This is a genomic window from Nocardia sp. NPDC058518 (assembly GCF_042719655.1).
Lineage (GTDB): Bacteria > Actinomycetota > Actinomycetes > Mycobacteriales > Mycobacteriaceae > Nocardia.
Window position 1 is genome coordinate 1 of the sequence record NZ_JBHXNJ010000013.1, and the last position, 93,479, is coordinate 93,479.

Annotated in this window: 89 protein-coding genes, 1 pseudogene and 1 riboswitch; of the genes and pseudogenes, 33 read left to right on the forward strand and 57 right to left on the reverse strand. The window is 68.6% G+C overall.

What is annotated here, in order from left to right:
* The 7 genes from ACFWPX_RS21630 to ACFWPX_RS21660 all read right to left on the reverse strand — a co-directional run.
* The coding region (locus ACFWPX_RS21630) for an amino acid adenylation domain-containing protein (protein ID WP_378928853.1) at positions 1-4,937 on the reverse strand (4,937 nt) is incomplete at its 3' end.
* Positions 4,938-5,140: 203 nt separating this feature from the next.
* Positions 5,141-6,709 (reverse strand): apolipoprotein N-acyltransferase, encoded by a 1,569-nt coding sequence (gene lnt, locus ACFWPX_RS21635; protein ID WP_378928991.1) that lies wholly within the window; start codon positions 6,707-6,709, stop codon positions 5,141-5,143.
* Between the two features lie 124 nt (positions 6,710-6,833).
* Positions 6,834-8,426 (reverse strand): amidohydrolase, encoded by a 1,593-nt coding sequence (locus ACFWPX_RS21640; RefSeq protein WP_378928854.1) that lies wholly within the window; start codon positions 8,424-8,426, stop codon positions 6,834-6,836.
* Between the two features lie 71 nt (positions 8,427-8,497).
* On the reverse strand, positions 8,498-8,701 hold the full coding sequence (locus ACFWPX_RS21645) for a hypothetical protein (RefSeq protein WP_378928855.1): 204 nt from the start codon (positions 8,699-8,701) through the stop codon (positions 8,498-8,500).
* Between the two features lie 59 nt (positions 8,702-8,760).
* Positions 8,761-9,252 (reverse strand): FxsA family protein, encoded by a 492-nt coding sequence (locus ACFWPX_RS21650; protein WP_378928856.1) that lies wholly within the window; start codon positions 9,250-9,252, stop codon positions 8,761-8,763.
* 72 nt (positions 9,253-9,324) lie between these two features.
* Positions 9,325-9,984: a response regulator gene (locus tag ACFWPX_RS21655; protein ID WP_378928857.1), complete on the reverse strand. Its 660-nt coding sequence runs from the start codon at positions 9,982-9,984 to the stop codon at positions 9,325-9,327.
* Positions 9,985-10,048: 64 nt separating this feature from the next.
* The gene (locus ACFWPX_RS21660; protein ID WP_378928858.1) at positions 10,049-11,224 is read right to left on the reverse strand and encodes a sensor histidine kinase; all 1,176 of its coding nucleotides are present in this window, start codon (positions 11,222-11,224) and stop codon (positions 10,049-10,051) included.
* A 56-nt stretch (positions 11,225-11,280) separates the two neighbouring features.
* Between ACFWPX_RS21660 and ACFWPX_RS21665 the strand changes: the two genes are divergently transcribed.
* A complete protein-coding gene (locus tag ACFWPX_RS21665) occupies positions 11,281-12,048 on the forward strand; it encodes a sulfite exporter TauE/SafE family protein (protein WP_378919771.1) in 768 nt (255 codons plus the stop codon).
* Here the strand turns inward: ACFWPX_RS21665 and ACFWPX_RS21670 are convergent.
* Complete coding sequence (locus ACFWPX_RS21670; protein ID WP_378928859.1) at positions 12,045-12,695, reverse strand: helix-turn-helix domain-containing protein; 651 nt, start codon at positions 12,693-12,695, stop codon at positions 12,045-12,047. The genes ACFWPX_RS21665 and ACFWPX_RS21670 overlap by 4 nt on opposite strands.
* 214 nt (positions 12,696-12,909) lie before the next feature.
* On the opposite strand from ACFWPX_RS21670, the gene ACFWPX_RS21675 reads away from it, so the two are divergent.
* From ACFWPX_RS21675 to ACFWPX_RS21685, 3 genes are read left to right on the forward strand one after another with little or no spacing between them, the layout of a single operon-like run.
* The gene (locus ACFWPX_RS21675) at positions 12,910-14,439 is read left to right on the forward strand and encodes a TldD/PmbA family protein (RefSeq protein ID WP_378919767.1); all 1,530 of its coding nucleotides are present in this window, start codon (positions 12,910-12,912) and stop codon (positions 14,437-14,439) included.
* Positions 14,440-14,447: 8 nt separating this feature from the next.
* Entirely contained in the window at positions 14,448-15,827 is a 1,380-nt protein-coding gene (locus tag ACFWPX_RS21680; RefSeq protein WP_378928992.1) for a metallopeptidase TldD-related protein, read from the forward strand.
* A gap of 52 nt (positions 15,828-15,879) precedes the next feature.
* Positions 15,880-16,716: an HAD family hydrolase gene (locus ACFWPX_RS21685; protein WP_378919765.1), complete on the forward strand. Its 837-nt coding sequence runs from the start codon at positions 15,880-15,882 to the stop codon at positions 16,714-16,716.
* Here ACFWPX_RS21685 and ACFWPX_RS21690 read toward each other — a convergent pair.
* A complete protein-coding gene (locus ACFWPX_RS21690; RefSeq protein WP_378928860.1) occupies positions 16,709-17,860 on the reverse strand; it encodes an erythromycin esterase family protein in 1,152 nt (383 codons plus the stop codon). The two genes, ACFWPX_RS21685 and ACFWPX_RS21690, sit on opposite strands and share 8 nt — an antisense overlap.
* An 81-nt stretch (positions 17,861-17,941) precedes the next feature.
* Between ACFWPX_RS21690 and ACFWPX_RS21695 the strand changes: the two genes are divergently transcribed.
* Positions 17,942-18,649, forward strand: a complete 708-nt coding sequence (locus ACFWPX_RS21695) for a TioE family transcriptional regulator (protein ID WP_378919761.1) — start codon at positions 17,942-17,944, stop codon at positions 18,647-18,649.
* A 12-nt stretch (positions 18,650-18,661) separates the two neighbouring features.
* Positions 18,662-19,072 (forward strand): VOC family protein, encoded by a 411-nt coding sequence (locus tag ACFWPX_RS21700; protein ID WP_378919759.1) that lies wholly within the window; start codon positions 18,662-18,664, stop codon positions 19,070-19,072.
* Between the two features lie 5 nt (positions 19,073-19,077).
* On the opposite strand, the gene ACFWPX_RS21705 is transcribed toward ACFWPX_RS21700, so the two are convergent.
* Both ACFWPX_RS21705 and ACFWPX_RS21710 read right to left on the reverse strand, forming a co-directional pair.
* Complete coding sequence (locus tag ACFWPX_RS21705; protein WP_378928861.1) at positions 19,078-20,367, reverse strand: acetyl-CoA C-acyltransferase; 1,290 nt, start codon at positions 20,365-20,367, stop codon at positions 19,078-19,080.
* 75 nt (positions 20,368-20,442) lie between these two features.
* Entirely contained in the window at positions 20,443-20,823 is a 381-nt protein-coding gene (locus tag ACFWPX_RS21710) for a PPOX class F420-dependent oxidoreductase (protein WP_378928862.1), read from the reverse strand.
* Positions 20,824-20,970: 147 nt separating this feature from the next.
* On the opposite strand from ACFWPX_RS21710, the gene ACFWPX_RS21715 reads away from it, so the two are divergent.
* Positions 20,971-21,684 (forward strand): glyoxalase, encoded by a 714-nt coding sequence (locus tag ACFWPX_RS21715; RefSeq protein ID WP_378928863.1) that lies wholly within the window; start codon positions 20,971-20,973, stop codon positions 21,682-21,684.
* Between the two features lie 134 nt (positions 21,685-21,818).
* Complete coding sequence (locus tag ACFWPX_RS21720; protein ID WP_378928864.1) at positions 21,819-22,721, forward strand: hypothetical protein; 903 nt, start codon at positions 21,819-21,821, stop codon at positions 22,719-22,721.
* A gap of 36 nt (positions 22,722-22,757) precedes the next feature.
* Here the strand turns inward: ACFWPX_RS21720 and ACFWPX_RS21725 are convergent, their stop codons facing one another.
* On the reverse strand, positions 22,758-23,327 hold the full coding sequence (locus ACFWPX_RS21725; protein WP_378928865.1) for a class I SAM-dependent methyltransferase: 570 nt from the start codon (positions 23,325-23,327) through the stop codon (positions 22,758-22,760).
* Positions 23,328-23,382: 55 nt separating this feature from the next.
* Between ACFWPX_RS21725 and ACFWPX_RS21730 the strand changes: the two genes are divergently transcribed.
* Both ACFWPX_RS21730 and ACFWPX_RS21735 read left to right on the forward strand, forming a co-directional pair.
* Complete coding sequence (locus ACFWPX_RS21730) at positions 23,383-24,165, forward strand: AraC family transcriptional regulator (protein ID WP_378928867.1); 783 nt, start codon at positions 23,383-23,385, stop codon at positions 24,163-24,165.
* Between the two features lie 105 nt (positions 24,166-24,270).
* Positions 24,271-25,242: a 2-phosphosulfolactate phosphatase gene (locus ACFWPX_RS21735; protein ID WP_378928868.1), complete on the forward strand. Its 972-nt coding sequence runs from the start codon at positions 24,271-24,273 to the stop codon at positions 25,240-25,242.
* Here the strand turns inward: ACFWPX_RS21735 and ACFWPX_RS21740 are convergent.
* The 3 genes from ACFWPX_RS21740 to ACFWPX_RS21750 form a co-directional block, all read right to left on the reverse strand.
* A complete protein-coding gene (locus ACFWPX_RS21740) occupies positions 25,223-25,747 on the reverse strand; it encodes a hypothetical protein (RefSeq protein WP_378919745.1) in 525 nt (174 codons plus the stop codon). The genes ACFWPX_RS21735 and ACFWPX_RS21740 overlap by 20 nt on opposite strands.
* Positions 25,748-25,896: 149 nt before the next feature.
* Positions 25,897-26,664 (reverse strand): type I methionyl aminopeptidase, encoded by a 768-nt coding sequence (map, locus tag ACFWPX_RS21745; RefSeq protein ID WP_378928869.1) that lies wholly within the window; start codon positions 26,662-26,664, stop codon positions 25,897-25,899.
* Between the two features lie 60 nt (positions 26,665-26,724).
* Complete coding sequence (locus ACFWPX_RS21750; protein WP_378928870.1) at positions 26,725-27,534, reverse strand: mycofactocin-coupled SDR family oxidoreductase; 810 nt, start codon at positions 27,532-27,534, stop codon at positions 26,725-26,727.
* Positions 27,535-27,659: 125 nt separating this feature from the next.
* Here ACFWPX_RS21750 and ACFWPX_RS21755 point away from each other — a divergent pair, with 125 nt between their 5' ends.
* Positions 27,660-27,923, forward strand: coding sequence for a helix-turn-helix domain-containing protein (locus ACFWPX_RS21755; RefSeq protein WP_378919740.1), 264 nt, complete (start codon positions 27,660-27,662; stop codon positions 27,921-27,923).
* Between the two features lie 24 nt (positions 27,924-27,947).
* Here the strand turns inward: ACFWPX_RS21755 and ACFWPX_RS21760 are convergent, their stop codons facing one another.
* Complete coding sequence (locus ACFWPX_RS21760; protein WP_378928871.1) at positions 27,948-30,356, reverse strand: MFS transporter; 2,409 nt, start codon at positions 30,354-30,356, stop codon at positions 27,948-27,950.
* Between the two features lie 237 nt (positions 30,357-30,593).
* Positions 30,594-31,436, reverse strand: a complete 843-nt coding sequence (locus ACFWPX_RS21765) for an NAD-dependent protein deacetylase (RefSeq protein WP_378919736.1) — start codon at positions 31,434-31,436, stop codon at positions 30,594-30,596.
* A gap of 132 nt (positions 31,437-31,568) precedes the next feature.
* On the opposite strand from ACFWPX_RS21765, the gene ACFWPX_RS21770 reads away from it, so the two are divergent.
* Positions 31,569-32,024, forward strand: coding sequence for a hypothetical protein (locus ACFWPX_RS21770; protein ID WP_378919734.1), 456 nt, complete (start codon positions 31,569-31,571; stop codon positions 32,022-32,024).
* A gap of 33 nt (positions 32,025-32,057) precedes the next feature.
* Here ACFWPX_RS21770 and ACFWPX_RS21775 read toward each other — a convergent pair whose 3' ends face one another.
* The 5 genes from ACFWPX_RS21775 to ACFWPX_RS21795 all read right to left on the reverse strand — a co-directional run bounded on the left by ACFWPX_RS21775 (position 32,058) and on the right by ACFWPX_RS21795 (position 39,497).
* Positions 32,058-32,897 carry an acyl-CoA thioesterase domain-containing protein gene (locus ACFWPX_RS21775; protein ID WP_378928872.1) on the reverse strand — a complete coding sequence of 280 codons (840 nt, stop codon included), beginning with the start codon at positions 32,895-32,897 and terminating at the stop codon, positions 32,058-32,060.
* A gap of 91 nt (positions 32,898-32,988) precedes the next feature.
* The gene (gene cobN / locus ACFWPX_RS21780; protein WP_378928873.1) at positions 32,989-36,636 is read right to left on the reverse strand and encodes a cobaltochelatase subunit CobN; all 3,648 of its coding nucleotides are present in this window, start codon (positions 36,634-36,636) and stop codon (positions 32,989-32,991) included.
* Positions 36,637-36,670: 34 nt separating this feature from the next.
* A riboswitch (cobalamin riboswitch) is annotated at positions 36,671-36,798 on the reverse strand.
* 132 nt (positions 36,799-36,930) lie between these two features.
* Complete coding sequence (locus tag ACFWPX_RS21785) at positions 36,931-37,413, reverse strand: hypothetical protein (protein ID WP_378928874.1); 483 nt, start codon at positions 37,411-37,413, stop codon at positions 36,931-36,933.
* Complete coding sequence (locus tag ACFWPX_RS21790) at positions 37,410-38,789, reverse strand: MerR family transcriptional regulator (RefSeq protein ID WP_378928875.1); 1,380 nt, start codon at positions 38,787-38,789, stop codon at positions 37,410-37,412. The genes ACFWPX_RS21785 and ACFWPX_RS21790 overlap by 4 nt, the downstream gene beginning before the upstream one ends.
* Before the next feature lie 33 nt (positions 38,790-38,822).
* Positions 38,823-39,497 carry a hypothetical protein gene (locus tag ACFWPX_RS21795; RefSeq protein WP_378928876.1) on the reverse strand — a complete coding sequence of 225 codons (675 nt, stop codon included), beginning with the start codon at positions 39,495-39,497 and terminating at the stop codon, positions 38,823-38,825.
* Positions 39,498-39,707: 210 nt separating this feature from the next.
* Here ACFWPX_RS21795 and cobG point away from each other — a divergent pair, with 210 nt between their 5' ends.
* Together cobG and ACFWPX_RS21805 are read left to right on the forward strand one after the other, a co-directional pair.
* Positions 39,708-40,919 carry a precorrin-3B synthase gene (cobG, locus tag ACFWPX_RS21800; RefSeq protein WP_378928877.1) on the forward strand — a complete coding sequence of 404 codons (1,212 nt, stop codon included), beginning with the start codon at positions 39,708-39,710 and terminating at the stop codon, positions 40,917-40,919.
* An 83-nt stretch (positions 40,920-41,002) separates the two neighbouring features.
* Positions 41,003-42,100: an RNA ligase (ATP) gene (locus ACFWPX_RS21805; protein ID WP_378928878.1), complete on the forward strand. Its 1,098-nt coding sequence runs from the start codon at positions 41,003-41,005 to the stop codon at positions 42,098-42,100.
* A gap of 85 nt (positions 42,101-42,185) precedes the next feature.
* On the opposite strand, the gene ACFWPX_RS21810 is transcribed toward ACFWPX_RS21805, so the two are convergent.
* The 3 genes and pseudogenes from ACFWPX_RS21810 to ddaH form a co-directional block, all read right to left on the reverse strand.
* On the reverse strand, positions 42,186-42,629 hold the full coding sequence (locus tag ACFWPX_RS21810) for a hypothetical protein (protein WP_378928999.1): 444 nt from the start codon (positions 42,627-42,629) through the stop codon (positions 42,186-42,188).
* 58 nt (positions 42,630-42,687) lie between these two features.
* A pseudogene (locus tag ACFWPX_RS21815) lies at positions 42,688-43,032 on the reverse strand (low temperature requirement protein A); the annotation flags it as partial.
* Between the two features lie 36 nt (positions 43,033-43,068).
* On the reverse strand, positions 43,069-43,932 hold the full coding sequence (ddaH, locus tag ACFWPX_RS21820) for a dimethylargininase (RefSeq protein ID WP_378928879.1): 864 nt from the start codon (positions 43,930-43,932) through the stop codon (positions 43,069-43,071).
* 131 nt (positions 43,933-44,063) lie between these two features.
* Here ddaH and ACFWPX_RS21825 point away from each other — a divergent pair, with 131 nt between their 5' ends.
* The 5 genes from ACFWPX_RS21825 to ACFWPX_RS21845 all read left to right on the forward strand — a co-directional run bounded on the left by ACFWPX_RS21825 (position 44,064) and on the right by ACFWPX_RS21845 (position 48,261).
* On the forward strand, positions 44,064-44,501 hold the full coding sequence (locus ACFWPX_RS21825; RefSeq protein WP_378928881.1) for an Lrp/AsnC family transcriptional regulator: 438 nt from the start codon (positions 44,064-44,066) through the stop codon (positions 44,499-44,501).
* 43 nt (positions 44,502-44,544) lie between these two features.
* Positions 44,545-45,180, forward strand: a complete 636-nt coding sequence (locus ACFWPX_RS21830) for a precorrin-8X methylmutase (RefSeq protein WP_378919710.1) — start codon at positions 44,545-44,547, stop codon at positions 45,178-45,180.
* Positions 45,181-45,185: 5 nt separating this feature from the next.
* Entirely contained in the window at positions 45,186-46,793 is a 1,608-nt protein-coding gene (cobJ, locus tag ACFWPX_RS21835; RefSeq protein WP_378928993.1) for a precorrin-3B C(17)-methyltransferase, read from the forward strand.
* A gap of 279 nt (positions 46,794-47,072) precedes the next feature.
* Complete coding sequence (locus ACFWPX_RS21840; RefSeq protein ID WP_378928882.1) at positions 47,073-47,561, forward strand: ubiquitin-like protein; 489 nt, start codon at positions 47,073-47,075, stop codon at positions 47,559-47,561.
* A gap of 157 nt (positions 47,562-47,718) precedes the next feature.
* Complete coding sequence (locus ACFWPX_RS21845; protein ID WP_378928883.1) at positions 47,719-48,261, forward strand: PadR family transcriptional regulator; 543 nt, start codon at positions 47,719-47,721, stop codon at positions 48,259-48,261.
* A gap of 43 nt (positions 48,262-48,304) precedes the next feature.
* Here ACFWPX_RS21845 and ACFWPX_RS21850 read toward each other — a convergent pair whose 3' ends face one another.
* The 3 genes from ACFWPX_RS21850 to ACFWPX_RS21860 all read right to left on the reverse strand — a co-directional run bounded on the left by ACFWPX_RS21850 (position 48,305) and on the right by ACFWPX_RS21860 (position 51,301).
* Complete coding sequence (locus tag ACFWPX_RS21850) at positions 48,305-49,057, reverse strand: cobalt-precorrin-6A reductase (protein WP_378928994.1); 753 nt, start codon at positions 49,055-49,057, stop codon at positions 48,305-48,307.
* Positions 49,058-49,277: 220 nt separating this feature from the next.
* Positions 49,278-50,552: a precorrin-6y C5,15-methyltransferase (decarboxylating) subunit CbiE gene (gene cbiE, locus ACFWPX_RS21855; protein WP_378928884.1), complete on the reverse strand. Its 1,275-nt coding sequence runs from the start codon at positions 50,550-50,552 to the stop codon at positions 49,278-49,280.
* Entirely contained in the window at positions 50,549-51,301 is a 753-nt protein-coding gene (locus tag ACFWPX_RS21860) for an SDR family NAD(P)-dependent oxidoreductase (RefSeq protein WP_378928885.1), read from the reverse strand. The genes cbiE and ACFWPX_RS21860 overlap by 4 nt, the downstream gene beginning before the upstream one ends.
* A 119-nt stretch (positions 51,302-51,420) precedes the next feature.
* Here ACFWPX_RS21860 and ACFWPX_RS21865 point away from each other — a divergent pair, with 119 nt between their 5' ends.
* A complete protein-coding gene (locus ACFWPX_RS21865; RefSeq protein ID WP_378928886.1) occupies positions 51,421-51,819 on the forward strand; it encodes a PPOX class F420-dependent oxidoreductase in 399 nt (132 codons plus the stop codon).
* A gap of 10 nt (positions 51,820-51,829) precedes the next feature.
* On the opposite strand, the gene ACFWPX_RS21870 is transcribed toward ACFWPX_RS21865, so the two are convergent.
* A complete protein-coding gene (locus tag ACFWPX_RS21870) occupies positions 51,830-52,957 on the reverse strand; it encodes a M24 family metallopeptidase (protein WP_378928888.1) in 1,128 nt (375 codons plus the stop codon).
* A gap of 97 nt (positions 52,958-53,054) precedes the next feature.
* Here ACFWPX_RS21870 and ACFWPX_RS21875 point away from each other — a divergent pair, with 97 nt between their 5' ends.
* Positions 53,055-54,029, forward strand: coding sequence for a 5'-3' exonuclease H3TH domain-containing protein (locus ACFWPX_RS21875; protein WP_378928889.1), 975 nt, complete (start codon positions 53,055-53,057; stop codon positions 54,027-54,029).
* Between the two features lie 114 nt (positions 54,030-54,143).
* Here ACFWPX_RS21875 and ACFWPX_RS21880 read toward each other — a convergent pair whose 3' ends face one another.
* The 7 genes from ACFWPX_RS21880 to ACFWPX_RS21910 form a co-directional block, all read right to left on the reverse strand.
* Positions 54,144-54,887 (reverse strand): DUF4333 domain-containing protein, encoded by a 744-nt coding sequence (locus tag ACFWPX_RS21880; RefSeq protein WP_378928890.1) that lies wholly within the window; start codon positions 54,885-54,887, stop codon positions 54,144-54,146.
* 120 nt (positions 54,888-55,007) lie between these two features.
* Entirely contained in the window at positions 55,008-57,707 is a 2,700-nt protein-coding gene (locus tag ACFWPX_RS21885) for a DEAD/DEAH box helicase (RefSeq protein ID WP_378919694.1), read from the reverse strand.
* Between the two features lie 3 nt (positions 57,708-57,710).
* Positions 57,711-58,664 (reverse strand): twin-arginine translocase subunit TatC, encoded by a 954-nt coding sequence (gene tatC / locus ACFWPX_RS21890; RefSeq protein ID WP_378919692.1) that lies wholly within the window; start codon positions 58,662-58,664, stop codon positions 57,711-57,713.
* Between the two features lie 97 nt (positions 58,665-58,761).
* On the reverse strand, positions 58,762-59,034 hold the full coding sequence (gene tatA, locus ACFWPX_RS21895) for a Sec-independent protein translocase subunit TatA (RefSeq protein ID WP_378928891.1): 273 nt from the start codon (positions 59,032-59,034) through the stop codon (positions 58,762-58,764).
* 92 nt (positions 59,035-59,126) lie between these two features.
* Positions 59,127-60,155, reverse strand: coding sequence for a 2-dehydropantoate 2-reductase (locus tag ACFWPX_RS21900; RefSeq protein WP_378928892.1), 1,029 nt, complete (start codon positions 60,153-60,155; stop codon positions 59,127-59,129).
* A complete protein-coding gene (locus ACFWPX_RS21905; RefSeq protein ID WP_378928893.1) occupies positions 60,152-61,135 on the reverse strand; it encodes a helix-turn-helix transcriptional regulator in 984 nt (327 codons plus the stop codon). The genes ACFWPX_RS21900 and ACFWPX_RS21905 overlap by 4 nt, the downstream gene beginning before the upstream one ends.
* Positions 61,132-62,127: a helix-turn-helix transcriptional regulator gene (locus ACFWPX_RS21910; RefSeq protein ID WP_378919684.1), complete on the reverse strand. Its 996-nt coding sequence runs from the start codon at positions 62,125-62,127 to the stop codon at positions 61,132-61,134. The genes ACFWPX_RS21905 and ACFWPX_RS21910 overlap by 4 nt, the downstream gene beginning before the upstream one ends.
* Positions 62,128-62,224: 97 nt before the next feature.
* Here ACFWPX_RS21910 and ACFWPX_RS21915 point away from each other — a divergent pair, with 97 nt between their 5' ends.
* Complete coding sequence (locus tag ACFWPX_RS21915) at positions 62,225-62,530, forward strand: MTH1187 family thiamine-binding protein (protein ID WP_378919682.1); 306 nt, start codon at positions 62,225-62,227, stop codon at positions 62,528-62,530.
* Between the two features lie 44 nt (positions 62,531-62,574).
* Here the strand turns inward: ACFWPX_RS21915 and ACFWPX_RS21920 are convergent, their stop codons facing one another.
* The 5 genes from ACFWPX_RS21920 to ACFWPX_RS21940 are packed head-to-tail and all read right to left on the reverse strand — an operon-like array spanning position 62,575 to position 67,620.
* Positions 62,575-63,030, reverse strand: a complete 456-nt coding sequence (locus ACFWPX_RS21920; protein WP_378928894.1) for a MaoC family dehydratase — start codon at positions 63,028-63,030, stop codon at positions 62,575-62,577.
* Complete coding sequence (locus tag ACFWPX_RS21925; RefSeq protein WP_378928895.1) at positions 63,027-64,529, reverse strand: long-chain fatty acid--CoA ligase; 1,503 nt, start codon at positions 64,527-64,529, stop codon at positions 63,027-63,029. The genes ACFWPX_RS21920 and ACFWPX_RS21925 overlap by 4 nt, the downstream gene beginning before the upstream one ends.
* Positions 64,526-65,683 carry an acyl-CoA dehydrogenase family protein gene (locus tag ACFWPX_RS21930; RefSeq protein WP_378928896.1) on the reverse strand — a complete coding sequence of 386 codons (1,158 nt, stop codon included), beginning with the start codon at positions 65,681-65,683 and terminating at the stop codon, positions 64,526-64,528. The genes ACFWPX_RS21925 and ACFWPX_RS21930 overlap by 4 nt, the downstream gene beginning before the upstream one ends.
* Before the next feature lie 16 nt (positions 65,684-65,699).
* Complete coding sequence (gene fabG, locus ACFWPX_RS21935) at positions 65,700-66,452, reverse strand: 3-oxoacyl-ACP reductase FabG (RefSeq protein ID WP_378928897.1); 753 nt, start codon at positions 66,450-66,452, stop codon at positions 65,700-65,702.
* 16 nt (positions 66,453-66,468) lie between these two features.
* A complete protein-coding gene (locus ACFWPX_RS21940) occupies positions 66,469-67,620 on the reverse strand; it encodes an acyl-CoA dehydrogenase family protein (RefSeq protein WP_378919672.1) in 1,152 nt (383 codons plus the stop codon).
* Positions 67,621-67,748: 128 nt separating this feature from the next.
* On the opposite strand from ACFWPX_RS21940, the gene ACFWPX_RS21945 reads away from it, so the two are divergent.
* Positions 67,749-68,384: a TetR/AcrR family transcriptional regulator gene (locus tag ACFWPX_RS21945; protein ID WP_378928898.1), complete on the forward strand. Its 636-nt coding sequence runs from the start codon at positions 67,749-67,751 to the stop codon at positions 68,382-68,384.
* Between the two features lie 93 nt (positions 68,385-68,477).
* Here ACFWPX_RS21945 and pafA read toward each other — a convergent pair whose 3' ends face one another.
* The 5 genes from pafA to dop all read right to left on the reverse strand — a co-directional run bounded on the left by pafA (position 68,478) and on the right by dop (position 73,421).
* Positions 68,478-69,836 carry a Pup--protein ligase gene (pafA, locus tag ACFWPX_RS21950; RefSeq protein WP_194824832.1) on the reverse strand — a complete coding sequence of 453 codons (1,359 nt, stop codon included), beginning with the start codon at positions 69,834-69,836 and terminating at the stop codon, positions 68,478-68,480.
* Positions 69,837-70,001: 165 nt separating this feature from the next.
* A complete protein-coding gene (gene prcA, locus ACFWPX_RS21955) occupies positions 70,002-70,769 on the reverse strand; it encodes a proteasome subunit alpha (RefSeq protein ID WP_378919668.1) in 768 nt (255 codons plus the stop codon).
* Positions 70,766-71,542, reverse strand: coding sequence for a proteasome subunit beta (prcB, locus tag ACFWPX_RS21960; RefSeq protein WP_378919666.1), 777 nt, complete (start codon positions 71,540-71,542; stop codon positions 70,766-70,768). The genes prcA and prcB overlap by 4 nt, the downstream gene beginning before the upstream one ends.
* A 65-nt stretch (positions 71,543-71,607) precedes the next feature.
* Positions 71,608-71,802 carry a ubiquitin-like protein Pup gene (locus tag ACFWPX_RS21965; RefSeq protein ID WP_019047503.1) on the reverse strand — a complete coding sequence of 65 codons (195 nt, stop codon included), beginning with the start codon at positions 71,800-71,802 and terminating at the stop codon, positions 71,608-71,610.
* Between the two features lie 119 nt (positions 71,803-71,921).
* Positions 71,922-73,421 carry a depupylase/deamidase Dop gene (gene dop / locus ACFWPX_RS21970; RefSeq protein ID WP_378919664.1) on the reverse strand — a complete coding sequence of 500 codons (1,500 nt, stop codon included), beginning with the start codon at positions 73,419-73,421 and terminating at the stop codon, positions 71,922-71,924.
* 216 nt (positions 73,422-73,637) lie between these two features.
* Between dop and ACFWPX_RS21975 the strand changes: the two genes are divergently transcribed.
* The gene (locus ACFWPX_RS21975) at positions 73,638-74,819 is read left to right on the forward strand and encodes a DUF418 domain-containing protein (RefSeq protein ID WP_378928899.1); all 1,182 of its coding nucleotides are present in this window, start codon (positions 73,638-73,640) and stop codon (positions 74,817-74,819) included.
* Between the two features lies 1 nt (position 74,820).
* On the opposite strand, the gene ACFWPX_RS21980 is transcribed toward ACFWPX_RS21975, so the two are convergent.
* Positions 74,821-75,546: a TetR/AcrR family transcriptional regulator gene (locus ACFWPX_RS21980; protein WP_378928900.1), complete on the reverse strand. Its 726-nt coding sequence runs from the start codon at positions 75,544-75,546 to the stop codon at positions 74,821-74,823.
* A gap of 111 nt (positions 75,547-75,657) precedes the next feature.
* Here ACFWPX_RS21980 and ACFWPX_RS21985 point away from each other — a divergent pair, with 111 nt between their 5' ends.
* The 5 genes from ACFWPX_RS21985 (at position 75,658) to ACFWPX_RS22005 (ending at position 79,393) form a co-directional block, all read left to right on the forward strand.
* Positions 75,658-76,551 carry a diiron oxygenase gene (locus ACFWPX_RS21985; protein ID WP_378928901.1) on the forward strand — a complete coding sequence of 298 codons (894 nt, stop codon included), beginning with the start codon at positions 75,658-75,660 and terminating at the stop codon, positions 76,549-76,551.
* A complete protein-coding gene (locus tag ACFWPX_RS21990) occupies positions 76,548-77,489 on the forward strand; it encodes a DUF4873 domain-containing protein (protein WP_378928902.1) in 942 nt (313 codons plus the stop codon). The genes ACFWPX_RS21985 and ACFWPX_RS21990 overlap by 4 nt, the downstream gene beginning before the upstream one ends.
* A gap of 37 nt (positions 77,490-77,526) precedes the next feature.
* Positions 77,527-77,826 carry a DUF6412 domain-containing protein gene (locus ACFWPX_RS21995; protein WP_378919655.1) on the forward strand — a complete coding sequence of 100 codons (300 nt, stop codon included), beginning with the start codon at positions 77,527-77,529 and terminating at the stop codon, positions 77,824-77,826.
* A gap of 94 nt (positions 77,827-77,920) precedes the next feature.
* Complete coding sequence (yidC, locus tag ACFWPX_RS22000) at positions 77,921-78,805, forward strand: membrane protein insertase YidC (RefSeq protein ID WP_378919653.1); 885 nt, start codon at positions 77,921-77,923, stop codon at positions 78,803-78,805.
* Between the two features lie 36 nt (positions 78,806-78,841).
* Positions 78,842-79,393, forward strand: coding sequence for an NUDIX domain-containing protein (locus tag ACFWPX_RS22005; RefSeq protein ID WP_378919651.1), 552 nt, complete (start codon positions 78,842-78,844; stop codon positions 79,391-79,393).
* A 4-nt stretch (positions 79,394-79,397) separates the two neighbouring features.
* Here the strand turns inward: ACFWPX_RS22005 and ACFWPX_RS22010 are convergent, their stop codons facing one another.
* Positions 79,398-79,766 (reverse strand): arsenate reductase family protein, encoded by a 369-nt coding sequence (locus ACFWPX_RS22010; RefSeq protein ID WP_378919649.1) that lies wholly within the window; start codon positions 79,764-79,766, stop codon positions 79,398-79,400.
* Positions 79,767-79,823: 57 nt separating this feature from the next.
* Between ACFWPX_RS22010 and ACFWPX_RS22015 the strand changes: the two genes are divergently transcribed.
* Complete coding sequence (locus ACFWPX_RS22015) at positions 79,824-80,327, forward strand: nitroreductase/quinone reductase family protein (protein WP_378928903.1); 504 nt, start codon at positions 79,824-79,826, stop codon at positions 80,325-80,327.
* Positions 80,328-80,380: 53 nt separating this feature from the next.
* On the opposite strand, the gene ACFWPX_RS22020 is transcribed toward ACFWPX_RS22015, so the two are convergent.
* The 7 genes from ACFWPX_RS22020 to ACFWPX_RS22050 form a co-directional block, all read right to left on the reverse strand.
* On the reverse strand, positions 80,381-81,523 hold the full coding sequence (locus tag ACFWPX_RS22020) for an ABC transporter substrate-binding protein (protein WP_378928904.1): 1,143 nt from the start codon (positions 81,521-81,523) through the stop codon (positions 80,381-80,383).
* A gap of 13 nt (positions 81,524-81,536) precedes the next feature.
* On the reverse strand, positions 81,537-82,301 hold the full coding sequence (locus ACFWPX_RS22025) for an ABC transporter permease (RefSeq protein WP_378928905.1): 765 nt from the start codon (positions 82,299-82,301) through the stop codon (positions 81,537-81,539).
* Positions 82,298-83,101: an ABC transporter ATP-binding protein gene (locus ACFWPX_RS22030; RefSeq protein WP_378928906.1), complete on the reverse strand. Its 804-nt coding sequence runs from the start codon at positions 83,099-83,101 to the stop codon at positions 82,298-82,300. The genes ACFWPX_RS22025 and ACFWPX_RS22030 overlap by 4 nt, the downstream gene beginning before the upstream one ends.
* A 50-nt stretch (positions 83,102-83,151) precedes the next feature.
* On the reverse strand, positions 83,152-84,093 hold the full coding sequence (locus ACFWPX_RS22035) for an ABC transporter permease (RefSeq protein ID WP_378928907.1): 942 nt from the start codon (positions 84,091-84,093) through the stop codon (positions 83,152-83,154).
* Between the two features lie 103 nt (positions 84,094-84,196).
* The gene (locus ACFWPX_RS22040; protein WP_378928908.1) at positions 84,197-85,240 is read right to left on the reverse strand and encodes a TIGR03842 family LLM class F420-dependent oxidoreductase; all 1,044 of its coding nucleotides are present in this window, start codon (positions 85,238-85,240) and stop codon (positions 84,197-84,199) included.
* Positions 85,241-85,267: 27 nt separating this feature from the next.
* Positions 85,268-86,686 carry a dihydropyrimidinase gene (gene hydA, locus ACFWPX_RS22045; RefSeq protein WP_378928909.1) on the reverse strand — a complete coding sequence of 473 codons (1,419 nt, stop codon included), beginning with the start codon at positions 86,684-86,686 and terminating at the stop codon, positions 85,268-85,270.
* Positions 86,686-87,525, reverse strand: coding sequence for a nitrilase-related carbon-nitrogen hydrolase (locus ACFWPX_RS22050; protein ID WP_378919634.1), 840 nt, complete (start codon positions 87,523-87,525; stop codon positions 86,686-86,688). The genes hydA and ACFWPX_RS22050 overlap by 1 nt, the downstream gene beginning before the upstream one ends.
* Before the next feature lie 122 nt (positions 87,526-87,647).
* On the opposite strand from ACFWPX_RS22050, the gene ACFWPX_RS22055 reads away from it, so the two are divergent.
* Entirely contained in the window at positions 87,648-89,042 is a 1,395-nt protein-coding gene (locus ACFWPX_RS22055) for an aminotransferase class I/II-fold pyridoxal phosphate-dependent enzyme (RefSeq protein WP_378928910.1), read from the forward strand.
* Between the two features lie 134 nt (positions 89,043-89,176).
* On the opposite strand, the gene ACFWPX_RS22060 is transcribed toward ACFWPX_RS22055, so the two are convergent.
* Together ACFWPX_RS22060 and ACFWPX_RS22065 are read right to left on the reverse strand one after the other, a co-directional pair.
* Entirely contained in the window at positions 89,177-90,679 is a 1,503-nt protein-coding gene (locus tag ACFWPX_RS22060; RefSeq protein WP_378928911.1) for an ArnT family glycosyltransferase, read from the reverse strand.
* A complete protein-coding gene (locus ACFWPX_RS22065) occupies positions 90,676-91,314 on the reverse strand; it encodes a TetR/AcrR family transcriptional regulator (protein ID WP_378928912.1) in 639 nt (212 codons plus the stop codon). The genes ACFWPX_RS22060 and ACFWPX_RS22065 overlap by 4 nt, the downstream gene beginning before the upstream one ends.
* A 101-nt stretch (positions 91,315-91,415) precedes the next feature.
* On the opposite strand from ACFWPX_RS22065, the gene ACFWPX_RS22070 reads away from it, so the two are divergent.
* Together ACFWPX_RS22070 and ACFWPX_RS22075 are read left to right on the forward strand one after the other, a co-directional pair.
* Positions 91,416-92,537, forward strand: a complete 1,122-nt coding sequence (locus ACFWPX_RS22070; protein ID WP_378928913.1) for a methyltransferase — start codon at positions 91,416-91,418, stop codon at positions 92,535-92,537.
* 166 nt (positions 92,538-92,703) lie between these two features.
* Positions 92,704-93,384 (forward strand): peptidylprolyl isomerase, encoded by a 681-nt coding sequence (locus ACFWPX_RS22075; protein WP_378919624.1) that lies wholly within the window; start codon positions 92,704-92,706, stop codon positions 93,382-93,384.
* Positions 93,385-93,479 lie beyond the last annotated feature (95 nt).

A 93,479-nucleotide genomic window follows, 5' to 3' on the forward strand; every position in this document is an offset into this window, starting at 1 on the left:
CGGTGTGCGGGCCGGGGGCGCCCGTGTGGGGCGCCGGAGTCACCGATCATGTGCGCGAGGCGATCGGCCGGGTAGGCGGGGTCTACGGGCACGTACGCGGCGCCGGTCTTGGCGACCGCCCAGATGGCGATGATCGACTCGAGGCTGCGCGGCAGCGCGACGGCGACCACCGATTCGGGCGCGGCACCGTGCGCGATCAGGCTGCGCGCCAACCGGTTCGAGCGTTCGTCGAGTTCCCGGTAGGTGGTGTCGAAGCCGAGGTAGCGCACCGCCACCGAGTCGGGCAGGTGTTGCGCGGTGTCGCTGAGCAGCCGGGCCAGTGTGCCCGCCGGTTCGGCCGGCGCACCAGCCACCGGAACCAGTCGGGCGATCTCACGGCGCTCCAGCACGTCGAGGTCGCCGATGGCCGTGGTGGGGGTGGCGACGGCGGCGGCCAGCAGCCTGGTGAACCGCCGCGCGATGGCCTCCACCGTGGCGCGATCGAAAACGTCGGTGGCGAAACCGAATTCGGCGTACAGCGGCCCGTTGTCGTGGTTGTCGCGGACCTCGAGCTGCAGGTCGAACTTGGCGACGCCGATCTCGATCGGCACCAGTTCCGCTGTGACACCGGGCAATTCGACGCGCAGCTCCGGCGTGCGGTCGTAGGACAGCATCACTTGGAACAGCGGGTGCCTGGTGGTCGAGCGATCGGGGTTGACCAGTTCCACGAGCCGTTCGAACGGCACGTCGGGGTTGGCGAAGGCATCGAGGTCGGTCTCGCGGACCAGGTCGAGCATGCGGTCGAACCCGGCAGCGAGGTTCACGTCGGTACGCAACACCAGGGTGTTGACGAACATGCCGACCAGCTCGTCCAGCGCCGGATCGGACCGGCCCGCGATGGGCGTACCGATGGTGACGTCGGTGCTCGAGCACAGCCGGGCCAGCAGGGTGGCCAGCGCCGCGTGCAGCACCATGAACATGCTCACCCCGCGACCGGTCGCGAGTTCGGCTGCCGCACGCCGGATTTCGGCGTCGATGACGAATTCGACGGTGTCCCCACCGGTGCCACGCTGCGCAGGCCGCGGTCGATCGAGGGGCAGGTCGAGCTGATCGGGCAGCCCGGCCAGTGCGCGGTGCCAGTGCCCGAGCTGCCGGGCGATGGGCGCTTCGGGGTCGGTTTCCTCGCCGAGCAGTTCCCGCTGCCACATCGCGAAATCGGCGTACTGCACCGGCAGTGGCGTCCACTGGGGTGCGGCACCGCCCGCGCGCGCCGACACCGCGACCATCAGATCCCTGGCCAGCGGCGCGACCGACCAGCCGTCACCGCTGATGTGGTGCAGCACCACGAGCAGCAGGTGATCCTCGGGGCCGACCCGGTACAGCGCGACCCGCAGCGGCGTCTCGCTCCGCAGATCGAAACCGCGCCCGGCCACCTGCGCGGCCAGCGCGGGGATCTCGGCGGCCGACACCTCGACCGGTGAGAGTTCGGGTTCCACCCCGGCCGCCGGATGGATCAGCTGGTACGGGCCGTCGGGGCCTTCGGGGAAACTGGTTCGCAGGCTCTCGTGGCGGTCGAGGATGTCGCGCAGACCCGCGCGCAACGCGTCGAGGTCGAGATGCCCGGTGAGCCGCAAGGCCAGGGGCATGTTGTAGGCCGCGGCGTGCTCGGCGAACCGGTTGAGGATCCACAGCCGCTGCTGAGCCAGCGACAGCGGCACTCGTTCGGGCCTGCGCGCGGGAACCAGTTTCGGCGTGGAGGTTTCGGGCCGATGGGTGCTGATGTAGCCGGCCAGCGCGGCGATGGTGGGCGACTCGAACATTTCCCGGATGGTGAGGTTCGCCTCCAGGGTGGTGTTGATCCGGGCGACCGCGCGTGCGGCGACCAGGGAGTTGCCGCCCAGGTCGAAGAAGCTGTCCTCGACACCGATCGCGGTGCCGTCCAAGGCGAGAACCTCGGTGAAGATCTCCGCGAGTGCGCATTCGAGTTCGGTCTGTGGCGCGGCGGCGCCGGTGGTGACCCGCACACCCACTTCCGGCGCGGGCAGCGCTTTGCGATCGACCTTGCCGTTGGCGCTCAACGGTAGTTCGTCGAGTACGACCAGCGCCGAGGGCACCATGTAGGACGGCAGGCCGCGGCGCAGAGCCGAGAGCAGCAGGGCTGGTTCGGGTGCGTTGGCACCCACCGCGCCGACCACATACGCGACCAGCTCGTCGTCGCCGGTGCGCGCGGTGCGGGCCACGCAGACCGCGCGGGCGATGCCCTGCTGGGCGAGCAGCGCGGATTCGATCTCGCCGAGCTCGATGCGGAGTCCGCGGATCTTGACCTGGAAGTCGGTGCGGCCCAGGTATTCCAGGACACCGCCGTCGATCTGCCAGCGGGCCAGGTCACCGGTGCGGTACATCCGCTGCCCCGGCGTGAAGGGATTGGCGACGAACCGGTCGGCGCTCAGGTCGGGGCGACCCAGGTAGCCGCGAGCCAGCTGCGTGCCCGCCAGGTACAACTCGCCGACGACACCGGGGGGCACCGGTCGTAGATGCGGGTCGAGCACATAGGTCTGGGTGTTCCACACCGGTGAACCGATCGGCACCGTGGTGGCGTCGGCCGGGCACGGCCAGTAGGTGACGTCGACCGCGGCTTCGGTGGGCCCGTAGAGGTTGTGCAGCTCCGGTCCACCGTCGGAACCGTGCAGCGCGGCGTGGAAATCGGCGACGGTGGCACCGGGCAGCGCCTCACCACTGCAGAACACCCGGCGCAGCCCCGCCCCGCCGCGCACCCGCGGGTCGGTGACGAACAGCGACAGCATCGACGGCACGAAATGTGCTGTGGTGATGGCCCTTTCGGTGATGATCCGGGCGAGGTAGGCCGGGTCACGATGCCCTTCGGGCGCGGCGACGACCAGGCGCGCACCGACCTGCAGCGGCCAGAAGAACTCCCACACCGACACATCGAAGGTGGCCGGAGTCTTCTGCAGGACCGCGTCGGTGTGGTCGATGGGGTATTCGGCCTGCATCCAGCGCAACCGGTTCACGATCGCGGCATGCGTCACGCCGACGCCCTTGGGTTTACCGGTGGAGCCGGAGGTGAAGATGACGTAGGCGAGGTGATCGGGCCGCAACGGCGCGGTGCGGTCGGCATCGGTGATCGGCGCGACGTCGTTGCCGCTGACGTCGAGAGTGTCCAGATCGACCCGGACCGTGCCCGCGGGCAGCCGTACCCCGTCGCGGTCCGCGGTGAGCACACACACCGGATGTGCCTGTGCCACTACCGCTTCGATGCGATCGACCGGGTGGTCGGGATCCAGCGGCAGGTAGGCAGCGCCGGTCGCGAGCACGGCGTAGATGCCGACGACCAGATCGATGCTGCGATGCAGGCACACGCCGACGGTGGTCTCCGGGCCCGCGCCACGGGCGATGAGTTCGCGCGCCAGCTGGTTCACCCGGTCGCCGAGTTCGGTGTATCCGAGTGTGCGGTCACCGAATTCGAGGCCGATGGCATGCGGGCTGCGGCGCACCTGGTCGGAGAACAGCGAGACCAGCGTCGCGGCCTGCATCGGCATCTCGGTGGCGTTCCACTCCCGCAGCACCCTGTCGTTCTCGGCGGTGGTGATCGCGGTGAGCGTGTAGGTGGGGGTGGTCGGCTCGGCGGCCAGGAAACGCGCGAGGAAGTCGAGGTAGCGGGAGTGGTGGGCGGCGTTCTCGGACTGGCCGTAGAGCTTCGGGTTGGCCTCGAAGTCGAGCTGGATGCGACCGCCGTCGCCGTTGTAGATGTTGATCGAGAGGTCTTCGACGGGGCCGGTGGCGAGAACGTTCACCTGACCGGCGATATCGTCGAACTTCAGCTCGTCGTGGAACAACATGATGTTGACCATCGGCCCGAAGAAGCCGCGCGCGTCGCGGGAGTAGCCGCAGTCGCGACGGATGTCGTCGGAGCGGTATCGCTGGTGACGCAGGGCGCCGGTGATCTGCAGTTCGGTCTGGCGCACGACGTCGGCGACGGTGGTGTGCTCGTCGAACCGCACCCGCAGCGGCACCACGTTCGACACCACGCCCGCCGAACGGCGCAGCGCGACGGTGGTGCGGGCCGAAACCGGCAGGCTCAGTACGACATCGGGGTCACCGGTGACCGAGCGGACGTAGGCCGCCAGTGCGGCGACAATGAGCGCCGAGTTGGCCGAACCGTGCGTGGCGATCGCGTCGGTGAGCAGGGTGTCGAGGTCGGCGTCGAAAACCGCCGTGGCACGGTGGCGGCCCGCGTCGTGGGTATCACCCGCGGCGGTGACCGACGACAGTGTCATCGGTTCGCCCACGCCGGCGAGCTGTTCGGTCCAGTACTCGCGGTCTGCCCGGAACCGGCTGGACTCGCGATAGCGGGATTCGTCGGCGTAGAGCTCGACGAGCGCGGCGGCCCGGGAGACCGACGGTTCGCGCTGCTCGCCGATCGCCGTGTAGATCTCGGCGGTGCGCGAGAGCGCGTTCATCGCACCGTAACCGTCGATAACGATATGGTGTCCGCGCTCGTACCAGAACCATTCCCGGTCACCGACCCGCAACACCACATTGATGGTGAGTGGTTCGTGCTCCATGTCGCTCGGGGTGCTGGCGTGGGTGTTCATCCAGGCCAGCGCGGCGGCTCGTGGGTCGGATTCGCCGCGCAGGTCGATCCGGCCCCAGCCTGGCCGCCACGTCGGATCGACGCGCTGGTGGGGCACGCCGTCGATCTCGAGTAGGCGGACATGCCCCACCTGGGTTTCCGCACCGAAGCGTTCCACCGCGTACAGCAACCTGCCGACGTCGAGGTCGCCGTGCAGTTCGACGTACTGAGCGATGGTGAGCGGAATGTCGGGCCGGATCCGTTGCGCGTACCACAGTGCTGTCTGACCGGGTGAGAGGGCGAACGGCTGGCCCGGGTCCTCGTCGGTGACGCTCGAGCTGACGTGGTCGGTAGCCAAAGAACTCATCAAGCACTCCGTTTCTGCCTTGTGTCACAACTCCCCGAGCAGCGCCCGGGCACACGAGGGCCCTGGGCGTGGCTTTTCCACGCCCATGATTCGGAGTACTACGGCGGCCGGATGGCTACCAATGTGGATTTATTTCGAGCTCAACGGATTACACCCCTGCAGCAGCAACTTCGTGCCGCTTCCCCCGGGTTGAAACAAACCGCTTATTCAGAATTGTCCGAACTGCGCACAGCCTGAGTCGGATTCGCCCTGTAGCGTCGAAGAAACACCAGTCCGACGCCGATCGCGGTCAGGATAACGGACGCCAGTTCGGGCCATACACCGATTCGCGTAGCGATTGTCATCGTGTCGCGCAACGGTAGCTGGGCCACCAGCGCGGCAGGGACGACCTGCTCGGTATGCTGTCTGAGCACGCCGTCAGCGGTGATGATTCCGCTGACCCCCGTGGTTGCTGCGACGACGAGGGCACGCCCGTGTTCGACCGCGCGCACCCGCGACATGGCGAGTTGCTGATAGGTCATCTCGCTCTCACCGAACGTGGCGTTGTTGGTCGGTACCGTCAGCAATTGGGCGCCCGCGGCGAGAGATTCCCGGAATGCCCGATCGAAAGCGACCTCGTAACAGGTCGCCACGCCGATCGGCACGCCGGCGGCCGTGACCGTTCCGTCACCGTCACCGGGCACGAAATAGCCCGCGCGGTCGGCATAGGAAGAGAACAAACGGAAGAAACCACGCATCGGCAGGTATTCGCCGAACGGCTGGATGATCTTCTTGTCGTGGCGCTCCCCCGGGCCCGCCGCGCCGTTCCACACGATCACCGAGTTGGTGGTCGTGCGGTCACCGTTCACCAGGACTGCGCCGACCAGGATCGGGGCGCCGATGCGCACCGAGGCTTCGGTGATCTCGGCGGCGGCGTCGGCATTGCGCAGTGGATCGATATCGGAGGAGTTCTCGGGCCAGATCACGATGTCGGGCCGCGCGGCCTGACCGCGGGTAACGGCGTCGGCCAGCTCCTCGGTGCGCCGGACGTGGTTGTCCAGCACCGCGCGGCGCTGGGCGTTGAAGTCGAGCCCCAGCCGCGGCACGCTGCCCTGGATGGCGGCGACCGTGATCGTCCGGGTGCCCGCGTCCGGGGCGGGCAGCGTCGGCCGCAGGATCACTCCGGCCAGGGGCATGATAGCCACGGCTACCACGGCGGTGGCAAATCCGGTGCGCACGGCGCGGGTGTTCGGGCGCGGCGCGGGGGTGCGCGCCCAGGCGAGCAGGCGCAGTGCCAACGCGGCGAGACCGGTGCCGGTGAGCGCGACGGCGAAGCCGACCAGCGGCGCACCACCGTAGGCGGCCAGCGGCAGATACCAGCCGTCGGCTTGCCCGAACGCGACACGCCCCCAAGGGAATCCACCGAACGGGAAACTCGACCTGACCCATTCGCTCGTGGTCCACGCCAGCGCGAGCCACACGGGCCAGCCCGGCAGCGCGCTCAGCCACCGGGCGAGCACACCCCACAGTCCGAAGTACACCGCGCACACCGTCGAGAGCGCCAGCCACGGCACCGGGCCCACATAGATCCCCGTCCACGGCAGCAACGGCACGAAGAACGCCAACCCGCCGAGCATCCCGTACCCGAACCCACTGCGCAGCTTGCCCGGCCCGCGCACCGCAACGGTGAGCAGTGCGATGGCGACCGGCGCGAGGAACCAGAACGGGCGGGGCGGGAAGCTCCCGAACAGCAACAACCCACCGGCCGTCGCCGCCAGCATCCGCAGCATCATCGTGTAGTTCTGCCCCTGGTCGGTTTCGGCGACGTCGGACGTCGTAGCGTCGGGATGGGCCGTGGCGGGGTCGATCATGGTGTGCTGCTCCGTGATTCGTTGCCGGCGCGGTGCCGACGGCTGGTCAGGCAGGGTAGATCGTGGTGCCGTTGTGCACGGTGCGCAGGCAGGTCGGCAGGTCGGCACCCGGGTCGAGGCGTGGGAGGCCGGGGACACGGGACCGGGGGTCGGTGGACCACCGTTGCACGGTGTCGGTGGCCGCGGCGACGACGAGCTCGCCCGCGTCCCACACGGCGTAGGAAGCGGGGGCGCCGGGGACCAGCGTGCCCGCCATGCCGTCGCGCACGCCGCCGGCGCGCCAGGCGCCGCGGGTGGCGGCGGCGAAGGCGGCGCGCGGGGACAGTCCGTGGCCGGAGGTGCGGTGGTGGACGGCCGCGCGCACCTGTTCCCACGGGTTCATAGCAGTCACGGGCGCGTCGGAGCCGATGGCGAGGGAGATGCCCGCCGCCGCCATTGCCGAGAACGGGTTGAGGCCGGCGGCGCGCTCGGCGCCGAGGCGGGTCGCGTACATCCCGTCGGGTCCGCCCCAGGCGGCGTCGAAGCCGGGCTGCACGGACGCGATCACGCCGAGCGCGGCGAGTTGCGCGATCGCGGCGGCGTCGGTCATCTCCGCGTGCTCCACCCGGTGCCCGCGTGACGCGATCGCAGGCCCACCGAGTTCGGCTGCGACACGGGCGAATCCGGCGACGACGGTGTCCATCGCGGCGTCGCCGATCGCGTGGAAACCCGCCTGGATCCCGGCCTCGGTGCACGCGCGAAGGTGTGCGGTGACCGCGTCTTCGTCGAGGAAGCTCTTGCCGCAGCCCGCGGCGTCGGCGTAGGGCTCGCGCAGCAGGGCCGTGTGGGAGCCGAGCGAGCCGTCGACGAACAGGTCGCCACCGAGCGCGTGCACACCGAGCTCGTCGATCAGCGCGCGCGCTTCTTCGGCGGTGCGCACGGCCTGACCCCAGTAGGCGCGCACGGCCACGCCGTGTTCGAAAGCGAGCAGTTCGCCGATGTCGTCGCGGCCGGAGATATCGGGCCCCGCGCATTCGTGGACAGCGACGATGCCGTGTGCGGCCGCCGCGTCGAGGGTGGCCTTGCGGGCCGAATCACGCTGGGCGCGAGTGAGTTCGGCGAGTGCGACCGTCCGCACCCGGTGGTGGGCGTCGGCGCGAAGCAGTTCCCCACGCCGATATCCGTCGCCGAGGTCACCCGCGGCGTCGAGCAGCGCCGAGGACGCCACGGCCGAATGCGCGTCGACGCGCGCCAGGTAGACGAGCCTGCCCGAACCGGCGGCCTCGTCGAGTTCGGCGACCGTCGGCGGACGCCGCTCCGGCCAGCCGGTGTCGTCCCAGCCCTCGCCGATGATCACCCCGTCCGGCTGGTTCGCGGCGTGCGCCCGGACCGTCTCGAGCAGGGCGGACAGGGATCCGGCGCCACTGACGTCGAGCCCGGTCAGCTGGAGTCCCAGCGCGGTGACGTGCACGTGCGGATCGACGAACGCGGGCGCCACGAACGCACCGTCGAGGTCGACGATCTCCGCATCGGGATGCATCGCGCGCCCGGGCGCCTCGGAGCCCAGCCACACCACGGTGCCGTCGGTGACGGCCATCGCGGTCGCGTCCGGGGAACTGGAACTGTAGAAACGACCGCCGATCAGCAACTGGGTACTCACGGTGCCCCAGTCTGCCGTATCGACGGATCGTCACCTCGGCAGGGACAGTCTCAGCTCGGCGGCGAGCCGGGTCAGGTCGGCAGCGACAGTGCGGCGCGCACTTCGGCCTCGCCGAACCCGGCGGGACAATGCCCGCCCGCCTCCACGGCGATCATTTCCAACCGCCATGCGGCGGTGGTGAAGTCCGACATCGACTGTCCGGCAGCGGCGCTCGCTCTGCGCACCGCGTCGGCCAGTTCCTCGCTCACCGTGACGGTGATCTGCTCGGTGGCCATGCCGGTACTGTAGACCCTTCGCCGCCCGACGCGGGCAAGTCCGTTGAGACAGTGTCGAATCAGGCGGATCCGAGCGCGCGCGGGCCCGCGGTGTGACCGTCGTCGTACCACTGCCCGACCACGGTGCCGTCGACCACATCACCGTCGGCGTCGACGACCATCCCGCGATACGGCGAGGGCGCGAACGAGGGCAGCGGACCGAAGCGCCGGGTACCGAGCTTCTCCAGTGCCGGTCGCAGCAACGCCCTGGTCGGCGGGAACAGCGCGAGCAGGCCGACGAGTCCGGTGACCAGGCCGGGCACGAACAGCAGCACCGACCCGGTGGCGACGATCACCCCGTCGGCCACCGCGCTCTCGGCGGTCACCTCACCGCGGGAGGCCCGCCGGAATCGGTCGAACACCCGCCTGCCCTGCCGTCCCAGCAGCACCAATCCCACGCCCGACACCGCGAGGAGCACGACCAGCGCCCAGCCGATGCCGATGAGCTGGGCGAGACCGACGAGGGCGGCGATCTCGACGACGAGGTAGAGGACGAACAGCAGGGCGGTCATGGCGATCCTTTCGGACGATCTATCCCCTCAACGCACGAGCGCCCGATTTTTCTCCCGAGCGGGCCGACGAGCTCACCCACCGGGCCGCACGAGCCCGGTTTCGTAGGCCAGCACCACCGCTTGCACGCGGTCGCGCAAGCCGAGTTTGGTGAGCACCCGGCCGACATGTGTTTTCACCGTCGCCTCCGACAGGAACAGCGCCGCGGCGATCTCGGCGTTGGAGCGGCCGACGGCGATCTGTTCGAGCACTTCGCGTTCGCGTGCGGTGAGGACGTCGAGGATCTTCGGGTCGCGCAGGCTCGTCGGGTCCTCGGCGACGAGCCGGTCCAGCAGTCGCTTGGTGACCTTGGGTGACACCACCGCGTCACCGGCGGCGACGCTGCGGATGGCCGAGATGAGGTCCTCGGGCGGGGTGTCCTTGAGCAGGAATCCGCTCGCACCGGCGCGCAGGGCACCGAGAGCGTGTTCGTCGAGGTCGAAGGTGGTCATCACGAGTACACGCACGCCCTCCCCCGCGGCGACGATCCGCGCGGTGGCGGTCACCCCGTCGACGACCGGCATCCGCACATCCATCAGCACCACATCGGGGCGCAGTTCGCTCGCCCGCCGCACGGCCTCGTCACCGTTGCCCGCTTCGCCGATCACCTCGATGTCGGGGTGCGCGCCGAGCACCATTTTCAGGCCCATCCGCATGAGTTCCTGATCGTCCACCACGAGCACGCTGATCGGCATTGCCCCACCCTAACGGGCACAGCCGCGCAGCGTTCCCCGGTCATTTCGACGCCGGAGCGAGGGATCAATCCGTTTCGGTGCGCAGCGGGAGGTCGGCTCGCACCTGCCAGCGGCCGTCGTCGAGCCTGCCCGCGGTCAGGGTGCCGCCGAGCACCGCGACGCGTTCGCGCATCCCGACCAGTCCCATCCCCGCGCCGGGAATCTCGGTGCCAGGGCTCACCTGCGCGGGGACGCCGCCACTGTCGGTGATCTCGACGAGGATGTCCTCGTCGCGCCGGTGCACGCGGACCACGGCCTTCGGCTCCGCCCCCGCGTGGCGCAGGGTGTTGGTGAGCGATTCCTGCACGATGCGGTGCACGCCGAGGCTCACCTCGGGGGCGATGTCGTCGAGTTCACCGGTCAGCTCGAGGTCGACGGCCAGACCCGCCTCGCGCATCATCTGGGCCAGCTTCGCGATACCCGCGCTGCCGTGTTGTGGCAGCAGTTCCGGTGCGTGCTCGGTTCGCAGCAGGGCGACGGTGCGGCGCAGTTCGCGCAGGGCGTCGCGACCGGTACCCGCGATGGTGGCGAGGGCGCGTTCGGCGGTGTCGGGGTCCTGGCGCAGGGCGTATTTGGCACCGTCGGCCTGCACGATGATTACGCTGACCGCGTGCGCGACCACATCGTGGAGTTCGCGGGCGATGCGGGTGCGTTCGGCGGCGACCGCGTCGTGCGCGCGACGTTCCTTGTCGTAGTCGGCGACCGCGAGGCGGGCCGCGACCTCGGAGTCGTAAGCGTGCCGGGCGCCGTTGAACTCGGCCAGTGTCCAGCACAGCGCGTAGATGAGCCCGGCCATCGCCAGATCGCCACCCCGCGGCAGGTCGAGCAGCACGACCGACAGCGCCATGTCGAGCGCGAGAAAGGCGAGGTAGATGAGCCCGTCACGCCGGCCGACGTAGGCGACGAGCGTGTAGAGCATCACCCCGAGCCCGATCAGTGCGACGTGGTCGGCGGTCTGATCATCGATCAGGTAGCCGATCAGGGTGTTCAGCAACGACAGCACCAGCATCGCCGCCGCCACCGCCCGGGGGTACACCCGGCGCAGGACCAGCGGCAACGGCAGGATCACCGAGAAGATCAGATAGACGACCTTGTTGTTTTCGTCGCCCACCCCGAGGGCGTCGAGCAGCAGGAGCAATCCCGCGAGAATCGAGTCGGCGACGATGGGTCGTCCACGTAGCCACAGGCTGAACCGGCGCACGGGGCCAAGCGTAGCTCCGGCTGGCTTTCCGGCCGTGATCTTGATTGCCTGGACATGTGCAACTCGGAGACTGGACGGTCCTGCTGGTGGCCGCCGCGGCGGCGGGCTGGGTCGACGCCGTGGTCGGCGGCGGTGGGCTGATCATTCTGCCGACGTTGTTCCTCGTCGTCCCAGGCATCGCACCGCAGACCGCGCTCGGCACCAACAAGCTCGCGGCGCTGGCCGGTACCGCGACCGCGGTGGCGACCTTCGCGCGCAAGGTGCCGATGCAGTGGAAGGTGCTGCTGCCCGGCGCGGTGATCGCCGCGATCACCGCCGCGTGCGGCGCGGCGGCGGTGTCGCTGATCGACCGTGACCTGTTCATCCCACTGGTGATGGTGGTGCTCGTCGGGGTGGCGGTGTTCGTGACCGTGCGGCCCTCGGTGGGCCTGACGATGGCCACCCATCCGCCGACGCGGCGCAAGGTGATCCTGGTGGTCGGCCTGGCCGCCGGTCTGATCGGTCTCTACGACGGGCTGCTCGGACCAGGGACGGGCACTTTTCTGATCATCACCTTCGCGACGCTGCTCGGCACCGAGTTCGTGCGGGCGGCGGCGATGGCGAAGGTGATCAACTGCGGGTCGAACGTGGGTGCGCTGCTGTTCCTCGGCTCCACCGGCCACATCCTGTGGGGCCTCGGTGCGGGCATGGCGGTGGCGAATGTCGCCGGTGCGCTGATCGGTTCGCGGATGGCACTGGCCAAGGGCGCCGGGTTCGTTCGGATCGTGTTGCTGGTCGTGGTGGTGGTGATGGTGATCCGCTTGGGGTGGCAGCAGTTCGGTTAGCGCACCGGTTCCGGTGGCGCGGAGGCGGCGAGCCAGGGCTGCAGGACGCGCGAGGTGGTCTCGTGGATCTTGCGGTGCAGGCGTTCGCCGTCGTCGATGCCGTGCTGTGGCTGCTGGAACAGCACTGTCAGCGCGCCCGATACCGCGCCGACCACGGCACCGACCAGAGCCGCGGCGCCGACCTCGTCGAGTTCGTGTGGGAACGCGATGTGCAGCTGGTGAGCGATCTCGCGCTGCGCGACCAGTTGCGCGTGCGCGGCGCGGCCGCTCACCGAGGGGACAGTGCGCGAGACCCGGGCCCGCAGCGCGGCCACCCGTGAGCTGACGTCGTCGACGAGGTGTTCGCTCGGGTTGTCGCCCGCGGCGCGCAGGGCCCGCAGCAACACCTCCACCGGTCGCTCACCGGGCCGTCGGGTGGCGATGGCGGCGACCGCCGCGCGCACCCGTTCGTCGCTCTCGGGAAAGAGCAGTTCTTCTTTGCTCGCGAAGTAGTTGAAGAAGGTCCGGGTGCCGACTTCGGCCTCGGCCGCGATGTCGGCGACGGTCGTTTCCTCATACCCTCTGGCCTCGAACAATTCGACGGCGGCCACGAGGATCGCACGTCGGGTTCGTTCCCTTTTTCGATCGCGCAGGGCAGATGGCGGCACGGCGGGCACCCTACGGCATTTCCGGCACCGCTCGCGGGAGGACCGGAAGTCCGCGCGTCACGGCAAGGGCTGCCGGAAGCGGCTTTTCGCGCACGATGACACGCAGCGCCATGGCGAGAGATGCGGGCGAGCAGCGGATGTATCGACCGACATGACGGGCGTCGGATGTGGTTGCGGCGCACATGTGTCGGTGGCACCGGTTAGCGTAGGTCCGGTGAGTACCACGACTTCCAGAGATGTGGACGAGGAATTCCGCGCGCTCGGGCTCGGCACCCTGGCCGAGGCCGCGCTGTCGGCGGCCCGCGCGGCCGGCGCCGAGCATGCCGATCTGCGCGTGCATCGGTTGGTGACGCAGTCGATCCGCTTACGCGACGGTCGCGTCGAAGCGGTCACCGACGCCACCGAGCTGGGGCTGGCGGTGCGCGTGATCGTGGACGGCACCTGGGGTTTCGCCTCGCATGCCGCGCTCACGCCCGAGATCGCCGCCGAGGTCGCGCGCCGCGCGGTGACCGTGGCGAGGGCGTTGCGTTCACTGAATCGGGAGCGAGTCGAGCTGGCCGAAGAGCCACGCTACGACGATGTCTCGTGGGTCTCGGCCTACGACCTCGACCCGTTCACGGTGCCGACGGCCGACAAAGTGGCGCTGCTGCAGGACTATTCGGAGCGCTTGTCCGCGGCCGACGGCGTCGACCATGTCACCGCCTCGGTCCTGCAGGTCAAGGAGCAGACGTTCTACGCCGACACCGCGGGTTCGTCGATCACCCAGCAGCGGGTGCGCCTGCACCCTCAACTGGAGGCTGTCACCGTCGATTCCGCCTCGGGGGTGTTCGAGACGATGCGCACCCTGGCCGCGCCCGCGGGCCGCGGCTGGGAGTACGTCACCGGCGCCGACGCAACGTGGGACTGGACGGGCGAACTCGCGCAGATACCCGGCTGGCTGGCCGAGAAGGTGAAGGCGCCCAGCGTCGTCGCGGGCCCCACCGATCTGGTGATCGACCCGACGAACCTGTGGCTGACGATCCACGAATCCATCGGCCATGCCACCGAATACGACCGCGCGATCGGCTACGAATCCGCGTACGCGGGAACCTCGTTCGCGACTCCCGATCAGCTCGGCACGCTGCGCTATGGCACGCCGATCATGCACGTCACCGGTGACCGCACCCAGGTCAACGGCTTGAGCACGGTCGGCTACGACGACGAGGGCGTGGCGGGCCAGCAATGGGATCTGGTGCGCGACGGCATCCTGGTCGGCTACCAGCTCGACCGCGTGTTCGCCCCGCGTCTGGGCCTCGACCGCTCCAACGGTTGCTCGTATGCCGATTCGCCGCACCACGTTCCGATCCAGCGGATGGCGAACGTGTCGCTGCAGCCCGATCCCGACAATGACACCAGCACCGCCGAGCTGATCTCCCGGGTGCAGGACGGCATCTACATCATGGGCGACAAGTCGTGGTCGATCGACATGCAGCGCTACAACTTCCAGTTCACCGGCCAGCGATTCTTTCGCATTCGCGACGGCGAGCTGGACGGGCAACTGCGCGATGTCGCCTACCAGGCGACGACCACCGATTTCTGGGGGTCGATGGAAGCGGTCGGCGGGCCGAGCACCTGGCAGCTCGGTGGCGCGTTCAACTGCGGTAAGGCACAGCCCGGTCAGGTGGCGGCGGTGAGCCACGGCTGCCCGTCGGTGCTGGTGCGCGGGGTCAACATTCTCAATACCCGGACGGAGGGCGGTCAGTGAACGAGGGTCTGTTCCCGGCGGGCGCGGTGGTCGAGCGTGCGCTGGCGGCGTCGAAAGCCGACGAGGCGATAGTGATCGTCACCGACGCGCACGAGGCGTCGCTGCGGTGGGCAGGCAACTCGATGACCACCAACGGTTCGTCGATTTCGCGGGCGTGGGCGGTGATCTCGGTGTTCCGTGACGGCCCGAACACCGCGCGGGTCGGCTCCATCAGCTCCACCAGCGTCGATCCCACCGAGATCGATGCCGTGGTGCGTGCCAGCGAGGAGGCCGCTCGCACGGCCGCCCCGGCCCGCGACGCGATGCCGTTGCTCGAACCCACCGACGACGACACCGCCACCTGGGATCAGGCGCCCGGCGCCACCGAGATCGCGGTGTTCGCCGGATTGGCGCGGGACCTGTCGACCGGATTCGACGGCACCGACCGCCTCTACGGTTTTGCCCACCACCAGGTGCACACCACCTGGCTTGGCACCTCGACCGGTATCCGCCGCCGCTTCAGCCAGCCCACCGGTTCGGTGGAGGTCAACGGCAAACGCGGCGAGGGCAAGGATCTGGCGAGCGCGTGGGTGGGTGTCGGCACCGCCGATTTCACCGACGTCGACACCCCGGGCCTGCTCGCCGAGCTGTCGCGGCGCCTCGACTGGTCAAAGCGCCGCATCGAGCTGCCCGCGGGCCGCTACGAGACCCTGCTGCCGCCGTCGTCGGTCGCCGATCTGATGATCTATCTGGCGTGGAGCATGGAGGGCCGTGGCGCGCACGAAGGCCACACCGCGTTCTCCCGCGCCGGTGGCACACGACTAGGTGAGCGGCTCAGCGACATTCCGCTGACCCTGTACTCCGACCCGAATGCGAGCGGTCTCGAATACCGGCCGTTCGTGGCGACTCCGTCGTCGTCGGAGTCGCTGTCGGTGTTCGACAACGGCCTGTCCGCCCGGCGTGTCGACTGGATCGGCGACGGCATCATCGAATCGCTGGTCTACCCGCGCGCGACTGCTGCCGAATTCTCCGCCCCCGCAACGGTTCCCGGCGAGAACCTGCTGCTCACCGGTGGCGGCGACGCGTCGCTGGACGATATGATCGCCCGCACCGAGCGCGGCCTGCTCCTCACGTGCCTGTGGTACATCCGCGAGGTCGACCCCGCCACCCTGCTCCTCACCGGTCTCACCCGCGACGGGGTCTACCTCGTCGAGGACGGCCAGGTGACCGGCGCGGTCAACAATTTCCGTTTCAACGAGAGTCCGCTCGACCTGCTGCGCCGGGTATCGGAAGCGGGCGCCACCGAGATCACCCTCCCCCGGGAATGGAAGGACTGGTTCACCCGAACCGCGATGCCCCCGCTGCGCATCCCCGACTTCCACATGTCCTCGGTGAGCCAAGCGACCTAGCTGACGGTCATCCAGCCCTGGCCGTCGTCGCGGCGCGTGAAAGCATGAACGGGTGACTCGAATCCGGATGTTCGCCACCGACCTCGACGGCACACTGCTGCGTTCGGATCGCACCGTCTCGCCGCGCACCGCCGCGGCCATGGCCGCGGCGCAAGCGGCGGGCATCGAGGTGGTGTGGGCGACGGCGCGGGCCCGCCATTCGGTGCACGAGCTGGCGCAGTCGTGCGGTTTCCGCGGTAAAGCGGTGTGCGCCAACGGTGCGGTGCTGCTCGATCTGGCCGACGGCACACCGGAGATCATCGACACCGTCTCGATCGACACCGGCGCGGCGGGCGCGGTGATGGCGCAGATCCGGGACCGGATTCCCGGTGTCGTCTTCGCCAATGTCGGCGCCACCAGGTTCGTCGCCGAGCCCGCCTATGCCGCCCTGTGCAAGTTCGCCGATCATCACCGGCACCCGCACGAAATGGAGTTGTCGGAGACCTTGCCGACGGGCCTCGAGGCGATGGTGAAGATCGTGGCCCGTCATCCCGAGCTGCCCGGCGCGCAGCTGTACCGGACGGCGGTGGCGGCCGGGATCACCGGCGTGGAGCTGACCCACTCCGGTGCCGCGTATATGGAGATGGCCGCCGAAGGGGTGTCGAAGGCCAGCGCCCTTGCCCGATTGTGCGCGCTCGACGGCATCGACCTGTCGGAGGTGGCGGCCGCGGGCGACGCGCTCAACGATGTCGCCATGCTGACGTGGGCGGGGACCGCGCTGGTTCCGGCCAACGCGGTACCCGAGGTCATCGCACTCGCCGACCGGGTGCTCCCGACCAACGACGAGGACGGCGTCGCCTCCTATCTGGAGGAATTGGCGAGTTCGTCACCGTGCGATCGGACTACCTGACAGCCGCCGGTGCCCGACCCACGCCGAGATGCAGGATCGTGTCCGCCGCGCCGACGGTCTCCGCGTCCAAGGGGAAGTATCCCTGTTCCTGGGTGATGTCGGTGCGAGTGTGGCCGTGGCCGAGTTCCGCGGCCGGGATCAAACCCCAGGTGCTGATGCGGTTCTGGAGGGTGTTCTCGTAGGTACCCGGCTCGGGTTCGCCGAGTGCGAGGCCGTCACTGCGCCCCAGACTGCCCAGGATCACGAGGTACCGCTCCCCCAGGAGCGACCCGACGATCGCCCCCGCACCGGACCAGGTGAGTTCCATCGGTCCCATCCGCATGATGCTCGAGTTCCGGCGCAGGTGCAGGTTGTGCGAGTACACCAGGGTCGGCCCACGGCGTGCTTCGCCGGCGCGGATATCGAGAATGTTCTGGGCCATGAGCGCGTCGCGGGTGGCGGCCAGGCTGTTCCATCGCACCGTGTCCTCGCCGGGCTGCGCGGCCTGCCGGTGATAGCGGAGCAGACCCAGTCCAGCGGTGAGATGTACTGCCGCCCTGTGCCATTCGGCCTGTGATGTGGACGCGATCCGTTCCGGTGCGCGCGTGTAGAGCAGGGTGAGCAGATCGTCGGCGATGACACGCAACCGCTCGGCTTCGACGGTGGCACCGACCGAGGCGGCCGCGTCCATCACCGCTTCGGTGCGGCTCCACTGCTCGTCGTCGCCGACCAGGTCGGTGAGGTCGAGGTCGAGTTCCAGGTAGTCGCGGGCGAATTCCAGATAGGGCCGGGGACTGGGTGCGCTCATGGTCTCCATCGCGGCGTCGAAGCCGTAGAACCCGACCTGCTCCGCGGATGGCTTGCCGGTGTTGTAGCTGCGCAGCCAGGCGACAAGGTCCCTGTTGCCCGCGAGCTCACCGAATTCGTGCGAGAAGCCGGTCCGCATCACCTGGTCGAGAGTGCCCTGCCCATCGCGAACGAACTCGTCCACCGCGAGCGCCGCGACCCGGTCCGTTTCGAGAGCGATCGACCTGAACCCACTCTCCACCAATTGAGCGACAAGATCATTGCGGACCGCGGCGAAGCCGGGTTCTTTGTGCGTCGGCTCGCCGAGCGCGAGCAGTTCACAGGACTGCGGTACGAAGTCGCTAATTTTCTGACTCATGTGTATCAATCGTATCGTTGAAAGAACGGTTGAGACTTGAGCAGCGTCTAGCTACTGCCTATCCGGTAAAGTCTCAAATCGGTGAGAACCCTACGACCATCCGACCTGGCCCGCGAGCACGGCCTCTCGACCCAGGCTGTCCGCAATTACGAGCAGGACGGTTGCCTTCCACCGGCCGAGCGCACGCCCACCGGCTACCGGATCTACACCGACCTGCACGCGAGCGCGCTGCGCACCTACCTCACCTTGATCCCCGCCTACGGTCACGCGAACGCGGGCCACATCATGCGCGCGCTGCACGATGACGACCTCGACAAGGCCCTCACGATCATCGACAAAAGTCACGGTCAGCTACTTCGGGACCGCGAAACGCTTACCTCGGTCCGTCGCGCCGTCGACCATCTCGCTGCCGAATCCGATTCTCGCGCAACTATTTCCGACGAAACGAGAACGATCGGCGAACTCGCCCACCAGCTCCGGGTCACCCCCGCCACCCTCCGAGCATGGGAAACGGCCGGGATCCTCACCCCCGCCCGCGACCCGGCCACCGGCTACCGCCGGTACGGCCGCACCGACCTCCGCGACGCCGAACTGGCCCACCTGCTACGCCGCGGCCACTACCGCCTCGACCACATCGCCGGCGTCATCGACCAGATTCGTGCCGCGGGCAGCACCGAAGCCTTGGCGTCCGCCCTCGACAGCTGGCAAGCCACACTCACCACCCAGGGCATCTCCATGCTCGACGCCGCTGCCGCGCTGAGCCGATATTCCGCCGCTCTGCGCCGCTAGTCTGGAGTGACCATGCCTGATCTCCTCGGAATCAATCACCTGACGCTCGCGACCACCGACCTCGATCGGCTCATCCGGTACTACACCGAATTATTGGGCGCGACACTGGCTTTCGAGCGAGCGGCTACCCCGACCGATCCGCGGATCGCCGTTGTCGACGTCGGCGGCGCCGACCACCTGATGCTCGTCGAGACCGTGACCGCGCCGACGACCGATCGCGATCCGCTCGGCCGCGCGGGATGGGGTTTGCGCCTGGGCACGCTGGAGCAGCTGCACGAGGTACGCGCTCGCCTCTCGGCCGTGGACTTGCCGGTCGGTCCCATCGAAACCCTGCCGACGCAGTGGACGATGACCGCCCACGACCCTGATGGCCGCCCGGTGGACATCCGGGCGCATCGTCCCCGCCGCGATGCGCCCGCCTGACCTCCTCAGACCCGTTCGAGCACGGCCGACGCGCCGATCCCGCCTGCCGCGCAAATCCCCAGCAGCGCAGTCTCTTTCCCGGTGCGAGCCAGCTCTTCGGCCATGGTGGTGACCATCCGGGCACCGGTGGCGCCGAAGGGATGGCCCAGCGAGATCGAGCCACCGTGCACGTTGAGCTTGTCGATGTCCACGGTGCCGACCGGCTCGTCACGGTCGAGGCGTGCTTTGGCCCATTCGGCGCTCTCCAACATGCGCAGCACCGAAAGGGTCTGTGCGGCAAAGGCTTCGTGGATGTCGACGAGGTCGATGTCGGCCAGGGTCATGCCCGCCTTGTCGAGGGCGCGCGGCATGGAGATCGCGGGGCCGATGAGTACCTGATCGGCGGGATCGACGCTGACGAAACTCCACGAGCGGAAGGCGGCCTGCGGGGCGAACCCGAGGGCGCGTGCCTTCTCCTCGCTCATCAGCAGGACCGCCGACGCGCCGTCGGTGAGCGGGCTGGCATTGCCCGCGGTGACCGTGCCGTTCTTCTCGAACACCGGTTTCAGAGTGGCGAGTTTCTCGATGCTCGTGTTCGCGCGGACCAGTCCGTCGGTCGCGATCAGCGTGCCCGACGGCGTGGTGACCGGCACGACCTCGTCGTCGAATCGCCCCGAGGCGATCGCAGCCGCGGCCCGCTGGTGCGAGCGGGCGGCGAAAGCGTCCTGATCGGCGCGGGAGATCCCGTTGATGCGGGCCATCTTCTCCGCGGACTCGCCCATCACCTCGCCGGTGGTGCGCTCGGAGATCTTGGGCTGGCGCGGCAGGATGTCGGTGAACGGGGCGAGCTGCCGGACCACATCGAGGTAGTCCATCGGCTTGGGCTTGCCCAGCGCCACCGGTGCGACCGCGTGCACGACCTTCTGCGGCAGCTTGATTTCGGCATTACTGGTGGAATCGCTACCGCCGGCGATCATGATGTCGTACTCGCCGCGTTCGATCGCCGCGGCTGCCGAGGTCACCGCCTGCAAACCCGACGCGCACGCGCGGGTGACCGTGTACCCCTCGCAACCGAAGTCCAGGTTCAGGTCGAGGGCGATCTCCCGCGCGATATTCGGCGCATGACTCGGCAGGACCACCCCGCCCCAGACAATGGACTGGATCTCGCCGGGCGCGATCTGCGTCCGCTCGATCAGCCCGCGGACGGCCGCACCGGCCAGGGCGATGCTGTCGAGGCGGGTGAAGTCGGTGAACGCGCGCACGAACGGGGTCCGTGCTCCCGCGACGACGACGGCTCGGTTGCGTTTGTCGGCCATGTGAGTCCCTCCGGAAGTACTGCCGAAGCCCACAGTATCCGATACCGGCGGTTCTATATACCGGATCGGCGCAACTCAGGCGGGCGTGATCTCGATGCCGATCGTGCCCGCCTTGCCCCGGCGCAGGTTGCTGCCGAGGATCACGAGCGGGCCGGTCAGCCAGTATTTCCGGCGTAGCGCCGACCGGAGCTCGTCGGTCTCGGCCGCGTCGAGCAGCCGTGCGGTGCCGGTCACGACGGCACCGTGCGTATCCCCTCGCACACTGCACGGTTGCACCGTCACCTCGGGGTTGCGCCGGACACGCTTGACCTTCCAGCTGTCGGTCACCGTCCAGACAAGCAGTTTGCCCTCACGGGCCACCGCCCAGACGGGCGTTCCCACGGGAGTGCCGTCCTTGCGGAAAGTGGTGAGTAGTACGTAGTTCGCGGTCGCGAGTTCGCCGAGACGGTTAGTCATGCCCACAGCTTATGGGTCGCGGACGCGAGGCGGTCCTCAGCCGCACATGGCTTCAGCGAAGGCGCGGGTGGTCGAAATGGCATGGGCGCTTTCGCGAAACTCTTCGTAGCCTCGGAAGCGAATCGACTCTCTGGCGAAAGGCCGACGATGACCGATACCGCGGTACCCCTGCTGTGGAGCGGTGACCTGCCGAGCACCCTCGAGTTGTACCGGGCGCTCGGCTACACCGTGACCCATGAGCAAACCCGCCCCTACGTGTACGGCGCGATCGAGCAACACGGCTGCGCCCTGCATTTCGCACCCGCTCCGCCGGGCATCGAGCTGCCGGTGGAGCATGCCGGCGCGCTGGTGATGGTCGATGACGTGGCCGCACGCCATGCCGAGTACACCGCCGCGTTGCGCGCCCACTACGGCAAGATCCCGAGCAAGGGCCGTCCGCGAATCACCCGGTTCCGGCCCGGCCAATCCCGGTTCTCCCTGGTCGATCCGGTCGGCAACACCATCCTGGTGATCCAGCGCGACGAGCCCATGGAACTCGAGTACGGCGGCTCCCGCGAGCTGGAAGGCCTGACCCGGGTGCTCGACAATGCCCGCATCCTGCGTGATTTCAAGAACGACGACCGCGCGGCGACCCGCGCCCTGGAAGCCGGCTTGCACCGCTTCGGGGCCACCGCGACCGCGCTCGACCGGGCCCGCGCCTACACCGCCCTCGCCGAACTCGCCGTCGTCGCCGAGGACTCCGACCGGCTCGCGCACTGGAAATCCGAACTCGACACCGTCGAACTGACCGCCGAGGAGCGCGCGGCGATCGCTGCGGATGCCTCCGATCTGGTCACCGCCTTGTTCACCTCGACCGACTGAACCCGGCCATGGGCCCGGTGGGCCAGTAGGCTTCGACCATGCGCGGTCGATCGAATGAACTCACCACCCGTCGGCGGCGGACCCGTTGTCTCGCAACAGCAATCACGGTTGCCGCCGCCCTCGGGATCGGCCCGGTGGGTACGGCACAGGCCGGCGCGCCGTCGTGCGCCGACGGCTGGCACGCCGACGTGCTGGCGGCCGATCTGGGCGGCTTGGAAAATCTCGAAGACGACGGCCGCGGCGGCTTCTACGTCAGCGGCATCATTCGCGGCGAGATCCTGCACGTCGCCGGCGACGGCGAGGTGACCACCGTTCGCACCGGCCTCGACAACCCCGCCGGGCTGCGGCTGATCGGCGCGGACCTCTACTTCATCACCGGCGACGGCACCACACCGAACGGCGGCGGCACCCTGAGCCGACTCGACACCGGCACCGGCGACGTCACCGTCTTGCTCCCGAACCTGGTGCAGCCCAACGGATTACTTCTGCTCCCCGACGGTGATTTGCTCATCTCCCAGCTCTCCGTCCCGTGGCCCCCGGTCGGCATCAGCCGCTACCGCCCCGCCACCGGCGAATTCACCCTCGCCTGGTCTCCCGTCCCGCGCCCCAACGGACTCGCGCTCGCCCCCGACCACCGGTCGGTCATCACCGAGGACGTCCTCACCTCCCAACTTCTGCGAGTCCCGCTCGACGCCCCTGACCGCCCCACCCCCATCGCGACCGTGAACGACGGCCTGCTCCCCGGACTCGACGACCTCGACGTCACCGCCGCCGGTCTCGTCTTCGTCACCGGCGACTACTCCGGCAGCGTGTACCAGGTCGACCCGGCAACGGGCGCCTGGTGCACCCTCGCCACCGGCTGGACCACCCCCCGAGGACCGCTTCCCACCCCGCCTCCCATCGGCCCCACCTCGGCGCGCCTGGCCCCCGACCCCACCACCGGAGCCTGGTCCCTCTACGTCACCAGCATCGACGGCACCCTCCGCCGCCTGCGCCCACCGCCCGCCCTGGACCTCACCCCGTCCTTCCTCCGCTGAACACTCGAACGGACCCACACCGCCGGTGATCGGGGGTCAGCGGGGCCGCTCGGCCCGAAACCGGACCATTCCACGGCCGGTTTCGACGTCGATGCCCGTGAAACCCGCGACGGTCAGTCGGTCAGCGAGGGTGTCCGCGGGGACCGGCACACACGTGTCACCCACGTGCTGGAGCCGAAACAGCGGATTGTCGAGGCCGTCCGAGCCGGCGAAGACACCGCCGGGCCGCAATACCCGCAGCGCTTCGGCGAACAGGTCATCCTGCCGCGCGGGCGACGGCACGTGGTGCAGCATCGTGAAGCAGACGACCGAGTCGAACTCCTTGTCCGGCAACGGCATCGCGGTCGCGTCACCGTCCACCACCCGCAGCCTTCCGGCGAATCGGGTGCGCAGACGCGCGGCCAGTACCGGGTCGATTTCCAGACCGGTGAGGGAGCCCGTCCGATCCCGCAGGGGCGCCACATTCGCGCCGAAACCAGGGCCGATCTCCAATGCGGACGCGCCGAGGTCGATGTCGCGCATCACCCACGGCACGATCTTCGTCGCGGTCACCCATTCCCACGCAGCGGACCGGCACAGCAGCCGGTGCCAACAATTCATCGCCATACCCACGACGTTAGGAGCCGGTGGCTGTGGCCGACAGTCACTACGCTGACAGACCATGTCGCAGAACAGACAGGACTTTGTTCTGGCCGCGGACACGGGTCCGACGGCAATGGTGTTCGGCGCGGGAATCCTCCCGGCCGGGTACTGGTTCGATGAGCACCGCCATCCACAGCATCAGATCGCCTGGGCGGGACGGGGAGTCATCGGGATCGACATCGGGGCCAACCACTGGGTGCTCCCGCCGACCAGGGCCTTGTGGATCCCCGGCGGTATCGCCCATCGCACCGGAACGACGGCGGGCGCCGATATGCGCGGGATCTTCGTCGAACCCGACCGGTGCCCGGCACTGTTCGCCACGCCCACCCTGCTGAGCGTCTCCGCGCTCCTGCGAGAACTCTTCGACCACATGACATCCCGACAGTTGTCCGACGAGGGACGAACACGCGCCGAAGCGATGGTGTTCGATCTACTCGAGCCGGTCGAAGTCATCCCGATCGGCGCACCGCTGCCGACCGACCAACGAGCTCGCGTCGTCGCGCAGGCCCTGCTCGACGATCCGGCCGACGACCGCACCCTCGCCGAATGGGGCACGCACGCCGCGGCAAGCTCCCGCACCCTGGCCCGCGCATTCCGGGCCGAGACCGGGATGACCTTCGCGCAGTGGCGGACCCAGATCCGCCTGGCGGCCTCGCTGACACCTCTGGCCGACGGCATCCCGGTGACCCGCATCGCCGCCAGGGTCGGCTACCGCAGTGCCAGTGCCTACGTGGCGGCGTTCCGACGGGCGGTGGGCACCTCGCCGGGACAGTACTTCGCCCGCCGGCCACCTGCCCTGTAAGAAGCGTGAGCAGCGATCGGTCGGATTCTGTGCACGGTGAGGCGAGAGGTGGCGCATCGTCGATCTCCGTGGTGGACTGGCGGATTCGGCTATCGGGAGGTCAGCGTGCGATCGGCACCTCAGTGGGCACGTCAGGACGGGTTCGGGATTCGGGTGGAGTGGGGGCGGGCGGGGGCCGCGGTGCTCGGGCCGGGCGCCGGGTGTCTCGTGGTGATCGACGTGTTGTCGTTCACGACGTCGGTGTCGGTGGCCACCGCCGCGGGTACCGCGGTGTTCCCGTATCGGTGGCGTGATGATTCGGCGCGGGCGTTTGCCGAGGAGAACGGCGCCGAACTCGCCGTCGGACGGCGGGAGTCCGGTCCGTGGTCGTTGTCGCCTGCGGCGATCCGGCGGGCGCCGTTCACCCCGCGCCTGGTGCTGCCCTCGCCCAACGGTTCCACCATCGCCGCCGCTGTCGAGGGGACGCCGGTCGTCGCCGCTTGTCTGCGCAATATCAGCGCGGTCGCCGACTGGCTCGTTGCCCGGCACTGGGGTACTCCCGATCAGCCGATCGTGATCATCCCGGCGGGCGAGCACTGGCCGGGCACCGATACCGTGCGACCGGCGCTCGAGGACTGGCTCGGTGCCGGTGCGCTCGCCGCCGCGCTGATCGATCGCGGCCTCACTGCCCCGTCCCCCGAAGCACGCACGGCGGCAACCGTATTCGATGGAACATCCGATGTGGGCGGCCTGATCACCGACTGTGCGTCAGGCCGCGAACTCACCGCGATGGGCTTCGCCGATGATGTGGCCATCGCGATCGAGCAAGATGCGGACGCTACCGTTCCGGTACTCACCGACAACGCCTTCGTCGATTACCCGACCGAAGGCGACACCGTGGTGGGGGGGGGGGGGGTGGTGGGGCCACACAACCAGACGCGAGGAAAGAGTGGGAAGGGGAAGCAGCCAAAACACCACCCCCACCAAAACACACCAAACCACGACACAAAAAACCCCCCCCCCGCGGCCCCGCCACCCCCCCCCCCCCACACCCCCCCCCCCCCCCCCACGGATCGGTCTACTGGTTCGAGCCGATGATGCCGCCGATCACCGCCCCGATGATGCAACCGGGGATGGCGCTGACGAACAGGAAGATCAGGCCGATGAGCGCACCGATCACACAGCCGATGGCGATGCCGGCGACGATGTTGCCGGTCTGATCGATGTTCTGCAACGCCGCGGGGTTCGCGAGCGGAGCGCCGACGGGGGTGAGGGTGAGGGTGGTGGCCGCGGCGTCGAGCCGTGGGATCACGTTGATGGCAGGACCGGCCACCGTCTGCACGGTCGTCGGGATGAAGCCGACGCGCTGGCCGTTGGGTGCCAGGACGGCGACGCCCGCTTCTGGCGTGAGCTCGAACGTGCCCGCCGTGAGTTCGACGGACGCCTGCGAACCGTCGTGCGCGACCGCGGCCGTATAGGCAACGGCACCGTCGACACCCGCTATCGACGGTCCGGTGAGCGGTGCGCCGTTGGCGGTGGCGGCGGCGATGCCTGTCGCCGCGACAGTGAGCACGCAGGCAGCCAGCAACTGCTTGAACATCATGGGTTTTCCCTCCGACTTGCTGACCCGACCTACCCCGAGATCAGCCCGTACCTCTAATGATGCGCTATAGCTATGTCGCATCACAGTGGATCGGCGGAATCCGAATCGGCTTGCGGCAACACAGAATTCGCACGTGCGGAGCCGACCGGTCAGTCTTGTGAGGTGAGGATCCGCGGACCGTCGGCGGTGACGGCGATCGTGTGCTCGCTGTGCGCGCAGCGGGAGCCGTCGGCGGAGCGGATGGTCCAGCCGTCGGCGTCGGTGTAGACCTTCGCGGTGCTCGCCGCGAACCACGGCTCGATCGCCACGGTGAGCCCGGGCCGCAGCCGGAACCCGCGGCCCGCCCTGCCGTCGTTGGCGATATGCGGATCCTCGTGCATCGTCCGCCCGAGTCCGTGCCCACCGAACTCGGTGTTGACCGGATATCCGTACCCGCGGGCGACATTCGCGATCGCGGCGGAGATGTCACCGATGCGGTTGTCCGGTTGCGCGGCCGCGATTCCGGCGGCCAGGGCCTCCTCGGTGGCCCGCACCAATCGCTCGTCCGCGGGCGCCGGGGTGCCGACGATGAACGAGAGCGCCGAGTCGGCGACCCAGCCGTCGATCGACACGGCCAGATCCGCCGTCAGCAGATCCCCGTCACACAGCACATAGTCGTGCGGAAGCCCGTGCAGCACAGCATCGTTCACCGCCAGACACACCGTATTGCGGAACGGCCCGCGCCCGAACGACGGCGAGTAGTCCCAATAGCACGACACCGCCCCGCGCTCGCGAATCCGTTCCCGCACATACGCTTCCAGCTCGAGCAGATTCACCCCGACCGCCGCACGGTCGCGCACCCCGGCCAGCACGTCGGCGACGAACCGGCCGGTCACCCGCATGCGCTCGATCTCCGCGGGTGATTTCAACTCCACCATCACGCCTCCACTTGGTATTTTCATACCGACACTAGCCGCGCCGGTATAAAAATACCAATCTCAGCGGTTCAGGTTGCCCATATCGATGGGGATCTGCGCGCCGGTGATCTTGCCCGCCTCGTCCGAGCACAGCCACGCCACCGTCGCCGCGATCTCCTCCGGCTGGCAGATGTGGCTGGGCAGCGCGTTCATGAAGATGGGCGCGAGGGTGCTCCCGTACTTCTCGAACAGCGGTCCCATCTCGCTGATCTGCATACCGCTTTCCACGCCCGCCGGGTGCACCGTGTTCACCCGGATCGCATACCCGCCGAGCTCGTTCGCCATCGTCTTGGCCAGCCCCGTGATCGCGTGTTTGGTCGCGACGTAGTGACCGGTGAACGGAATGCCCTTGAGTCCTCCCACCGAACTGGTGAACACCATCGCGCCGCCTTCGTTCTGCGCGATCAGGTGTGGCACAGCCGCTTTCGCCGTGTGAAAGACGCCGGTGAGGTTGACGTCGATCGTCTCCTGCCACTGCTCGGCGGTGATTTCCCACGACATCGCGGCAGAGCAGATTCCCGCGTTGGCCACGACCACATCGAGCCTACCCAGCTGCTCGATCCCGGCCGTCAGTGCCGCCGAGAGCGCGTCGAAATCGCGGACGTCGACCTTGCTCGCGACGATCTTGCCGCCCGCCGCTTCGACCAGCTTCACGGTCTCGGCCAGATCCGACTCCGTCGCGCCCGCGTACGACGTGCTGGCGAACTCGGCGCACGCGTCGATCGCGATCACGTCGGCGCCTTCCTCGGCGAAACGCACCGCCTCCGCCCTGCCCTGCCCGCGCGCCGCTCCCGTGATGAAAACGACCTTGCCGTCGAACCGTCGTGTCATGCCCAAACCTTTCGAACCTCGATGTCCTTCCCTGACACCTACCACCGACAACGACCGCGCGAGGCGGAAACGGAGATACCTACTCAACTTGGCCAACGCGTTGGCGAGGACCTACCATCGGTCGCATGGTCCGTCTCCCGCTCAGCCCCGCGCAGGTCGAAGCAGGCCGCCGCCTCGGCCGCCGCCTTCGCACGGCCCGCGGCGATCGCGACCTCACCGAGGTGGCCCTGCGAGCAGGCATTTCCCCGGAGACGCTGCGCAAGATCGAGTCGGGACGGCTGCCCTCACCGGCGTTCGGCACCGTCGTCGGCCTCGCCGAGGCCCTCTCGATCCCTCTGGCCGAACTGGCCGAGTCCTACCGAGACGAACAGGTCGCCGAGTCCGCCTGATCGTCCGCGCCGACCTCGACCCGGCTACCGGCGGTTCATCGACTCCTCGTTCTCGTAGCCGAGCGTCACATCGTGAGTGATCTCGCCACGGGTCACCGATACCTGACTCGCGACCGGTGGGTATCCACGCGCGACGACCGTGTACTCCCCTTCCGGCAGGTCCGGGACCAGGTACTGGCCCTTCTCGTCGGTCCGGGCCGTCGCCGCCGGATCGCCACCCGAATCCAGGACGGTGATCTGTACATCGGGGACGGGACGGTCACCGTCCACCCAGGCCGAGCCGAGGAGAATGGCCATCGGTTCGAGGGCGATATCGCGATGCAGCGAGCCCGTCTCCGGCACGGTCAGCGCGACCGCCGACGGACGCATGTGGTCGGCTACCGCGACCAGGGTGTACGTGCCGCTGACGACGTCGCGGCACACGTAGGTGCCGTCCTCGCCGGTGATCGCCGCGCCGACCACCTCACCCTGGGGGTCGGTCAGCGTGACCGTGGCACCCCAGAGCGGTTCGCCGCGGCGCGCCGACCGCACGATCCCGGTGAGTTCGCCCGCGCCCGTCAGCATCAGGTCGACGTGCTGGGCACGCTCCCCGATCGACACGCTCACCGCCTCGGGCTGATGACCGGCCGCGGCGGCGATGAGCACATAGCTGCCCGGGCGCGGCGCCTCGATCACGTACGAGCCGTCGGCGTCGCCGTTGCCGCGGGCCACCTGATGCCCGTGCTGGTCGATCAGGGTGAGCGTGGCGGCGGGCACCGGGCGCGCGTCGTCGCGTCGCAGCAGTCCCGCGATCACCCGACCGGTCGCGGCGGGACGCAGTTTCCCCGCCATCTCGTGCGCGTCGTGCAGGCTCACATCGCGCAGCAGGGTGGCATCGGCGTGCTCCTCGGGCGCCGGGTCCTCCTGTAGCGGAATCTCTTTCATGAATACCAGCACCAGGCAGGCGACCACGGCGAGGTCGGCGGCGAGCAGGAACACACTGTGCATCGAGTCGGTGAATCCCTCGAGGATCGGGATCCGCAACTCGTCGGGCAGGGTGGCGATGCCACTGGTATTGCTCAGCAGGCCCTCGAGCCGCGCGCCGTCGAAACCCGGCGGCAGGCTGCCACCGAAGGCTTCCAGGATCGAACCGGGCAGCTGGTCGAACAGCACCGTCAGGAACACCGCGACCCCGAGCGTCCCGCCGAGCTGACGGAAGAACGTCGCCGCCGCGGTCGACACGCCCATCTCGGTACGCCCGACGGCATTCTGCGCGGCGATGATCAGCGTCTGCATGCAGCCGCCGAGCCCGAGGCCCATGATCGCGCTGTAGGCGAGCGGCTGCCACAGCGGACCGTTGTAGGTGATCCGGGCGAACAGGGCGCACCCGATCGCCAGGATCAGCGCACCGAGCACCGGCAGCACCTTGTAGCGTCCGGTGGCTTTCGTGATCAGCCCGGATATCTGCGCGCCCACCATGATCCCGAGTACCAGCGGCAGCATCAGCAGCCCCGCCTCGGTCGGCGAGAAGCCACGCACGACCTGCAGATACTGCGGCACCATCGTGATCGCGCCGAACATCGCGACACCCACGAGGAACCCACCGAGGATCGCGATGCTGAAGGTGGAACTGCGGAACAGCCGCAGCGGGATCAGCGCCGAGTCCTTCATCAGGAATTCGACGAGCACGAACAGCACCAGACCGCCCGCGCAGATGCCGTAGCAGAGTAGCGATTTCGGCTCGGTCCAACCCCAGACGCGCCCCTGCTCGGCCACGATCAGCAGCGGCACCACACCCACGACGAGCGTGATCGCGCCGAGCCAGTCGATCCGGCTGCGCTGGCGCGTGTGCGCTACGTTCAGCATCTTCGCGACCACGAGGAACGCCAGAATCCCGACCGGCACGTTCACCAGGAACACCCAGCGCCAGCCCTCGATGCCGCCGAGGCTCTCGTAATCGGACAGGAAACCGCCGACCACCGGGCCGAGCACCGTCGCGATGCCGAACACCATGAGGAAATAACCCTGGTAGCGGACCCGTTCGCGCGGGGGAACGATGTCACCGACGATGGTGAACGCCAGCGACATCAACCCGCCCGCGCCCAACCCCTGGAAGGCGCGACAGCCTGCCAGCTGGTACATGGTGGTCGCGAAGCAGCAGGCCGCCGAGCCGATGACGAACAGGGCTATCGCCAGTAGATAGAACGGTTTACGCCCGTAGATGTCGGCGAGCTTGCCGTAGAGCGGCGTGGTGACCGTGGCGGTGATCAGGTATGCCGTTGTCGCCCATGCCTGTTCGTCGAACCCGTCGAGACTGTTCGCGATCCTGACGATCGCGACGCTGACGATGTTCTGGTCGAGCGCGGCGAGGAACACCCCTAGTAGCAGGCCCGACAGAATCGTGAGTGTCTGGCGGTGCGTGAGGCGTGATTCGGCAACGACGGTATCGGTCATGGAGAAGCCCTGGTTCTGATCGGCTGGCAAGTGGGGGTCGATCATTCGGCCCACACGAGGGCCGACAACCCCGCTGCGAGGAAAACTTTGCGCCGCGGGTGGAACTCTTCATGCACTGGTCCGCAGAGCTTACCCACGCCGGATTCGTCGCCGTCATCGAGGGATCAAGTTATCGATCATTTCACTGGGAAACGATAGGTCTCCGCACTCGGGACTGTCAGTTCGGCGGAGGCGAATTCAGCTGCCGAGTTCGGCAAGAGCGCACAGAGTTTCCGAGCACCCCGCGTCGATTCGGAGGGTGGCGAGTTCGTCGCCGCGGGTGCGCCCGCGATTCACGATCACCACTGGCACACCGTTTTTCGCTGCTCTGCGCACGAATCGCAGGCCCGACATCACCGTCAGCGAGGAACCGGCAACCAGTATCGCCTGCGCTTGTTCGACCATGTCGAAAGCGGCTGCCACCCGGTCGGGCGGCACATTCTCACCGAAATACACGATGTCGGGTTTGAGCATTCCGCCGCACGCCGTGCAGTCGACCATCCGGAATCGGTCGGTATCGGCCACCACGGCGTCCGCGTCGGGTGCCACTTCGATACCCGTTGCCCGCGCCGAAACATTTTCCGCGAAACCGGGATTGGCGGCTTCGAGGTGTTGCGCCAGCGTCATTCGGGAGATCAGATTCGCACAGTCGAGGCAACGCACTCGTGCGTAAGTTCCGTGCAGATCGATCACCCGGCGCGCCCCCGCCTTCATGTGTAGCAGGTCCACGTTCTGGGTGATCACTCCCGACACCACGCCTGCCCGCTCCAGCCGCGCGAGGGCGCGATGACCGGGGTTGGGCCGGGCGGCGTCCATCCGCCGCCAGCCGATGTGGTTGCGGGCCCAGTACCGTTGCCGAAACACCGGGTCGCCGACGAACTGCTGGTAGGTCATCGGGGTGCGCGGTGGCGATTGTGGGCCGCGGTAGTCGGGAATACCGCTGTCGGTGCTCAGCCCCGCACCGGAGATCACCACGGTGCGGCGCCCGCTCAGCAGCTCGGCCGCGCGTTCCACCGCGTCGGTGGTGTCGACATCCACCATGGATCCACTCTACGAGTGGGGCGGCGCCGCGTTGTGCGCGGGACGAACACGCCGGGGCCGAGTTGCGTGCGGTGGCCGCGCGGCGACATGATGTTTCATCCGCCCGGCATCGACCGCTGCAGAGGAAAACCTATGTCCGACACCGACGAGCACGGCCGCACCGCGCTCAATGCCGCGGTCGACGGGACCATCATCGCCGTCCGGCGGATGTTCTATGTCCTCGGCGACGAGATCGACCGCACCGAGGGCCCGATCGAATTCACCTTCCACAACGGTTCGACCCTGCTCTTCGACGCCGGTGTCGACGGTGCGGAACTGCGCATCGGCGGGGCGCCGTGGCGGGACCCGTTCGAGCCACTGGTCGACCCGGTGAATATCGAGTACGTCGCCAACTCCGGCAAGTACACCGCTTTCGACGTCACCGACGAGGCACCCTACGACGAGCTCGCGGGCCGCCGTGTCGACGCGGTCTCGGTGGTGCCACTGGCCGACGGACGCCCCCGCGCGGCCACCCTCTACCTGGGCACGGGCATGGTGAAGGCGGAGTCGATCGCCGACGAACTCATCGTGACACTGATTTCCGCGTAGTTCGCCGGTGCCGGCATTCACCGGACTTACGGGCTACCTGAGCGCGTCCGCCGCGAACGACTCCGACAGCTCGTCGATGACGTCGCCGCGGATCTGCCTGCGTTCGTTGGCCAAGGCGGTGGTCGTGCAGATACCGAACGCACCCTGTTCGTCGTAGAGCACCGCGGCACCCGCCGCGATCCCGTCGTCGCTGAGGTGACTCTCCGCCTCGATGCCCATGTCGTCGCCGACGGGCATGCGCGAGAACGTGATCGACACATCGGTATTGATGAAGCCGATGCCCTCGGTACCCCAGTTGGTGACCAGACTGGTCTGCTCGCCGGTCATCGCGGCGTAGCAGAACGGGGACGACCGCTCCCCCGCGACGACCGGGATATTGCGCATCCACTTACGTTTGCGCGTGTCGTTCTGGTGTTCGGTCATATTCGCCGACCAGCCCTGCCCGTCACTGCCGAACAGGTGCATCTTCGCCTCGATGGTGGCCAGCACGCTCGGCGGCGGCAGCGGGCGATCCCGGTCGGGTCGCCACACCTCACCGGGCGGCTGCGTCGACCGCTTCAGCAGCAGTGCGCTGCCGCGGGCGACGACCTCGCCGTCGGCGCACGCGGTGATCGTCACCGAACGGACCCGGTTCCCGTCGCGCACCAGTTCACTGGCGACGGTCAACGGCACGGCGGGCACCGCGCGGTGCAGGTCGATGGTCAATCGCGCCGGGGCGAACCCTTCGGAGCAGTAGCCCGCTTCCACCTCGCGCGCCATCAAACCGCACACCGGCGGACCGGACAGCGTGCTGGGCGACCACAGGCTCAGCGAGTACCGCATCGGCGTGAAGACGCCGTCCGCGTGCGTGAAATAGCCAGGCGAGGTACTCATCGTGCCCCTTTCCTCCGCGGGCGCCGGGCGGGATCGTGCCGGCACACCATTCCTCACACTAGAACGTGTTGCAATTTTGCGGCAAGTCGGGTCACTCCAGCTCACCCTCGGTTTCCAGGTAGACCTGGCGCAGCTTGTCCAGCGTCTCCTGCTCGGGGTGCTCCCACAGCTTGCGCTCGGCCGCTTCCAGGAGCCGTTCGGCGATGCCGTGCAGCGCCCATGGGTTGGACTGCTCCATGAACTTGCGGTTCACATCGTCGAAAACGTAACTCTCCGACAGCTTCTCGTACATCCAGTCGGCGACGACATTGGTGGTCGCGTCATAACCGAACAGGTAGTCGACGGTGGCCGCCATCTCGAACGCGCCCTTGTACCCGTGGCGGCGCATCGCCTCGAGCCAGCGCGGGTTCACCACGCGGGCACGGAAGACCCGCGCTGTCTCCTCCGACAGCGTGCGGGTGCGCACGGCATCGGGGCGGGTGGAATCGCCGATATAGGCCTCGGGGTTCTTGCCGGTCAGCGCGCGGACGGTCGCGACCATGCCGCCGTGGTACTGGAAGTAGTCGTCGGAGTCGGCGATGTCGTGTTCGCGGGTGTCGGTGTTCTTGGCGGCGACCGCGATGCGCTTGTAGGCGGTGCGCATATCGTCGGCGGCGGGGGCGCCGTCGAGGTCGCGACCGTAGGCGTAGCCACCCCAGGTGGTGTAGACCTGCGCGAGGTCGTCGTCGGTGCGCCAGCTCTTGGAGTCGATGAGCTGCAGCAGGCCGGCGCCGTAGGTGCCTGGCTTGGAGCCGAAGATGCGGGTGGTAGCGCGGCGGGCGTCGCCGTGTTCGGCCAGGTCCGACTGGCTGTGCGCGCGAACGTAATTCGACTCCGCGGGCTCGTCCAGGTCGGCGACCAGGCGGACCGCGTCGTCCAGGAGGGCCAGGACGTGAGGGAAGGCGTCACGGAAGAAGCCGGAGATGCGGACGGTCACGTCGATGCGGGGACGGGCCAGTTCGTCCAGGGAGATGACCTCGAGCGAGGTGACGCGGCGGCTGGCCTCGTCCCACACCGGCCGAACACCCAGCAGCGCGAAGACTTCCGCGATGTCGTCGCCGGAGGTGCGCATCGCCGAAGTACCCCACACCGACAGCCCGACCGACTTCGGGTACTCGCCGTGATCGGCCAGGTACCGGGCGAGCAGCGATTCCGCCATCGCCTGACCGGTCTCCCAGGCCAGCCGCGAGGGGACGGCCTTGGGGTCGACGGAGTAGAAGTTGCGGCCGGTGGGCAGCACATTGATCAGACCGCGCAGGGGGGAGCCACTGGGGCCAGCGGGAATGAAACCACCGTTGAGCGCGTGCAGGACGCGGGCGATCTCGATGCGGGTTTCGCGCAGGCGGGGCACGACCTCGGTCGCGGCGAACCGCAGGACGGTCCGCACCGCGTCCAGGCGGGTGGTCTCGTCCGCCGAGACCGTGCGGTCGGCCGCTCCCCCGGCGAGAATCGCGGTGGCGAAGTCGTTCACGAGCGTGTCGACCGCGTCCGCCGACCAGTCCGTCGCCTGCAGTGCGCCGAGGAGTTCGCGGGCGCGGGCTTCCACCACGTCGACGCGTTCGCGGGATTCGTCACCGGCTTCGCTCAGGCCCAACGCCTCTCGCAAGCCGGGCACGTTCTGTTCGCCGCCCCACAGCTGACGGGCGCGCAGCATGGCCAGCACCAGGTCGAGTTCCATGTCGCCCTCGGGCGCCTGCCCGAGAATGTGCAGGCCGTCGCGGATCTGCACGTCCTTGATCTCGCACAGCCAGCCGTCGACGTGCAGGAGCATGTCGTCGAAGACGTCTTCCTCGGGGCGTTCGGCGAGGCCGAGGTCGTGGTCCATCTTGGCCGCGCGCATCAGGGTCCAGATCTGCTGGCGGATGGCGGGCAGTTTGGCCGGGTCGAGGGCGGAGATATTGGCGTGCTCGTCGAGCAGCTGCTCCAAACGAGAGATGTCGCCGTAGGTTTCGGCGCGCGCCATCGGCGGGATCAGGTGGTCGACGAGGGTGGCGTGGGCGCGACGCTTGGCCTGGGTGCCCTCGCCCGGATCGTTGACCAGGAACGGGTAGATCAGCGGCAGGTCGCCCAGCGCCGCGTCGGTGCCGCAGGAGGCGGACATGCCGAGAGTCTTGCCGGGCAGCCACTCCAGGTTGCCGTGCTTGCCCAGGTGCACCATCGCGTCGGCGCCGAAACCGTCGGGCGCGGACAACCAGCGGTAGGCGGCGAGATAGTGGTGGCTGGGCGGCAGATCGGGATCGTGGTAGATCGCGACGGGGTTCTCGCCGAACCCGCGAGGCGGCTGCACCATCAGCACCACATTGCCGAAACGCAGTGCGGCGATGACGATCTCACCCTTGGGATCGGCCGACCGGTCGACGTAGAGTTCGCCCGGCGGCGGCCCCCATGCCTCGACGACGGCCTCGCGCAGGTCCGCGGGCAGGGACTCGAACCAGCGGGTGTAGGTGGCGGCGCCGATGCGAATCGGGTTGCCCTCCAGCTGTTGCGCGCTCAACCACTCCGGATCCTGGCCGCCCGCGGCGATCAGCGCGTGGATCAGCGCGTCACCGTCGCGTTCCACCAGGCCGGGGATCTCATCGATATCGCCGAGATCGTAACCGGCGGTGCGCAATTCGGTGAGCAGACGGATCGCACTCGCCGGCGTATCGAGGCCGACGGCATTGCCGATGCGGGCGTGCTTGGTCGGATAGGCCGACAGCATGATCGCGATCCGCTTGTCGGCGGCCGGGATGTGGCGCAGGCGGGCGTGGCGCACGGCGATGCCCGCCACGCGGGCGCAGCGTTCGGGATCGGGGACATACGCCGACAGCCCGTCGGCGTCGAATTCCTTGAAGGAGAACGGCACCGTGATGATGCGGCCGTCGAATTCGGGCACCGCGACCTGCGTCGCCACATCGAGCGGCGAGAGGCCGTCGTCGTTGGCCTCCCACTGCGCGCGGCCACTGGTCAGGCACAGGCCCTGCAGGATCGGCACGTCGAGGGCGGCGAGCGCGGCCACATCCCAGGCTTCGTCGTCCCCACCGGCCGACGCGGTCGCGGGCTTGCTGCCACCCGCCGCGAGGACGGTCACCACGAGGGCGTCGGCACGGCCGAGCAGGGTGAGGAGTTCGGCTTCGGCGGTGCGCAGCGAGGCGGCGTAGACCGGGAGCGGCCGTGCGCCCTTGGCCTCGATCGCCTTGCACAGTGCCTCGACGTAGGCGGTGTTGCCGGCGAGGTGCTGGGCGCGGTAGTAGACGACGGCGACGGTCGGGGCGTGCGGTTCGAGGATTCGCGGGGACCGATCGAGCTCGCCCCAGGTGGGCAGTTGCGCGGGCGGTTCGAATCCGTGGCCCGTCAGCAACACGGTGTCGGACAGGAAGTTGTGCAGCTGGAGCAGGTTCTCGGCCCCGCCCGCGGCGAGGTAGTTGTGCGCGTCGGCCGCGACGCCGACCGGCACCGTCGAGCATTCCATCAGCTCGGCGTCGGGCGCGATCTCGCCGCCGAGCGCCACCATCGGCACCCCGCTCGCCCGAATCGCGTCGAGGCCCTCTTCCCACGCGCGCTTGCCGCCGAGGATCCGCACGATCACCAGGTCGGCGCCGTCGAGCAGTCCCGGCAGATCCTCCACCAGCAGCCGGGCGGGATTGCCCCAGCGGTACTCGGCGCCGCTCGCGCGAGCACTCAGCAGGTCGGTGTCGGAGGTGGACAGCAGCAGGATCACAGGGTGAGACCTTCCTCGGGTTACGCGCCCATCGGGGTTTGCGGTGCTCGCCGGAGAGGGTCTGGCTGTTCACAGTGGCGCGACCGCACCGGATTTCCACCGGTTTCCTCGTCGCCCGCCGAGCAAGACGATGCTACTGGGCCCGTCCCGCCCGCAACTTTCCAGCCCGCTCCCCCGCGGCTGGACAATCGATCACCAGGCAATGGCGCGAGCATCGTTCGAGAGCCTCTCTGCGCCAGGGCCTGATGATCTTGATCCTTGGGTTGCGCTGCGCAGAGGTGACGGCGGTCGGTGTCAGTGGGTGGGTCGGCGGGTGGTGTCACCGGCGGCGATCGCAGCGGCGACCTCGGTGACCGCGCCGCGGATGAGCGCGCCGTAGTCGTCGTCCGGAAGTATGTCGAGGCGCTCGCGGGCTGCTTCGACGTGGTGGGTCGCGGCGAGGAAAGCGCCGAGGCGGCGGAAGTTGTCGGCGAGGTTCAGGTGCAGGGAGGGGTAGAAGCCGGCGACCTGGATCCCTGCGTGGTAGCTGTTCAGGCGGGTGTCGGTGAGGGCGTCGGCGGCGTCGAGGGCTCGGACATCCCAGACGAGGGCTTCGGCCGGGTCGTCGTAGGTGTCTGCCAAGTAGTGGGCCAGGGTGCAGCGGTGCAGCGGGTCACCGGCGGGACCGATGTCGGCCCAGACTTCGAGCAGGGCGGTGCGGGCACGATCGGGGTCGCCGGTTCGGAAGTCGGTGACGCCCTGGGTGATTCGGGTCATGATCGGGTCGGCGGTGGTCATCGTGAGGTCTCCTCGGTGGGTTCGGGTTTGCACGGCATGGCCAGGGTCGACAAGCCGCCGTCATCGGCGGAACGGATCAAGACGGGCATGTCCGCAGCGATGAGGTCGAGCATCACGTCGGCACCGACCGCGCCTGCGATGGCCGGGTAGAGGGTGGTGACGGCGAAGTGGACGGTCATCGCGGGGCCGGTGATCTCGGCAGCGAAGGATCCGCGCGTTACGCCGCTGTGGTCGGCCTCGTGCGTGGAAGGCTCAGCGTTCGCAGGCCTGTCCGCCGTCCCCGCGTCGGTGTCGGGCCGTGCGGTGGTGCCGTCGGCCGTGATGGACACCGCGTTCGGTGGGGACACGTGGAGCACCACCGTGGATGAACCTGCGTTTTCCAGCGAATGGAGCAGATCCGCACGGGCGAGCACGACCCTTGTGCTGACCGGGGGCAGTGCCGCCAGCATTTCTCGATAGTCGGGGAAGTCCTCGGTCGAACGGCGGCAGTGGCGGCGGCCAGGACCGGCGTTCGGGCCGAGCTCGACGCCCGACGCTCCGTGGCCGACATCGCCGTCGACGCGGCCCGAGTGCGCTTCGAGGTCCCTTTCGCCGGGCCGTTCGCCGCGGCCTCGCGCGGCGGTACGCCCGGCACCGCCGGAAACCTCAGCTGCCGTGGCGAATTCGATACCTGATGCGGTCGCGACGACAGCCACGGAATACTGTCGGCGCAGCCAGGACACGGTCGATCGAAGGTCGTCGGCCGCGATGGTGGCTGTCCATGGCAGTGCGGCCCTGCATGTCGTGCGCAGCGTGCGGGTCGCCAGTCGGTAGCGGTCCGTTGCGGTGAGGGTCAACTCCTGCGCATCCGCTTCGAAGAGAATCGTGTCCAGTACCCGCATGGTCGGATCGGTGAGAGTGGCGGTCGCGACCTGGTCGACCGCGGCCGCGAGCGCGGGTCCGCTCACCCACACGGCGTCGGACGCCGGGTCGTCGCCTCGGCGCGGAGCGTGCCCAGGGTCTGTCCGGCATGCCGGGTCGGGATTGCTCGGCAACGCCCGGCCGACTCGCAGGGCAGCACGGGCCGCGGTCGCGGCGGTGCGGATCTCGGCCGAGCGACGGTCCATGGCGGCCAGGTGCTCGTCTACGAGGCCCGCCGTATCGGCTGGGTCGGCGAGGACCGCGGCGACGGCCGGTAGTGGCATGTCGATGGCGCGGAGGTGGCGGATCAGGCGGGCGGTGTCGGTCTGTTCGGGGGCGTAGTAGCGGTAGCCGGTGACCTCGTCGACGACGGCGGGGACGAGGATGCCCGCGTCGGCGTAGAAGCGCAGGGCACTGGCGCTCAGGCCGCAGGCGCGGGCAAAAGCTCCGATGGTGATCAGCTCGGTGTCGGGCACCCGTTCATGATCGGGGTTCGAGTGAGTCGAAGGTCAAGTCGTGGATCGGTCGGTGCCCGCGGCGACCATCTCCGGGGAGCCGGTGCCGAGATTGCGGTACACGTTCGCGATCACCAATTGGCCGAGTGCGTTGTTGCCGACACCTCCGATGACCGCACCGATGCCCGCGGGGATGAGGGTGCCGAACAGCAGCAGGGTGCGTTTCACCAGGTAGTTGACGATGAAGCGTTTGGCAGGCGAGTCCGGCATTGATGCCAGTCCGGGGATGTGATCGGTGACGACCGAGAGCCACTGGCCGGTCTTGTGGCCCGCCGTCTCCTCGAGCACTTTCGTGCCGCCTTCGCCGAGCACCACCTTCGACACCAGCTGTGCCTGCCTCGGGTCGTCGGGATCGAGCCCGTACGCCGCGGCCGCACCGACCGACAGCACCGACGACGCCTCGAGGAACACGAGGGTGTCCACACCGGTCGCGGCCAGACCGATCAGGGTGCCCACCCCGGGGACCGCGGCACTGAGCCCGACCGTGACGCCGCTGGCGGTGACGACGACCAGGTACTGGCGCGACAGCCGCTGCACGATCTCCACCGGCGCGTCCTCGGGGTGCCTGCGGCCCAACCAGCCGACGTAGCGGTTCACCACCGGCGCCTGCGCCTGCGCGACCCTGTCGAGTGCGGGAACGACACGCTTGTCCACGAGTTCACGCAGCATGTGGCGGCTCTCCTGTCAGTGCTCGGCTGGCGAAGGATCCGCCACTCACCTAGGCGAATACCCCCGAACCGCCCCCTCACGCGAGTGGGCCCCGTCACGCCGACAAGGCGGGCCACGGCTGGTCGACCGCTCGCCGGAGAGAGCAGTGCCGCCTTCAGCCGATCACGGCGAGGTTCGGGGCAGAGCCGGCGCGTCGTAGGCTGGAGCATCATGACCAGGAGTGCTCCCGATTCTTGCCCAGGGGTGCTGCGGTTGCATCAGGCTGCTGATGGGCCGTTGGCGCGGATTCGCGTGCCCGGCGGGCGGTTGGAGCCGACGCAGTTGCAAGCGTTGGCCGATGCGGCTCGTGATCTGGGCAACGGAAATCTCGAGCTGACCTCGCGGGGCAACATCCAGCTGCGCCAGGTCCGTGACGCCTCCGAACTCGCGCAACGCTTGGGCGCGGCGGGACTGTTGCCCAGCCGGACCCATGAGCGGGTGCGCAATATCGTGGCCTCACCACTGTCCGGGCGAGTCGGCGGGTTCGCGGACGTCCACGGGCTCGCGGTCGACCTCGACGCCGGATTGCGCGGCGATCCGCTGCTGGCGGAGCTGCCAGGGCGAGTGCTGTTCACCCTCGACGACGGACGCGGCGATGTGAGCACACTGCACGGCGACATCGGCATTCACGCCGTGGGCGACGACGAGTTCGCCCTGCTGCTGGCGGGCGCCGACACCGGACTTCGGGTCACCGCGGGCGAAGCGGTCGAGGTGATGCTCGACGCGGCGCGTGGCTTTCTCGATCTGCGGGGCACCAGCGATTCCGGACAGTGGCGACTGCACGAGATTCCGGGCGGGGTCGAATCGGTGGTCGAGACCTTGGACCGCTCCCCCGTCGGCGAACCTCTCGAACTCGGTGCGCCACACGCTGTTCCGATCGGATGGCTCGATCAGGAGAACGGCCTCGTCACCCTCGGCGCGGGAGTACCGCTCGGCACCTTGTCGGCCAGGACGACCGAATTCCTGGCCGCTGTCGAACGGCCCGTTTTCGTCACCCCGTGGCGCAGCCTGGTGATCACCGACCTCGACGAGGGACCCGCCGAAACCGTGGTGCGGGTGCTCGCGCCGATGGGCCTGATCTTCGACGCGAATTCCCCGTGGCTGCTGGTCAGCGCCTGTGCCGGACGCCCTGGTTGCGCGAAATCACGCACCGACGTCCGCGCCGACCTGGCCGCCGCCATCGAATCCGACCGGGTGCTGCCCGGAGCGTCCGGCGACTCGGCCGACGGGCTCTTTCCCGCCGACGCTGTCACCGTGACAGGTCGCCAGCACTGGTCGGGGTGCGATCGCCGCTGCGGCCGTCCACGCGGACCCGTCACCGATGTGGTCGCCACCGACCACGGCTATCGCCTCGACATCGATGAGTCGACGACCGCGCCCTGACCTGCTCGCGCGGCCTGACGAAACTCGATCGACGGTGCCGGAAATGTCTCGTACCCTTGCCTTCTCACTACGAGGGGGTTCCCATGTCCACACTGCAGGTGACGGCCGAGCGGCTCGTCGTTGTTCCGCATCCGAATGCCGATCGGCTCGAGTTGGCCCAGGTCGGCTTGTACCGGGCCGTGGTCGCGAAGGGTCAGTTCGCCACGGGGGATCACGCGGTCTACATTCCGGAACAGTCGGTGCTGCCCGAGGAGCTGATCGCCGAGCTCGGCTTGACCGGGAAACTCGCTGGCTCGCTGCGTAATCGGGTGAAGGCGGTGCGGTTGCGCGGCGAGGTGTCGCAGGGCATCGTGTGCACGCCGACCGCGCTGGGCGGCGTGGATCTGGCCGGGGCAGCGGTAGCGGGGACCGATTTCGCCGAATCGCTCGGAATCGTGAAATGGGTTCCGCCGGTGCCGGTCTCGATGTCGGGTCAGGTCGAGTCGGCGCCGGATCTGCTGCGGTGGGTCGATGTCGAGAACATCAAGCGGTTTCCCGATATCTTCACCGCCGGGGAGCCGGTGGTGGCGACGGAGAAGATCCACGGCACCGCCTGCCTGCTCACCCATGTGCGTGCCGGTGACCGAATCCTGGTGTCGTCCAAGGGCGTCGGCGGCAGGTCGCTGTCGCTGTCGCTGACCGAGGCCGACGGCAACCTGTACTGGCGCGCCGTTCGCGCCCACGGGCTCGACGAGGCCGCTCGTAAGCTCGCCGCCGCGCTCGACGCGGACCGCATCGGTTTGTTCGGTGAGGTATACGGCGCGGGCGTACAGGACCTGCACTACGGAGCGTCCGCCGCGCACGATTCCTCGCTCGGCTTCGGTCTGTTCGATATCGCGGTCGACGCGGGCGCGGCGCCGGTCCGCTGGCTCGGCCATCACGAGATCAGCGCCCTGCTCGATGACCTCGGGCTCGCCCTGCCGCGCGTGCCGGTTCTCTACGAGGGTGGCTACGACGCGGAGTTGCTGCTGGAATTGGCCGAAGGCGCCGAAACCGTCAGCGGTGCGGGCACCAATATCCGCGAGGGTCTCGTGGTGCGGCCTGCCACCGAGCGGCCGTCGCCGATTCTCGGTGGCCGGGCGATCGGCAAGATCGTCTCCGCCGCGTACCTGCTACGCGACGGCGGCACCGAATACGAGTGAGCCCCACCGCGCTACGCGTGCACAATTACCTCCCCCGATCGGATTTCGCGCCGATTCTGTGGAAAGTGCTCGCGTAGCGCGGCGTTCAGCGGTCCTCTGCCGTGCGCGGTGCGCGCAAGGTCTCGGAGACCACCGCCGCCGCGAGGGTGAGCATCACCCCGAGCACCAGCCACACACCACCGATGTGCGGCGCCGACCAGCCGAGCGCGAGCGCGACCACCAGACACGGCACCGGCCAGCGCCACAACCACCGCACCCCGGCGCTGCGCATCCCACCGAGCCCACACACGAGGAAGAACGCGGCGGCGCCACCGCCGAGCACCCAGCCGAGCCCGGCGGGCAGATGACCCGACGGGTGCGCCGCGACCAGGCCCAACCCCGCGGCGACGGTCGCGATCGCACCACTGATCGCGCAGTGGACGGCCATCACCCGCTGATAGGGCAGACCGACGGTGCCCGGCACCTCCCCCATCAGGCGCGGAACGAACCCATAGCGCAAGGTCAGCGCCCACATGCCGATCAGGCACAAGAACGCTCCCGCTCTGCGCGATCGGCCAGTCCACCACGACCTGGCCGCGCCGCCACGCCATCGACGACGCCACCCGCACCAGCACATAGATCGCGGCGAAGACATTCATGTGCTCGTCGGGCGCACCGCCGACGGCGGCCATCATCACGCACAGACCGAACATGCACCCGAACACCATGGTGGTGCGCGCCTGTTCGCCCGCGACATTGCTGTACACGGTGACACAGGCCCACACCACCCAGAAGGCCAGGTACAGCACCACATACAGGCCGAATTCACCCAGTGAGGGTCCGCGGTGCAACAGGTGGGTGAGCTGACCGATACCCGCCACGGCGACCAGGTCGAAGAACAGCTCGGTCCAGCTCGCGCGCCGCTCCTCGGTGCCGTGCTCGAGGTGTGCCATCCGCCCAGTATGTGGGCGGTGGGCGACCCGGCTCGGCTAGCTCACGGCCGTGTCGCGGCGGGTGTGCAGCTCGAGCACACAGCATTTCACGCCGCCGCCGCCCTTGCGCAGTTCGGACATGTCGATCGGGACGGGAACGAACCCGCGCTCGCGCAGCCGCGCGATGAGCCCGGTGGCGCCGGGGTCGAGGAAGACGTGTTCGCCGTCGCTGAGGCCGTTCAGACCGAAGCAGACCGCGTCGTTGTCCTCGGCGAGGATCGCGTCCGGGTAGAGCGCGGTCAGCACGTCGCGTGCGGCGGGGCTGAACGCGGCCGGGTAGTAGGCGATGGTGGTGTCGTCGAGGACCATCAGCGCGGTGTCGAGGTGATAGAAGCGCGGGTCGACCAGCTCGAGCGACACCACCGGCACCTCGAAGTACCGCTCTACCTCCGCGTGCGCGGACAACGAACAGCGGAACCCGACCCCGGCCAGGATCCGCTGCCCGGCGAACGCGAAATCGCCCTCCCCCTCATTGGTTTCGGTCGCGGCGGCCAGCTCGCGAAGTTCCCTGGCGGCGAACCACTGATGGAAGGCGGGGCCCTCGGCGGCGCGTTCGGGGTGGGCGAATCGTGCCGAGAGTGCGTGTCCACCGATCACGATGCCGCTGTTGGCGGCGAAGACCATATCCGGCAATCCGGGTTCGCCGGGCACCGTTTCCACCGTGTGCCCGTGGGCTTCCAGGCTCGCGCGCAGGATCTCCCACTGGGCGAGCGCGCGGGCCCGGTCGACCGGGGCGGCCGGATCCATCCACGGGTTGATCGCGTAGGTGACCTCGAAATGGTCGGGGCGGCACAGCACGTAGCGGCGCGGTGACGCGGTCCGCGCCGGTGCGGTGACGCGAAGGGGGCTAGCGGCGGTCATCAGGACTCCTGGTCGCTGCGCGGATGGTTTCCACGACCGTAATTGCCGTTCCATTGCACCGGGAACACCGATTCGTTGTGCATTTCGGTGTAAGAACGAGGAATCATTGTGCACAGAAGTAAAGGAGCGACGTGGACGATATCGACCGGCGCATTCTCGCGGAGCTGCTCGTGCACGCCCGCGCCTCGTTCCAGGAGATCGGTGCGGTGGTCGGGCTGTCCGCGCCCGCGGTGAAGCGGCGGGTGGACAAGATGGTCGCGAGCGGGCAGATCACCGGGTTCACCGCGCAGGTCAACCCGGCCGCGCTGGGCTGGAAGACCGAGGCCTACGTCGAGGTCTACTACCGCGACAACATCTCCCCGGCCGAGCTGCGCAGGACCCTGGAACCGATTCCGCAGATCGTCGGGGTGTGGACGATCGCGGGCGAGGCCGACGCGCTCGTGCACGTGATGGCCACCGACATGGCCGAGATCGAGGTGACGGTCGAACGGATCAGGGAGAACGCGCGCGTCGGGCGCACCCGCAGCTCGCTGGTGATGTCACGCATTCTCGAACGCCCCCGCACCTGAGCCGCCGGACACCACGTCACACCCAGGTTCTAGGGTTGTCGGCATGTCCGACGTGCGTACCAGCTACCTCACCGACGGGGCCGAGATCTATCGGCGCTCGTTCGCGACGATCCGCGCCGAGGCCGATCTCGCCGGTTTCCCCGCCGATGTCGAGCGGGTGGCGGTGCGGATGATCCACGGCTGCGGTCAGGTCGACCTGGCACCCGATATCGCCTACTCCCCCGGTGTGGTCGCCGCCGCGCGCGCCGCGCTGCACGCGGGCAAGCCGATCATCTGCGATGCCAATATGGTCGCCTCGGGGGTGACCCGCAAGCGCCTGCCCGCCGACAACGCGGTGCTGTGCAACCTCACCGACCCGCGGGTGCCCGAACTCGCCGCGCGACTGGGCAACACGCGCTCGGTGGCGGCACTGGAACTGCTGCGCGACCAGCTCGACGGCGCGGTGGTCGCCATCGGCAACGCACCGACCGCGCTGTTCCATCTGCTCGACATGCTCGACGCCGGTGCGCCGCGACCCGCCGCGATCATCGGCATCCCGGTCGGGTTCATCGGCGCCGCCGAATCCAAGCAGGCGCTGATCGACTTCGACGGGATCGAATACTTGACCGTCCGTGGCAGGCGGGGCGGCAGCGCGATCACCGCATCGGCACTGAACGCGATTGCGAGCGAACAGGAGTGAGTGAGATCAGCACCGGCAAACTGTGGGGTATCGGCCTGGGCCCCGGCGATCCGGAACTGGTGACCGTGAAGGCCGCCCGGCTCATCGCCGAAGCCGACGTGGTCGCGTTCCACAGCGCCAAGCACGGGCGCAGCATCTCCCGCGCCATCGCGGCGCCGTACCTGCGCGCGGGGCAGATCGAGGAGCACCTCGTCTACCCGGTGACCGTGGAGACGACCGATCATCCCGGTGGGTATCAGGGTGCGATCGACGAGTTCTACGAGCAGGCGGCAGCGCGGCTGGCCACCCACCTGGCCGCGGGGCGCACCGTCGCGCTGCTCGCCGCCGGTGATCCGCTGTTCTACTCCTCCTATATGCACATGCACCGGCGGCTGGCCGGCCGATTCGACGCCGAGATCGTTCCCGGCATCACCTCGGTCAGTGCGGCATCGGCGGCGCTCGGCACTCCCCTCGTGGAGGGTGAGCAGGTGCTGACGGTGCTGCCGGGCACCATGCCCGTCGAGGAGCTGACCCAGCGCCTGCGCGAGACCGACGCCGCCGCGATCATGAAGCTGGGGCGCACGTTCCCCGGTGTGCGCCAGGCACTTTCGGACTCCGGTCGCCTCGATGACGCCTACTACGTCGAACGCGCGAGCAGCACCCGGCAGCGGGTACTCGCCGCGGCAGACGTGGACCAGGCAGACGTCCCGTACTTCTCGATCACCCTCGTCCCCGGTCCGACGCCGACCACGGCGATCCCCGCCCGCGGACTTTCCGGCCATCAGCCCGCGGCCGACCTCACCACCACCGTCAGTACGGCGCCCGACCGACCGGCACCTGCCGATTCCCGGCCCGACGACTCGATCACCGCGGATGTGCCGGGCGAAGTCGTTGTCATCGGGCTCGGTCCCGGCGACGCGGACTGGACGACGCCGCAGGTCACCGCCGCATTGGCCGAGGCGACGGATCTCGTCGGCTATGCCACATACATCGATCGAGTCCCCGAACGGGCGGGCCAGCGCAGGCACGCCAGCGACAACAAGGTCGAATCCGAACGGGCCGCGATGGCCCTCGACATGGCCAAGCGTGGTGCTCGCGTCGCCGTCGTATCCTCCGGCGATCCGGGCGTTTTCGCCATGGCGGCAGCCGTCCTCGAGGTGTCCGCCGAACCGCAGTTCAAGGATGTCCCGGTGCGGGTGCTCCCGGGCCTGACCGCCGCCAACGCGGTGGCCAGCCGGGTCGGCGCGCCGCTCGGGCACGACTACGCGATGATCTCGCTGTCGGACCGGCTCAAGCCGTGGGATGTTGTCGCCCAACGCCTTTCGGCGGTCGCCGCGGCCGACATGGCCATCGCGATCTACAACCCGGCTTCCTCGCAACGACGCTGGCAGGTCGGCGCCATGCGCGAGGTACTCCTCGAGCACCGCCCGCCGCAGACGCCGGTGGTGCTCGGCCGCGATGTCGGCGGGCCGACCGAATCGGTCCGGGTGACCACCCTGGGCGAGCTCGATCCGGACGAGGTCGACATGCGCACACTGCTGATCATCGGATCCTCGACCACCACCACCTTCGACACGCCGGAAGGCACCCGCGTTTTCACCTCGCGCAGGTACGGGTCGGTACCGAGCCGGTAGTCCGCGCCCGGCCATCAGCAAACCGCACGGTCGGTACCCCCGCACGACCCGCGCCGAGCGGCCGCCGGATCGGCGCGGCAGGCGCCTCCCGCACGACCCGCGGGCGACCGAAACCACCGCGATTCTCGGCGACCCGCGCGATCGGCGACGCCCGGCGATGCGCGCCCGCGGTGGCACACTGGTTCCGCGGGCCTGCCCGCGAGCACAACAGCGTGACAGCTCGTTTCCTGGTTCGATTCCCCAACGCGTCCCACGAGGACGATGAAAGGATTCACCACGATGAGTGTTCAGCACCACGCACAGCACACCCTCAGCACCCGATTACGACGCGGTGTGACGGTCGGCCTGATAGCCGCCGCCATGGCGGTTCCCGTCGCCGGGATCCTGCCGGTCACCGCGTCGGCCCTGCCGCTACCCCCGGCGCCCGCCGTTCCCGAGCTGCCTGCCGCCCCCGAGCTGCCGGTCTCTCCCGAGCTGCCTGCCGCTCCCGTCGCCCCCAAGTTGCCCGGCCTGCCAGGGGCACCCCTCGCCGAGACCGCGAACAGCATCACCGTGATGGTCAACGGTTTGGACGGCGAGCCCATCTCGGTCAGTGTCGACACCACCGCCACCGTGAAGGACCTGAAGGTCCTCATCCAGGAACAGACCGGCGTTCCGGTGGCTGATCAGCAGCTCGTCACCGAGAGCGAGATCAAGCTCGAGGACTCCGCGACGGTGGCGTCCTACGAGCTGGCCGACGGTGACATCCTGAACCTCGCGTTGGCCTGAGCCTGACGGGTCGACCATCGCGGCGGTGGTGCTCCGCGCGCGAGCATCACCGCCGCACCCCGGCCCGGCGAACGCGCCGCAACACGGGCACTATTGGCGAACCGCCCACCCAGGCGTAACGTTCCACTTAGGAATGTAGTTCGAAGGGAGTTGACCGTTGACCGACATCGCGACACGACGCCGCCCGCTGAACTCCACCGCGGCCTCGCTACTCGGGTTCCTGCACGAGGGTCCGAAGTCGGGCTGGGATCTCGCCACCCAGGCCCAGCAACGCATCGGCGACTTCTGGACCATCACGCAGAGCCAGGTCTATCGCGAACTGTCCACCATGGACGCCGCGGGCTTGGTGACCAAGGGTGAACGCGGCGCCAGGGAGCGCACGCCGTACCGGATCACCGATGTCGGACGCGAGGCCTTCGCCGAGTGGATCGGGCGCGATCCGGGCGCCGAGACCATCCGGGTGCCGCTGCTGCTCACGCTGTCCTTCGGCGAGCACCTGGATCCGGCGCATCGTGATCGGATCATCGCCGCCAACAAGAACATTCATCAGGATCGCCTCGACCGCTACCTCGATGAAGACGAAACCGCCCTGGCACCCCACCAGCGGGCCACCCTCGAATTCGGCATCGCCTACGAGCGCGCGGTCCTGCACTGGTTCGACCAGCTGCCGACGATCTTCACGCCGCCGAACCCGCGCTGACTCCCGTTCGGCCCACCCGCGGCCCGACCGGCAACGGCCGGGTTCAGCTCACCCGGTGCGAGGTGGACTCGCGCAACCACTCGACGGCGTCGCCGACCTCGGACACGGTGACCGCGCCCGCGGGCAGCGGTGGCCGGTCGATCATGATCACCGGCAGACCCGCGGTGCGGGCGGCGAAGATCTTCGCCTCGGTCTGCTCACCGCCGCTGTTCTTGGTCACCAGCACATCGATGCGATGGCGCGACATCAGCACGAGTTCTTCATCGAAGGTGAACGGCCCACGCGCCAGCAACAGTTTCGCGCGCGGTGGCAGCGGGACCTCGGGGGCGTCGATGGAGCGGATCACGAAACCGTGCCCCGTACAGCCGACGAACGCGCCGACGCCCTGGCGGCCGATGGTCAGCAGGACCTGTTCGTCGCGGGCGGTCAGGGCCGCGGCCGCCGAGGCGAGATCGGGCACCCGGGTCCACAGGTCGCCGGGCCGCTGCACCCACTCCGGGCGGCGCAGATGCAGCGCGGGGATGTCCAGATCGGCCGCGGCGGTGGCCGCGTGCGCGCTCACCTTCGCGGCGAAGGGATGGGTCGCGTCCACGACAGCGTCGATCGCGTTCTCGCGTAGCCAGGTTCGGAGGCCCTCGACGCCACCGAACCCACCCACACGGACCGCACCGACCGGCAGCCGCGGATTGGCGACCCGACCGGCGAGGGAGGACACGATGTCGAGTCCACGCTCGCCGCACGCTCTGCGCGCCAACTCCCTGGCCTCACCGGTGCCACCGAGGATCAAAACTCTCAGGACAGCCCTCCGAAATCATCGGCACCGGCATCGCCATCGAACTTCGAGTACTTCATGTAACTCTCCATCGTGGAAAACGCACCGGGGGGATTACCCGGAACGGCAACGACCCTACCCCCGAGCCGAGGGTTCTACACGTTCGGTCCGAAACTTTTACGGCGCGCGGACCCAGCGACAACGGATTCATCGTGATCTGCGCGTGATCTGATCGTGATCGGGACTACGGGTCCGCGCTCCGTCGACCAGCGGGTTTTCGGACGATCCACTGGGCGACCGGCAAGTGCGGTCGCCAGGCCGTGAACCCGCCGAGCGGTTCACCTCGATAGATCTGAAATTTGCGCAGGGTGCCACCGAACCGGGCAGACCAGTCGAGCAGCAGCGCTTCCGATTCCGCGGTCACCGCGTTGGCGACGAGGCGGCCGCCGGGGCGCAGGCGCTGCCAGCACCGCTCGAACATGCCGTCCTGGGTGAGGCCGCCACCGAGAAATATGGCGTCGGGCGCCGTGATCGTTTCTTCGGCTAACTCTGAGCGCACCTCACCGCGGATCGTTATTCCCGGCACCCCGAGCGCACCGATATTGGTCGCGATTTGTTCGCGGCGGGCGGGCAGCCGTTCGAACGTCACGGCGCGGCACAGTGGATGAGTGCGACACCATTCGATGGCGATACTGCCCGAGCCGCCGCCGATATCCCACAGCATTTCCCCCGGTGTAGGGGCGAGAGCGGTGACGGTGAGGGCGCGGACCTCGGCTTTGGTGAGCTGGCCGTCGCCGGCGAAGGCGGTGTCGGCCAGGCCGGGCAGGCGGGTGTCGCGGCGGGTGCCCGGGTCGGCACGACAGTCGATGGCGACGATGTTGAGTGGGTCCCCAGGCGGGTGCGGCCAGGTAGCGGCGGGGCCGGTGCGCAGGTGTTCGGTGGGGCCGCCGAGTTGTTCGAGGACGGTCAGCGTCGAGGCACCGAACCCGTTGTCGCGCAGCAGTTCCGCGATCCGGCTCGGGGTCGTCTCGTCTTCGCTGAGGACGAGGATCCGACGGCTTTCGGACAATTCGGGCAGCACGGTGGGCAATGGCCGGGCAACCACGCTCACCACGGGGGTTTCGGCCAGTGGCCAACCGAGCCGGGCGCACGCCAGCGATGCCGAGGAGGGCTGCGGGAACACGCGCAGCGCCGCCGGGCCGAACCGGCGGGCCAGGGTGACGCCGATGCCGTAGAACATGGGATCGCCGCTGGCGAGGACGCCGACGCGTCGACCGGCATTGCGCGCGAACAGCTCCGCCAGTGCGGGCAGCAGCGGCGTCGGCCACGGTACGTGTTCGACCTCGCTCGCCGGAAGCAGTGCCAGCTGACGTCGGGAGCCGAACACGACGTCACACTCACCGATGGCTCGGCGGACGTTGTCCCCCAGGCCGGACCAGCCGTCGGCCCCGATTCCGGCCACCACGATCGGATGCCCGGTCCAGTCGGTACCGCTCGCCGCGGAATGCCCCTCGGTCACCGTGGCATCCGGCGCCAGACGGATTGCGGGAGCAGGCGCATCACGAAGAAGGCCAGGGCCAGCCGGCCCGGGATGGCGACTCGGGTGGCGCCCTTGCCGAGGCTGCGGACGACGGCGTCGGCGACCTGGCCGGGGGTGCTGGACATGGGCGCGGGTTCCATGCCGGTGGTCATGCGGCCGATCACGAAGCCCGAGCGCACCAGCAGCAGCTGCACGCCGGTGCCGTGCAGGGCGTCGCCGAGGCCGCTGGCGAAGCCGTCCAGGCCCGCTTTGGCCGAACCGTAGACATAGTTCGCCCGGCGCACGCGCACGCCCGCGATAGAGCTGAATACGACGATCTGGCCGGATTCCTGCGCGCGCATCAGGGTCGCCAGGGTCGTGAGGACACTGACCTGGGCGACATAGTCGGTGTGTACGACGGCGACCGCGTGCGCCGGGTCGTGTTCGGCACGGTCCTGATCGCCGAGCACACCGAAGGCGAGTACCGCGGTCGCGATGCCACCGTGCTCGGCGGCGAGCTTGTCCAGCAGGGGCGCGTGGGTGGCCGTCTCGTCGGCGTCGAATTCCACGGTGTGCACGGCGGTCGCGCCCGCCGCGCGCACCTGCTCGATCTCGGCGTCCAACGCGTCGGCACGGCGGGCGGCCAGGATCACCACCCGTCCGGGTGCCAGCCTGCACGCCACCTCGAGGCCGATCTCACTGCGCCCGCCCAGGACCAGCACCGGCCCATCGTTCTGCTGCATTCCCATGGCGCCAGTCTGTCATCCGGCCGAGGTGGCCGGTTCCGGCCCGCCTCGGTTCCGTACGGATGGCTCGCAGCCGAAACCCGCGCAGGTGTCAGCCGGTCGGCCCGGCTACCGTTTCCGGCATGCCGACCGCCACCACACAGCTCTCCCCCGCCGCCCTCGACTTCGTCACCGAGCGGCACCTGGCCACGCTCACCACGCTGCGCGCCGACGGCACCCCACACGTGGTCGCGGTGGGATTCACCTGGGACCCCGACAGCGGGATCGCCCGCGTGATCACCGATGGCGCGTCGGTGAAGGCGCGCAATGCCGGACGCGGTGGCTACGCGGCGGTGAGCCAGGTCGACGGGGCGCGCTGGCTCACCCTCGAAGGGCCTGCGACGGTGCTCGACGACAGCGCCGACGTCGCGGAGGCCGTCCGCCGCTACACCGAGCGATACCGGGTGCCCCGGGTGAATCCGACGCGGGTCGTCGTCGCGATTCAGGTGCGCCGGGTGCTCTCCTCGAGCACGCTGAAATAGCCTGCGCCGGTTACAGCACCGTCAGGCCGTGCGGCCGGTTGTTCATCGATTCCACGCCGCCCTCGGTGACGACCACGATGTCCTCGATCCGCGCACCCCACGCACCACGGAAGTAGATTCCCGGCTCGATGCTGAACGCCATACCCGGCGCGAGCACCAGGTCGTTGCCCGCCACGATGTAGGGCTCCTCGTGCACCGACAGGCCGATGCCGTGCCCGGTGCGGTGGATGAAGGCGTCGGCCAGACCCGCGTCGGCGAGCACAGCGCGAGCGGCGGCGTCGATGGACTCCGCGCTCACCCCGGGCCGCACCGCCGCGACCGCGGCGGCCTGGGCAGCCTCGAGGACCGCCATCCGTTCGACGATCTCCGGGCTCGGGGTGCCGAGCACGTAGGTGCGGGTCGAGTCTGAGTAGTAGCCGGGTTCGACAGGGCCACCGATATCGATGACGACCACGTCGCCCGCTTCGATGACACGATCGGACACCTCGTGGTGCGGGTCGGCACCGTGCGGGCCACTGCCGACGATGACGAACGCCGCCTCGGTATGGCCTTCCTCGACGATCGCGGCGGTGATATCGGCACTCACCTCGGCCTCGGTGCGGCCCGCACGGAGGAATTCGCCCATCCGTGCGTGCACGCGGTCGATGGCCGCGCCCGCTCGGCGCAGCGCGTCGATCTCGGCCTCGTCCTTGATCATTCGTGATTCGCGGAGCACCGGCGTCGCCGAGGCGGGCAGCCCGGTCGTCGATTCGGCGAGCGGGATCAGGTGCAGGGCGGGCATGGCGTCGGCGACCGCGATGCGGGAACCGGCGTGCAGGATCGATCGGACCAGCTGGTACGGGTCGACGCCGTCGACCCAGTCGAGCACCTGCAGGCCGAGTTCGCCCGCCGCGGAATCACCGAGGGAGGCCAGTTCGAGCTTCGGGATGACCACCGACGGCGTCGCTCCATCGGCCGGGATCACCAGGCAGGTGAGCCGCTCGAAGGATTCCGCGGCCGAACCGATCAGGTAGCGCAGATCGGGCCCTGGGGTGATCAGCAGGGCGTCCAGATGCGCCGCCCGCATCAACTCGACCGCCCGCTCCAGACGCTGACCGTAGACCTTCGCCGCGAACCTGGCATCCGTGTGCGCGCTCATAGGATCCGACGTTACCCGCCCCGCCCCGGCGGCAGCCACCGACGCCCATCGGCACGGCCACGGCCACGGTGTCGGTGGTTCGGGGCACAATCACCGGGTGACCGCTGACGAGAGCACCCGTGGACCCCTGCTGATCCTCGATGGCGCCAGCCTCTGGTTCCGCGCCTATTACGCCATCCCCGACAAGCTCAGGGGCGCGGACGGGCGCTCGGTGAACGCGGTGCGCGGCTTCACCGACATGGTGGCCTCGCTGGTCACCAAGCATCGCCCGAGCAGGCTCGTCGTCGGGCTCGACCTCGATTGGCGGCCACCGTTCCGGGTGGCGCTCGTGCCTTCGTACAAGGCGCACCGGCTCGACACCAGCACCAGTGCGGCGCCCGGCGCGGAGGAGGTGCCCGACACCCTCACCCCGCAGGTCGAGATGATCCTCGAGGTGCTGGCCGCGGCGGGCATCGCCACCGGCGGCGCGGACGGCCTCGAGGCCGACGATGTGCTCGGCACCCTCGCGAGCAGGGAACGCGCCGATCCGGTCGTCGTCGTCAGCGGTGACCGCGACCTGCTGCAGCTGGTGCGCGACGAGCCCGCCCCACCGGTCCGGGTGCTCTACGTCGGTCGCGGTCTGGCCAAGGCCGAACTGTTCGGCCCGGCGGAGCTCTCGGCGAAATACGGTGTCCCCGAACAGAATGCGGGACCCGCCTACGCCGACATGGCGACGCTGCGCGGCGACGCCTCCGACGGCCTGCCCGGCGTGGCGGGCATCGGCGACAAGTCCGCCGCCCAGCTGATCACGAAGTTCGGCTCGCTCGACGCTCTCATGGACGCCGTCGCCGATCCGGGTTCCGATATCGCCAAGGGTGTGCGCGCGAAACTCGTTGCCGCACAGGACTATCTGAAGGTCGCCGCACCGGTGGTGCGGGTCGTCCGCGATGCCGATGTCGTCTTGTCGCGTCCGGATGTCCTGCCCGCCACCCCGGCCGACCCCGACCGGCTGCTCGCGTTGGCCGCCGAGTACAACGCCGAGAGTCCGATCACCCGCCTGGTCACCGCGCTGACCGCGGCACACGCCGTCTGACCCGCCCTCGGCGAGTTCGCGGCAGGGAAACCGTCAGTCCGGATCTGCGACACCGGAAACGACACCGGGCCGCCCGCGAAGTCGCGGACGGCCCGGAAAACGTAGTGCGAGCGCCTAGTTGGGGCGGCCGACCTCGTAGGTGCCGTCTTCCTTGGTGATCTTGACGGTGACCTTCTTCGCCTCGCCGCTGACCTTCAGGTCGCAGGTGAAGGTCGCGTCGACCTCGACCGCTTGGCCGGAAGGGCAGCTGACATCGGAGACGTCGGCGATGCCGTAGGAGTCCTTCAGCACGCGCGAGACACCGTCCTGCACGGCCGCGTTGTCGAGTTCGTCCGAGGAGAGCACGACCAGGAGCAGACCGATGACCGCGGCGACCACGAGCACGCCCGCGGCGATGAGCCCGATGATCAGACCCTTGCTCTTACCGCCGGAGGACTGCTGCGGCTGCTGACCCCACTGCTGCTGCGGCGCGGCCTGCTGGCCCCACTGCTGCTGCGGCGCGGGCTGCTGGCCCCACTGCTGCTGCGCGTTGGCGGCCTGGTTGTTCCAGTCCTGCGGAGGCGGCTGGGTCTGACCCCACTGCTGCTGCGGACCTGTCGGTTGCTGCGGCGGCACGCCACCCTGCTGCGGCTGCTGACCCCACGGCTGCTGTGGCTGCTGTCCCCACTGCTGCTGCGGCTGCTGCTGGTTCGGGTCACCCCACTGCTGAGTGGGCTGGGCGCCCTGTTGCGGCGGCTGCTGCGCGCCACCCCAGTGCTGGGTGGGACCGGCGCCACCGGCCCCTTGCTGACCCCCCCAGTGCTGGGTGGGATCGTTGTTCCCCTCCCCGGGGTTGTTCGGTCCGTAAGGGCCGCTCATCCACTCGCCTCCACTCGCATCATTAGTCCATACGGTAGCCCCCCGCGCCGGGCCTGCCGCATTCGCACGACATCCGCCTCACGGTCGGTACGCGAAGAAATCAAATCACAGACGCCCCGACTACGCGGCGTCCACCGCGACGACACCCCGCCGTACGGCACGCACCGCCTTGGCCGCGGTGGAGGCGATCTCGGGGTCGTCGGCGGTGTTGTGGATCTGATCGAGCAGATCGATCACCTGCCTGCACCACCGCACGAAATCGCCCGCCGACATCGTGGTGCCCTGGTCGCCACTGGCCAGCAACGCCTCGGCCAACGCGTCACCGCGCGCCCATTTGTACACCCCGGTGACGAACCCCAGATCGGGTTCGCGGGTGGGCGGGAGTTTGTGCCGCACCTCGTCGGAGCGCAGGTCCGACCACACTTCGATGGTGGCCGCGACGGCCCGCCGGATCGGGTCGGTGGGCCCCGCCGGGGTCAGCAGTCCGGTTTCCTGGCGTGATTCGTAGACCAGCGTCGATACCACCGCGGCGAGCTCGGCCGGGCCGAGTCCGCGCCACAGACCCTGACGCAAGGCCTCGGCGACCACGAGATCGCTCTCGGCGTAGATCCGGGCCAGCCGCCTGCCGTCGGCGGTCACCTCACCGTGGGCGACGAACCCGCGTTCCTCGAGCAGCCCGACGATCCGATCGAAGGTGCGTGCCAGCGAATTCGTGGTCGCGGCAACCTTCTGGCGCATCGTCTCGGTCTCACGGGCGAGCCGCGAATACCGCTCGCCGGTACGGCTCAACTGCTCCCGATCGGGACGATCGTGCGCGGGATGGGAACGCAGACTGCGCCGCAGCGTCGAGAGTTGACGATCTTCGCCGCCCCGAACACGATCGTTGCGCTTGCCCCGGCGCGGAGCCGAGATTCCGGTGCCGCGCAACGCCGAGGCCAAGTCGCGGCGGATGCGCGCGGTCCGGTGATCGACCCGGCGCGGCAGATCCATCCGCCCGAGCGCTTCGGCGGGCTCCGGGAAATCGGCCGCGGACACCCGTCCGGCCCAGTGGTCCTCGGTGAGCACCAGTGGCCGCGGGTCGCCGGGTGTCTGGTCGGGTTCGAGGATCACCGCGAGCCCGGACCGTTTGCCCACCGGGATCGACACCACATCGCCACGACGCAAGCCGATCAGCGCTTTCACCGCGGCGCCGCGCCGGTCGGCGCGGCCCTGCTGCTGGATATCGCGCTCACGCTGCTTGATCCGGTCCCGCAGCGACAGGTACTCCATGAAATCGCCGTCGACACCGCCGAGCTGACTCTCCAGCTTGCGCAGCGCGCCCTCGTTGCGTTCGATGCCACGGACGAGCCCCACCACCGACCGGTCGGCCTGGAACTGGGCGAACGACCGTTCGAGGAGGGTTCGGGCCTCCTGGGCACCCATCCGGTCGATCAGGTTGATCGACATGTTGTAGCCGGGCCGGAACGAGCTGCGCAGCGGGTAGGTGCGGGTGGAGGCGAGGCCGGCCACCGCACTGGTGTCCACCTCGGGCTGCCACAGCACCACCGCGTGGCCCTCGACGTCGATGCCGCGCCTGCCCGCACGACCGGTGAGCTGGGTGTACTCGCCGGGAGTCAGCTCGGCGTGGGTTTCACCGTTGAACTTCACCAGGCGCTCGAGAACCACCGTGCGAGCGGGCATATTGATGCCGAGTGCCAGGGTTTCGGTGGCGAACACCGCGCGCACCAGACCCTTGACGAACAGGTCCTCGACGGTGTGCCGGAACGCGGGCAGCATGCCGGCGTGGTGGGATGCCAGGCCGCGGTGCAGCGCCTCGCGCCACTCCCAGTAGCCGAGCACCTCCAGATCGCCCTTGGGAAGGTCGCCGGTGTGCTTCTCGATGATCTCGTCGATCTGCGCGGCCTCGCCGGGACGACTCAGATCGAGGCGGGCGCGCAGGCACTGAGCCAGCGCGCCGTCGCAGCCCGCGCGGCTGAAGATGAACGTGATCGCGGGCAGCAGGTTTTCCTCGTCGAGGCGCGCGAGGACGTCCGGTCGCGGCAGCGGACGGAAGTTGCCACCGCGACCGCCTCGCCCGCGCGGACCGCCGTAGCCGTTCATCCGGTCGGCGCTCTCGCGCTGGCGGATGAACCGTACGAGGTCTTCGTCGACCACGACCTTGCGATCGCTGGACTTGGTGTCGAACAGGTCGAACATCCGCCGACCGACCATCACGTGCTGCCACAGCGGCACCGGTCTGGTCTCGTCGACCACCACCGCGGTGTCGCCGCGCACGGTTTCCATCCACGCGCCGAACTCCTCGGCGTTGGACACCGTCGCCGACAGGCTCACCAGGCGCACGTCCGGCGGCAGGTGCAGGATCACTTCCTCCCACACCGCACCGCGGAATCGGTCGGCCAGGTAGTGCACCTCGTCCATCACGACGTAGGACAGGCCGTGCAGCGAGTCCGAGGACGCGTAGAGCATGTTGCGCAGTACCTCGGTGGTCATCACGACCACCGGCGCGCCGGGGTTGATCGACTGGTCACCGGTGAGCAGGCCGACACTGTCGCGCCCGTATCGGGCGGTCAGGTCGGCGAACTTCTGATTCGACAGCGCCTTGATCGGCGTGGTGTAGAAGCACTTGCCGCCCGAGGCCAGCGCCATGTGCACGGCGAACTCACCGACGATCGTCTTGCCCGCACCGGTGGGGGCACACACGAGCACGCTGTGCCCGTCTTCCAACGCCGCGCACGCGGTGCTCTGGAAGGGGTCCAGATCGAAGGAGATTTCACCGGCGAATTTCGCCAGTTCGCTGGGCAGCCCCGGAGTGTCGGTCACCCCTCAGAGCGTATCGGAGTAGTCCGACACCGGGCGCGCGGTTTTCTCCGGCTCACGCACGGGATCGGCGGAGGCCACCGGTTCGGGAGTCTCCAGCGGTGAGGCCTGTTCGTCGTCGAGCGTGCCCCAGCCCTCCTTCGCCTCCCGGCGGGCCTTGCGAGCGTCGCTGAACCGCGAGAACTGGACCGCGAGCTCGAACAGCACGGTCAGCGCGATCGCCAGCGCGAGCATGGAGAACGGGTCCTGCGGTGTGACGATCGCCGCGAAGACGAACAGGCCGAAGATCATCCCGCGCCGCCACGCCTTGAGCTTGGCGTAGGGCAGTACCCCGACCAGATTCAGTCCGATGATGATCAACGGAGTCTCGAAACTGACGCCGAAGATGATCAGCAACTGGATGATGAAACCGAAGTACTGGTTACCGCTGAGCGCGGTGATCTGGACGTTGTCGCCGATGGTCATCAGGAACGACAACGCGTGCGACACCACCACATAGGCCAGGACAGCGCCCGTCACGAACAGCACCGAGCCCGTCACCACGAACCCGACCGCGAGCTTGCGTTCCTTCGCGTACAGCCCCGGGGTGATGAACGCCCACAGCTGATACAGCCAGAACGGCGTCGCGATCACCACACCGGCGGTGAACCCGACCTTCAACCGCAGCATGAACTGGTCGAAGGGTCCGGTAGCGAGCAATCGGCAGGCGCCGTCAGGAGTCAGGGTGGCCCGCGCCGATTCGGGCAGCGCGCAGTAGGGGCCGCGCAAGATCTCGCCGAGGCTCTCGAGCCCGAAGAGGGTGTGGGCATACCAGTAGAAGCCGATCAGCGTGGTCACCGCGATCGCGGCCAGCGCCAGCAACAGCCGGGTGCGCAATTCCTGCAGGTGCTCGACCAACGACATGGTGCCGTCGGGATTCGTCCTGCGCTTGGTGCGCCGGGGATCGAACGGGATGCGCATAGTGGGTGGTGGCCTCTAACCCTCGGTTCGGCGGATGCTCGACTACACAGCACTTCGCCCCGGAGCGGTCACTACCGCCCCGGGGTGATGGCCGAGGTCAGAGGGTTTTGTGGCCCTGCTGCGGTTCGACGATCGGGGTCTGCGCCGGTGTCGCGGACGCGGACAACTGCTGCTGCGGCGCGGGGGTGGTCGTGCCGGCCTGCGGTGCGTCGGAAGTCGTCGACTCCGCCTGCATCTGGCCGACCTCGCTCTTGAAGATGCGCAGCGAGCGGCCGAGGCCGCGTGCCGCGTCGGGAAGCCGCTTCGCGCCGAAGAGCAGAACGAACAGCAACGCGATGATCAGCAGGTGCGTCCAGCTGAACGTGCCCATTATCAGATACCTCCAAAGACTGTGGTGATTACCGATGCTACCTGGGTTCGGACCGCGATGAACGCCCAGCCGCAGCGGTGTTCGCCACGCGTTCAATCCGTGACGGCGGCCGCCGCCCCGGTCAGCTCGGCGAACAACCGGCTTCCGGTGAATCGCGTGGCGTCGCCGGACTCGGCGATCCGGATCAGCTCCGTCAGCCGCCGGTTGACCGGCGTCGGGTGCCCCACCATCTCGCCAAGGCGCACTATTTCCCCACACAACCACGCGATTTCGGTGCGTCGGCCGAGCGCGAGGTCATCGGCCATCGACGAGCGCGCGATCGGATCGATGGCGAGCACCCGGCCGAACACCCGCCGGAAGACCGCGTCGGGAACACGCAGCAAATGCACCATCAACTCGGGCGGAACGGGGGTGAGCTGCGCGGGGCGAATTCGCGCAGTGTTCATCACGGCGAGGGCTTCGGACTGGGTCAGCGCGAGGCAGCGGCGGTAGTCGCGCTCGGCGAGCTCCTCGCGCAGCGGCCTGCCCGACAGTGCGTTGATCGGGTTGTTCAGATTGAGCAGGAGTTTGGCCCATTGCACCGGACGCAGGTCGCGGTGACGGCGCAGCGGCAGGCCCGCCGCGCGGAAACGGTCGGCGAAGCGGTCGACGACCGGATCGTCCTGGATCGCGACGTCGCCGTCACTGGCACGGTGGAAACACCCCCGGCCGCGATGCACCACGTTGAACATCACCATCCCGGGCAGGGCGATGCTGGTCGGCAGGATCTCTCTGATCACGCTGGCGTTGCCGATGCCGTTCTGCAGGCTCACGACCGGCGTGCCGGGGCGTAATCGGCCCGCGACGGCACGGACCGCGGCGGCGGTGCCTGCGGATTTCACGGTCACCAGGACCAGGTCGGCCAGTTCGGGCTCGTCGGGTTCGAGCGCGAGGCCGAACCGGTCGGGCGGTACCTCGGTCGAGCCGCCGTCCAGATCGGTCAGGCGCAGGCCGTGCTCGGCGATGTCGTCGAGGATGCGCTGTCGGCCGACGAAGATCACTTCCATGCCAGCGGCGGCCAGGTGACCGCCGATGAAGACTCCGACGCTGCCCGCGCCGAGCACAAGTACTCGCTGACTCACGCGGGCTCGGTCTCCCCCACCAGTCCGGCGGCCGCATAGGCGGCCAGGGCGGCGTCGGCGCGCATGCGCACGGCCACCACCAGTTCCGACGGCCCGAGCACGGTGACGCCGGTGCCGAAGCCGAGCAGCAACCGGGCCATCCAGTCCGGCGAGGCGAAGCGCATGCCTGCCTCGATGCTCCCGTCGGCGCGTGATTCGATCCGGTGCATGGGGTACTGGTCGAGCACCCACGCGTAGTCGGCGCGGATCCGCAGCCGGGCCAGCGGCACGGCCGGGTCGTCCTGGAACAGGTCGAGCGCGGCCGCGTCGTTGGCGGCGTGGCTGGGTGGGTGCGCCGGTTCGTCGAGTTCGGTGGCGTCCTCGATCCGATCGAACCGGAACAGGCGAACACCTTCGGCCTGCCTGCACCAGGCCTGCAGGTAGCTGTTGTTGTCGACCAGCACCACCCGGATCGGGTCGACGATGCGTTCGGACACCTCGTCTCGGCTGGCCGAGTAATAGACCAGGCGCAGGGCCCGCGCGTCGGCGAGCGCGGCGCGCACGGTCGCGACCACCGGCTTTTCGACGGGGACCTCGACCGGTTTGCCGGTGACGACCGCATCGGTGCTCGCGATCGCCGATTCGATCTTGGCGATGGCGGCGTGCGCGGCGGTCGGGTCGACCATGCCCGGCATTTCCACGATCGAGCGCAGTGCCACCAGCAGTGCGGTGGCCTCGGTGGAGGTCAGCCGCAGCGGACGCTCGATGCCGGCCGAGAAGGTGACCTCGATGCTCTCCTCGGAGAACGACAGGTCGATCAGATCGCCGGGACCGTAGCCGGGCAACCCGCACATCCACAGCTGATTGAGGTCGCTCATCAGCTGTTTGGTGGTCACACCCAGTTCGGCGGCGGCCTCGGCCGCGCTGATGCCGGGGTGCGCGAGCAGGTACGGCACCATGTTCAGCAGGCGCGAAAGGCGTAGGGACAGACGCGAACTCACGACGTGACCTCCGTGTGGTCGAGTACCGACCGTAGCCGGTTCATCACGTCGGCGCGCAGTTCCGGTGGTTGGAGAACGAGGACATCGGGGCCGAGGCCGGTGATCAGCCGGGCCACCCAGTCCCTGGACCGGACCGGCACCTCGAGCACCGAGCCGGGACGACCGCCCAGATCCCGGGTATCGATTTCGGTGCCGATACGGCGCAATTCGCGTCCACGGCCCTTGGCAACCCACACGGTGGCCGACCCGGTGACGGGCGCATCGCCGGTGACCCGGTCGACGATCGCGCGCAGGTCGGTGTGCGCGGGCTTGTGCACCGCGTCGACCGGACCGTACGGCCGCACCTGGCCACCGATCCGCGACAGCCGGAAGGTGCGAACGGCGTCACGTTCGCGGTCGTGCCCGACGAGATACCAGCGCCCGTGCCGGGTCACCACACCCCACGGTTCGACATCGCGGGTCACGAACGGATCGGTGACGGCGCTGTGGTGTCCGAAACGCACCGCCTGACCCGCGTCGATCGCAGCGAGGAGTTCCCGCAGCACCGGTTCCGAGCCGCGGGTGCGGGCCGGCACCGCGGGCACCGAAACCCCGACGTTGTCGGTCTCGACGGTGACCCCGGCCGCGCGCAGCTTCAACAGCGCGCCCTCGGCGGCGCCCGCCAATTCCGGTGAGGCCCACATCTGCACCGCGACGGCGACCGCCGCGGCTTCCTCGCTCGACAGGTCGATATCGGGCAGCTCGTAGGCGTCCCGGTTGATCCGGTACCCCTCGAGTGTCGAGAACCGTCCCACCGGACCGACTTCCAGGGGAATGCCCAAGTCGCGCAATTCGTTCTTGTCGCGCTCGAACATCCGGCTGAACGCCTCGTCGGTCGCGGAGTCCTCGTAACCTGCCACGCTGGCGCGAATACGTTCCGCACTCAGGAACTGCCTGGTCGACAGCAGCGCGATGACCAGATTCATCAGCCGCTCGACCTTGGATATCGCCACTCGATAGAGGGTAATGGTCGCGTCCACTCCCCCGCGCGTCGGCGCACAGTTGGGCCCGGGCCCAGCGACCATGAGACCACCCACCGAAAGGACCACGATGCTCGTCGCCTTCTCCGTCGCTCCCAGCGGTTCCGCCCACCACGACGGCTCGGTAGGCGAAGCGGTCGCCGCTGCCGTCCGCGTGGTCCGCGCTTCGGGTCTCCCGCACCGCACTGACGCGATGTTCACCACGATCGAGGGCGAATGGGACGAGGTGATGGCCGTGATCAAGGCAGCCACCGACGCCATCCTCGTCAGCGCGCCCCGCTGCAGCCTCGTTCTCAAGGCCGATATCCGCCCCGGGGTCACCGACGCGCTGCACAGCAAGGTCGAAACCGTCGAACGCTACCTCGCCGACGGTTAGATCCTAGGCCCCGATCACCGAGCAGAACGGGCGCCGTCGTCGGTTCAGAAAAGGCAGCGAGCGATCGAGTCGGCTACGCAGGCCGGGCGGTCGGCGTTTTCCAGTTCGACGATGACATGGCGGTGGATCTGGAAGCCGCCGGGGACTTCGGTGACTTCGGTGAGGGTGAGGTGGGCGCGGATGCGGCTGTCGACGGGGACCGGGGTGAGGAAGCGGACTCGGTCGAGGCCGTAGTTGATGCCTGCCTTCGCGGCGCTGACGGTCATGATCTGCTGGGTCATGGGCACGATCAGCGACAGGGTGAGGAAGCCGTGGGCGATGGTGGTGCCGTAGGGGCCCGCGGCGGCGCGTTCGGCGTCGACGTGGATCCACTGGTGGTCGTCGGTGGCTTCGGCGAACAGGTCGATGCGGCGCTGGTCGACGGTGACCCAGTCGCTGGGGCCGAGTTCGGTTCCGACCGCGGCACGCACCGCGTCGAAATCAGCGAAGTCCGTGGTCATGCCGCTCCTCCGAAATGTTGGCGCAGTTCGCGTTTGAGAACCTTGTGGGTGGGCCCGAGTGGTAGCTCGGTGACGAATTCGACCCGGCGCGGGTACTTGTACTTCGCGACCCGCAGCTTGGCGAAGTCGATCACTTCCTGCTCGGTCAGCGCGCCGTCCGGCACCACGACCGCCATGATCTCCTCACCGTAACGCGCATCGGGCACGCCGATCACCGCGACCTGCGCGATCTTCGGGTGGCGCATCAGGGCCGCTTCGACCTCGGTCGGATAGACGTTGAAGCCGCCGCGCAGGATCATCTCCTTGATCCGGTCGACGATGCGCACCCGGCCCGTCTTGTCGCGGGTACCGAGGTCGCCGGTCCGGAACCAGCCGTCGACCACGGCCGCGGCGGTCGCCTCCGGTCTGCCGGTGTAGCCGCCGAACACGTTGTGCCCGCGCACCACCACCTCCCCGACATCGCCGACGGGCAGCATGTCGATGCGATCGGTGATGGCGGGATCGGCGATCTCCACGTCGACTCCCCACACCGGATGCCCCACGGTGCCCGCTTCGGTGCCGAAGCACGGCTGGTTCACCGCGGCGGTCGGTGAGGTCTCCGACAGGCCGTATCCCTCGAGCACCGGCGCGTGGAAGACCCGTTCGAATTCCTCGAGCACGGCAACCTGCAGTGCGGCGCCACCGCTGATGCACAGCTTCAGCGCAGGCAATTCCGGTGCCGACGCCGCCGCCTCGATCAACGACAGATACATGGTCGGTACACCGTGGAACAGGTTGACCCGCTCGGCCGCCATCAGCGAAACCGCCGCGGCCGCATCGAATCTCGGCATCAGCACCAGCGTGGCGCCGATCCGCCACTGCGAATTCATCGACACCGTCTGCCCGAACACGTGGAACAGCGGTAGCGCGCCGAGGGCGATGTCGTCGCGGTGGATCTCGTTGGCGTCGAAGGTGTTCACCGTCGCGCACATCACCATGTTGAGATGGCTGAGTTCGGCGCCCTTGGGTGTGCCGGTGGTGCCGCTGGTGTAGAAAACGACGGCGGTATCGAGGGGCCCACGCGAAACGAAGTTCGAGATCGCCTCGCCGACAAGCTCTTCGGGTGCGACGACATCGATGCCCGCGTTACTCGCGGCCTCGGTACCCGTCGCCGCGACCATCGGATGACAGATCAGCAGCGACGCACCGCTGTCGCGCAGCACGTACTCCATTTCCGGCGCGGTGAGCAGCAGGTGGACGGGCACCACCGTCGCGCCCGCGGCCAGGATGGCGAAGTAGGCACGCGGGAAGTCGGCGGTGTTCGGGCACAGCAGCCCCACCCGGTCACCGGGTTGCACGCCACGCGCGATCAGGGCACCCGCTTGTTCGCGGGCTTGGCGCCACAGATCGGCGAAGGTGATGCGAGTGTCGCCTTCGATCAGCGCGAGGTGGTTCGGTCGGCGGCGGGCGGGTTCGGCGAGAATGCTCGCCAGCGAGAGAGTGGCGTTCGTGGTGTTCACAAGCCCATGTCCTTGGCGATGATCATCTTCATTACCTCGCTGGTGCCGCCGTAGATCCGGTTGACCCGGTTGTCGGCGTACAGGCGGGCCACCGGGTACTCGTTGATGTAGCCGTAGCCGCCGTGCAACTGCAGGCAGCGGTCGATCACCCGCGAGGCCACCTCGGAGCAGAACAGTTTGGCCGAGGCGGCGTCGGCGGCGGTGAGCTCGTCGCGGTCGAGTGCCTCCAGGGCCCGGTCGACGACCGCCTCGGCTGCGTCGACCTCGGCCTGACAGGCGGCCAGTTCGAACTTGGTGTTCTGGAACTGCGCGACGGGCTGACCGAAAACGGTACGGCCCCTGGTGTATTCGAGGGTGAACCGGATCGCCGCCTTGGCCTGGGCGTAGGCACCGAGCGCGATCGAGAGCCGTTCCTGTGGCAGATTCTGGCCCAGGTAACCGAAACCCTTGTCGGCCTCGCCCAGTAGGTCCGAGACCGGAACCCGCACGTCGGTGAAGGACAGCTCGGCGGTGTCGGACACCTTCAGACCCAGCTTGTCCAGCTTGCGTCCCACCGCGTATCCGGGCGACTTCGTATCGACGACGAGCAGCGAGATCCCGTGGCGGCGATCGGTGTCCGACGCCGGGGCGGTCCGCGCGCACACGATCACCCGGTCGGCATGCACGCCACCGGTGATGAAGGTCTTGGAACCGTTGAGCACATAGTGCGTGCCATCGTCGGAAAGCTGTGCGGTGGTTCGCATTCCGGCGAGGTCGGAGCCGGTGCCGGGCTCGGTCATCGCGATCGCGAACATGATCTCGCCCGTGACGAAACCCGGCAGCCAGCGCTGCTTCTGCTCGTCGGTCGCGAGATTCTTCAGATACGGCAGACACAGGCCGACGTGCACGCCCGAACCACCGAAAGACACACCGGCGCGGGTGGTTTCCTCCAGCAGGATCGCCTGGAACTTGAACGATTCGATCCCGGCGCCACCGTATTCCTCCGGCACCTCGATCCCGAACACCCCGAGGTCGGCCAGCCGGCCGTAGAACTCGCGAGGCACGATGCCCGCCTCGTACCACTGGTCGAAGACCGGCGAGACCTGCGATTCGATGAACGCGCGCGCGGTCTTGCGGAACGCCTCGTGCTCCTCGTTGAAAACTGCTCTCTGCATGATGGTTCTCCGAAATCTAGAGACGGCGTCCGCCGTCGACATACACGGTCTGTCCGGTGACGAACCCGGCATCGTCGGAAGCGAGGAACGCGACCACGTTCGCGATATCGGCAGGCACGCCGACCCGTCGCAGCGGGGTGATCCCGGCGGTCTTGGCCTGCAACTCCTCAGCACTAACGCCCATCCGCGCCGCGGTGGCCGCGGTCATCTCGGTGGCGATGAAGCCGGGAGCGACGGCGTTGACGCGAATCCCGAACGGGCCGAGTTCCATTGCCAGAGTGCGGGTCAGACCCTGGATGCCGGCTTTCGCCGCCGCGTAGTTGGCCTGGCCACGGTTGCCCAGCGCCGAGACACTCGAGGTGTTGACGATGGCGCCGCCACCGTTGTCGACCATGTGCTTCTGCGCGGCCTTGCTGCACAGGAACGCACCGCGCAGGTGCACTGCCATGACTGTGTCCCAGTCGTCGACCGACATCTTGAACAGCAGGTTGTCGCGCAGCACCCCCGCGTTGTTCACGAGCACGTCGAGCGAGCCGAGTTCGGCCACGGTGCGCGCCACCGCGTCGTTCACCTGCGCCTCGTCGGCGACGTCGCAGCCGAGGCCGATCGCGGTACCGCCCGCCGCGTTGATCTTCCCGGCGGCCAGTACCGCGGCGTCGGCGTCGAGATCGACGACGGCCAGGGTGAAGCCGTCTCGAGCCAAGCGGGCCGCGGTCGCCGCACCGATGCCGCGGGCCGCACCGGTGACGAAGGCAGTTCTGTGGGTCATGGGTCGTACTCCTGTGTCAGACAATGGCGTTCACGCCGGTGAGCGCGCGCCCGATGAGCAGTTTCTGGATCTGGGTGGTGCCCTCGTAGAGGGTCAGCACGCGGGCGTCGCGCAGATACTTGGCGACGGGGAATTCGTCGATGTAGCCGTAGCCGCCGAACACCTGGATCGCGTTGTTGGCAGCGGAGACCGCGGCTTCGGAGGCGAACAGCTTCGCCATCGACGCCGCGGTACCGAAGGGTTCCCCCCGGTCGGCGAGATCGGCGGCGCGCCAAGCGAGTAGGCGTGCGGCGTCGGTCGCGACGGCGATATCGGACAGCAGTTCCTGGACCAGCTGGTAGCCGGCGATCGGCTTGCCGAACTGCGCACGCTCACCGGCGTAGCGCACGGCGGCCTCGAGGCAGGCGCGGGCCACACCGACGCACCCGGACGCGACCCCGATGCGACCCTTGTCGAGCGCCGACATCGCGATCCGGAAGCCTTGGCCCTCCTCGCCGAGTCGCAGCGCGTCGGGCACCCGAACCCCGTCGAGGACGAGTTCGGCGGTGGCCTGGCCGCGCAGGCCGAGCTTGCCCTTGATCTCGGTCCGGCCGAAACCCGGTGCGTCCGTGGGCACTACGAACGCGGTGACCCCCTTGGGCCCCGGTCCGCCGGTCCGCGCGAACACCAGCGCGTGATCGGCCCAGGTGCCGTTGGTGATGAAGATCTTGGTGCCGGAGAGGACCCAGTCCGACCCGTCGCGGGTCGCGCGGGTGTCCAGGTTCGCGGCATCGGAGCCGGTGCCGGGTTCGGTCAGCGCGAAACAGCCGAGCAGCGAACCGGCACAGATCCCGGGCAGGAACCGGTGCTTCTGCTCCTCGGTGCCGTACGCGGCGATCGACTTGCCGAACAATCCGAGCGAGACCGACACGATGCCGCGCACCGCGCTGTCGCCGCGCCCGAGCTCCTCGAGCAGCAGGCAGTAGTCGAAGGTGTCGCCGCCGGAGCCGCCGTATTCCTCGGCGATCCCGATGCCGAGGAAGCCCAGCGCGCCGAGTTTGCCGACGATCGCCGGGTCCACCGATTCGTCGCGATCCCACTGTGCGGCATAAGGCACGACTTCCTTGTCCACCCACGTGCGGGCGAGTTCGCGCAGGTCGGACTGCGCGGGGGTGAGCTGGAAATCCACGGAACCACTCCTGAACCAAACGGCGTTAGGTTTACTCGGGCACCGTATCCTAACGCTGTTCGGTTAATCAAGGGTCATTTCGGCATCGGTGATACCGTTCGATTCCCCGACGAGAGATGGAGGGCCGCATGGCGAGGCCGCGCGTACCGCTGTTGAGCCGCGAGCGAATTCGCGACGCCGCGCTGGTGCTCATCGACCGCGACGGGCTCGCCGAGGTCTCCATGCGCAAACTGGGCGCCGAACTCGGCGTGCAGGCCGCCTCGCTCTACGGCCACTACCCCAACAAGGACGACCTCTTCGACGACATCGCCACCGGCATCATGAGCCTCGTCGACACCTCGGCCTTCGACACCGTGAGCTGGGATCGAGCACTCGCGGACTGGGCGCGCAGCTACCGCACAGCACTGGCTTCGCACCCGAATTTCGTGCCCTACCTGGCAACGGGTCCCGGCCGCCGAGCCGAGAACCTTCGCGCCGCCGACGCCGTGCACGGCGGCCTGGTCGGCGCGGGCTGGCCACCGCGCTACGCCACCATGATCGGTGCGGCCACGCGCTACCTTGTCATGGGTTCGACAGTGGGCTCCTTCGCCGGGGGCTTCGCCGACGATGTGCAGGTCTACCGCGACCGGTACCCGCACCTGAACCAGGCCCATCTGCTGCGCGCGATCGCCGACGAAATCGATGACGACAGTTTCGAATTGGCGCTCACCGCGTTCATCGCCGGCCTGACCGCCACCTACGCGACGGTCGTCACCGCGGACTGAGCGGCCCTGCACACGACGAAACCGGTGGCGCCTACGCAATCGCTCCCATGCGCCACCGGTTCCGTCGTCGGTCCCCCCGTCTGAGGGGTTCGCCTACATCGAGGCGATCAGCCGGTCGACGCGCTCGTCGACCGATCGGAACGGATCCTTGCACAGCACCGTGCGCTGCGCCTGATCGTTCAGCTTGAGGTGCACCCAGTCGACGGTGAAATCGCGGCCCGCTTCCTGCGCGGCGGTGATGAAGTCACCGCGCAGCTTGGCCCGGGTGGTCTGCGGCGGGGTGTCCACCGCGGCGTCGACGGCGTCGTCCTCGGTGATCCGCTTGGCCAGACCCTTGCGCTGGAGCAGGTCGAAGACACCGCGACCACGCTTGATGTCGTGGTAGGCCAGATCCAGCTGGGCGATCTTGGGATCCGACATCTCCATGCTGTAGCGGTCCTGGTAGCGCTGGAACAGCTTGCGCTTGATCACCCAGTCGATCTCGGTGTCGACCTTGGCGAAGTCCTGCGCCTCGACCGCGTCGAGGGTGCGACCCCACAGATCCACCACCGCGTCGACCTGCGGATCGCGGTCGCGGTTGCGCAGGTGCTCCACCGCGCGGGCGTAGTACTCGCGCTGGATCTCGAGCGCACTGGCCTGACGTCCGCCGGCCAGGCGCACGGGACGACGACCGGTGAGATCGTGGCTGACCTCGCGAATGGCCCGTATCGGGTTGTCGAGGGCGAAATCGCGGAACGACACCCCCGCCTCGATCATCTCCAGCACCAGCGACGCCGTCCCCACCTTGAGCATGGTGGTCGGCTCGGCCATATTGGAGTCACCGACGATCACGTGCAGGCGCCGGTACTTCTCGGCGTCGGCATGCGGTTCGTCGCGGGTGTTGATGATCGGGCGCGAGCGGGTGGTCGCCGAGGAGACGCCCTCCCAGATGTGCTCGGCGCGCTGCGACAGGCAGAACGTGGCGGCCTTCGGCGTCTGCAGCACCTTGCCCGCACCACAGATGAGCTGGCGGGTGACCAGGAACGGGAGCAGCACATCGGAGATCCGGGAGAACTCGCCTGCCCGGACCACGAGGAAGTTCTCGTGGCAGCCGTAGGAGTTGCCCGCGGAGTCGGTGTTGTTCTTGAACAGGTAGATGTCGCCGCCGATACCTTCTTCGGCGAGGCGCTGTTCGGCGTCTATGAGCAGGTCTTCCAATACCCGCTCGCCCGCCCGGTCGTGGGTGACCAACTGCACCAGGCTGTCGCATTCGGCGGTGGCGTACTCGGGATGCGATCCGACGTCGAGGTACAACCTGGCACCGTTGCGAAGGAAGACATTGGAGCTACGGCCCCAGGACACCACCCGGCGGAACAAGTACCGGGCTACCTCGTCGGGGGACAGCCGACGGTGACCGTGGAAGGTGCATGTCACACCGAACTCGGTCTCGATCCCCATGATTCGTCGCTGCACACTATCGACACTACAGCCATGACCAGTGCCCGCGCGGCGCTCCTGACATCCCATTCGCATACGTGTTCACAACGATTCGGACAGCGAACGACCCCCGCGCACACGACGAGATCGGGCCTGCGAACCGCAGTGATTCGCAGGCCCGATCATGATCGTGACGGTGGGTTATTTCCCCGCGTCGTCCTCGGGCTCGGGCAGCTTCGCCTCTTTGACCGGTTTGGGCTTGGACGCGGCGAGCGCCGACTCCAGGGCGGCGCCCTGCAGCCTGCGGAACGCCCGGCGCGGACGCTGCTGCTCGAGCGTGGCCACCTCGAGCGAGGCCTCACCGAGCGAGCGCTTGTCCTTGTCGGCCTCGGGCTGACCGGCCAGCAGTGCGCCGATCGCCACCTTCAACGCGTCGTCCAGCGACAGACCCGGCTTGTAGGCGGCCTTGAGCTGGGTCAGGATCGGCTCGGTGGTGCCGCCCATGACGACGTACTCGCGTTCGTCGACGATGGACCCGTCGAAGGTGATCCGGTACAGCACCGAGGTCGGCGCCTGTTCCGGATAGCCGACTTCGGCGACACACAGCTCCACCTCGTAGGGCTTGAGCTGATCGGTGAAGATCGAACCAAGGCTCTGCGCGTACAGGTTGGCCAGCCCACGCCCGGTGACATCGCGCCGGTCGTACTGGTAACCCTTGAGGTCGGCCTGCAGGATGCCGCCCCGGCGCAGGGCCTCGAACTCGTTGTACTTACCGACCGCGGCGAACCCGATACGGTCGTAGAGCTCGCTGACCTTGTGCAACGTCGCCGAGGGGTTCTCGGCGACGAACAGCACGCCGTCGGCGTAGACCAGCACCACCACGCTGCGACCGCGACCGATGCCCTTGCGGGCGAGCTCGGTCTTGTCGCGCATGATCTGCTCGGCCGAGGCGTAATACGGCAGCGTCATAGGACGGCGCCCCCTTCTTCCGCGGCTTCCCGGTCGGCGATCACACCGCGGGCGATCTCGGCGAGGAGGTCCTCGCCGATCTCGGCCGCACCATCGGCGTCGATCACCACCGCTGTCGGGTAGATCCCGCGCAGCATGTCGGGACCACCGGTGGCGGTGTCGTCGTCGGCGGCGTCGAACAGCGATTCCACCGCGATCCGCAGAGCCCGGTCCTGATCGATGCCGCGCTGGTAGAGCTTCTTCAGCGACGACTTCGCGAACATCGAACCGGAGCCGACGGCGGTGTAGCCGAATCGCTCCTCGCTGCGCCCGCCGACCACGTCGTAGGACACGATGCGGCCGGATCGGTCGAGGTCGAGGATCTGGTCGTCGAAACCGACCAGCAGCGGGATCGCGGCCAATCCCTGCATGGCGGCAGGCAGATTGTCGCGAACCATCTTCGACAGCTTGTTGGCTTTACCGTCGAAGGTGAGCGGTACGCCTTCGATCTTCTCGTAATACTCCAGCTCCACCGCGAACAGCCGAACCATTTCGATCGCGATGCCCGCGGTGCCCGCGATGCCGGCCGCCGAGAAGGTGTCGGTGATGTACACCTTCTCGGTGTCGCGGCTGGCGAGCAGGTTGCCCATGGTGGCCCTGCGGTCGCCCGCGATCAGCACGCCGCCACGGTAGGTGACCGCGACGATGGTGGTGCCGTGTGGCGCCAAGTCCTTCGTCGCGGTCAGATCCGAGGCCGGGAACTTGTTGGCGGGCAACAGGTCCGGTGCGTGCATGCGGAGATGTTCGGTGAACGAGGAGAGAGCCCGCCCCGCGTGGAGGCGCAAGGGGTCACCTGAGGTCACTGGCCGCCCTTCTGCACATATGCCCGCACGAAGTCCTCGGCGTTCTCTTCGAGCACGTCATCGATCTCATCGAGCAAGTCGTCGGTTTCCTCCGCGAGCTTCTCGCGGCGTTCCTGCCCTGCCGCGTCGACGCCCTCGGGGCCCTCGTCCTCGTCGCCACCCCCGGCGCGCTTGGTCTGCTCTTGTGCCATGGCAGCCGACCTCCTCTTCCTCATCACGATGATCGTGTATGTCCTACAACCCTACCGAGCCGATCCGACAAGGTGGTCGATAGCGATCGGATTGTCGCGCGGTCGTGCCGCTGATCGCGTCAGTGGGTAAGCTGATCGACCAGCTCCGCGGCCGTGCGCGAGGCGTCCAGCAGCTTGCCGACGTGCGCTTTCGTGCCACGGCGCGGTTCCAGCGTGGGAATCCGCACCAGCGAATCACCACCGAGATCGAAGATCACCGAATCCCAACTGGCGGCGGCGATATCGGCGCCGAAACGGCGCAGGCACTCACCGCGGAAGTAGGCGCGGGTGTCGGTGGGCGGATTGGTCATCGCGTCGAGCACCTGCTGTTCGCTGACGAGCCGCTTCATCGACCCGCGCGCGACCAGACGGTTGTAGAGCCCCTTGTCCAGGCGCACATCGGAGTACTGCAGGTCCATCAGGTGCAGCTTCGGGGCGGCCCAGCCGAGGCCTTCACGGGTGCGCATGCCCTCGAGCAGACGCAGTTTGGCAGGCCAGTCGAGCAGGTGCGCGGCTTCCATCGGGTCGCGCTCGAGCAGGTCGAGGACCATCGCCCAGTTGTCGAGGATGTCGAGCACCCGCGGGTCGTCGTTGCCTTCGCGGTGGACGAACTTGGCCGCCCGCTCGTGGTAGAGCCGTTGCAGCGCAAGGCCGGTCAGCTCGCGGCCGTCGACAAGGGCGACGGTGGCGCGCAGCGTCGGGTCGTGGCTGATCTGGTGCACGGCGGTGACCGGACGGGCCAGCTGGAACTCCGAGAGGTCCTCGCCGCCCTCGATCATGTCGAGCACCAGCGCGGTGGTGCCGACCTTGAGGTAGGTCGACATCTCGGCGAGATTGGCGTCGCCGATGATCACGTGTAGTCGCCGGTACTTGTCGGCGTCGGCGTGCGGCTCGTCGCGGGTGTTGATGATGCCGCGCTTGAGCGTGGTCTCCAGGCCGACCTCGACCTCGATGTAGTCGGCACGCTGAGACAGCTGGAAACCGGCGTGGTCACCGGACTGGCCGATGCCGACCCGGCCCGCACCGCAGATCACCTGGCGGGAGACGAAGAACGGCGTCAGGCCCGCGATGATGTGGCTGAACGGGGTGTCGCGGCTCATCAGGTAGTTCTCGTGGGTGCCGTAGGAAGCGCCCTTGCCGTCGACGTTGTTCTTGTACAGCTGCAGCCGGGGCGCCCCTGGCACGCTCGAGGCATGCCGAGCGGCCGCCTCCATCACCCGCTCGCCCGCTTTGTCCCAGATGACCGCGTCGAGCGGATCGACGACCTCGGGGGCGGAGTACTCCGGGTGAGCGTGGTCGACGTAGAGCCGGGCGCCGTTGGTGAGGATCATGTTCGCCGCGCCGACCTCGTCGGCGTCGATGACCGGCGCGGGCCCGCTCATCCGGCTCAGGTCGAATCCACGCGCGTCACGCAGCGGGGATTCCACCTCGTAGTCCCACCGGGTCCGCTTGGCTCGCGGCACTCCCGCGGCGGCGGCGTAGGCGAGAACGGCCTGCGTGGAGGTGAGAATCGGGTTGGCCGTCGGCTCCGTGGGGGTCGAGATGCCGTATTCGACCTCGATTCCGATGATGCGCTGCATGCTGACGAGCCTAATGGGTGCCGCCGCGCAGCGGTCCTAAGTCGCTCGCGCACGGCCGGAGCGAATGCGGAGGTACGCCTAGGCGACGCGCCGGACCCACACCCGCATCTCGGCCCAGCGGGCTGCTGGAGGCCAGGAACGTCCCCCAAGAGGGGGACCAGGAGATCGTCCTCGTGAGCGATCCGCTGGGCGGGTTCTCGCGCCGATACTCGGTGCATGACCGACGCCGTCGCCCCCGCCACCGAAGCGCCCGCCACGCCCCGGCCCGCTCGCATGATCGCGCTGGATGCGCTGCGCGGCATCGCGATCCTGGGCACCCTCGGTACCAATATCTGGATCTTCACCAACTCCGCCAGCATGGTCGGCTACCTCGACGAACTCGGCGCGACCCCCGAGAACGCCTGGATGTGGTCCGAAAGGGTGCTCCAGCAGCTCGCGCAGGGCAAATTCCTCGGCCTGCTGACGGTGATGTTCGGGATCGGGCTGGCCATCCAGCAGGGTTCGGCGCAGCGGGGAGGCCGACCGTGGCCCGGCAAATACCCCTACCGCGCGGGGCTGCTGCTCCTGGACGGCTTACTGAACTTTCTGCTCGTCGCGGAGTTCGACGTGCTGATGGGTTACGCGCTGACCGGCCTCGTCGTCGCGTACGTACTCGCGACAAGCGAACGAGCACAACGCCGTTGGCTGATCGTCGCCGCTTCGGTCCACGTGACGATGTTGACGTTGATCGCCGCCGCCTGGGCCTTCGCACCACAAGAGGAGAGCGTCGGCTCGGCACCGCTGGACCCGAATCCCTACGCGGACGGTTCCTTCTGGGATCTGGTGCTGTTCCGGATCGACAACGCGCTGATCTTCCGGCTGGAGACGGTCTTCGTGTTCCCGATGTCGATCGCGCTGTTCCTGGTCGGCGCGCGACTGTTCCGCGCGGGCGTGTTCCGGCCCAAGGGCGCACGAATTCGCCGGTGGCTCATGGTGATCGGGTTCGCGGTGGCCGCGCCGCTGGATCTGGCGGTCGGCATCGCGGGCGGCGGCGACCTCGTCTTCTTCACGCGGTACGGAACGGCACCGTTCGTCGCCCTCGGAATCTTGGCGGCGGTCGCCGAGTTCTACCTGCGCAGGCCGCACCTCGGGTTCGCGGGCGAACGACTGAGCGAGGTCGGCCGCACCGCCCTCAGCTGCTACATCCTGCAGAACCTGATCGCCGGAATGCTGTGCTACGGCTGGGGTTTCGGCCTGGCGGCGCGGGTATCGGATTCGGCCAGGGTGCCGTTCACCGTGGCGATCTACCTGCTCGTCGCCGTCGCGATCATCACCTTCGCCCACCTGTGGTTACGCAGGTTCGAGCGCGGACCGGTGGAGTGGCTGTGGAATCGAACCTATCGCGCACTGGCAGGCTGAGTCAGCGCAGCCGCTCGGCGGGCGGCGGTGCCGCGTCCGGCGCGATGAGCAGGTCGGAGACCAGCGAATCCCGCTGCAGCGGAACGCCGAGACTGCGGGCGTTGCCCTCGAACAGCGACAGCACCGACTCGGTCAGAATGCCCTGCACCTGCTCGGTGGTGAGCACCGGCTCCGGATCCGCGCGCCAATTCGCCACCACACCGTCGACGAGACCGACCATGCCGAACGCCATCGGCCGCCCGCGCGCCGGGTCGATACCGAACCGGGCCAGGGTGGCCGCGAAGATATCGGCGAGCTGGCCACCCACCGCGCGCCCGGCGCCGCTGAGACTCGGCGCGCCCTGTGGTGCCGCGTCGCCGAGGAAGCGGTGCAGGTTCGGGTGGCGTTCGATCCAGCCGAGGTAGGTGGCGACGGCGCCGCGTACGGCGTCTTTGAGCGTGCCGTCGGACTGCAGAGCGGGCAGCAGTTCCGCGAGCAGCAGTTCCAGGATCCGCTGCCGCGACAGCGCGTCGAGTTCGGCCCTGCCGCCGACATGGCGGTAGACCACCGGCCGCGGCAGTGCCAGGTGTTCGGCGATCAACTGCACCGAGATCTCGAGCCCGTGTTCCTCGATCACCTCGATGGCGGCATCGATCATCTCCGCACGACGGCGCTCTTTATGGCCGTGCCAACGGGTAGCGCGACCGTCGGATGCGGTCTGGTCGGCGTGCGCGGATGGTGCAGTCACAGTGCTAAGGATACCCGTGCCGATATTGACTGTTACACAGCGTTCCATTAACCTTGGTGATACACGCTGTAACACCTAGCGTGGCATGTTCCGCCCGAGAGTGAGCCCGCGATGCCCAACGCAACCGCCTCCCCGCGCGATTCCTTCGCCCAGCGCCTACTGATCGGCTCGGTGCGAAAATCTTATGACCCGGTGGTCGACATCGACTGGGCAGAACCCCTCGACCCGGCGAAGCTGTTCCTGCCCCCGCGCGTCATCTCGCTCTACGGCACCGACCTGTGGAACGCGATGACACCCGACCAGCAGCGGGAGCTCTCACGCCAGGAACTGGCCAATGTGCTCTCGGTCGGCATCTGGTTCGAGAACCTGCTCAACCGGCTGCTGCTTCGCGAGCTGCTCCACGGCGACCCCACGTCCGCGACCTCGCACTACACGCTCACCGAGATGGCCGACGAGTGCAGGCACATGATGATGTTCGGCAAGCTCATCGAGCGCGTCGAAGCCCGCCCGTACTGGCCACGTCGGACGGCGCGGCTCGCGATCACGGCATTGCCCGCCGTGCTGCGCGGCCCGATGGTGTGGGTGGCGGCGCTGGTCGGCGAGGAGATCTTCGACGCGCTACAGCGCCGGATGCTCGACGATCCGCAGTTGCAGCCGATCGTCGCGCGGACCATGCGCATCCACGTCACCGAGGAGGCGCGCCACATCGGCTTCGCCAGGGACGCGCTGGCGCGGCGGGTGCCCGCGATGTCGTCTGGTGAGCGCGCTTATATCCGCTTGTGCGTGGCGGTGGCGGGACCGCTGTTCATCGCGCTGACCACCAACCGGCATATGTACCTTCGCGCCGGACTCGACAGTCGACAGGCACACCGGGCCGCCATGCGTAATCCGATCGCGCGCGAGTCCAGGGCGGCCGGAGCCGCGGAACTGGTGGCGTTCCTCGACCAGTACGGACTGATCGGATCGGCCGGACGCCGGCGGTGGCGGGCAGTGGGTTTGCTGTGAGCGTCGCTGTCATCGGCACCGGATCCGGGGCGGTCGTGCGGGCGCTGCGAGCGGCCGGTGTTGTCGATGTGATTGTCTACGAACTGGTTTCAGGCGGTGATCCGCCCGATTCCGCGATCGGCGGACCGCGCCGGACGTCTTCGACGACACGGCGGAGGTGGCGACATCGCGAGGATCAGCCGGTTCCCCGGCGCCTGGTCGAGGTCAGTGAACTCGTTTTCGATGAGGACGAGGACCGGTGGCAGATCCACCTGGTCGGTATCGAGCCCGAGCAAGCGCGGGTTGTCATCCTGACTGCCGAACCTGCCGGCGTGCAGCTAGGAGTGACGGGCCGCGAGTCACGGACACTCGACGCGGCATGGTCGCCCACCCCGGTCACCTTTCGCGGCATCGCCACCCGCGGCTTCCCGAACCTGTTCTTCGCCTACGGGACCGAACCCGTTGTCCGGGCGGAGTTTTCCGCACCCCGGGTCGATCTCATCGCGACCTGGGTCCGCGCTCTCCAGCGGCAATCGGGTACCCGGATCGAAGTGCGGGCCAGCGCCCAGCACGAATATCACCGTCGGCTCGGCATGACACCGGGCACCGCTCGCCGCCCCGGTCGCCCGCGACCCCACCACTTCGACATCACGGTCGCCGCCGACCGGCAGCCCGACCACGACTACGCCGGACCCGCCGTCCTGGATCTACCCGGCGCCGAATACCCCGTCCTCGCCACCCTCACCGGCCACACCGACCCGATCGACGGCCGCTACCACTGGTACGGCCGCCTCGATCCCGCCGAGACCACCACCCTCCCCGAACCGACGCGAGCATCCGCCTTCCTGGTTCTGCCGGGCCGCGAACCCGCGGCGGCGCACCTCACCGAACGCGACCCCTGGGGCAACCTCCGCGTGACCGGCGTCGGCACCCCGCCCTTCGCGCCAGAGCCGCACTAGCGACGCCCGCACCCCCAGCCCCGGTATGCTCGGCGACATGCAGGCACGGGCGTGGGTGATGGCGTACGCGGTTCTCGCGTGCGTGCTGCCCGCCTTCGTGCTCATCTCCACGCCCGGCGGTGAGGCCACGCGCATGCTCGCGTTCGGTGCGGTCGCCGCCGCGATGGTGTGCGCGCTGGTCGCGATCACCAGCCGCAGTCAGCCACCGGTGCGCCTGGCGTGTGCGGGTCCACCGCGGTCGGCGCAGCGCCGATTGCGCGGTTCCTTTCTGCGACAGAGCAATCCGGATGCCGCCGGTCGTCCACGTCCACGAGCTCCGGGGATCGATCACCACTGACAGGTGCCGCGCCGTCGGCGCCGCCTGTCGGATTTCGTGATCCCACTCCCCCTTTCGTGCGTTCGCGCACGCTTCCAGGACAGGTCGTCCCGTCATGCTCGATTTCGTCTATTTTCCCGTGTCCGCGGTCCTGTGGTGCTGGCACCAGCTGTTCGCGATCCCACTCGGCCCCGCCAGCGGTCTCGCGTGGCTACTCGCCGTCGTCGCCTTGGTCGTCACCGTCCGCGCACTGCTCGTGCGCACCGCCCTCCGGCAAGCCCGGTCCCAGCAAGTCCTGCGTTCCCTGCAACCGCAGATGGACGCCATTCGCCGCACCCATCGCGACGATCCGCGCGCCCAGGCCGAGAAGATCCGGCTGCTCCATCGCGAGCACAACGTCAGCATGTTCGCCGGATTCGTCCCGCTGATCGCCCAGGGACTCGTCTTCCTCGGCCTGTTCCACGTGCTGCGCTCGTTCGACCGCACCGGCACCTACGCGGTCGGCCCGTTCACGTCGACGGACAGCCCACTGCCGGTCGAGGTCAACAGCGCCACCGCGAACTACCTGTTCGGCGCACCCGAGGTTCGCGCGTTCCTCGATGCCAGGTTGTTCGGCGCACCGCTCTCGGCGACCCTCAGCGGCGCGGGCGAGGTTTTCGTGGCGGTCGCCGTCCTCGCCGTCCCGCTGGTGCTGATCGCCGCCCTCGCCACGCACTTCACAGCCCGGCTCACCCCGCCGGTCGGCGACAACAGCACGGCCACGATCATGCGCAACCTGTCGCTGTGGGTTTTCCCGGCTGGTGCGCTCATCGGCGGTGCCATCCTGCCGGTCGTCGTGCTCACCTACTTCGCCACCAACGCCCTGTGGACCTGCGGCCAGCAGTATCTGATCCGGCGCGTACTCGCCGCCGAGGCGGCCACGGAAAAGGCGCTCATCACCGCGGCTGCCCGAGCCTCCGCGCCTCGGCCGGGGGTGAAGCCACAGCGCCGGAAACGGTGAACAGCGGACCGGGCACCCGGCGGTTACCCTCGGGCGGTGTCAGCGAATCCGGAGGCCGAACTGCTCGCCGTCTACGACGCCGAAGGGCAGGTGATCGGCGAGGCCGATCGAGGCACCGTCTATCGCGAGGGACTGTGGCACGCCAGCGCGGGTGTGCTGGTCCGGTCGGCCGACGGCGATCGGGTGTACGTCCATCGGCGCACCGACAGCAAACTCGTCTTCGCGGGCATGCACGACTGCCTCGCGGGCGGCGTGGTCGACGCGGGCGAGCACCCGTCCGACACCGCGATCCGCGAACTCCGCGAGGAACTCGGCATCGTCGTCCCCTCTGGCACGGTACTTCCGTTGCGCGCCACCGCGTCCTGGGACGGCGACTGGGCGGGCCGCGCGCTGCGCTGCCACCTGTTCGGCTACGAGTACCGCTGCGACGGTCCGATCGTCCACCAGCCGTCCGAGATCGCGGACGGCTGGTGGTGGACCGATGCCGAACTGCGCGCGCACCTGCGTGATCCGGCGTGGCCCTTCGTTCCCGACACACGGGTGGTCCTGGACGGCCTGCTCACCGGAGGAGACGGCTCGCGACGCTGACTCATCAGTCGAGGCTACGCAGTGTTTCCTCGTCGCGGGCCACCACCGCGCCACCGTCGGCGGTGAGCACGATCGGCCGCTGGATCAGCTTCGGATGCTGGGCCAGCGCGGTCAGCCACTGCTCCCGATCCGCCTCGGTGCGACCCCATCCCGCCATCCCGAGGTCCTTGGCGATCTGCTCGCCGGTGCGGGTGATGTCCCACGGCTCGGCGCCGAGCCGCGTCAGCACCGCCCGCAGTTCCTCGACCGTCGGCGGATCGTCGAGGTAGCGGCGCACGGTGTACTCCACGCCGGTCGCGTCGAGGTGCGCGGTGGCATTGCGGCTCTTCGTGCAGCGCGGGTTGTGCCAGATCTCGGTCTGCCCAGATGTCATATCGGCAGCGTAGTCAGGCGCCATGCGGGCACCTCCACACGTGGCGATACTGGAACTATGAGCGACACCGCATCCCCCGAGAATCCCTACGGCACACCGACCACCACCGGGCCGGAACCGATCCGCTCCTATCAGGCCAAGGTCAATACCCTCATCCGCGGCCTGCTGAAGGTGCCGTTCCTGTCTGGCATCGTCGGCAAGCATCTGGCCACCCTGCACGTGGTCGGCCGCAAATCCGGCGCGGTCTATGACGTCCCGGTGGCCTACACCGTGCACGACGGCGCCTTGCTGATCGGCACCGCGCTGCGCCCCTGGGTGAAGAATCTGCAGGGCGGCGCGCAAGTGCGTGTGTCGCGTGGCGGCGCGCCCGAAACCTTCACCGCCACGGTGTACACCGGCGAGCAGGACGTCATCGAACTGTTCGCGGTGATCGCGCGCGACAACAAGCAGAACGCGAAATTCAACGGCATCGGTTACCTCGCCGACGGCGAACCGTCCAAGGCCGACATCTACCAGACCTGGCAGCAGGGCGGCGTCGTCGTCGGGCTGACTCCGCGCTGAGCACACGGCGACGGCCCATCGGAATCCCGATGGACCGTCGTGTGCGGGAGCTGTTACTTACCGCCCTCGGTCGGGGTGACCTGCGCGGGCTGGTAGCTCGCGCCCGTGACATCCACGCCCGCGGCTTTCAACTGGTCGAGCGCCTTGGTGACGTACTCGGTGGTGTAGGCGTCGGAGTCGGGGTCTTTGGTGAGAACCGTTGCGCCCTCGGCGTTCTTGGTGTTCCTGGCGATCGACACCGTGCGATCCCACGCGGTCTTGTCGATGGTGCCGATGCCGGCGGGTGAGGGCCAGATCAGCTTGTTCACCTCGTTGATCTGCCACTGCTGGTGTCCCGCGCCGAGGGTGGCCCCTGCGGCGACGGTGATGTCGCGGCACTTGTCGAGGTTGTCACGACAGAAGGCCCAGCCCTTGAGCGAGGCGGTCAGGAACTTGACCGTCTGATCCTGATACTTGCTGTCCTTCAGCTTCTCGGTGTTGGCCCACAGGGCGTCCTGCAGCATGGCCACACCTTCGTCGTTCCAGTCGATGGTGTTGAAATCGTCTGCGGTGTAGAGCTTTCCGGTCGCCGGGTTCTTGGTTTCGAGCAGCTGGGCGTACTCGTTGTAGGACATGGCCTGAGCGGCGGCGATGTCCTTGGCGAGGAAGGCGTTCATGTCGAACTGCTGCTGGACCAGTTTCACGTCCTTGGCCGGGTCGATACCGGCCTTCGTCATCCCGGCGAAGAGCTCGAATTCGTTGCCGTAGCCCCAGTTTCCGACAGTCTTGCCGCGCAGCGCGGCGGGCCCGGCGATATTGTCGGCCTTGAACGACACCTGCTTGGTGCCCGATTTCTGGAAGATCTGCGCGATCTCGGTGATCCCGGCGCCTGCCTCGCGCGAGGCGAGGGCCTTGGGCACCCACGCGACCGCGTAGTCGGCCTGCCCCTGGGCGAGCACCGTCTGCGGGACAATGTCGGTGCCGCCGTCGAGGATCTCGACCGACAGGCCCTGTTCCTTGTAGAACCCCTGGTCCACGGCGGCCAGGTAGCCCGCGAACTGCCCCTGCTTGAACCATTGCAGCTGCAAGGTCACCTTGGTGAGGCCGTCGGCGGTGGTCTCGGAGCCACTGTCGGTGGTGCTACAGCCGGTCAGCGCGGCGGCGGCCACGGCGGCCAGCGCCACCGCGGTGCGCAGCCGGAGTGCGGTCTTGCTCATGGATGGATCTCCCTCATCGGATCGTGGACAGCAGCGGGGTTCGGGGTCGGCGGGTGAGTTGTTCGAGCAGCAACACGGCGGCCAGGAACACGAGGCCCACGCACATCGCGCCGACGACATAGGCCCAGGCCCGCGGATAGGCGGTATTGGCCGCGGCGGACGTGATCCGGCTACCGAGCCCGTTCTGCAGGCCGCCGAAGTATTCGGCGATGATGGCCGCGATGACCGCGCCGGGCGCGGCGATCCGCAAACCGGTGAACAGGTGCGGCAGCGCCGCCGGCAGGCGCACCGTGCGGGTGATCTGCCACCCGGACGCGGCGTAGGAGCTCATCAGGTCGGCCTGCACCTTGGGCACCTGTCGCAGCCCGCGCGCGGTGCTGACGAAGACCGGGAAGAACACGACGATGGTGACGACGAGCCGTCGCGGCGTCTCGGTGGTCGTGGAATACATCGAGTTCAGCAGCGGTGCCAGCGCCACGATCGGCACCGCGGCGGCTGCCGCGGCCAACGGTGTGAGCAACCCGTCGATCAGGGCGAACCGCACCGCGAGAACGGCGGCGACCAAGCCGAGCACCGTCCCGGCCACGAACCCGATCAGCGCGTTCGTGCCGGTGGCGAGGGAGGCGTCGAGGATCCGGCCCGCGTTCTCGACGAACTGGGTGGCGATCGCGCTGGGCGCAGGCAGCAGGAACGCGGGCACGCCCCCCACCACGGTGAGCACCTGCCACAGCGCGAGGACGACGACACCGACCAGTAGCGGTGGCAGCCAGGTCTTCATCGCAGATCCCGTCCGGCCACGGCCGCGTCGTCGTGCTCGCCGCGCAGTGCCGCGCGGACCGCGGCGACGGCGGCGAAGAACTCGGTGGAGGCGCGAACGTCGGCGCCCGCCTCGCGATCCCAGCCTCCGGTCGGCACGATGTCGCTGATCCGGCCCGGCCGCGCGGACAGCACCACCACCCGGTCCGACAGGTAGACCGCCTCGGGAATCGAGTGGGTGACGAACACGACGGCGGCGCCGGTCTCCCCCGCGATGCGCAGCAACTCGCCCTGCATGCGTTCTCTGGTCATCTCGTCGAGCGCACCGAACGGTTCGTCCATCAGCAGCAGCGACGGCTTGCGGGCCAGCGCACGGGCAATGGCGACGCGTTGCTGCATGCCGCCGGACAGCTCCGCCGGATATCGGTCGGCGAACTCGCTGAGCCCCGCCATGGCGAGCAGTTCGGCACTGCGTGCCTTGCGCTGCGCCTTGGGTACCTTGTGCAACTCGAGTGGTAGTTCGACATTGGCTGCGACAGTGCGCCATTCGAGCAGACCTGCCTGCTGGAACGCGATGCCGTAGTCCTGGTCGATCCTGGCCTGACGCGCGGGCTTGCCGTGCACGCACACAGTGCCGGTGCTCGGGGTCTCGAGGTCGGCGATGATCCGCAGCAGGGTGGACTTGCCACAGCCCGAAGGTCCGATGAGCGAGACGAATTCGCCCGCCGCGACAGTGAGCGAGACATCCGACAGCGCTGTCACCGCACCGGCGGCGAAGGTCTTGCCGAGCTGGCTCAGCTCGACCGCGGCGGAGGTGGTCATGGGTACTTCTTCCTGAAACGTTGTCGTGGAGAGTGTTTCGGCGACGCTCATCAGCCCTCGCTCGACGCGCCGGTGCCCGGCGGGTGGCTGTAGCGGCGCAGTACCAGCTCCACCAGCCCGACCAGCGCGGTGAGGACCACGCCGAGCAGCGCGGCGGCCAGGACGGCGGCGTACAGCCGGGCCGAATCTCCGGTGGCCTGCTGGGAGAACACAATGATCTGCCGTCCGATCCCGCCCGCCGTGCCGGTGGAGATCTCGGCGACGACCGCACCGATCACCGCGGCCGCGGCAGCCAGTCGCAACGCGGGAACGAGTGCGGGGACGGCGGCGGGAAACCGCAAGCGCGTCAGCGTCGCCCACCAACCGGCCGAGCAGCTACGCATCAATTCGACCGAGGCCGCCGACGGTGTCTGCAGGCCGCGCAGCATCCCGATCGCGATGGGGAAGAAGGCGAGGTAGGCCGCGATCACGACGATGCTCATCCACGGCCGCCACGGCTCACCGCCGATGGACAGTTTGCCGCCCCATGCCGCCACCAGTGGTGCGAGCGCGATCAGCGGAACCGTCTGCGAGAGCACCACATACGGCAGCAGTCCGCGTTCGAGCCAGCCGAAGCGCTGCATCGCGACCGCCAGCGCCACGCCGACCACCGCCCCGAGCAACAGCGCCAGCAACGACAGCCCCAGCGTGAACATCCCTGTGCGCAACAGTGTTTCACCGACGGTGCCTTTGCCGTCCGCCTCACCGAGGACGGTGAACACTGCCCAGACGTGTGGGAGCGCGCCGTCGCTGGTCCGGGGAAGGACTCGGGTGCCCGCGATGCTCACGCCGTCGGCGGGTACCAGCACCTTCACCAGCTCCCAGATCACCGCCACGAGGACGAACGCGCTCACCGCGTAGACCGCGCGCAGCAACCGGGTCCGACCAGGCGTGGAGGCTCGGATCTTCTGCGGGACAGCAGCTGTCGCCGGATCGATGGTTGCCGTAGTCACCGACGCACTCCCACCCTGCGGTCCACTCGCCGTTGCCCGGCGAGCGTCGCGGCAATACTGTGCGCGCCGGTCTTCGACGCCCATGTCAGCGCGAGATCGGTGATCATGACAGACCGGCCGCTTGTATCGCGGTGACCTGCTTGTTCAGCCGCGGCAGAATCTGCTCGCCATAGGCCTCGAGCGTGGCGGTCTTGGCGTCGTGCTGCAGATACACCGCGAATTGGCCGACGCCGAGCTTCTCGAGCTCCCACAACCGGGCTAGCTGCTGGTCGGGGGTCCCGATCAGGCAGAACCGGTCCACGATCTCGTCGGGCACGAAATCGGCATGCGTATTGCCCGCGCGCCCGTGCAGGTTGTAGTCGTAGCCCTGCCTGCCCGCGATGTAGTCGGTCAGCGCCGCCGGAACATCGCCGCCCGCACCGTATTTCGCGACGATGTCGGCGACGTGGTTACCGACCATGCCGCCGAACCAGCGACACTGGTCGCGGGCGTGTTCGAGTCCGGCCTCCGATCCATCGGTGACATAGGCGGGCGCGGCGACACAGATCTTCACCGAGAGCGGATCACGACCTGCCGCCTCGGCCGCGGCACGCACCTTGGAGATGGTCCAGGCGGTGATGTCGGGGTCGGCGAGTTGCAGGATGAACCCGTCGGCGACCTGACCGGTGAGCTCGAGCGCCTTGGGCCCGTATCCGGCCACCCACACCTCGAGCCGCGAATCGGCGGCCCATGGGAACCGCACCTCGATGTCGCCGACGCGGGCGCCGCGGCCGTTGCCGAGTTCCCTGATCACCTCGACCGATTCGCGCAGCGTGGCCAATGTCGTCGGCTTGCCGCCGAGGGTGCGGACCGCCGAGTCGCCGCGCCCGATGCCGCAGATCGTGCGGTTGCCGAACATCTCGTTGAGCGTGGCGAAGGTGGACGCGGTCACTGTCCGGTCCCGGGTCGCCGGGTTGGTGACCATGGGGCCGACGATCACCTTGCGGGTGGCGGCCAGGATCTGGCTGTAGATCACGTAGGGCTCCTGCCAGAGCAGGTGCGAGTCGAAGGTCCACACATGCGAGAACCCGTGGGTCTCGGCCACTCTGGCCAGTTCGATCACCCGCGACGAGGGTGGTGTGCACTGCAGGACGACTCCGATGTCCATCGGCACTCTCCGTTTCGACAGTTGGTTCTACAGAAGGTTCTGTGACAGACCGCGCCGGATGAATCGGCCGTGCCCGGCGCGCCCGTGGTAGGCGCCGTCGTCGACGATCACCCGGCCGCGGGACAGGACCGTGTCGACATGTCCGTCGATCTCGAAGCCCTCCCACGCGGAGTGGTCCATGTTCATGTGGTGGGTCTTGCCGAGGCCGATGCTGGTGTGCCCGTCGGGGTCGTAGATCACGACATCGGCATCAGCACCCGGACTGATCACGCCCTTGCGCGGATACATGCCGAACATCCTGGCCGGGTTGGTGCAGCAGACCTCCACCCACCGTTCGAGGGAGATCCGCCCGTCCTTGACACCCTGGAACAGCAGGTCCATCCGGTGCTCGACACCGCCGATCCCGTTCGGGATCTTGCTGAAATCGCCCACGCCGAGCTCTTTCTGGTCCTTCATGCAGAACGGGCAGTGGTCGGTGCTCACCGCGGTGACGTCACCGGTGCGGATGAAGCGCCACAGCTCGTCCTGATGACCCTCGGCGCGCGAGCGCAGCGGCGTCGAGCAGACCCACTTGGCACCCTCGAAACCCGGTGCGCCCAACTGTTCTTCGAGCGAGAGGTACAGATACTGCGGACAGGTTTCGGCGAACACGTTGTGCCCGTTGTCGCGCGCCGTCACGATCTGTTCCATCGCCTGTTTGGCCGATACGTGCACCACGTACAGCGGAGCACCGGTCAACTGCGCCAACATGATCGCGCGGTGGGTGGCCTCGGCTTCCATCTGCCACGGGCGGCTGGTGCCGTGGAAGTAGGGCGAGGTGTCACCGCGTGCGAGGGCCTGTTCGACGAGGACGTCGATGGCGATGCCGTTCTCCGCGTGCATCATCATCAGTGCGCCGAGATCGCCCGCGGACTGCATGGCGCGCAGGATCTGGCCGTCGTCGGAGTAGAAGACGCCGGGATAGGCCATGAACAGCTTGAAGCTGGTGACACCCTCGCTGACGAGTTCGCTCATGCCCTTGAGAGATTCGTCGTTGACATCGCCGATGATCTGGTGGAACCCGTAGTCGATCGCGCACAGCCCGGCGGCCTTGGCGTGCCATTCGGCGAGGGTGTCCTGCACCCGCTGGCCCGGTTTCTGCACGGCGAAGTCGACGATCGTGGTGGTGCCGCCCCAGGCCGCGGCCCGTGTTCCGGTTTCGAAGGTGTCGCTGGCCTCGGTGCCGCCGAACGGCAGCTGCATGTGGGTGTGCCCGTCGACGCCGCCGGGGATGACGTATTTGCCGGTCGCGTCGATCACCGTGTCGGCATCGGCGGCGAGATCCGCACCGAGCGCGGTCGAACCCGGTTGCAGGACAGCGACAATCGTCTCGTTCTCGATCAGGACGTCGAGGAGCTGGGACCCGGTGGCGCTCACCACCGTCCCGCCGTGGATGAAGGTGCGCATCAGGGGTTCACCAACGGTCCGTAGGCATCCGGGCGACGGTCGCGATAGAAGGCCCATCGCTCGCGCACGATTTTGATCAGATCCATATCAAGATCACGAACAACCAATTCCGGCGAGGTATCGGAGGCGACCTCGCCGACGAACTTCCCCTCGGGGTCGACGAAATAGCTCGTACCGTAGAAGTCGTCGTCGCCGTATTCGCTCTCGATACCGACCCGGTTGATCGCGCCGACGTAATACTCGTTGGCCACCGCCGAGGCGGGTTGCTCGAGTTTCCACAGATAACTGGAAAGCCCCCTCGACGTCGCCGACGGATTGAACACGATTTCCGCGCCCGCGAGGCCGAGGGCCCGCCAGCCCTCCGGGAAATGGCGGTCGTAACAGATATAGATGCCGACCTTGCCGACCGCGGTGTCGAATACCGGCCAGCCGAGGTTGCCCGGCCGGAAGTAGAACTTCTCCCAGAATCCGGTCACCTGCGGGATGTGGTGTTTGCGGTATTTACCGAGGTAGGAACCGTCGGCGTCGATCACCGCCGCCGTGTTGTAGAGCAGCCCGTCCATCTCGCGCTCGTAGACCGGTAGCACGATCACCAGGTTCAGCTCGGCGGCCAGTGCGGCGAATCGCTCGGTCGTCGGGCCCGGCACCGATTCGGCGTATTCGTAGAACTTGGCGTCCTGTAGCTGGCAGAAATACGGGCCGTAGAACAACTCCTGGAAGCAGATCACCTGCGCACCCTGCGCCGCTGCCTCCCTGGCGTAGTCCTCGTGAACCTTGATCATTGATTCTTTGTCACCGGTCCAGGTGGTCTGGACGAGCGCCGCTCTGACGATTCCCATGCTTTGTTATACTGCACCTACATCTGATTCCGTTGTGTTACAAGAGTGCGGAAACAGTTTCGGTGCCGTAAACCTTGGCGGCGCCCCCGATCGGCCGCGCACGACCGGCGCAGAATGGGCACATGACCGAAGCCTCGCCGACCGCACTGCCCGCGGATTTCGCCGGGGATCTCGACGAACGAACCGCCGCGGGGATCGCCGCCGCCATCGGCCGCCGCATCCGCTCGGGAGCACTCGCGCCGGGCACCCGGCTGCCCACCGTGCGCGAGGTGGCCCGTGAACTCCGGGTCTCCCCCGCCACCGTCAGCCAGGCGTGGCGGGCGCTGGCCGCGACCGGCGCGATCACCGCGCGGGGACGGGCGGGCACCTTCGTCGGGGCGAAGCAGGAGGCGCCGATCGGCAGGTATCAGCGCCTGCACTCGCACTCCGACAACGCTTTTCGCGTCGACCTGTCCCGTGGCACCCCCGATCCGGCGCTCCTGCCCGACCTCGCTGCCGCATTGCACGCGCTCTCGCGCGATACCGCGCCGGGCGATCTGTCGGCCCACTATCTCGGCGAGGCGGTGCTGCCCGCGCTCGCCGAGACGCTGCGCGCGGACTGGCCGTGGCCGTGTGAACGGCTGACCGTCCTCGACGGCGCCCTCGACGCGGTGGACCGGCTGCTCGCCGCACACGTGCGCTTCGGTGATCCGGTGATCGTCGAGGACCCGTGCTTCCCACCGTTTCTCGATCTGCTCGCCCGCCTCGGCGCGCGCCCGGTCGCCGTCCGCCTAGACGAATCCGGTTTCCGGCCTGCGGAATTCGCGCGTGCCTTCGACGGACCGGCGCCGCGCGCGGTGATCTTGCAGCCGCGCGCCAACAACCCGACCGGTGCCTCCCTCGGCGCCGCCAGAGTCCGCGAACTGGCCGCTCTACTCGGCCCGCACCCGGCGCTGATCATCGAGGACGACCACTCCGCCGGCATCGCCACCACCCCGCTGCGCTCGCTCGCCGCGCGCTTCCCCGATCGCGGTGTCTACATCCGCTCCTACTCGAAGTCCCACGGTGCCGATCTGCGTCTGGCCGTCGCGGGTGGGCCCGCGGCACTGCTCGATCCGGTGGTCGAGCGGCGGATGCTCGGGCCCGGGTGGTCCAGCCGACTACTACAGCGCGTGCTGCTGACGATGCTCCACGACCCCGATGCCCGCGCCACCGTCGCGAGCGCGCGCATCGAATACCGCAGGCGCGCTACCGTGCTGCGCCGTGCGCTCGCCCGGCACGATGTCATCGTGGCCGCGGGCGACGGCATCAACCTCTGGCTTCCCGTCTCCGACGAGAACGCCGCCATGATCAGCCTCGCCGCCGCGGGCATCAAGGCCGCGCCGGGCGGCCCGTTCGAGGCGGGCGACAGGCCCGCCGGCGACCATCTGCGTCTCACGCTGGGCGCTATCGGCGACACCGACATCGCTTGGCTCGCCACCGAACTCGCTGCCGCTACCACCGCCACGCCCACCTACCGGCGCATCCGCCGCCCCTGACCTATCATCGCCGCGACTCCGACCCCTCGCGACTCCCACTCAGCCACCACCACGACCCAACCGCCGCCGCCATCCCGGCTCACGGTCGCCACGAACCTGACGTGCCACTGTGCGCGGTAATATCCTCGCGCGCACTACATCTCACGCATTTCGGTCCACATTCGCGACCACGGCCGCACCGGCTGGTCGCATCGCCAGATCGTCACATCGCGGGTGACGCCCGCGTAGCCGAGTCGGGCATCCGCCCGGCCGATCGGCGTCACCGATCCGAAGTGCGCGCGCAACTCCTCCAGCTCCCCACCGACATAGAGCACCGTGGTCGCCGAGTCCGGTGGCGTACCGAGGTAGCCGTACCCACGATTCGGGCTGTACACCGCCGGCCAGTCGTAGGGCTGCCGGTAGGATTCGAGAGCCCCTGCCTGCCAATAGCTTTCGGCGACGATCACCGCGTGCGCACGCTCGGTGGGCGTCAACGCCTGATACGCGAGGTCGGTCGACGCGGCCAGCTCGGGCCAACCGAACTTGCCGTGCAGCAACAGGTCGATGCCACCGGTACTCGGCGGGATCGAGGACTCCGGCTGCCAGGGCAGCGACCCCGCCGCGAGGACGACCGACAGCGCGATCACCGGAACCGCGGCGATCCGCTGCCAGGTGACCCTGGCCTCGAGCAGCCCCACCGCACCGGCGGCCATCGCGACCGGATAGACGCCGACGGCGTAGTACGGCCGCCCTCCGGTGGCCACGAACGCGACGACGACGAGCACGACCACCAGCCCGAGGAACCGATAGGGCCGCAACGATTCCGCGCGGAACAACCGGACGGTGCCGTAGACCAGCAGGATCGCGCCGAGGAGCCCGGCCGCGCCGAGGGCAAGCGGCACGAAGATCAGCCGCCCACCGATCGTCTCCTGCTCGGCGCTGACCACCGCTCCCATCTCGAGCTGCGGCCACCCGTTCGCCGCCTGCCACAGCACACTGGGCACCATCGAGACCGCGGTGATCGCGGCCCCGATCCACAGCGCGGGCCTGCGCAACAGCTCGCGCGGCCCGTACACCAGCACGCCGATCCCGAAACAGATCCAGAAGACCGGGATGAGCCATTTGACCTGCATGTCGATCGCGGTGACGATCCCCGCCCAGACCAGCAGCACATCGGCGCGGGTCCGCACCCAGCGCACGAGCAGCCAGGTGATCAGCACCCACAGCGGCCCGTCGATCGAATTGGTCGCGAGCTGGCCGCCCTGCACGAGCAGAAACGGTGACGTCGCGTAGGCGGCCGCGCTGATCAGCTGCGCGCCGCGCCCACCGCCGAACTCCCGCGCGATCGCCGCGGCGAGGACGATGCCCGCCACCGTGACCACCAGCGCCGGAAGTCGCAGTGCCACCAGCGAACCCGGCGCGATCACATCCATCAACCGCGCGATCAGCGGCACCAGTGGGCCCTGGTCGGCGTAGCTGAACGACAGGTGGCCGCCCGCCGCAAGGAAGTACAACTCGTCGCCGAAGAATCCGTACTGCCCGAGCACGGCGAACAAGGCGATCGCGGCCGGCAGCGCGATCGCACCGACACCGAGCGTGGCGAACGGTGGAATCTCCCGTGCCGCAACAGGTTCTGTGGATGCCGTAATCGTCGTCATCGTTTGTCGTCCTTCCTCGTCACCGCGTCGTACATCTGGATGAGATGCGTGCGGTAGTGGCGCATGTCGAAATCGGGTTGGCGCACCGCCCGGTTCGCGACGCCGTCGATCGAGTCCCGGATCAACCGCGCGAGCACGGTCGGGTCGAAATCGCCGAACTCGCCGGTGCGTTGCCCCTCGGCCAGCGCCGAGACCAGCGGCGCGATCATCTCCCGGTCCCCGTCGGGGGTGTCGAACCGCAGCGTGCCATCCGGTCCGCGCAGGTTGAGCACAATGTCGGAGACCGCGGCGACGTAGCTTCTGTTGTTGTCGATGAACTGCAGATTCGACGACAGGTAGGCGTGCAGGATCGCGCGGGCGCCGTCGGCGACCGCCGCCTCGACAAACGGCCCCATGAACTCGGCGCCGGAGACGAACAGCTGGATCACGACCTGCGACATCAGCTCGTCTTTGCCGTCGAAATGGTAGGAGATCACCCCCTTGGAGATCCCCGCGCGCTCGGCGATCCGGACCAGGGACGCGTTGGCGTAGCCGACCTCCGAGATCACCTCGGCGGCGGAGGCGATGATCTGGCGGCGCCGCGCCTCCTCGATGAACGACCGCTGTTGCCCCTCCGGATAATTTTCTGGCCGCATGGTCAGAATTTAGCACGCTCGGCCAGAATCCGTGCCTAGATGACGTCAGCCTGGGCCGATCCGGCAGAATGAGCGATCCCTCTCGGAAAGGCGGCAGTGCCGTGTCCACCATCGCCTGGACCGAAGACCACATTCAGCAGACCGCTGTCTGGCATTCGGAGAACGGCGCGCCCGCACCACGCACCGTCACCACCGCCGACGACCGGCTCTCGGCCGATCACGCGTATCGCCGCATCAGGGCGGGTGAGGCGCTGCTGTGGCAGGGCGACTACAACAACGGTCGCCAGCTGTTGCAGGCACTGGGCCGTCGCGCCGACCGCAAGCCCGTCAAGCAGCCATCCACCGGCGGTCTCGGCGCGCTCTATGAGCACGAGCGAGTCAGAAGGCGCACGCGCGCAAATATTCTCGGCAGTCTGCTGATCCAGCTCGACGCCGACTTCGACCTCGACCTGCGCCGGGCACCCGACGTCGCGGCCGCCTGCGAGGCGGCCTATGGTCCGGCGACCGCATCGCGCGTGGTCACCTTCACCGAACTGCTCGGCGTCCTGAGCGCCTACCGCTGGCAGCAACAGGGTGTCGAAGTACCGGCGCTCGGCGCCCGCGTCTACCCCGGGTACGGCGTATTCTCGCCCACCCGAAGCGAATACGTGGATCTCGTCGCCGACGCACCGCTCGATCCCGAGATCCGCACCGCTTTCGATCTCGGCACCGGTACCGGCGTACTGGCCGCTCTGCTCGCCAAGCGCGGGGTCCCGGAGATCGTCGCCACCGATATCAATCCACGTGCCCTGCGCTGCGCGAAGGACAACGCCGAACGCCTCGGCTTCGCGAAGGTGATCGCCGTGACCGGACCCGCCCTCTACCCGCCCGGCCGAGCCGATCTCGTGGTGTGCAACCCGCCATGGCTACCGGGTGTCCCCACCTCGGACCTGGAACGCGGTGTCTACGACCAGGATCAGTCGATGCTCACCGAGTTCGCCCGCGATCTGCGCGCGCACCTCACCCCTCACGGCGAGGGCTGGCTGGTGCTGTCCGACCTCGCCGAACTGCTCGGCCTGCGCCCGGCCGACTACATCCCGCGCCTGGTCGACGAGGCGGGCCTGTACGTGCTCGGCAAGCTCACCACCCGTCCGCGCCACCCGCGCGCCACCGATCGCGACGACCCCCTCGCCGCGGCCCGCACCGCCGAGACGACCACACTGTGGCGCCTGCGGGCGCGCTGACGAACTCGATTCGACCCCCTCGATCGGCCCGAAAGACCGTGATTCTGTGTCGATCACACGACGAGCGGACCGGATCCGGTGGTCTGTCCCCACGCGGGCCGGTGCGGCTGGCAGGATGCGCGGTACATCGTCCGGTAGCACCCGTTTTCGAGGAGATCCCGCCAAGGTGACCAGCATTTCGCAGGACCGACCGTTCATTCGCGCACTCTTCGGCGTCGGTATCGCCGCGGCCGCCCTCGTGGCGCTGGCCCCCGCCGCGCAGACCGTCCCTCGGCATCAGGCCGTGATCCCCGGCTGCACCCCGGCCGCGGCGGGTCAGCCCAACGGCAAGCAGTGGCCGGCCGAACCCGCGCTCACCATCGACACCGCCGCGAGCCACTCCGCCACCCTCGAAACCACCTGCGGCACGATCACGATCGCGCTCGACGCCGCCGCGGCCCCGCGCACGGTGAACTCGTTCGCCTTCCTCGCCGGCGAGGGCTACTTCGACCACACCCGCTGCCACCGGCTCACCACCCAGGGCATCTTCGTGCTCCAGTGCGGCGACCCCACCGCGACCGGCATGGGCGGCCCCGGCTACAAGTTCAGCGACGAGAATCTCGCGGGCGCGGTCTACCCGGCCGGCACCGTGGCGATGGCCAACGCAGGCCCCGGCACCAACGGTAGCCAGTTCTTCCTGGTCTACCGCGACACCCAACTGCCGCCGAACTACACGCCCTTCGGCACGATCACCGAGGGCCTGAACGCGCTCACCAATGTCGCAGGTGCAGGCGTGGCGGGCGGCGGCGCCGACGGCACGCCCGTGGCCGACGTGGTCTTCAACGCGGTGACCACCGCACAGGGCTGATCAACGGCCGAGGGGCCGGGGGGGGGCCCGAGGGGGGGGGGAGGGCCCCGCCCGGGGGTGGGGAGGGGTTCGGGGGGGGGCGTCGATGAGTACAG

What these genes read in the sequence shown, in the direction of transcription:
- lnt (WP_378928991.1), bottom strand. Translation starts at nt 6,709, where the DNA reads ATGATGCTGCGGATGCTGGCGGCGACGGCCGGTGGGTTGTTGCTGTTC.
- ACFWPX_RS21645 (WP_378928855.1), bottom strand. Translation starts at nt 8,701, where the DNA reads ATGGCCACCGAGCAGATCACCGTCACGGTGAGCGAGGAACTGGCCGAC.
- ACFWPX_RS21650 (WP_378928856.1), bottom strand. Translation starts at nt 9,252, where the DNA reads ATGACCGCCCTGCTGTTCGTCCTCTACCTCGTCGTCGAGATCGCCGCC.
- ACFWPX_RS21655 (WP_378928857.1), bottom strand. Translation starts at nt 9,984, where the DNA reads ATGCCGATCAGCGTGCTCGTGGTGGACGATCAGGAACTCATGCGGATG.
- ACFWPX_RS21690 (WP_378928860.1), bottom strand. Translation starts at nt 17,860, where the DNA reads ATGAGTCAGAAAATTAGCGACTTCGTACCGCAGTCCTGTGAACTGCTC.
- ACFWPX_RS21700 (WP_378919759.1), top strand. Translation starts at nt 18,662, where the DNA reads ATGCCTGATCTCCTCGGAATCAATCACCTGACGCTCGCGACCACCGAC.
- ACFWPX_RS21705 (WP_378928861.1), bottom strand. Translation starts at nt 20,367, where the DNA reads ATGGCCGACAAACGCAACCGAGCCGTCGTCGTCGCGGGAGCACGGACC.
- ACFWPX_RS21710 (WP_378928862.1), bottom strand. Translation starts at nt 20,823, where the DNA reads ATGACTAACCGTCTCGGCGAACTCGCGACCGCGAACTACGTACTACTC.
- ACFWPX_RS21715 (WP_378928863.1), top strand. Translation starts at nt 20,971, where the DNA reads ATGACCGATACCGCGGTACCCCTGCTGTGGAGCGGTGACCTGCCGAGC.
- ACFWPX_RS21725 (WP_378928865.1), bottom strand. Translation starts at nt 23,327, where the DNA reads ATGGCGATGAATTGTTGGCACCGGCTGCTGTGCCGGTCCGCTGCGTGG.
- ACFWPX_RS21730 (WP_378928867.1), top strand. Translation starts at nt 23,383, where the DNA reads ATGTCGCAGAACAGACAGGACTTTGTTCTGGCCGCGGACACGGGTCCG.
- ACFWPX_RS21740 (WP_378919745.1), bottom strand. Translation starts at nt 25,747, where the DNA reads ATGATGTTCAAGCAGTTGCTGGCTGCCTGCGTGCTCACTGTCGCGGCG.
- map (WP_378928869.1), bottom strand. Translation starts at nt 26,664, where the DNA reads ATGGTGGAGTTGAAATCACCCGCGGAGATCGAGCGCATGCGGGTGACC.
- ACFWPX_RS21750 (WP_378928870.1), bottom strand. Translation starts at nt 27,534, where the DNA reads ATGACACGACGGTTCGACGGCAAGGTCGTTTTCATCACGGGAGCGGCG.
- ACFWPX_RS21755 (WP_378919740.1), top strand. Translation starts at nt 27,660, where the DNA reads ATGGTCCGTCTCCCGCTCAGCCCCGCGCAGGTCGAAGCAGGCCGCCGC.
- ACFWPX_RS21760 (WP_378928871.1), bottom strand. Translation starts at nt 30,356, where the DNA reads ATGACCGATACCGTCGTTGCCGAATCACGCCTCACGCACCGCCAGACA.
- ACFWPX_RS21765 (WP_378919736.1), bottom strand. Translation starts at nt 31,436, where the DNA reads ATGGTGGATGTCGACACCACCGACGCGGTGGAACGCGCGGCCGAGCTG.
- ACFWPX_RS21770 (WP_378919734.1), top strand. Translation starts at nt 31,569, where the DNA reads ATGTCCGACACCGACGAGCACGGCCGCACCGCGCTCAATGCCGCGGTC.
- ACFWPX_RS21775 (WP_378928872.1), bottom strand. Translation starts at nt 32,897, where the DNA reads ATGAGTACCTCGCCTGGCTATTTCACGCACGCGGACGGCGTCTTCACG.
- ACFWPX_RS21785 (WP_378928874.1), bottom strand. Translation starts at nt 37,413, where the DNA reads ATGACCACCGCCGACCCGATCATGACCCGAATCACCCAGGGCGTCACC.
- ACFWPX_RS21795 (WP_378928876.1), bottom strand. Translation starts at nt 39,497, where the DNA reads ATGCTGCGTGAACTCGTGGACAAGCGTGTCGTTCCCGCACTCGACAGG.
- cobG (WP_378928877.1), top strand. Translation starts at nt 39,708, where the DNA reads ATGACCAGGAGTGCTCCCGATTCTTGCCCAGGGGTGCTGCGGTTGCAT.
- ACFWPX_RS21805 (WP_378928878.1), top strand. Translation starts at nt 41,003, where the DNA reads ATGTCCACACTGCAGGTGACGGCCGAGCGGCTCGTCGTTGTTCCGCAT.
- ddaH (WP_378928879.1), bottom strand. Translation starts at nt 43,932, where the DNA reads ATGACCGCCGCTAGCCCCCTTCGCGTCACCGCACCGGCGCGGACCGCG.
- ACFWPX_RS21830 (WP_378919710.1), top strand. Translation starts at nt 44,545, where the DNA reads ATGTCCGACGTGCGTACCAGCTACCTCACCGACGGGGCCGAGATCTAT.
- ACFWPX_RS21840 (WP_378928882.1), top strand. Translation starts at nt 47,073, where the DNA reads ATGAGTGTTCAGCACCACGCACAGCACACCCTCAGCACCCGATTACGA.
- ACFWPX_RS21860 (WP_378928885.1), bottom strand. Translation starts at nt 51,301, where the DNA reads ATGGGAATGCAGCAGAACGATGGGCCGGTGCTGGTCCTGGGCGGGCGC.
- ACFWPX_RS21865 (WP_378928886.1), top strand. Translation starts at nt 51,421, where the DNA reads ATGCCGACCGCCACCACACAGCTCTCCCCCGCCGCCCTCGACTTCGTC.
- ACFWPX_RS21870 (WP_378928888.1), bottom strand. Translation starts at nt 52,957, where the DNA reads ATGAGCGCGCACACGGATGCCAGGTTCGCGGCGAAGGTCTACGGTCAG.
- ACFWPX_RS21880 (WP_378928890.1), bottom strand. Translation starts at nt 54,887, where the DNA reads ATGAGCGGCCCTTACGGACCGAACAACCCCGGGGAGGGGAACAACGAT.
- tatC (WP_378919692.1), bottom strand. Translation starts at nt 58,664, where the DNA reads ATGCGCATCCCGTTCGATCCCCGGCGCACCAAGCGCAGGACGAATCCC.
- tatA (WP_378928891.1), bottom strand. Translation starts at nt 59,034, where the DNA reads ATGGGCACGTTCAGCTGGACGCACCTGCTGATCATCGCGTTGCTGTTC.
- ACFWPX_RS21915 (WP_378919682.1), top strand. Translation starts at nt 62,225, where the DNA reads ATGCTCGTCGCCTTCTCCGTCGCTCCCAGCGGTTCCGCCCACCACGAC.
- ACFWPX_RS21920 (WP_378928894.1), bottom strand. Translation starts at nt 63,030, where the DNA reads ATGACCACGGACTTCGCTGATTTCGACGCGGTGCGTGCCGCGGTCGGA.
- ACFWPX_RS21930 (WP_378928896.1), bottom strand. Translation starts at nt 65,683, where the DNA reads ATGCAGAGAGCAGTTTTCAACGAGGAGCACGAGGCGTTCCGCAAGACC.
- fabG (WP_378928897.1), bottom strand. Translation starts at nt 66,452, where the DNA reads ATGACCCACAGAACTGCCTTCGTCACCGGTGCGGCCCGCGGCATCGGT.
- ACFWPX_RS21945 (WP_378928898.1), top strand. Translation starts at nt 67,749, where the DNA reads ATGGCGAGGCCGCGCGTACCGCTGTTGAGCCGCGAGCGAATTCGCGAC.
- prcA (WP_378919668.1), bottom strand. Translation starts at nt 70,769, where the DNA reads ATGACGCTGCCGTATTACGCCTCGGCCGAGCAGATCATGCGCGACAAG.
- prcB (WP_378919666.1), bottom strand. Translation starts at nt 71,542, where the DNA reads ATGCACGCACCGGACCTGTTGCCCGCCAACAAGTTCCCGGCCTCGGAT.
- ACFWPX_RS21965 (WP_019047503.1), bottom strand. Translation starts at nt 71,802, where the DNA reads ATGGCACAAGAGCAGACCAAGCGCGCCGGGGGTGGCGACGAGGACGAG.
- dop (WP_378919664.1), bottom strand. Translation starts at nt 73,421, where the DNA reads ATGCAGCGCATCATCGGAATCGAGGTCGAATACGGCATCTCGACCCCC.
- ACFWPX_RS21975 (WP_378928899.1), top strand. Translation starts at nt 73,638, where the DNA reads ATGACCGACGCCGTCGCCCCCGCCACCGAAGCGCCCGCCACGCCCCGG.
- ACFWPX_RS21985 (WP_378928901.1), top strand. Translation starts at nt 75,658, where the DNA reads ATGCCCAACGCAACCGCCTCCCCGCGCGATTCCTTCGCCCAGCGCCTA.
- ACFWPX_RS21995 (WP_378919655.1), top strand. Translation starts at nt 77,527, where the DNA reads ATGCAGGCACGGGCGTGGGTGATGGCGTACGCGGTTCTCGCGTGCGTG.
- yidC (WP_378919653.1), top strand. Translation starts at nt 77,921, where the DNA reads ATGCTCGATTTCGTCTATTTTCCCGTGTCCGCGGTCCTGTGGTGCTGG.
- ACFWPX_RS22010 (WP_378919649.1), bottom strand. Translation starts at nt 79,766, where the DNA reads ATGACATCTGGGCAGACCGAGATCTGGCACAACCCGCGCTGCACGAAG.
- ACFWPX_RS22015 (WP_378928903.1), top strand. Translation starts at nt 79,824, where the DNA reads ATGAGCGACACCGCATCCCCCGAGAATCCCTACGGCACACCGACCACC.
- ACFWPX_RS22020 (WP_378928904.1), bottom strand. Translation starts at nt 81,523, where the DNA reads ATGAGCAAGACCGCACTCCGGCTGCGCACCGCGGTGGCGCTGGCCGCC.
- ACFWPX_RS22025 (WP_378928905.1), bottom strand. Translation starts at nt 82,301, where the DNA reads ATGAAGACCTGGCTGCCACCGCTACTGGTCGGTGTCGTCGTCCTCGCG.
- ACFWPX_RS22030 (WP_378928906.1), bottom strand. Translation starts at nt 83,101, where the DNA reads ATGACCACCTCCGCCGCGGTCGAGCTGAGCCAGCTCGGCAAGACCTTC.
- ACFWPX_RS22040 (WP_378928908.1), bottom strand. Translation starts at nt 85,240, where the DNA reads ATGGACATCGGAGTCGTCCTGCAGTGCACACCACCCTCGTCGCGGGTG.
- hydA (WP_378928909.1), bottom strand. Translation starts at nt 86,686, where the DNA reads ATGCGCACCTTCATCCACGGCGGGACGGTGGTGAGCGCCACCGGGTCC.
- ACFWPX_RS22050 (WP_378919634.1), bottom strand. Translation starts at nt 87,525, where the DNA reads ATGGGAATCGTCAGAGCGGCGCTCGTCCAGACCACCTGGACCGGTGAC.
- ACFWPX_RS22055 (WP_378928910.1), top strand. Translation starts at nt 87,648, where the DNA reads ATGACCGAAGCCTCGCCGACCGCACTGCCCGCGGATTTCGCCGGGGAT.
- ACFWPX_RS22060 (WP_378928911.1), bottom strand. Translation starts at nt 90,679, where the DNA reads ATGACGACGATTACGGCATCCACAGAACCTGTTGCGGCACGGGAGATT.
- ACFWPX_RS22065 (WP_378928912.1), bottom strand. Translation starts at nt 91,314, where the DNA reads ATGCGGCCAGAAAATTATCCGGAGGGGCAACAGCGGTCGTTCATCGAG.